Here is a 111116-nt window from a genome sequence, read left to right as displayed (position 1 = left end):
GACGTGCGCCTGGCAAACCGGTCGTCGTCGCCTCCGGACTCTCCCCCTCCGGCCCCATCCACCTGGGCAACCTGCGCGAGGTCATGACCCCGCACCTGGTCGCCGACGAGGTCCGGCGCCGTGGGTACGAGGTCCGGCACCTGATCTCCTGGGACGACTACGACCGCTACCGCAAGGTGCCGAACGGCGTGGCGGGCGTCGACGAGTCCTGGGCCGAGCACATCGGCAAGCCCCTGACCTCCGTCCCGGCCCCGGCCGGCTCGCCGCACCCGAACTGGGCCGAGCACTTCAAGGCCGCCATGGTCGAGTCGCTCGCCGAGCTCGGCGTCGAGTACGACCCGATCAGCCAGACGGAGCAGTACACGGCGGGCACCTACCGCGCGCAGATCCTGCACGCCATGAAGCACCGCGGCGACATCGACGCGATCCTCGACCAGTACCGGACGAAGAAGGCGCCGAAGAAGCAGTCGCAGAAGCCCCTCGACGAGGCCGAGCTGGAGGCCGAGGAGGGCTCGGGCGCGGCCGCCGAGGACGACGGCTCCGGCGGCACCGGCGGGTACTTCCCGTACAAGCCGTACTGCGGCCGGTGCGAGAAGGACCTGACGACCGTCACGTCGTACGACGACGAGACCACCGAGCTCGCCTACACCTGCACGGCGTGCGGCTTCTCCGAGACCGTCGCGCTCAGCGAGTTCAACCGCGGCAAGCTGGTCTGGAAGGTCGACTGGCCCATGCGCTGGGCGTACGAAGGCGTCATCTTCGAGCCGTCCGGCGTGGACCACTCGTCCCCCGGCTCGTCGTTCGTCGTCGGCGGCCAGATCGTGCGCCAGATCTTCGACGGCGTCCAGCCGATCGGCCCCATGTACGCCTTCGTCGGCATCAGCGGCATGGCCAAGATGTCCTCGTCGCGCGGTGGCGTGCCCACGCCCGCCGACGCGCTGAAGATCATGGAGGCGCCGCTGCTGCGCTGGCTGTACGCGCGCCGCAAGCCCAACCAGTCCTTCAAGATCGCCTTCGACCAGGAGATCCAGCGGCTGTACGACGAGTGGGACAAGCTGGAGGCCAAGGTGGCCGACGGCACCGTGCTGCCGGCCGACGCCGCGGCCCACGCCCGGGCCGCGCGCACGGCCGCCGGTGAGTTGCCCCGCACCCCGCGCCCGCTCCCGTACCGGACCCTCGCCTCGGTCATGGACGTCACGGCCGGCCACGACGAGCAGACCCTGCGGATCCTGACCGAGCTCGACCCGGAGAACCCGGTCACCAGCCTGGACGAGGTCCGCCCGCGCCTGGACCGCGCCGAGAACTGGATCACCACCCAGGTCCCGGCCGACCAGCGCACCGTCGTCCGTGACGAGCCGGACGCCGAGCTCCTCGGCTCCCTCGACGACCAGGGCCGCGAGTCCCTGCGCCTCCTCCTGGAGGGCCTGGACACCCACTGGTCCCTGGACGGACTGACCACGCTCGTCTACGGCGTGCCGAAGGTGATGGCCGGTCTCGACCCCGAGGCCAAGCCGACCCCGGAGCTGAAGGTCGCCCAGCGCGCCTTCTTCGCCCTGCTCTACAAGCTGCTCGTCAGCCGTGAGACCGGGCCCCGCCTGCCGACGCTGCTCCTCGCGGTCGGGGCCGACCGCGTACGCAAGCTGCTCGGCGCGTAACGCCTCACGCGAGGCCACAGGCCAGGAGAACGAAGGGCCGCCACCGGCTTCCGGTGGCGGCCCTTCGCCGTACCCGAGCCCTTCGCGGCGAGCTCTCCATCCTTCGGACTACGCCGGCTTCCGACGTGCGCACGACGAGAACGGCCGTCGCGCGGGAGACCGTGAAGACATGAAGAACGAAGTCATCGCAGTCATCGGATGGATCACCCTCGTACAGGGCGGTCTCGGCGCCGGCGGGCAGATCTTCGGGGACGAGGCCTGGGGACTGCTCCCCAAGTGGTGGGACATCCCCACCGCCGGGTACATCGTCCTGGCGGTCGTCGGTCTCGCCCTCGCCCTGTGGGGCGAGACCGCGAAGCAGCGGGCGAAGGCCAAGGCCTAGAGTCCCGCCGCCGGTCAGGGGATGTGGTTCTCCGCCATCTCCTGCTCGATGCGGTGGCGCAGCTGCGGCGTCAGCTCACGCAGGATGGACGCGCTGCGCGGGTGCTGGACGCCGTACATGTCGCTCAGCCGTATGTCGAGCTGCTCGGCGTTCGGAAAGTCCTGCCGCTCCTCGACGAAGTCCCACATCGCCTTGTACGCGGCCTCGGAGAACTCGTCCACGGGCGGTTCGAGGTCGGAGTACTCGGCGAACTCGTCGAACTGCTCCGGCCCTTGCTCCTGGACCTGGCCCTGTGCCTGTACGGGGGCCTGGGGGGCTTGCCCCTGGCGCGGGTTCGGGACGGGCGCGCCCTCGGGGCCCGGGGGCCCCACCAGCGGCGGCTCCTGGCCCTCCGCGTACATCGGGACGTACGTACCCGCGTACGCCTCCGGGGGCAGCGGCTGCGCCGCGAACCACGGGCTGTCGTGACTCGGCGGAACCTGCTGCGCCGGACCCTGCGGGCCCTGGGGGTACTCGGCGCTCTGGGGCCCCTGGGGGTCCTGCGGGCGGGCCTGCTGGGGCTGGGGGGCCGACAGGGCGGCCGGAGCCGCCGCCACCGGCACCGCCTCGGCGAGCACCGGCTGCGGCGGGAGCAGCACCGGCTCCACACCGGCCGCCGCGAGACCGGCCGCCGCCGTCTCCGCGAGCGGCACACCGTACTTCGCCAGCCGCAGCGGCATCAGGGCCTCCACCGGCGCCTTCCGGCGCCACGCGCGCCCGAACCGCGCCTGCAGCCGCGCCTGGTAGATCAGCCGGTCCTGCTCCAGCTTGATCACCTGCTCGTACGAGCGAAGCTCCCACAGCTTCATCCGGCGCCACAACCGGAACGTCGGTATCGGCGACAGCAGCCAGCGGGTGAGCCGGACGCCCTCCATGTGCTTGTCGGCGGTGATGTCGGCTATGCGGCCCACCGCGTGACGGGCCGCCTCCACCGCGACGACGAACAGCACCGGGATCACCGCGTGCATACCCACACCGAGCGGGTCCGGCCACGCGGCCGCGCCGTTGAACGCGATCGTCGCCGCCGTCAGCACCCACGCGGTCTGGCGCAGCAGCGGGAACGGGATCCGGATCCAGGTCAGCAGCAGGTCCAGTGCCAGGAGCACACAGATACCGGCGTCGATGCCGATCGGGAAGAAGTAGGAGAAGTTGCCGAAGCCCTTCTCCACGGCGAGCTCACGCACAGCGGCGTACGAACCCGCGAAACCGATACCGGCAATGATCACCGCACCGGCGATCACCACACCGATCAGCACCTTGTGCGTGCGTGTCAGCTGCACCGCGGCCACCCGCGATCCCCTCCCGTCAATCCACATCTCGCGGGCACAGCGTGGCACACGCGCGAGGAGCCCGGCCCTCTGGGGAGGGACAGGCTCCTCGAAAACATGCGCAAATACGGGTGTACGCGACGCCTGTTGCCCGCGCGACCTACTTGTTCGCCGCCGCGACGGCCGCGACGGCCTCCTTCGAGGCCTTCACCGCACCGTCCATGATCGTCTTGTCGGAGGGGGTGTCCGCCCCGGCGTAACCCGCGCCGTTGTAGGTGAGCAGCACCAGCACATTGCCCGTGCGCGCCACGACCGAGGCGTAGCTGAAGTCCTCACCGGTCTTGCTCAGCTGGTACGCCACGGCCTTCGCCTCGTCGCCGACACCGGCCGAGTCCGTGGTCTTCAGCTTCTTCGCGCCCTCCGTCGCCTGGAGCTTGGCGAGCTCCTTGGCGAGGTTCTCCTGGGCGCGCTTCTCGCCGCTGCCCAGGGAGGCGTCCGACTCGTAGCGGTAGAAGGAGACGTCGAGCCAGCGGTACTGCGAGCCCTTGACGCCCTTGTCGTCGAGACCGTTCCACGAGCAGCCGCCGCGGCTGGCGGTGTCACTGGACGCGGCCGCCGTACCGTTCTTCGCCTTCGCCTTCGGCACCAGGCTCGCGGTCGTCTTCGCCGAGATCGACTTGCAGACCTCGGGCAGCTTCGCGAACTTCGCGGGCTCGGGCGCCTTCGCCGACGGCTGGGTGCTGGGGGCCGCGGACGCCGAACCCTTGCCCTTGTCCGGGGTACCCGAAGCGCCGTCGGAGTCCGAGGAGCAGCCGGCGACGACGAGCATCACCGGGACGGCTGCGCAGGCGAGTATGCGGGTGAGTCGCGGGGCTGATCGGTGCATGGTTCCTTCAGTCGCTTGTCGTACGGTCCGGGTACGGTCCGGCCGGCGGCCACGGTACGCCGACACGTTACGTGGTCCCGGCGCGGTCGCGGAGCGGGTCCGGACGGCTACTCCTCCAGGCGCTCGGAGAGCAGACGGGCCAGGTTCTGGGCCTTTTCCTGCAGTTCCCGGCTGTCGGGGGCGTCCGCGGAGCCGGTCGTCTGCTCCACGTACTCGACCGTCACGACCACGTTGGATGTGCGGAAGACCACGCTCACGGTGCGCAGGCGGCCGTTCGCCCCGCCGGCGCTGAGGGCGTCGTCGAGGAAGGCGACCTGGCCGAGGCCCTGGAGGAGGCGGGGCTCAAGGCCGGTGGTGGGAGCGCCGGTGGGGGTCTGGTTCCCCGAGGGGGCGTCCGGGTCGGTGGGCTTGGCGGTGCCGCTCGCGGTCGCGCTCGGACTGGTGCCGCTCGTCGTACCGCTCGTCGTGCCGCTCGGGGTGGCGCCGGGGGTGGTGCTGGGGGCGTCCGAGGTGCCGGAGGGGCTCTGGGGCTGCTGGGGAGTCTGGGGCGGCTGGGGGAGGTTCGCCGCGATCTGCTTGCGGAAGAACACCTCCTGCGCGCGGTCGTCGTCGCTCACGGCGGGGTCGTACGACACCACCCGCTCGATGTCGAGCCGCAGCCGGTGCATGGCGTCGGGGGTGTCGGCCTTCCAGCTGCAGCCGACGCGACGGTCGGTGTCGTACGTGACGGCGGGGGCTCCGCGGTACACCGCGATCCGCTCTTCGTCGGGGAGCTGGGCGGCGCCGGGCAGCAGGTCCCGGAGGGTGTCCTGCGGGACGGCGCGGCAGGGCTCGAAGAGGGTGCGGTAGCGGCCTGGGGGAGCGGCGGGGGCGGCGGGACCGGCCTTGGAGTCGACGGCGCCGGTGCCGCCTCCACTGTCGGAGGAGCATCCGGTGAGCCCCAGGACGAGCGCTGCGGCGAGCGCTGTCAGACCGGGTACGTACGCCTGTCGCTGCACGCTTCCAGGCTCCCTTCTCCCGAAAACTGTTTGCCGCCGGATACCGGCCGGTGGACACAATGTCTATCGCACGCGCTGCCGTTGATGCCGGTCCGTTGTCACCTGTACGGGCCTTGGAGCCGGTTTTTGCGTTATCAGGCTTTTTGGGGGAATTGAGGAAGTATGTCGTATGTAGAGGTACCGGGTGCGAAGGTGCCCATCCGGATGTGGGCCGATCCTTCCACGGTCGAGGGCGGCGCGATGCAGCAGCTCCAGAACGTGGCCACGCTGCCGTGGATCAAGGGCCTGGCCGTGATGCCGGACGTGCATTACGGCAAGGGCGCGACGGTCGGTTCGGTGATCGCGATGCACGGGGCGGTCTGTCCGGCGGCGGTGGGTGTGGACATCGGCTGCGGGATGTCGGCGGTCAAGACGTCCCTGACGGCGAACGACCTGCCGGGGGATCTGTCGCGGCTGCGGTCGAAGATCGAGCAGGCGATTCCGGTGGGGCGGGGGATGCACCGGGAGATGGTGGATCCGCAGCGGCTGTACCAGTTCTCGGCGACGGCGTGGGACGGCCTGTGGTCGCGGTTCGACGGGATCGCGGAATCGGTCAAATTCCGACACGAACGCGCCCAGAAGCAGATGGGTACGCTCGGCAGCGGAAATCACTTTGTTGAGTTCTGTCTTGATTCGACCGGTTCGGTGTGGCTGATGCTGCACTCCGGCTCCCGGAACATCGGCAAGGAGCTGGCCGAGTACCACATCGGCGAGGCGCAGAAGCTGCCGCACAACCAGGGGCTCGTCGACCGTGACCTGGCGGTCTTCGTGTCGGACACCCCGCAGATGGCGGCGTACCGGAACGACCTCTTCTGGGCGCAGGAGTACGCGAAGTACAACCGCGCGGTGATGATGGCGCTCTTCCAGGAGGTCGTCCGCCGGGAGTTCCGCAAGGCGAAGGTGGCCTTCGACCCGGTGATCTCCTGCCACCACAACTACGTGGCGGAGGAGCGGTACGAGGGCATGGACATGCTGGTCACCCGTAAGGGAGCGATCCGGGCCGGCTCCGGCGAGTTCGGGATCATCCCCGGGTCGATGGGCACGGGTTCGTACATCGTGAAGGGGCTCGGCAACGAGGCCTCCTTCAACTCGGCCTCGCACGGCGCGGGCCGGAAGATGAGCCGGAGCGCGGCGAAGCGGCGCTTCTCGACGCGGGACCTGGAGGAGCAGACGCGGGGCGTGGAGTGCCGTAAGGACTCCGGTGTCGTGGACGAGATCCCGGGTGCGTACAAGCCGATCGAGAAGGTCATCGATCAGCAGCGCGACCTGGTGGAGGTCGTCGCGAAGCTGAAGCAGGTCATCTGCGTGAAGGGCTGACGCCCCGGGGGGCGGCGGGATGAACGCGGGGGCCGGTGCCGAGCACCGGCCCCTACGGCGTTTCCGCCGGGCGGTCAGAGCTCGCGGTGGACCTTGGTGTTGGAGGCCTGGGCGCGGGGGCGGACCACCAGGAGGTCGATGTTGACATGCGGGGGGCGGGTGCAGGCCCAGGTGATGGTGTCGGCGACGTCGTCGGCGGTGAGGGGTTCGGCCACGCCCGCGTAGACCTTGGCGGCCTTGTCGGTGTCGCCGCGGAAGCGAGTGGTGGCGAACTCGTCCGTCTTGACCATGCCGGGGGCGATCTCGATGACGCGGACCGGGGTACCGACGATCTCCAGGCGGAGGGTCTCGGCGAGCACGCGGGCGCCGTTCTTGGCGGCGACGTAGCCGGCGCCGCCTTCGTAGGTGGAGTGTCCGGCGGTGGAGGAGAGGACGACGACCGTGCCGTCGCCGCTCGCGGTGAGGGCGGGCAGCAGGGCCTGGGTGACGTTGAGCGTGCCGATGACGTTGACCTCGTACATCTGGCGCCAGTCCTCGGGGTCGCCGGTGGCGACGGGGTCGGCGCCGAGGGCGCCGCCGGCGTTGTTGACGAGGACGGCGATGGTGCGGAAGGCGGTCGCGAAGGTCTGGACGGCTTCGCGGTCGGTGACGTCGAGGGCGTAGGCGGTGGCCTGGTGGCCGGCTTCGACGATCTCGGCGGCCAGCGCCTCGATGCGGTCCTTGCGGCGGGCGGTGAGGACCACGCGGTATCCGGCGGCGGCGAGCTGCCTGGCGGTGGCGGCCCCGATTCCGCTGCTCGCTCCGGTGACGACGGCGATGGGGGTACCGGCGGCGGTCATGACGTGCTCCTCGCGCGTGTGGTCGATTGTGTCGATCGCGTGGTCAGGATAGGTCGGCGGGTTCAGCGACCGCGGGGCGCGTACATGATCACGGCCATGCCCGCCAGGCAGATCAGGGCGCCGGTGATGTCCCAGCGGTCGGGGCGGTAGCCGTCGGCGACCATGCCCCAGGCGATGGATCCGGCGACGAACACTCCGCCGTAGGCGGCGAGGATGCGGCCGAACTCGGCGTCGGGCTGGAGGGTGGCGACGAAGCCGTAGACGCCGAGGGCGGCGACGCCGGCGCCGATCCAGATCCAGCCGCGGTGTTCGCGGACGCCCTGCCAGACGAGCCAGGCCCCGCCGATCTCGAAGAGGGCGGCGACGGCGAAGAGGGCGGCGGACCGTGCGATGAGCATGGGGTCAGGGTGCCATGGGACACGCGGACTGACAGGTAGTCAGAACATATGGGGAGTTGTCGGTATCTTCTGGGCATGACTGGGATGCGCGGGGCTCTGCTGGGTGCGGTGCTGGCGGCCGTGGTGGTGGGCGGTGCGGGTACGGGCGCGAGCGCCCATGCCGTCGGGGTCGAGGCCGATCTGGCTCATCATGGCCACCTTTCGCTGTCGGAGGGGCGGATCGGGGTCCGGCTGGTGACGGAGAACCACGGGCCGTCGGACGTGTACCAGGCGACGGTGCGGCTGGCTTTCTCCGAGTCCATGGCGGGTGGGCAGGAGCTGCCGCCGTCCTGTCTGTGGGGGAGCGACCGGGTGGTCGTCTGTCGCACCGGTGAGCTGCGCGCCGCCGGGGCGGTCGACGAGCTGGCGCTCGATCTGCGGACCGCGGGCTCCCCGGACGAGGTGACGGTCGACATCGCCACGCTCTGGAGAGACGGGGCCGCGGACACGAACCCGGGGAACGACCGGCATCGCGTCCTGGTCCTGGCCACCGGGGACCCGTACGTCTTCTGACCCTGCCGGGTCAGAACGCGTAGCCGTCGGGGCGGACGAGGAGTGTCGAGCGGCGGGCGGGGTCGGTCCAGGTGGCCCGTACGAGGCGGGCCGGGGTGGTCGGGGACGCGGGCAGGTCGGGCGTGGCGCCCTCGGGGGCGATCAGGACGAACTCGCCCTCGCGCAGCAGCTCGTACAGTCGGCCCTCGCGCAGTTCGAGGTCGGGGACGCGCCGGGTGTCCCGGCCGTAGGCGATGCCGAGTCCGCTGATCATGCCGATGGCCTTGGCGGAGACGACGGGCACCTTGTCGAGGATCCGTGCGGCGAGGCTGCGCGCGGTGCGTCGGAGCGGGCCGCGGGCCATGGCGAGCCGGATGATGGCGCCGCTGCTGCGGAGCACCGTGGCGCCGACGGGGTGGCGCTCGGACTGGTAGCTGTCGAGGAGGGCTTCGGGGTCGGGGGCGTCGCCGCGCAGGACGGCGGTGAGCTTCCAGGAGAGGTTGGCGGCGTCCTGGAGGCCGGTGTTCATGCCCTGGCCGCCGGCGGGGGAGTGGACGTGGGCGGCGTCTCCGGCGAGGAAGGCGCGGCCGGCGCGGTAGGCGGGGGCCTGGCGTTCGTCGCTGTGGAAGCGGGAGATCCAGCGGGCGTCGTGCATGCCGTAGTCGCTGCCGAAGGCGCGGCGGGTGATGTCCCGGAGCTCGTCGAGGTCGACGGGTTCGGTGTCGGGGACCTGGCGGGTGCGGTTCCAGCCCATGACGCGGTACCAGCCGTCGCCGAAGGGGGCGATGAACGCGAAGGCGTCGCCCGTTCCGTCGACGGTGAAGAGCTCCTTGGGCTTCTGGGTGAGCTTGACGTCGGCGAGGACGAGGGAGCGGATCACGGAGTCGCCGGGGAAGGGCAGTCCCAGGGCTGTCCGTACGGCGCTGCGTACGCCGTCGGCGCCGACGAGGTAGCGGGCGCGGAGGGCGAGGGGTGTGCCGTCGGGGCCGGTGAGTTCGGCGGTGACCTGGTCGGCGTCCTGACTCAGTCCGCGCAGTTCCGTTCCGTACCGGAAGTCCACACCTGTGGACAGTGCGCGGCGTTCGAGGAGGTGCTCGACCTCGTACTGCGGGGTGACGAGGAGGTAGGCGAAGCGGGAGGGGAGCCGGGTCAGGTCGAGGGCGGAGCGGCCGAAGAGCCGCATCCGGGTGATGGGTGTGCCGGTGGCGACCAGTTCGTCGGCGAGACCGCGGGCGTCGAGCTGCTCCAGGGTGCGGGCGTGCACGGCGAAGGCGCGGGTGATGTTGCTGATGCCGTGCGGGCGGCGCTCGACCAGGGTGACGCGGTGGCCCGCGGCGGCGAGGTCGCCGGCGAGCAGCATTCCGGTGGGGCCCGCGCCTACGACGAGGACGTCCGTGTCCAGGTGGTTCATGGCTGACTCCTGACTTCCGGCGAAGTGGGTGTGCCCACGGCCGTGGCCAACGCTTGTTGGTCAACGCTCGTTGGTCAACGCTTGTTGGTAAACGTAGACCTGAGCCGGATGGACTGTCAACGCCTGTTGGCCTACAGTCGTTGGCATGACGACCGCACGCCGCTCCGACGCCACCCGCGCCGCGATCCTCGAAGCCGCCCGCGAACGCTTCGCCGCCGACGGCTACGAGCGCGCCACCATCCGGGCCATCGCCCGTGACGCCGAGATCGACCCGTCGATGGTGATGCGCTACTACGGCAGCAAGGAGGGGCTGTTCACCGCGGCCTCCGACTTCGAGCTGGAGCTTCCGGAGCTCGCCGGCCTGCCGTCCCGGCACATCGGGCCGGTCCTGGTCGCGCACTTCCTCGACCGCTGGGAGCGCGACGACGTCCTGACCGCGCTGCTGCGTGTCGGTGTCACCCACGGCGCCGGTGTCGAACGCATGCAGACGATCTTCGCGGAGCAGCTCGGACCGATCACCCGAGGCGTCTGTCCCGATCCCGCCGACGCGCCGCGCCGTGCCGCGCTCGTCGCCTCGCAGATCCTCGGCATGGCGCTCACCCGCTACGTCCTGCGGCTGCCACCCGCGGTCGAGATGTCCACGGACGAGATCGTCGCCTGGCTGGGGCCGACCGTGCAGCGGTATCTGACGGCCCCGGAGCCGTAGGCCCGCCAGACCCCCTGCTTCGTACACTCTCCGCATGCCGCAGAAGAACTCCGCCCGGCGTGACGGCCTCATGACCGAGCTGTACGACGAGGCCCGCCGCTACATGGCCGCGTACGCGCTGTTCAACCAGGCCGTTGCCGACCAGCTGCGGCTCCACCCGACGGACGTGCAGTGTCTGAACCTGCTGTCCCTGGAGTCCGGCCCGGTGACCACCGGCCGGATCGCCGAACTGACCGGACTGACCACCGGCTCCGCGACGCGGCTCGTCGACCGCCTCGAACGGGCCGGCTACGTCACGCGCGAGCGGGACGCCGAGGACCGGCGGCGCGTCCTCGTCGCCGTGGTGCCCGAGCGCATGGCGGATCTCGGCGCCTTCTGGCGGCGGCTCAACGAGGCCTGGGGCACGATGTTCGACGCGTACAGCGACGCCGAGGTCGCCCTGCTCATCGCCCATATGCGACGGACCGTCGAACTCAGCGCCCTACAGGTCGAGCGGCTGCGCGCGGGCGAAGTCGACTGACCCCGGCGCGGGCCGGGAACCCTCGGGTCAGTGCGCGGCCGCGCCGCCGAACTCCCGCAGCGCGTCGGTGACGATCGCCTCCAGGCGGGCATGGTGGGCGCCCCGCCAGTACACCCGCTCGCACTCCGTGCACCGCGCGAACACGTCGTACGTCTTCTCCGTGCCCTGCTCCAGCCGCTCGCGCACCGAGTCCTTGTCGGCGTCGGTCAGCGGCCCGTTGCAGGCCGTGCAGCGCGTCCACGGCTTCAGGGGCGGCGCGAACCGCTCCAGCACGTCACGGAGTTGGTCGTCGGGCTGGTCGCTGTACACATAGGCGCCGGCCCACAGCTCCCGGCGGCGCAGCAGTCCGCGGTCCCGGGAGAGCATCACGCGCCGCTCCTTCGCGGAGAGCGCCGCGAGCGCGGGGTCGCCGATGTCCTCGCTCTCGTACGCCGCGTCGACCCCGAGCAGCCGCAACCGCCGCGCGAGCGTGCCCAGATGCACGTCGAGAAGGAACCGGAGCGGGGCGCCCGGCACGGGCTGCGGCCGCTCGGCCGCCTCGACCTCGACCGTGTCGCCGACGGCGGGGACGTGGGACACCTCCACCGGGCTGCCGTCCACCAGCAGCCTGCCGACCTCGGTCAGCGGCACACCGAGCGACTCCACGACATGGCCGAGCGTCGACACGCCGTCCGTCGCCACGGTCGTACGCCCCGAACGCCGTTCCGTCGAGACGAAGAGGCGCAGGCCTGGGGCGAAGCTGATCTGGATCTCCGGTCCGTTCACGTGGACAGGATGTCACCGCGTCCCGCCGGGCGGCCAGGGAATTCGGCCCGGCTCCGCCGTCCAGGGCCTTCCACCCGCGTCTTACGGGCGGAAGGCCTCCGCGTGCTCGGCGGCCCAGACGGCGAACGTCCGCGCCGGGTGGCCGGTCAGCTCCTCCACGGTCCGGGTCAGGGGGACCGGCCGGCCGTCGTGCGAGGCCCAGTACGAGAGCAGGGCGTCGGCGAAGGGCGCCGGGACGTGGGCGGCGACCGCTGTCTTCCACTGCTCGGGGGTGACCGCGGCGGATATCGCCGGCCGCCCCGTCGCCTCGGCGAGTATCGCCAGCTGCTCGGTGAAGTCGAGGGACTCCGGACCTGTCAGCAGATATGAGGAGCCGCGCAGCCGGGGCTCGGTCAGGACGGCGAACGCGGCCTCGGCGACGTCGCGCTCGTGGATCGGATCGCCGTGAGAGCCGGGGTACGGGAGCTCCACCGGCTGCCCGGCCCTGATCGCCCACGACCACTGCAGGGCGTTCGTCGCGAAGGCGCCCGGCTGGAGGTAGGTCGCCTCGAACGCCCCGTCGGCGGCCGCGGCCGCTAGGGCGCGCTCGACGGCCAGGTGCGAGGCCGCGATCGGGTTCCGGTCGGCGTCCGGGGCGAGGACGGAGCTGGAGGAGAGCAGGGCGATGTGCCGGACACCGGCCGCCCGGGCCCGGGCGACGAAGGCGTCGATGTGCGAGGCCTCGGCGTACAGGAAGACGGAGTCGACCCCGTCGAGCGCTGCCTCGAAGTCCGCCGGATCGGAGAGGTCGCAGCGGACGGTGTCGACGCCGTCGGGTGGTGAGAGATCCGCGGGGTTCTTGGAGGCGGCCCTCGCCTTGATTCCGGCGTGATGGAGGAGGCCGAGGAGGGTCGAGCCCACGCGGCCGCGGCTTCCGGTGACGAGAACGGTCATGACAGGTCCTTTCGGCGAGGCCTTCCCCACGTGATCGGTTGCGCAGAGAAGAATCTGTGCCACGCAGATAAATATCCGCGAGGGGTCCTCGCCCGTCAACCCTGATAAATCCCTGATGCCCCCAGCGCCCCGGGGAGCCAATACAAGCCCCTGGGATACGGTCCCGGCATGAAGATCATCGACCTCGAACCCGGTGACCGGCGTCTGGACTCCGACCTGCTTCCCGTCCTGCGTGAGCTGCGCCCGCACCTCACGCCGGAGCTCTTCCGCGACGTCTACCGCAGCGGCCACCCCCAGGGCCTGCGTTTCAGCGCCGCCTACACGGAGGGCGGCACCTGCGTGGGCGTCGCGGGCTGGCGGATCATCGACAGCACCAGCACGATCCGCAAGCTCTACGTCGACGACCTGGTCACCGCCGCCACCACGCGCTCCACGGGCATCGGGCAGGCGCTCCTGACGTACCTGGAGCAGCACGCACGCGACGCGGGCTGCCACGAGCTCGACCTCGACTCCGGCACCCACCGCACCGGGGCCCACCGCTTCTACCTGCGCGAACGCCTCGACATCGTGGCCTTCCACTTCACCAAGATGCTGAGCACGGACGGCGCGGAGGGCTAGCCCTCCAGGGCCTGGCCGCCCGTGTGCAGTTCCAGGCGCCAGTCGTTGCAGCTCAGCGGCGTGCCCGGCGGGTACTCGAGCTCACGTGGACCGAGCAGCTCGAAGCCGGCCTTGCGGCATACCGCGTTCGACGGTCCGTTGCCCGTCGAGGGGAAGGCGTGCAGGAAGCGGTGCGTGCGCTCGGCACGCGCCAGCTCGGCGACCGCACGGGTGGCCGCGCTCGCGACGCCCCGCCCCTGGAACCCGGGGAGCACCGTCCACCCCGTCTCGTAGACCGGCTCCCCGTCCAAGGTCTGCTGCCAGAAGCCGATGCCGCCGACCGCGACCTCCTCGGGGAGCAGCACTATCCGGAACATCCGGCCCGCACCCGTGCGCTCGGCGCTCAGGTCCACGTACCGCCGATGGCGCTTGACGAGCGCCTCCTCGGTCTCGGGGCCGCCCAGGTGCTCCATCAGCTCGGGGGCGTTCATGGCGCGCAGCAGCTCGAAGTCGTCCTCGGACCAGGGTTCGAGGCGTACGGGCGAGCCGTGCGGGGTGTCGGCATCCATGCCCGCACTGTAGGTCAGGGGTCCGACACCCGCCGGGCGTACGCGGTGGGAGGCACCCCGACCGTCGCGGTGAAGTCCCGTACGAGATGGGCCTGATCGCTGTAGCCGAGCTCGGCCGCCAGCTCGGCCCAGTCCGGGGAGCCCTGGGTCTCACCGCCCTCGGCGCGTTCCAGGGCCTCGTGGATGCGGTAGCGCAGGATGACCCATTTCGGGCCGACGCCCACGTGGTGCGCGAAGAGGCGCTGGAGCGAGCGGCTCGACAGCCCTGCCGTGCGGGCCAGTTCGGACACCCGGCGGACCGTGCGGTCCGTACGGACCAGCTCCACCAGTTCCATGGCCTGCGCGGCCTGCGGATCGGGTGCAGGGCCGCGGGCGAGCAGGAAGGCGTCGAGCGCCGCCACGCGCGCGTGGTCGGTCTCCGGGGAGAGCACCGCCTCCACGGAGGCGAGGTCGGCGTCCGCGAACACCTCGTCGAGCGGGACGCGACGGCCCGTCCACTCCGAGACCGGCCACTGCGGCGCGAACGGCCGGAAGCCGCCGGGCCGGAACTGCACGCCGCAGACCCGGCCGACGCCCATGAGCTTCTTCGTGAACAGTTCGAGCCCGATGCCCGCGACCTCCCCGGACATGGCGTCCTGGCCGCTGTCGTCCCGGTAGCGCTGGAAGACGACGTTCACGGACGGATGCGGGACGACATGACTCGCGTACGGCTCGGAGAGCGACCAGTCGATGAACCAGTAGTGCTCCAGGTACGGGCGCAGCGCCGGGGCCGGTTCGTGACGCCGGAACCGGACGCGGGCGAGGAGTTCGGCGGCGTCGACGATTCCCCGGGTGTCACGGCGAGGACCGGAAGACGTCATGTCACGAGCCTAGGCTTGTCCTTCGGATCCTGCGGGCTCGCGGCGCCTGCCTGCCGGGTGGCGTGTTTCTTCAAGACGCTCGGGGGCAGGATCACTTAGCGTCACTCCATGACGAACCGTACGCAACCCATCAGCGAGCTGCTCGGTACCGCCGCCGCCCACGCCGCCCCCGTGGTGCGCGGAATCGCCGACGACAGCCTCACCGCGCCCACGCCGTGCTCCCAGTACGACGTACGGGATCTGCTCAACCACCTCTTCCACGTCGTGGTGAACTTCCAGGCGCTGGCCGCCAAGCAGCCCGCCGACTTCGCCACGAACCCCGACTACCTGGCCGACGCCGACTGGCGCACCCGCTTCGAGACCGAGACGGCCAAGCTCGTCGCGGCCTGGGCGGCGCCCGGCGCCGAGGAAGGGACCTCGGGAGGGATGGGGCTGCCGTCCCGCACCATCGGATCGATGGTCCTGCTCGACCTGACCGTGCACGTGTGGGACCTCGCCCGGGCCACCGGCCGGAGCTTCGAGCCGGACCCGGCCGTGGTGGAGAACCTGACGGGAGCGGTGGAGGAGCTGGCGCCGACGGCCCGGAAGATGAACGTCTTCGGCGAGGCGGTGGAGCCTCCGGAGGGCGCCTCCGCGTTCGAGCTGCTCCTCGCGGCGACCGGACGGAACCCGCGCGACTGGACGGCCTGACCGGCCTCAGCGGCCTCAGCGGCCTGAGCGGCCTGAGCGGCCTGAGCGGCCTGAGCGGCCTGAGCGGCCTGAGCCGCATGGCCGGGCGTCGCGCCGGCCACTGCGGCCGGCGTCCGCTCCCCCGTCCGCTCCCGTCGTCTGTTCCCCCGTCCGCTCCCGCCCCGGACTAGCGCAGCCGACCCGCGGAGCCCATGGAGAGACGGGAGGCGACCGCGCCGAAGGCCTGCTCCTCGGCCGGGGTGAGCGACACGCTCTCCTGGGGGTGCCAGACCCGCTCCAGCGGTGCTTCGGCCCGCGCGCGGCGGGCACGGGCGCGCAGGCCCAGCGCCACCCACACCATGGTGGAGACGGCGAGCACTGCGACGAGGGTGATCACACGGGGGTCCGAGAACTGGCCGGGCAAGGACGACATGGCTGACTCCGGGGAGCGAGGGCCGCTACGGGGGCGCGGCCTGGAGGGGCGCGGGCGCACGGAGCTGAGGATTCCTACTGCTTCCTCCCGATCTGTTCAGTTAACACCACTGTGGGGGCCTTTCGGCAGGGGGTCCGGGACCGAAGTCCCGGCGCCCCGTCGGCGGCGTGACGCCCCCTTGTGCGGGCGGGGGAACCGCTTCAAGGTGGCCGGGACAGGCAGATTCCGGCCGGGGAGGGAGCAGCCGCAATGTCGGACTTGAAGGCGTGGGGGTTCACCGACGACAGGGGTACGGCGCTGGGGGCCGTGCGCGTGCCGGAGCGGTTGGTGGCCTATGTGCGGGCGGGGGCGGCCCTGCTCGATCTGGGGGTGACGCCGGTCGCGGTGTACGGCTCGGGGCATGACGGCGAGGGCCTCGATCCGGTCAAGGCGGGGGAGCTGGGGGCGGCCGGCGTGCCGTACCTGGGGCCGGGGCGGGTCCTGGACGAGGCGCGGCTGGGGAGCCTCCGCCCCGACCTGATCGTCGACGTCACGTACGACGGGAAGAGCGCGTACGCGCTGGACGGGGGTGTCGCCGAACGGATCGGGGTGCCGCTGGCCGCGCTCTCCGTGGGCAACGAGCTGCCCCTGACGGCGATCATCGCGCGTTTCGGCGAGCTGGCGGCGGCCCTCGGAGGGGCCGGAGACGCGGTCGGGGAAGCGGCCGAGGAAGCGACTGGGGGTGCGGTCGGGGGAGTGCCCGGGGGTGCGGCCGGGGGCCCCGTCGCCCCCGCAGAGGCCGCCCTGCGCGCGGCCGCCGCACGGGTGGACGTCGGCGTCCTCGCCCTCTCCGGCGCCGGCCCCGACCAGGTCCATCTCGCCCGGCCGCACGCCTGGCCCGAGCTGGCCCGGCTCCAGGAGCTCGGTGTCCGCATGCTCGAACCCGGGCCCGGTGCGGGCGCGAACTGGCTCACCGCCGACTGGGAACACGCGGCCCGGCTGAACCCGGGCCTGGTGCTCTACGACAGCCGCGCCAACGCCGTCGGTCCCGGCGCGTTCCCGCCCGTGGGGCACGCGCGCGTGGCGCCGTGGAACCCGGAGACGCCACCGAGCCCGGCGGCGTACGCCCGGTTCTTCCAGGACATCGCGGAGGCGCTCCTGCTGTAGCCCCCGCGTGCGCGGTGGCTTTCCCGGGCGGCGCGTCGGCGGCCGGGCACCACGCGCCTCCCGCCACGCCTCCCGCCACGCGCCTTCCGCCCTCACGCGCCGGCGTGCTCTCCCAGTCGTGCGCGCAGGGAGTTCGCGAAGTCCTCGACTCGGGTCAGCTGGGAGCGGAGTTCGTCGACGCGGGCCGTGGCGGCCTGTTCGTACCGGCGCACCCGTGCCGCCAGGGTGGACCGCTCGGCCGGGGAGAGGCGCGGGTCGGCGAGGCGGTCCACCGCCGTGAGGAGGTCGCGGGTCTCGTCGATCGTGAAGCCCAGCGGCTTCATGCGGCGGATCACCATCAGCCTGTCGACGTCGGCGTCCGTGTAGAGCGGGAAGCCGCCCTGCGAGGACGCCGAGGGGACGACGAGGCCGTTGTCCTCGTACTGGCGGATGGTCCGCAGGGACATTTCCGTCCGGGCGGCGACCTCGCCGATCTGCATGGGTTCGCCGGCCATGCGCACTCTGCTCACGGTGCCCGTCCTTCCCGCGCGGCTTCCGCGCACTACATAGGCATTTGTCCTAACTTCAGCACTTATGAGAGCTGGAAGTGCGGCGAAACGCCTGCTGGTGGGGCGGCCTTTGGACAGCGGCCGCCTCGGCGAGACGCTGCTGCCCAAGCGCCTCGCCCTCCCGATCTTCTGCAGCGACCCGCTCTCCTCCGTCGCGTACGCCACGGAGGAGATCCTGCTGATCCTCGCTCTCGGCGGGCTCGCCGTGCTCCATCTGGCCTGGTACGCGGCGATCGCGATCGTCATCCTGCTGGTGGTCGTCGTCGCCTCCTACCGGCAGACCTGCCATGCCTATCCGGGCGGCGGCGAGGCGTACGTCGTCTCCGCCGAGAACCTGGGCCAGACCGCCGCGCTCACCGCCGCCAGCGCCCTGCTCATCGACTACGTGATGACCGTCGCCGTCTCGATCGTCTCGGGTGTCATGGCGATCACCTCGGCCGCGCCCGCGCTCGACGGGTACGCGGTCGGACTGTCGGTCGCGTGCGTGGCGATCCTGGCCTGGCTCAATCTGCGCGGCGTCCGCGAGTCGGGGCGCTACTTCGCCATTCCGACGTACGCCTTCATCGCCACCATCTACCTGATGTTCGCCGTCGCGGCCGTCCGGATGGCGACCGGCTCGACGATCCGCGCCGAATCCGCCGACCTGCCCATCGACGCCGTCTCCAGCTACACGGGTCTCGCGCTCGTGCTGCTCGCCATGCGCGCCTTCGCCTCCGGCTGTACGGCGCTGACCGGCGTCGAGGCGATCAGCAACGGCGTACCGGCCTTCGAGAAGCCCAAGAGCCGTAACGCCGCCACGACCCTCGCGGTCATGGGCGCTCTCGCCGTGACCATGTTCTGCGGGATCACCACCCTCGCCATGGTCTACGAGGTGCACGTCGCCGAGGATCCGACCGAGCTCGGGCTCGCCCCGGGCACCGCCATGCCCACCGCGCTCGCCCAGATCGGCCGCGCCACCTTCGGCAGCTGGCACTTCCTCTTCTACCTGCTCCAGGCCGTCACCGCCGCCGTCCTGATCATGGCGGCCAACACCGCCTTCAACGGCTTCCCCATGCTCGCCTCCGTCCTCGGCCGCGACCGCTACGCGCCCCGCCAGCTCGTCCACCGCGGCGACCGGCTCGTCTACTCCAACGGCATCGTCCTGCTCGCCCTGGCCGCCATCGCCCTGATCGTCGCCTTCGACGCCAGCCTCACCCGCCTCATCCAGCTCTACATCATCGGCGTCTTCGTCTCCTTCACCCTGTCCCAGGCAGGCATGGTCAAGCACTGGCGGCGAGAACTCGCCACCCCGGCGGGCGCCGCCGAGCGCGGCGCCATCCTGCGCCGTCTCTCCATCAACGCCTTCGGCGCCTGTCTGACGGCGGTCGTCCTCGTCATCGTGCTGATCACCAAGTTCACGCACGGCGCCTGGATCGTCGTCATCGCCATGCCCGTGCTCTTCGCCGGGATGAAGGGCGTGCGCCGGCACTACGAGACCGTGGCCGCCGAGATCGCCGTCGAGCCGGGCGCCCATCCCCGTACATTCGCCGCTAACCACGTCATGGTCCTCGTGGCCTCGGTCAACGCGCCGAGCCTGCGGGCCCTGTCGTACGCGAAGACACTGCGCCCCGCCTCACTGACCGCGGTCACCGTCGCCGAGGACCCCGCCGAGGCGGAGGTGCTGCGGGCCACCTGGGACGCCCACGGCATCGACGTACCCCTACGGGTGCTCAGCTCCCCCTACCGCGCCATCGTCCAGCCGGTCCTGCGGCACATCCGGGAGGCGCCCGAGCGGACGGCGGACTCGGTGGTGTCGGTGGTCATCCCCGAGTACGTGGTGGGGCACTGGTGGGAGCAGCCCCTGCACAACCAGAGCGCGCTGCGGCTCAAGACCCGGCTGCTGTTCATGAAGAACGTCGTGGTCATCGACGTCCCGTACCGGCTCGCCTCCGCCCGCGAACTGGCCGCCGAGCGCGCGGAGGCCACGGCCGCCCAGGACCGGGAGGACTGACCCCAGGGAAGCGGGCCCCTACGGCCAGACCAGGCAGTACGGCTGGTGGCCCGCCTCGTGCAGGCGGTGCGAGAAGTCCTGCCACTCGTGGAGCAACTGGTAGACGTTGAACGCGTCGCGCGGGCCTCCGCGGTCCGGGACCGTCGACCAGATGAAGGCCGCCGCGCCGACCGACTCCTCGCCGATGCCGCGCAGCGGGTCGACCACGGTCATGGGCAGCTTGACCACGGCGTAGTCGGGGTGGAGGACCACCAGTTCCAGCGGGGGCACCTTGTGCAGGGGCATGCCCTGGATGCCCGTGAGGACCATCGCGGCTATCGTCTCGGGCTTGATCTTGGTGAACATGCCGCCCATGCCGAGCTCGTCGCCGCCCAGCTCCTCCGGGCGCATCGAGATCGGGACGCGGGCCGCCGTGGCGCCGTCGGGTGCGCCGAAGTACTTGTACGTCACCCCCAACCGGCCACTCCCGCCCTGCGTCGTGGGTTCCGAGGACCCGGTGGACCCTGTCGATTGCGTGGGCTCTTCCGTGCGGCGTCGCCGGTGTCTCCCCCGCCGGGCAGGCTCCGGACCCAGATCGTCCGTCCCCTCACCCAGTCCGCCACCGCGATGCATATCTCCACCCGACTGCTTTTTAGGCAACACGACCCCCGCCGCGCAACCCGATCATCGTGACAGTGACCTCCCCCACGCTCTCGCGGTGAAACACCTGTCCGCAAGAACGTCCGGCCCTCTGACACCATGGATTCCGTGAGCCATCCCTATGACGCCCCAGTTTCGCAGACGCGGAGGAGCGACGCCCCGGCGTGATCGACGGGGTGCTCACGCCCGTACCGTAGTACTCGAAGCCGTACTCGCAGGTCAGGACCACAGTGCCGTATTCATACGAAGCCCCAGTCTCACAGACGCTTTTCGACCGCGCGTCCCTCGTGACGCCCGGCGGCGTGAACTCACCGGTGCGCGCCTTCCGGGCCGTGGGCGGAACGCCCCGGTTCATGGTGTCCGGTACCGGCCCGTACCTCACCGACGCGGACGGTCGGGAGTACGTCGACCTCGTCTGCTCGTGGGGGCCGATGATTCTCGGCCACTCCCACCCCGAGGTGATCGCCGCCGTGCAGGCCGCCGTCTCGCGCGGCACCTCCTTCGGTACGCCGGGGGAGGGCGAGGTCGCCCTAGCCGAGGAGATCGTCGCCCGGATCGAGCCCGTCGAGCAGGTGCGGCTGGTCTCCTCCGGCACGGAGGCCACGATGTCGGCGATCCGGCTCGCCCGCGGCTTCACCGGCCGGGCGAAGGTCGTGAAGTTCGCCGGCTGCTACCACGGGCACGTGGACGCGCTGCTGGCCGCCGCCGGCTCCGGTGTGGCCACCTTCGGCCTGCCCGACACGCCCGGCGTGACCGGCGCGCAGGCGGGGGACACCGTCGTCCTGCCGTACAACGACCTGGAGGCGGTCCGCGCCGCGTTCGCCGCGCACCCGGGTGAGATCGCCTGCGTCATCACCGAGGCCTCGCCCGGCAACATGGGCGTCGTCCCGCCGCTGGACGGCTTCAACGCCGGCCTGAAGCAGCTGTGCGCCGACAACGGTGCCCTGTACATCTCCGACGAGGTCATGACCGGCTTCCGGACCTCCCGCGCCGGCTGGTACGGCGTCGACGGGGTGAAGCCCGACCTGATGACCTTCGGCAAGGTCATGGGCGGCGGCTTCCCGGCGGCGGCCTTCGGCGGCCGCGCCGACGTCATGGGGCACCTCGCCCCGGCCGGCCCGGTCTACCAGGCGGGCACGCTCTCCGGTAACCCGATCGCCACCGCCGCGGGCCTCGCGCAGCTGCGGCTGCTCGACGACGCCGCGTACGAGAAGGTCGACGCGGTCTCGAAGGAGATCCAGGGGCTCGTCACCGGCGCGCTCGCCAAGGAGGGCGTCGCACACCGGCTGCAGACCGCCTCCAACATGTTCTCCGTCTTCTTCACGGCGGACGAGGTCCGCGACTACGACGGCGCGAAGAAGCAGGAGGCGTTCCGCTTCAACGCCTTCTTCCACTCGATGCTGGCCGACGGCGTCTACCTGCCGCCGTCCGCGTTCGAGTCCTGGTTCGTCTCCACGGCCCACGACGAGCGCGCGATCGAGCGGATCGCCGCCGCGCTGCCCGCCGCCGCCCGCGCCGCCGCGGAGGCCACCGCATGAGCGCCCCCGGCAAGGACGACATCACCGTCGTCCACCTGATGCGCCACGGCGAGGTGCACAACCCCGACGGCGTGCTCTACGGCCGCCGCTCCGGCTACCACCTCTCCGAGCTCGGCCGGCAGATGGCCGACCGGGTCGCCGAGCACCTGGCAGCCCGGGACATCACGCACGTCGTGGCGTCCCCGCTGGAGCGTGCGCAGGAGACGGCGCAGCCCGTCGCCAAGAGCCATGGCCTGGACCTGGCCACGGACGGGCGGCTGATCGAGGCGGGGAACGTCTTCGAGGGCAAGACCTTCGGTGTCGGCGACGGTGCCCTGCGCAAGCCGGGCAACTGGCGGCACCTCACCAACCCGTTCCGGCCGTCCTGGGGCGAGCCGTACGTCGAGCAGGTCGTACGGATGATGGGCGCGCTGGACGCGGCGAAGGACGCGGCGCGCGGTCACGAGGCGGTCTGCGTCAGCCACCAGCTGCCGATCTGGATCGTGCGGAGCTTCGTGGAGAAGCGCCGGCTGTGGCACGACCCGCGGCGGCGGCAGTGCACGCTGGCCTCGCTGACGTCGTTCACCTACCAGGGCGACAGGATCGTCTCGGTCGGCTACAGCGAGCCGGCGCGCGACCTCGTGCCCGCGCATCTGCTCGCGGGCGCGAAGCCGGTCAAGGGGAAGGCGAAGGCCTTCGGCGCGTAGCGCTCCGCGGCGGCCCGGGAGGAATCCCGCGGGCCGGCCGGTACGAAGGGTGCCGGCCGCCCAGGGTCCCGGCCAGCCGCGCCCCAGTTCGCGCGCCCCTCTGGCGCCCCTCACGTAGAGGTTCTGTGTGGGCGAGGTGCCCCGCGTTCGGGCACCAGGCCACCGGGTACATGGTCAGGGCGATCGGATGACGTGAAGTCATCTGGTCGCCCTGAAATTTTTGTGCTAATTCCCGGAACCTACGCGTTCCTCCCGGCATCTCACTCATTGTCGGTTTGGATGACCTTTCGGTCGTACACAAGCGCGAATGGGGACGTCATGCGCGGGATCACTCGAAGGGGACTGCTCGGGGCGGGCGTTGGGGCCGCAGCGGCGCTCGGCGTAGCCGGATGTAGCGCCAACAGCTCGGACAAGTCGGGCAATTCGGGAGCCGGTAAGGGGGGCGACGCCTCGGGATCTCCCAGCGCCCCCGAACCCACGAAGGAAGAGGCCCGCCTCATAGGCGACGGTTCCACCTCCGACACCGGGAAGCAGCCGAACCAGCCCGACGCCCCCGTCCCGCTCGAACCGGGCCAGACCCCGCCCCAGTTCGTGATCTTCTCCTGGGACGGCGCCGGCGAGGTCGGCAACGGTCTCTTCCCGCGCTTCCTCGAACTCGCCAAGAGCCACGACGCGGCGATGACCTTCTTCCTCTCCGGGGTCTACCTCCTGCCGGAGTCGAAGAAGGACCTCTACCGCCCGCCGAACAACCGCGTCGGCGCCTCCGACATCGGCTACCTCACCGACGACCACATCAAGGACACCCTCAAGAACGTCCGCCAGGCCTGGCTCGACGGGCACGAGATAGGCACGCACTTCAACGGCCACTTCTGCGCCGGCTCCGGCTCGGTCGGCAACTGGACCCCGGCCCAGTGGCAGAGCGAGATAGACCAGGCGGTGAAGTTCGTCACCGAGTGGAAGACCAACAGCGGCTGGACCGACCTCGACCCGCTGCCCTTCGACTACCGCAAGGAACTGGTCGGCGGCCGCACCCCCTGCCTCCTCGGCCAGGACAACCTCCTGCCCACCGCCAAGCGCCTCGGCTGGCGCTACGACGCCAGCTCACCCGGCGGCCGCCAGATGTGGCCCGTCAAGCGCCAGGGCATCTGGGACCTCCCGCTCCAGGCCGTGCCGTTCCCCGGCCACTCCTTCGAGGTCCTCTCGATGGACTACAACATCCTCGCCAACCAGTCCAAGAACACCACCAAGGGCATGCCCTCGCGCTACCCGGGCTGGCGCAAGCAGGCCACCCAGGCGTACCTCAACGGCTTCGAGCGCGCCTACGAGTCCAACCGCGCGCCCTTCTACATAGGCAACCACTTCGAGCAGTGGAACGGCGGCATCTACATGGACGCCGTCGAGGAGGCACTCAAGGGCATGGCCGGAAAGAAGGACGTCCGGCTCGTCTCCTTCCGCCAGTTCGTGGACTGGCTGGACGTACAGGACCCCAAGATCCTCGCCAAGCTCCGTACGCTGGAGGTCGGACAGGCGCCGACGGGCGGCTGGAACACCTTCCTGAGGCCCACGGCGTAAAGCGGGGTAAGGCCGAGTACGTCCGCTTAAGCCCCCTTGACAAGGGGCTTTACGGGCAGTCAGGGGGGCGCCCAAGATCCCCCAAACGCCCATGCGAAACTTTTCACATGAGCCTTAGCCGTGCCCCTCGACGCACCCTGCTCGCCGTCGGAACCCTGTCGGCCGCCCTCGCTCTGTCGGCCTGCGGCTCGGACACCAACGGCAAGTCGGGCGGCGGCGGCGGAACCAACTTCGTGACCAACACGGGCGGCATCTCCACCGTCGCCAAGGGCGAGCGCACGGCGCCCGGGAAGATCGCGGGCGAGACGGTCGACGGCGAACGGCTCGACATCGCGGACCTCAAGGGCAAGGTCGTCGTCCTCAACGCCTGGGGATCGTGGTGCAGCCCCTGCCGCGCCGAGGCGCCGCACTTCGCCAGGGTCGCGGCCGACCTCAAGGGCGAAGGCGTGGAATTCGTCGGCCTGAACACCCGCGATTTCAACAAGCAGCAGGCGGTGACCTTCGAGGAGGACTACAAGGTCCCCTACCCGAGCCTGTACGACCCCGCCGGGAAGCTGATCCTCAACGGGTTCCCCAAGGGCACGCTCAATCTGCAGGCCATTCCCTCCACCGTCGTGCTCGACAAGGACGGGAAGATCGCCGCCCGCGCCCTCATGGCACTGGACGAGAAGAAGCTCCGCTCGATGATCGAGCCGCTTCTCGCGGAGAAGTGATCCGGTGAACGAGACGGTCTTCAGCGGGGCTCTCCTGCTCGCCCTGCCCATCGCCGTGCTCGGCGGTCTGGTCTCCTTCTTCTCCCCGTGCGTCCTGCCCCTCGTCCCCGGCTACCTCAGCTACGTGACCGGCGTCACCGGCACCGACCTGGCCGAGGCCAGGCGCGGCCGGATGGCGGGCGGGGCCGCGCTCTTCGTCCTGGGCTTCACCGTCGTGTTCGTCTCCGGCGGGGCCCTCTTCGGCGGCTTCGGCAACACCCTGCAGGAACACCGCGAGGTCATCTCCAAGGTGCTCGGCGCGCTGACCATCGTGCTGGGAGCCTTCTTCATGGGCGCGATGCCCTGGATCACCCGCAGGGAGTTCCGCTTCCACAAGCGTCCCGTGACCGGACTGCTCGGCGCGCCCATGCTGGGTGTGCTGTTCGGCCTCGGCTGGGTCCCCTGCATCGGCCCGACCCTCGCCGCCGTCCTCGCGCTCGCCTCCAACGAGGCGAGCGCCGGCCGCGGGGCCCTGCTCACCGTCGCCTACTGCGTCGGCCTCGGCCTGCCCTTCATCCTCACCGCGATCGCCTTCCGTCGGGCGCTCGGCACCTTCGGCTGGGTGAAGCGGCATTATGTCTGGGTCATGCGCATCGGCGGCCTCATGCTGATCGCAACCGGCCTGCTGCTCGTCACCGGAGCCTGGGACCGCATCGTGTCCGAGATGCAGGTCTGGACGTCCGGCTTCACCCCGGGGATCTGACCCATGACCCACACCAGCCCGAGCAACACCGGCCCGAGCGAGACCAGCGTGAGCGAGACCGGCCCGACCGGGACCAGCGCGACCAGCCCGACAGGGACCAGCGAGACCGGCCCGGGCGGGACCAGCGCGACCGGATCGAACGAGACCGACGAGCGCGCGGAGCTGAGCGCTGCCGGCTCCCAGCTCTCCACCGCCCCCCGCGAGGAGAGCGTCCTCACCGGCCCCACCCTCGGGGTCGTCGGCTGGATCCGCTGGTTCTGGCGCCAGCTCACCTCGATGCGGGTGGCGCTGATCCTGCTCTTCCTGCTCTCCCTCGGCGCGATCCCCGGCTCGCTCATCCCGCAGACCAGCGCGGACGAGCTGAAGGTGCAGGCCTTCCAGAAGGCCCACCCGACGCTCACGCCGATCTACGAGAAGCTCCAGCTCTTCGACGTCTACAGCTCGGTGTGGTTCTCCGCGATCTACATACTGCTGTTCGTCTCCCTCATCGGCTGCATCGTGCCGCGGAGCTGGCAGTTCGTCGGCCAGCTCCGCGGCCGCCCGCCCGGCGCCCCCGGGCGCCTGACCCGGCTGCCCGCGTACACGACCTGGCGGACGGAGGCCGAGCCCGAGCAGGTCCGCGAGGCCGCGCTCGCCCTGCTCAAGAGCCGCCGCTTCCGCGCGCACACCGTCAAGGACGCCGTCGCCGCCGAGAAGGGCTACCTCCGCGAGGCAGGGAACCTGCTCTTCCACATCGCGCTGATCGTGATGCTGGTGGCCTTCGCCTGGGGCCAGCTCTTCAAGTCCGAGGGCGGCAAGCTGATCGTCGAGGGCGACGGCTTCTCCAACACCCTCACGCAGTACGACGACTTCAAGTCCGGCTCCCTCTACAGCAGCGACGACCTCGCGCCCTTCGGCTTCCAGCTGGACAGCTTCACCGGTACGTACGAGAAGAGCGGCCCCCAGCGCGGCACCCCGCGCACCTTCGAGGCCGCCGTCACGTACTCCGAGGCGGGCGGGAAGGACAGGAAGGCCGTCATCAGGGTCAACGAGCCGCTGAAGGTCGGCGGCTCGAAGGTCTATCTGATCGCCCACGGCTACGCGCCCGTCGTCACCGTCAAGGACGGCCGCGGCAAGGTCGTCTTCCACGGCGCCGTCCCGCTGCTGCCGTTCGACAACAACATCACCTCCACCGGCGCGATCAAGGTGATGGACGGCTACCGCGACAAGAGCGGCAAGAAGGAGCAGCTGGGCTTCCAGGCCTTCTTCGTGCCGACCTTCGCGGGCGCCGGCAAGGGCGACATGTTCTCGCAGTTCCCGGCGCTCGACTTCCCCGTCATGGCGCTCACCGGCTACCACGGCGACCTGCGCGTGGACTCCGGGCTGCCGCAGAACGTGTACCAGCTCGACACCTCCAAGATGAAGCAGTTCAAGGTCGAGACGGGTACGGGCGTCGCCCAGCGGATGCTGCCCGGCGAGACGATGAAGCTGCCCGACGGTGCCGGCTCGATCACCTTCGAGAAGGACATCAAGGAGTGGGCGAGCTTCCAGATCTCCCAGCAGCCGGGCAACGGTCTCGCCCTCGCGGGCGCGATCGCGGCGATCGCGGGCCTCACCGGCTCGCTGTTCATCCAGCGGCGCCGGGTCTGGGTCCGGGCCGTACGGGGGAAGGACGGCGTCACCGTCGTCGAGATGGCGGGTCTTGGCCGGAGCGAGTCCGCCAAGCTCCCGGAGGAGCTGGCCGAACTCGCGGTCACGCTCAACGCACAGGCGCCGACCGCGCCCGAACCTGCCACAGCAGAAGCCGAAGGGGCTGAGAAGTGAATCTCGCCGCCGTGAGTCTCGCCGCCGAGACCAACGAGAGCCTGGCGCAGCTGAGCGACCTGCTCATCTACTCGTCGATGGCCGTCTACACACTGGCCTTCTTCGCCCACATCGCCGAGTGGGTGCTGGGCAGCCGCAGCAAGGTCGGCCGGACGGCCGCCGCGCTGACCGAGCAGGCCCCGAAGGGCTCGGCCCCGGCCGTCACCGTCCAGGTGAAGACGGCCGCCGGCTCCACCGCCGTGCTCGACAAGCCCACGGTCGTCACCCGGGCCGGCGCGGGCGTCCGCGACGTGCCGGACGGCCCCGGCGCGGCCGGCGGCACGGTCAAGGGCGATCTCTACGGCCGTATCGCCGTCTCGCTCACCGCGCTCGCGTTCCTGATCGAGGCGTCGGGTGTGGTCACCCGCGCGTTCTCCGTGCAGCGGGCCCCCTGGGGCAACATGTACGAGTTCTCCACCACCTTCTCCACGGTGGCGGTGGGCGCGTACCTCGGCTTCCTCGTCGCCAGGAAGAACGTCCGCTGGATCGGTCTTCCGCTGGTCACCACGGTCCTGCTCGACCTGGGCCTCGCCGTCACCTGGCTGAAGACCCCCAGCGACCAGCTGGTCCCCGCGCTCGACTCGTACTGGCTGTGGATCCACGTCTCCACCGCGATCTTCTGCGGCGCGGTGTTCTACCTGGGCGCGGTCGCCACCCTGCTCTACCTCTTCCGGGACTCCTACGAGAGCAAGCTCGCGACCGGCGGCAACCCGGGTTCGTTCGCCCGCTCCGTCCTGGAGCGGCTGCCGTCGGCGGCCTCCCTGGACAAGTTCTCGTACCGGGTCAACGCGGCGATCTTCCCGCTGTGGACCTTCACGATCATCGCGGGCGCGATCTGGGCCGGCGACGCGTGGGGCCGCTACTGGGGCTGGGACGCCAAGGAGGTCTGGTCGTTCATCACCTGGGTCGGTTACGCGGCGTATCTGCACGCGCGGGCGACGGCCGGCTGGAAGGGCCGCAAGGCCGCGTACATCGCGCTCATCGCCTTCGGCTGCTTCCTCTTCAACTACTACGGCGTCAACATCTTCGTGAGCAGCAAGCACTCGTACGCCGGAGTCTGAGCTGGCACAGCACCTGCCCCGGCGCCACGCTGGAGGTATGAGCGAGATACCTCGGGGCAGGTGCGACACCCACGACGGCAACCTGCATCACCTGCGGTACGTGATCGACCTGCCGCACCCGATGGTGCGGGTCTGGGCGGCCGTCGCGACGCCGGAGGGCCTGCCGCAGTGGCTCTGCGCGGCGGATCCGCTGGAGCCGAGGCTCGGCGGGGCGGTGTCGCTGCGCTGGCTGAACGGCGGCGCGGAGGTCTCGGGGCAGGTGACCGCCTGGGACCCGGAGTACGTGGCCGAGTACACGGTCGGCCCGCCGCACGGCCGGATCCGGTTCCATCTGGAACCGGCCGGAGGCGGCGGGTCGACCGTGCTGCGTTTCACCAACGAGATCCGCGGGACGCACGAGGAGAAGCTGGACACCCTCGCCGGGTGGCACGACCACTTCGAGCGGCTCGCGGCGGCGCTGGACGGCCGCCCCACGGACTGGCGGGAGTGGACGCCGGACCGATGGCAGCACCTGCGGGAGCTGTACGTACGGGAGGACGCCCCGTGGCCCAGGTGGGAGCCGTAGGGGCGCCCGCCGTGCGTCAGCCCCTCCTCGGCGGGAGGCAGTCCTTCGCCGGGGCCCGGCCCTCCGGCCAGGCGATCTGGACGAACCGCTGCGAGCCGTCCTGGGCCAGTTCCACGATCGGGACCGCCTTGTTGTACGGGTTGCCGAAGTTGTCCAGGCAGATCCAGCCGCTCGCGCCGTCGACCCGGAGCGAGCCCTTCACCTGGGGCCACTGCGTGACCACGTCCGCCAGTTCCGGGTACTGGACGCCCTGCGGGGTCGCCTGGCGGATCGCGTGTACCGCCGTCGCCATCGCGTCGTACGCCACGATCGCCTGGCCGTCCGCGAGCGGGACCGGCTGCTTCGCCGCCTTGGCGATGTCCGCGAGGAACGTCTCGTACGCGGCCGTCGAGCCGCCCGTCCCCGGGACCGGGCGGCCCGGCGCCGGCTTCCAGGCGTCCGGGTGCGCGAGCGAGGCGTAGCGCACGGTCAGCTTCGCCTTCAGCGCGGCCCGGTTGAGCTTGCGGTCCGCGCCCAGGTACGAGCCCTCGTCGCCGGTCAGGATCGTGAACGGCCGCTCGGCGCAGCCCCGTGCGCCGAGCGCGTTGATGAACTGCCGCAGCTGTGTGTGGCGTCCCGCGAAGAAGACGGTCTCCGCCCTCGTGTCGCAGATCAGATGGGTGATCTGGCGGAAGGTGTTGGCGGTCGTGCCCTCCTCCGTCGGGTCCGCGGGCGAGGTGAACAGCTGCGGCTCGTGGGGCGCGCCCTTGAGGGAGGCCGAGAACGCCGCCTTCAGCGTGTCCGTGTAGTGGTCGCCGGTCCGGGTGTCCTGGACGAGCAGCGCCTTCGACCCCTCGACCTTCCCGAAGTGGGCCAGGGCCTTCGCCTCGTCGCCGTTGGTGGGGGAGACGCGGGCGAGACCGGGGTAGCGGTTGTTGCCCGTGCCGGGCCCGTTGGCGATGTCGTCGGCGGTGATGGTGGTGCCGACGACCGCGATGCCCGCGCCGGTCAGGGCCGTCACCGCCTCCCGTACCTCGGTCGAGGAGGTGGCGACCCCGGAGACCGCCCGCAGCCGGTCGCTCCCGCCGGTCATCGTCTTCAACCGCTCGACCGTCGTACGCCAATGGGCGTTGCCCTTGCCGGTGTTGGCGAGGACGAGCCGGATCTTCGGGGTCTCGCTGTTCGACTCGTGGTTGGCCCGGTACTGCCGGGCGAAGGCGCCCTGGATCTCGTGCAGGACCTTCTCCCGCATGCCGCTGTCCGTGGAGGTGATCGGCAGCAGCAGGGCGACCGTCGCGTACTCGTCGGCCTTCAGGGCGCGGTTCTCGTCGCGGATCCGTCCGGTGATCACGGTCAGCGACGGGACGCCGAAGTCGAACCCGTCGCCGTTGACGCCTATGCACTCGGTGCTGCCCTGGGGCCGTTCCACACCGGCGGCGCAGGAACGGTCCTCCGGGGTGGTGACGCGGTCGACGGCGTATCCGGCCAGTGAGCCGAGGACGACGAGGGCGACCGCCGACGTGAGGATCTTCTGACGGGTGGTGTACCAGAGGCGGTAGCGCAGTGGGCCGACCATGGCCTCAGACTCCGTTCTCCGCGCCCGGCGGGAGCGAGAGCCCCCGCCAGGCGCGAATGTCCCTCGGCCAGTGGGTGGCCGCGTCCCACAGCGGACTGTTCCCCGTCCGATGACGACCGGAGAGCTGGCGCAGCTCGTGCGCCAGCTTGTCGGTCACGTCCTCGTCGGGGAGCGCGAGCGGATCGGTGAGCAGCCATACGGCGTGCAACAGCCGCCGCAGGCTCAGGTGGAGTTCGACGGTGTCGTCGTCGTACGTGGCGGGCAGCGATTCGCCGGGCCCCTGGCCGAGCGCGATCGCCCGCCGCGCGTCGGGCCCGGTGCGGTCCCGGTCGCGCGGGTAGGGCGCGGAGGCGATGAACCGCAGCCGTCCGAGCCAGCCGAGGACGTCCGCCTCGGGGAAGGTGAGGCGCAGATGGGTCACCGCGTCGTCGGTCCGGCCGAGCGCCAGCTCCTGGTGGAGCCGGTACGGGACGGGCCCGGGGGCGTAGTGCCGGTGCAGGGTCTCGTGGACCGCCCGCCAGGTCGCGTACCCCTCCCCGTCCTCGAAGCGCAGCCGGTGCAGGAGCAGGGCGCGCAGGAGCGGGTCGGCGACGAAGTGCTCGGGGCCCTCCGGCCAGTCCTCCGCGCGCAGCAGGTCCCGTACGCGCAGGGCCATGTCGCCGTCGAGGGACTCGCCGCGCAGCCGGGTCCGGGCGAGCAGGCGTGCGGACTCCTCGTCGTGGGCGGCGGCGAGCACGGCGAAGGGGCCGTGACGAAGGCGTGGCAGGAGCTCTTCGAGGAGGGTGGGGGCGACCGGCACCGGGGCGCTGTCCTCGCGCAGCTCGACCGTGAGGTCGAGCAGCGCGCCGGGGGTCAGCGAGGGCTTCTGGGGGGCGGGCGCGTCGCCCGCGGCCCGGCCGAGCAGGACCACGCCGAGCGGGCGTCCGCCGGTCAGCCGGTGGACGGCCCGGGCCAGTTCGGCCGGTGTCCGGCCCGCCGGGTCGAAGCGGTCGAAGGCGCTCTGGGTCTGGGCGGGCGACAGCGGGGGCAGTTCGACGGCGAGGATCCCGGAGGTGACGTCCGGGCCACGAGGGCAGGGCGCGCGGTGCGCGGTCTCGGACAGCCGCAGCCGGGCCGCGTGCCGGATGCCGTCGTGGTCGCGGACGCGGGAGGCGGCGATGACGACGACCCGGTCGCGGCGGCCGTCGGCGCGGGCCCGCAGGATCGGCTCGACCAGCCGCCGGCCGAGCGGCTCGTGGGCGTTGTCGAGGAGCAGGACGGGCCGGCCGCGCCGGGCGCCGCGGTTGGCGAGCCCGGTGAAGGCGCGGACCAGGTCCTCGATCAGTGCGCCGACGAGGAAGTCCTCGGCCTCGCGGCGGCGGCGGCCGCCCTGCTCGAAGTCCATCGCGAGCTGCTGGAGCCCGGCCTTGCCGCGCCCGCCGGCGTTGCGGTAACTCCCGTACCAGCTCTCGGCCTTCTGCTGGAAGCGGCCGAAGACCTCCTCCAGGACCGTCTCGACGGTCGCCTCGGCGAGGAGCCCGGCCATGGGCGCGGTGGCCTCGGCGAAGTTGGCGGCGAGCTTGGTGAGGACCTTGGTGACCCAGTTCGCCGCGGCGCCCTTGGCCGCGTCGACGGTCGAGAGGACCGGTCCGAGGCGCTGAAGATCACGCCGGGCCCGCTCGTCGTCCTCCTGCGACCAGCTGATGGACGCGACGGCGACCAGACCGAGCGAGAGCCGCGGGAACTGCACGGGCTTGGCCGCGAGCACGCGCGGCGCCAGCTGTACGGCGAGTTCGCCGAGCGCCCCGGTGAGCGGGTTCCAGCCGGGGCCGTGGTCGGCGGGCGGCTCGATGTGCGCGCAGTCGAGCAGGGCGAGCGGAGTGGCTGCCTTGTAGGCGTTGCGGACCTGCTTGAGCAGGGCGGTCTTGCCCATGCCCCGGCCGCCGGTGAAGACGGTGACGGGCGGGTCGTCGCCGTGCTCGTACGCGGTACGGGCATAGCGGTACGGGCTCAGTCCGATCAGCCTGGCCGCCAGCCCGGCCTCCTGGAAGACCGCCTCGCGTCCGTACAGCTCTCTGTCCACGTGCTGCCACCCCCGTCACAGTCAACTCAAGGATATCGACGGCGTGTTGGGAAAGCGGCAGGCTTTTCGACTCTGGTGCGGGACTTTTGTGCGGGTGTTGTCAGTCCGTGGCGATCGCGTCGAGCTGGGCACGGAGGTAGGCGTGGGACTCGATGCCGTGGATCGTGGTGCCGGGATCGCACTCGTAGAAGTACACGAGTGAGATCAGCTCCTCGGCGGGTACGTCGGCGGGCGGCGGAAGCACGCGATGCCGGCCGGAGCGCCACCGCCCGCCGGTCCAGCCGGCCATCACGTCACCGATGTTGACGGTGAACGCGGCGGGATCGAAGGGCGCGTCCTGCCAGCCGTGGGCGTCGGTGAAGACCTGGAGGCCGCCCTTGCCCGCCTGCCGGTCCAGGACGGTGACCGTGCCGAAGTCGGTGTGCGGCCCGATCCGGAACTGGCCCGGCTCCGGATCGCCCGTCCGCTCCCGCCCCGGATACCAGTTGACGTTGAAGCCGAACGTGGGGTGCCCGGTGTGCCGGGTGAAGAAGTCCCGCTCCTCGCCGAGCGCCTCGCCGAGGAGGTCCAGGACCCGGTCGGACAGGCTCCGCATCTGCGCCAGATAGCGCTCCACCAGCGGTTTCAGCTCGGGCACCTCGGCGGGCCAGGTGTTCGGCAGGAACCACTCGGCGTCCACGGCCGGGTCCCCGGTGGGTGTGTCGGCCGCGAACGAGAGCGACTCCTTCAGGTCGGGCGGGGTCGCCGTGCCCTCCGCGTACCCGTTGGCCTCCGCGCCCGGCCCGAGCCACCCGCGCCCGCCGACCCGTACCGCGTACGGCTCCTTGACGGCGGCCGGCAGGTGGAAGAAGCGCCGGGCCACGTCCCGGATCGCCGCACGCAGACCGGGGTCGACGCCGTGCCCCGACACCAGCAGGAAGCCGGCCTCGCGCAGGGCGCGGTCGACGGCGGGGAGCTGGGGGGCGGGGTCCCGGCTGAGATCGATCGTCGGAAGGTTCGCCTCACTCATCGCCGATGTCCTCGTTCCACAGTGCCGGATGCTTCCCGATGAACTCCCGCATGAGCGCGACGCACGCCGGATCGTCGAGCACGACGACGTCGACCCCGTGCTCGGCCAGCCAGTCGTGGCCGCCGTGGAAGGTCTCCGCCTCCCCGACGACCAGGCGCGAGATCCCGAACTGCCGGACGAGCCCGGAGCAGTACCAGCACGGCGACAGGGTCGTCACCATGGTCGTCCCCCGGTACGACCGCTGCCGGCCGGCGGCCCGGAAGGCGGCCGTCTCCGCGTGCGTCGAGGGATCCCCGTCCTGCACGCGCCGGTTGCGCCCGCGCCCGAGGAGAGCTCCGTCGGCGCCGTACAGCGCGGCCCCGATCGGAATCCCGCCCTCACCCCGCCCGGCCCGCGCCTCGCCGAGGGCGGTACCGAGCCATTGCCGTGCCTGTTCCAGGTCCACGGGGGGACTCTTCCCCGGTGGGGTGGGGGGATCACACGTGCTGTTGACCCTCGTCCGTCGGCAGCGGGTCGGCGACGAAGGTGCCCTTGCCGTGGACGGTCAGGATCAGGCCTCGCTCGCGCAGGACCCGGGCCGCGCGCCGGACCGTCAGGTAGGCGACGCCGTACTCCTCGGCGAGGTCTCGCTCGGCGGGCAGGCGAGCGCCTGGGGTCAGCTCCCCGGCCGCGATACGGGCGGCGATGTGGTCGGCCACCGCGACGTACACCAGCTGGGGGCCTTGCGGGTCGAACTCGGGGATCTGGCTGCGGTCGGTCACCCGACCAACGTAAGCATCGAAGACCTGTGCGAACCAATAGTGAGCTATGCAGAGCTATGCATGCCTTATAGGCTCACGTGACACGAAGAACCCCGGCGACCGCTGGTATCGGTCCCGGGGCATGGCCACCAACCGCTAGAGGAGTTGATGACGTGCGGAACCCTATCGCGCGTTTGTTGGGCAGGGCGCTGCTTCCCGTACTGCTGGGGCTGCTCGTGCTGACCCTGCCGCCCACCGGCAGGCACCGTCCCCGCACGGTCACCCACCGCCGCCACCGCCGGCCCCGCCCCGCGTCACCCGCCCCGACGCGGCGGTCACCGTACGCCCAGGAGCGGACGGCGCTCCTCGACGGCGCCCGCTCGCCCCTGGAGCGCCCGTATCTGACGGCCCGTGCACAGCGCAGGCGCCGACGGGCGCTGTGGCTGGCGACGGTCGGGGTGGACGTCGATCACCGGAACATCCATGCCGGGAGTGCCCGATGAGCCGCTGTGGGGCGAGGCGGTCGGTGCTCGCGATCCCGGAGGTGGTGCGGCCGGTGTGGGGCGGCTCGGTCTGCGTGCTGGACGTGGGGCACGACGGCCCGCACCGGGACCGTGCGGGTGACGGCTGGTGGGTGACTCCGGAGATCGCCGACGCCGTGAGCCTCTCCCTGGTGACCCGCGCCCTCGCGGACGGGCCCGAGCCGGAGTTCCGGTCACCGCGCTGCACGGTCGGCCGCCACGACCGCTGCCGGGACGGGGTCCACCGCGAGACGGGCGTACGGGAGGTCCGCCACCTCGTGTGCGGGTGCCCCTGTCACACTCCGACCGGCTAGGGCGCGGATCGGGTGGGATCTCAGTGGCAGCTGCATCAGGCGAGGGCGGCGACCAGCAGGGTGAACGCGGCGATGATGACGGCGACGCGGAGGTAGTGGTAGCGGTTCCAGCGGTGCAGCTGCTGCTTCCAGTCGGCGGGCCGGTTCTCGGGGGTCCAGGTCTTGTTTCGGTTGTTGATCGGGACGAGCAACAGGATCGACATGACCACGCTGAGGATCAGCAGTCCGGCGGCGGTGACGACGAGTCCGGCGCCGTGGTGGTGCCATCCGGCGACGGCCCAGATCCCGCTGAGGACGAGCGAGCCGATGTACCAGAACGGCATCAGGGTGCCGAGCATCCGGCCGCCGTGGGCGTGGCCGATCTGCCCGCTGTCCTCGGGAAGCGCGTCCAGGATCCGGTTCATGATGAAGGCGACGGAGAATTCCACCCCCACCATCAGGCCGACGACCACGGTGGTGACGACCTCGAGCACGTTGAGCATGATGACCCCTCCTCATATCTAGCGTTGCTAGCTGATGAGGCAACGCTAGTACTGCTGCCGCTCGGTTGTCTAGCGGTGCTAGAATCCATGCATGTCGGTAAAGGAACGCAAGGAGCGCGAACGGGCGGAGCGCGAGCGCCTCATCGTGGCGACGGCCCGCGAACTCGCCGAGCAGCAGGGCTGGGACGCGGTCACCACCCGTCGGCTCGCCGAGCGCATCGAATACAGCCAGCCCGTCCTCTACAGCCACTTCCGCGGGAAGCGCGAGATCATCGGCGCTGTCGCCCTGGAGGGCGCCGCCGAGCTCGCCGCGGCGGTGCGTGCCGCGACCGCCGCCGCGGACGGCCCGCGCGAACGGGTCGACGCCCTCGCCCGCGCCTACCTCGACTTCGCCGAGCGCAATCCGGCGGTCTACGACGCCTTGTTCCAGCTCGACGGAGGCCTGGCGTACGCGCAGGAGGACACCCCCGAGCCACTGAAGGACGCCTTCGCCGCCCTGCTGGAGTGCCTCGCCGAGGTCGCCGGCGAGGGCGTCCACCCGGGGATGTTCACGGAGGTGTTCTGGGCGGCCCTGCACGGCCTGGCGACGCTGACCCGAGCGGGCCGCCTGCTGCCCGAGGACGCTGAGCCGAGGGTGCGGCTGTTGGTGGACCGGCTCGTCATGGTCTGACACACCGCCGCGCCGGGGGCGTTCTGCGGCTGCCCTCCGGGCGCCTGGTCCGGGGCCGTGCGCTGCGCCGTTGCCAGGGCGGGCCGAAGGGGCATCGGCTCCGCCGATGGCCCCATCGAAAGGACGCCCCACTGGCTCGTGGACCGGCGACCGCACCCGTTCGTAGCGTCGCTGTCATGAGAAACGAGACCAGGGGAACCCTCGAACTGACCCTCGCCATGGTGCTCTCCGGCACCCTCGGCATCTTCGTCGTCGAGTCCGGCGCGTCACCCTTCGACGTGGTGTTCTTCCGCTGCCTCTTCGGGGCCGCCGCCCTCGGCGCGTACAGCCTCGCCCGGGGCTACTTCACCGGTCACGGCCTGACTCCGGGGAAGCTCGGGCTCGCCGCACTCGGCGGGGCGTTCATCGTCTTCAACTGGGTCTTCCTCTTCGAGGCGTACGAGGCGACGTCGATCTCCTTCGCCACCGTCGTCTACCACACGCAGCCGTTCTTCCTGGTGGTCCTCGGCGCCGTGCTCTTCCGGGAGCGGATCACCGCCGCCAAGCTCGGCTGGCTCGGGGTGGCGTTCGTCGGGCTCGTGCTCGTGTCCGGCGTACGGCCCGGGGACACCGCATCCCTCAAGGGGCTCGGCCTCGCGCTCGCCGCCGCCGTGCTCTACGCCCTCTCGACGGTCGTCACCAAGCGGATCACCGGCGTCCGGCCGCACCTGATCGCCCTCGTCCAGGTGCTCGTCGGCATCCCGCTGCTGCTGCCCTTCGCCGACTTCGGCGCGGCCTCGCGGCTCGGTGCCGGGTGGGGCTGGCTCGCCGGGCTCGGCCTGATCCACACAGGACTCATGTACGTCCTGATGTACGCGGCCTACCAGAAGCTGCCGACCGCGAAGATCGCCGTGCTCGCCTTCACCTACCCCGCCGTCGCGATGTTCGCCGACTGGGCGGTGTACGGACACCACATCGGGCTCGTCCAGGCGCTCGGCGTCCCGCTGATCGTCCTGGCCGGACTGAAGGTCACCCTCGCTGCTCGGACACCAGCCGCCGCGCCTGCTCCACGAACAGCCGCACCTGCGCCGGAAGCCGCTTCCCCCGCCGCCACGCGATCTGCGTGAAGAGCGTGAACGGCGGACGCCAGTCCAGCTCCACCAGTGCCCCGGACGCCAACTCCTCGGAGACGGTGACCCGGGGCACGAGGGCGATGCCCAGGCCGCCCGCCACACCCCGCTTGGTCGCCTCCAGCGTGCCGAACTCCATGAACGGCGGGGACCATTCCCGAAGCTCTCGCTCGAACAGATCGCGGTACGGGCACCCCGGCTCGGTCCCCACCAGCTGACCCGCCGCGAGGTCCGCGGAGACCAGACCCGTACGCCCCGCGAGCGGGTGACGCGGGGAGCCGACGAGCACCAGCGGCTCCTCGGCCAGCACCTCGCTCTCCAGGCCGGCGTGTTCGGTCTCGGGCTCCATCAGGAAGCCGATGTCGTACGTCCCCTGGCGCAGCGCCTGCCGGGTCTCGTCGCCGAGGGTCGGGCGGAGCGACAACCGCACCTTCGGATAGCGGTGGTGGAAGAGCTCCAGGAGCGGCGGCAGCCGGTAGGAGGTCAACGACTCCATCGTGCCCACCGCGATCGTCCCCGCCGGCTCCTCCTCGGTCTCCACGACCGCGGCCCGCGCCTCCTCGGACAGCTCGATGATCCGGCGGGCGTACGGCAGGAGCCGCTCACCGGCCTCGGTGAGCCGGATGCGGCTGCCGAGACGTTCGAACAGCTCCACGCCGAGGGAGGATTCCAGGGAGCGGATCTGGCCGGTCACGCTGGACTGGGCGTACCGCAGGTCGGCGGCGGCGCGGGTGAAGGAGAGGACAGCCGCCACCTTCTCGAAGGTGACGAGGAGCCGGAGCTCCATCACTTGTCCTTGTCGCGGTCCTGCTCGTCCTGCTCGCTCGGCTCCTCGTCCTTCGGCTCGTCCGCGGCGCGCGGCGGCTTCTCGTCCTCACGGAGCGACTTCAGGAACTCGGGGTTGTCGTCCGGGGCGACCCACTGGTTCGCCCCGCGGCCGCCGGCGGTGAAGCCGCGCCGGCGGTCCTTGCCCGCGAAGAACCACACGATCGGGGCGGCGATCGGGAACAGCAGGATGAGGACGACCCAGGCCAGCTTGGGCAGGTGCTTGGTCTCTTCTTCGGGGGTGGTCACGCAGTCGATGCAGGCGTAGATCGTCAGCGCCAGCGGCAGGATGAACATCAGCGCCCTGAGCATGTGGGACAGCCCCCTGGATCCAGTGGCGGGGTTCGTTTCCTCGGCCCCGGTGACAAGCCAAGCGTAGCCGGTGGCCGATACTGGGCCCCATGGCTTACGACGATCTCCGCTCGCTGCTCAGGGCCCTTGAGCGCGAAGGCGACCTCAAGCGCATCAAGGCCGAAGTCGATCCGTACCTGGAGGTCGGGGAGATCGTCGACCGGGTGAACAAGGGGGGAGGCCCGGCGCTGCTCTTCGAGAACGTCAAGGGCTCCGCCATGCCGCTCGCGATGAACGTCTTCGGGACCGACCGGCGGCTGCTCAAGGCGCTGGGTCTGAAGTCGTACGGCGAGATCAGCGAGAAGATCGGCGGGCTGCTCAAGCCCGAGCTTCCGCAGGGTTTCGTCGGGGTGCGCGAGGCGTTCGGCAAGCTCGGCTCCATGGTCCACGTGCCGCCGAAGAAGGTGAAGGACGCCCCCGTCCAGGAGACCGTCCTGACCGGCGACGACGTCGACCTGGACCTGCTGCCCGCGCTCTTCACCTGGCCCAAGGACGGCGGGTCCTTCTTCAACCTCGGTCTGACGCACACCAAGCACCCGGAGACGGGTGTGCGCAATCTCGGTCTCTACCGCCTCCAGCGCCACGACAAGCGCACGATCGGCATGCACTGGCAGATCCACAAGGACAGCCGCAACCACTACGCGGTGGCGGCCGAGCGGGGCGAGCGGCTGCCGGTCGCGATCGCCTTCGGCTGCCCGCCGGCCGTGACGTACGCCTCGACGGCGCCGCTGCCCGGCGACATCGACGAGTACCTCTTCGCCGGTTTCGTGCAGGGCAAGCGGATCGAGATGGTCGACTGCAAGACCGTGCCGCTCCAGGTGCCGGCCAACGCCGAGGTCGTCATCGAGGGCTGGCTGGAGCCGGGCGAGATGCTCCCGGAGGGCCCCTTCGGCGACCACACCGGCTTCTACACGCCGCAGGAACCGTTCCCCGCGCTGAAGATCGACTGCGTCACCATGCGGAAGCGTCCGCTGCTCCAGTCGATCGTGGTCGGCCGGCCGCCGACGGAGGACGGGCCGCTGGGGCGCGCGACGGAGCGTTTCTTCCTGCCGCTCCTCAAGATCATCGTGCCGGACATCGTGGACTACCACCTGCCCGAGTCGGGCGGCTTCCACAACTGCGCGATCATCTCGATCGACAAGAAGTACCCGAAGCACGCGCAGAAGGTCATGCACGCCATCTGGGGTGCGCACATGATGTCGCTGACCAAGCTGATCGTCATCGTGGACAAGGACTGCGACGTCCACGACCTGCACGAGGTCTCCTGGCGGGCGCTCGGCAACACCGACTACGCCCGCGACCTCACGGTCGTCGAGGGCCCGGTGGACCACCTGGACCACGCCTCGTACCAGCAGTTCTGGGGCGGCAAGGCGGGCATCGACGCGACGAGGAAGCTGCCCGAGGAGGGCTACACCCGGGACGGCGGCTGGCCGGACATGGTGGAGTCCGACCCGGCGACGGCGGCCCTGGTGGACCGCCGCTGGAAGGAGTACGGCCTGTGACCACCGCGGCCGTACCCGGCGCCCAGCCCGGGCGCACCAAGGCGTTCCTGCGGCTGGTGATGATCGAGCACTCGGTCTTCGCGCTGCCGTTCGCGTACATCGCCTCGCTGACCGCGATGTTCCAGCTGGACCGGAGCATCCACTGGGTCACGCTGCTGCTCGTCACCGTCTGCATGGTCGGGCTGCGGACCTTCGCGATGGCCTGCAACCGCATCATCGACCGCGAGATCGACGCCCGGAACCCGCGCACCGCCCAGCGCGAGCTGGTCACCGGGGCCGTGTCGCTGCGCTCGGCGTGGACGGGGGCGGGGATCGCCGTCGTCGTCTTCCTCGGGGCCGCCGCGCTGCTCAACCCGCTCTGCCTGGCGCTCGCGCCGCTCGCCGTGGTGCCGATGGTGGTCTATCCGTACGGCAAGAGGTTCACGAACTTCCCGCACGCGATCCTCGGCCTCGCGCAGGCCATAGGGCCGATCGGGGCCTGGCTCGCGGTGACCGGGGAGTGGTCCTGGGACGCGGTGATCCTCGGGCTCGCGGTCGGGATCTGGATCGGCGGCTTCGACCTGATCTTCGCCTGTCAGGACGTCCAGGCCGACCGTGCCCAGGGCGTCATGTCGGTGCCCGCCCGCTTCGGCGTCCCGGCGGCGCTCTGGGGCGCGCGTGCCTCGGCGGTCGTGACGACGGGGCTGCTGGTCTGGTACGCGCTGGCGACGGACGCGGGGCTGTTCTTCTGGGTCGGCCTGGTGATCGTGATCGCGGCGTTCTGCTACGAGCACACGATCGTGAAGCCGCACGACCTGTCCCGCCTGAACCGCGCCTTCTTCACGACGAACGGCTTCATCGGGATCTCGCTGTTCCTGTGCGCCCTGATCGACCTGGTGATGCGCGGCCTCACGCTGTGACGCACCGCGTGACTCACGGGGTGAGCGCGGCCGGCCTGCGGGCGGGGCGGAAGAGGAAGGCCGCGCCCACGCCCGCGACCAGGCCGACGAGGTGACCCTGCCAGCTGACCGTGGTGTTGGCGGGGGAGATGCCGAGCAGGATCGTTCCGCCCCAGAAGGCGGCGATCGTCACCCCCACGGCGATGCCGAGAAGCCTGCGCTCCACGAAGCCGCGGACCACGAGGTAGCCGAAGAGGCCGAAGACCAGGCCGGAGGCGCCCGCGGTGATCGAGTTCGACGGGGAGATCAGCCAGACGCCGATGCCGTCGGCGACGACGATCAGCGCGCAGACGGCCACGAAGCGGCGGATGCCGCCGAGGGCGGCGAAGAAGCCGAAGATCAGCAGCGGGAGGCTGTTGGACGCGACGTGCCCGAAGCCGAAGTGCAGGAACGGCGCCGCGAGGATCCCGCCGAAGCTGTCGGGGTCGCGGGCGACGATGCCGTAGGCGTCGAGCTCGTGGCCGGTCGCGAAGTCGACGGCCTCCAGGACCCAGAGGGCGGCCACCCAGACGAGCATGAGCACGGCGGCGGTCTTGGCCCGGTCGGCCGAACGCCGCTCGCCCGTTCGCGGATCGGTCATCGCGTCCCCCTGCGGTCGGTACGCCTCCCCCCGGAAACGTTCGGGTCACCTTACTCAGTTCCACCGGGGGCGGGCCGGATAGGCTCGTCGGCGTGGAGCAGGCAGAGGAACAGCAGCGTCGTCCCTGGGTGGTCGGGGTGTCCGGGGCGTCAGGAACCCCGTACGCCGCCGCCGTTCTGAGGGGGCTGCTCGCAGCGGGGGAGAGCGTCGACCTGGTCGTCTCGCGGGCGTCGCGGCTGACGCTGCTCGACGAGACGGGAATCGCCTTCCGGGACGCGCACTGGCGCGAGGACCTGGCGGCCTGGCTGGCGCGGGGCGCCGACGGGAAGCCGGGCACCTTCGACGTCCCGCTGGACGACGTGCGGTACTGGGCGGCCGGGGATCTGGCCGCGGGGCCGAGCAGCGGCTCGTACCCCGTGAAGGGAATGCTGATCGTGCCCGCGTCGACCGCCTCGGTGGCGGGCGTGGCGCTGGGACTTTCGAAGGACCTGTTGCAGCGGGTGGCGAGCGTGACGCTCAAGGAGCGCCGGCCGCTGGTGGTCGCGGTGCGCGAGACCCCGCTGAACGGGCAGACGCTGAAACACCTGGTGGCGCTGGACGAGGCGGGCGCCGTGGTGCTGCCCGCCTCTCCGGCGTTCTACGCGGGGGCGACGCACATCCAGGATCTGGTGGACTTCGTCGCCGGGCGGGTGCTCGACGCGGCAGGGGTGCCGCACCGGCTGTACCGCCGTTGGGAGGGAGAGCTCGGCGGTGGTGCGAGCTCTCGGGGGGATTAGCGCTTCTTGGCGGCGCGCTTCTTCGGGGCGCGCTGTGAAGCGGACGGCTGGTGGGCACGCGAGCGGTTGGCCAGCTCCTGCAGCTCGCGCATACGGGCGTAGGCCATCTCGATCGTGTACACGGTGAACACCACTCCTGAAAGATCGTCTTTGTTCAATTGAAAGATTCACAGGGTGTCGACCCCTGTGTACCTTAGATTCTATACCTAAACTCGCGGTATCGCTGGACAATGGAAGGCTTCGTACCTATGGACGCCGTGGACAGGCAGCTCATCCAGGCTCTGCGCGAGAACGGCCGTGCTTCGTACGCCGAACTCGGCCGGCTCGTCGGGCTCTCCGGCCCCTCCGTCACCGACCGGATCAACCGCCTGGAGTCGGCCGGGGTCATCACCGGCTACCGCGCGACGGTCGACGCCGCCTCGCTCGGCCTCGGCGTCACCGCCCTCATCGGCATCTCCCTCTCCGACGCCGCCGACCACGAGGACGTGGCGCGCCGTCTGAAGGACCTCGCCGAGATCGAGGACTGCTGGTTCATCGCCGGCGACGACTCCTACATGCTCAAGGTCCGGGTCAGCGACGTCGACGGACTGGAGAAGACCATCCGCCGGCTCTCCGGCACCAAGGGCGTCTCCCGCACCCGTACGACGATCGTGCTCTCCACCAAGTGGGAGAACCGGGTCGGAGATCTGCCCGAGGAGGGCTGAGAGTACGGTGGGTGGAGCCTGAAATCGTCAGACATGGGAGGCGGCCAGATGGACGCGGGACTCAAGCGCGAGCTGGAGCAGAAGGTCCGTTCCGGAGAGCGGCTGAGCCGCGAGGACGGAATCGCGCTGTACGCGTCCGACGACCTGGCCTGGCTCGGCGGCCTGGCCCACGAGGTCCGGACCCGCAAGAACGGTGACGTCGTCCACTTCAACGTCAACCGCCACCTCAACATGACGAACGTGTGCACCGCGTCCTGCGCCTACTGCTCGTTCCAGCGCAAGCCGGGCGAGAAGGACGCGTACACGATGCGCATCGAGGAGGCCGTCCGCCTCGCCAAGGCGATGGAGAACGAGAACCTCACCGAGCTGCACATCGTCAACGGGCTCCACCCCAACCTGCCCTGGCGCTACTACCCCCGCTCGCTCTCCGAGCTGAAGAAGGCGCTCCCGAACGTCTCCCTCAAGGCCTTCACCGCCACCGAGATCCACCACTTCGAGACCATCTCGGGCATGTCCGCGTCCGACATCCTCGACGAGCTGATCGAGGCCGGACTGGAGTCCCTCACCGGCGGCGGCGCGGAGATCTTCGACTGGGAGGTCCGCCAGCACATCGTGGACCACCGCACCCACTGGGAGGACTGGTCCCGGATCCACCGCCTGGCGCACTCCAAGGGCCTGAAGACCCCCAGCACGATGCTGTACGGGCACATCGAGGAGCCCCGGCACCGCGTCGACCACGTGCTGCGGCTGCGCGAACTCCAGGACGAGACCGGCGGCTTCCAGGTCTTCATCCCGCTGCGCTACCAGCACGACTTCGTCGACATGCAGGACGGCAAGGTCCGCAACAAGCTCCAGGCGCGCACGACGATGGCCACCGGCGCCGAGGCGCTGAAGACCTTCGCCGTCTCCCGGCTGCTCTTCGACAACGTGCCGCACGTCAAGGTCTTCTGGGTCATGCACGGCGTCCAGACCGCCCAGCTCGCCCTCCAGCACGGCGCCGACGACATGGACGGCTCGGTCGTCGAGTACAAGATCACGCACGACGCCGACAACTACGGCACGCCGAACAAGCTGGGCCGCGACGACCTGCTGGAGCTCATCCGGGACGCCGGCTTCCGCCCGGTGGAGCGCAACACGCGCTACGAGATCATCCGCGAGTACCCGGGGCCGGACGCGGAGCGCCGCGAGTCGCCCCAGCCGATGCGCGTCTGAGGCCCGGCCGGATGCCCCTGAAGTTCGAACTCGATCCGCCGGTGACCCCCGCGCTGCGGGACGGCGTCCTGCGCCTGTGGGCGGACGTCTCCAACGCGGGCGGCGCCGTCGGCTTCGTCCCTCCCGTCACCGCCGACGACGTCAGGCCCGAGCTGGTCAAGCACCTCGCCGCCATGGCCGAGGGCCGGATGCGGATCGTCGTCGGGTACGAGGAGGACGGCACCGTCGCCGCCACCACCTTCGTCGCGTACAACACGCACCGGCTGATGCGGCACTGGGTCTGGCTCTACACGGTCATGGTCCACCCCTCCCACCAGGGCAAGGGGTACGGGCGCGACCTCATGGCCGCCGTCGAGGACGCCGTGCGCGGCTTCGAGGGGATCGAGGCGATACGCCTCACCTGCCGGGGCGGCACGGGCGTCGACCGCTTCTACGGCTCCTGCGGCTACAAGGAGGTCGGGCGGGTGCCCGGCGCCATCCGGGTGGCCGAGGGCGACGACCGGGACGACATCTTCATGCTGCTCCCGCTGAACTGATCGATTTCGGTCCGTGCTTCACTTGACGGGCGAATCCGCACAGACAGAGAAAGGGGCCGTCGTGGCCGCGAACGGAACGGGTGCAGCGACCCTCCGGTACACCCTGATGCGCCTCGGCGTCTTCGCCGGCTGCTTCTTCGCCCTCTGGGGACTCGTCTACATCGGCGTGCTGCCGCGCGGCCTCGGCGACTCCAACCTGCTCTGGGTGCTCCTGCTCTCCATCGTGATCTCCGCGCCCCTCAGCTTCGTGCTGCTGCGCGGCCAGCGGGACGCGATGTCCGAGCAGATCGTCGCCAAGGTGGACCGGGCGAAGGGCCGCCTGGCGGCCAACCGCGCCAGCGAGGACGCGTAGGGAAACCGTGTAGGAACCACGTAAGGTTCATCACAGCTTGTCCTGGAATGACACCCCGGACGGGAGCTTCGAAGGCTCCTGACCGGGGTGTTCTGCGTTTCGGAGGCGAGGGAGGGGTCTCGTCACCTCAAAGAAGGGCTTTGAGGTTCTCAAAGTTCAAGTGTTAACGTATCCGCCATGAAGACAGCAGTGCGCCTCCACGATGCCGCGAGCACCCCGCTCGTGGCGCGCCTGCATGTCGATCTGTGCCGCTGTATGTCCGCGGTCTGTTGCCGCGAGCTCTGACCCCGGCATCATGCAGCGGTACCGCCTGAGCGCGTGTGTACCGCACCCCCGTCCCCGTATTTCCCCGATACGCACCTGTGGAGTGTGTCTGTGTCCGCGTCCGCCACGCCCGAGACGAAGTCCCCGGCTTCCTCCCGCATACCCAAGGTCCCCTTCTGGGCCCAGATAGTCGCCGGCCTCGTCCTCGGCGTCCTGCTCGGCTGGCTCGCCCGCAGCCAGGACGTCAGCTGGCTGAAGGAGACCCTCGGCCAGGTCGGCGACATCTTCGTCCAGCTCCTGAAGCTGGCCGTCGCCCCGCTCGTCTTCTTCGCGATCCTGGTGTCGATCACCAACCTGCGCAAGGTCAACAACGCCGCCCGGCTGGCCGCCCAGACCCTGGTCTGGTTCATGATCACCTCGCTGATCGCGGTCGGCATCGGCCTCGCGATCGGCCTGATCACCAACCCGGGCGCCGGCACCGGCCTCACCCCGCAGGACGGCAAGCTGCCGAAGCGCGAGGGCACCTGGATCGACTTCCTGACCGGGATCGTCCCGACGGACGTCATCACCCCGTTCACCGAGCTGAACGTCCTGCAGATCGTCTTCATGGCCGCCGTCGCCGGCATCGCCGCGCTGAAGCTCGGTGACCGCGCCAAGCCGATCCTGGCCCTCTCCGAGTCGGTCCTGGAACTGCTCCAGAAGGCCCTGTGGTGGGTCATCCGCCTCGCCCCCATCGGCACCGTCGGCCTCATCGGCTTCGCCATCGCCGACTACGGCTGGGAGCTGATCGGCAAGTACGCGACCTTCACCGCCGACGTCTACATCGGCTCGGCCCTCGTGATGTTCGGCGTCTACCCGCTGCTGCTCGCGACGGTCGCCAAGGTCAACCCGATCCAGTTCTTCAAGGGCGCATGGCCGGCCATCCAGCTGGCCTTCGTCTCCCGCTCCTCGGTCGGCACGATGCCGGTCACCCAGAAGGTCACCGAGCGCCTCGGCGTCCCGAAGGAGTACGCCTCCTTCGCCGTCCCGTTCGGCGCGACGACCAAGATGGACGGCTGCGCCGCGATCTACCCGGCGCTGGCCGCGATCTTCATCGCGCAGATCTTCGACGTGCAGCTGGGCATCCAGGACTACCTGCTGATCGCCTTCGTCTCGGTCGTCGGCTCCGCGGCCACGGCCGGCCTCACCGGCGCGACGGTCATGCTGACCCTGACCCTCTCGACGCTGGGCCTCCCGCTGGAGGGCGTGGGCCTGCTGATGGCGATCGACCCGATCCTGGACATGATGCGCACGGCCACGAACGTCGCGGGCCAGGCGCTGGTCCCGGTCGTCGTCGCCGCCCGCGAGAAGATCCTGGACGTCGACGCGTACAACGCGGCCTCGTCCTCCCCGGTCGACGACCGCGAGCCGGCGCTCGCCGCGTAACGCCCCGGCGCCCAGGCGCCCTTGATGCCCATGCCCCCGACCGCGGGGGCGTGGGCTTCACTGCGTTCCGCCGCCGCCCGCCCGCAGCGCCGAGGCCAGCCGACGCGCCACGTCCGGGCGGCACCGCCCCAGGTCCACCAGCGGTGTCAGATGCGGACTGGCCAGGGACACGAGATCGAGCCCCAGCGACGGCAGCCGGACGCCCACCTCGGCCAGCGCCGCCCGCAGCTCGTCCCGTGCCGCCCGGGCGTCCCTGATCTCGTCGACCGCCGTCTCGCGCCCCATCGCTCCCATGGCCCGCGCATCCTCCTCGTCGTCCTGTGCTTTCACGGACGAGCATGAATGCGTGTCGCTACGATCACCAGGGGTAACGGTTTACGCGGTGGCGGAACGAAAACGGGGGTCGCCTGTGCCCGCACCGAAAGAACTCGATCCATCGGCGTCCCTCGCCGCGCTGTACGGCACGAAGCTGCGCAAGCTGCGGGGCCGTGCGGGGCTCACGCAACGGCAGTTGGGCGACCGGATCCCCATCGCGCACAGCCGCATCGCCCAGTTCGAGCTGGGCAAGGAGGTCCCGCCGGAGGACGTGAACGGCAGGCTGGACGCGATCCTGGGTGCGGAGGGGGACCTGGTCGACCTGTGGGGGCACTTACGGCGGACGCCGTATTCGGACTGGGTACGGAAGTTCATGCAGTACGAAGCGAGGGCCAGCGCCATGCACAAGTACATGGCGCACAGCGTGCCGGGTCTGCTCCAGACCGCGGAGTACGCGCGCGAGGTGCTGCGCCTGGGGCAGCCCTGGTGCACACCCGCCGAGATCGAGGAGATGGTGACGGCCCGGATGGAGCGGCAGTCGCTGCTCAGGCGGAAGCGGCCGCCACTGCTCTGGGTCGTTCTCGACGAGGCGGTGATCCGGCGCCCGGTTGCCGGTGGAGCGGTGATGCGCGACCAACTGGCAGTCGTCGTCGAGGCGGCGAAGGCGCCCTACATCGAGATCCAGGTGCTTCCCTTTGCCGCGGGCGGGCACTCCGCGATGGGCGGCTCCCTCACCGTGCTCTCCTTCGAGAACAGCCCCGACGTGGCCTACCTGGAGGCCGGACACTCCGGCGAACTCGTGGAGGACAGAGCCATGGTCGCCCGCCACTCCTATCGTTACGATCTTGTACATGCCAGAGCGTTGGCGCCGGAGGCATCAACGGCCTTGATCCAGCAGGCGATGGAGGAGTTCGGACCATGAGTCATACCCGAGTCGACCTGACCGCTGCGGCGTGGCGCAAGAGCTCGTTCAGCGACGGCGGCGGCGGCGACTGCGTCGAGGTCGCCGACAACATTCCCGGCACCGTCCCCGTCCGGGACAGCAAGAACCCCACCGGCCCCGCCCTACTCGTCCCCGCCCCCGCGTGGGCCGCGTTCGTGGATCACATCAAGGGGATCTGAGGTCCAGGGTCCACCCACCGGGGCGCGTCGGCGCGCGCTCCGGTGGCGTGCGCCGTAAAAGGAAAAGGAACGGGAGAGAACCCACCCAACCACCCCCCGACCCCCCCCAACTGACCATGTCACACCATCGGGTGACACAGTGTTGGAAACGCGGATCGGTGAGGTACGGTCGGCCACGTCACATGGCATATGCAACTCGGCCCCCGGCAGGACGGCAATCCTGACGAGGGCCTGACCGCTCAGGAAGCGATACCTTCCCAATGGCTGATCCGCAGTCTAACGCGGCCGTGTCCGCGCATCCCCTGTCCCGCGCGATTCCCGACGGCGCGCCCCGCCCCGGTGTGATCCACATCCGGCATCGCCACACCGAACGCTTCACCGTGGTCGGCAACCACCTCGCCCAGCACGAGAAGCTCTCCGCCGCCGCGATCGGGCTCGCCGTGTACATCCAGTCGCTGCCCGACGGGGTCTCCGTGACCGCCAAGGCGCTCGCACTCCGCTTCCGGGAGGGCGAGAAGACCGTCCGCCGGGCGCTCAACGAGCTGGAGTGCGCCGGATACCTCGCCCGACCCCGACTCCCCGTCGGTGGCGGCAAGTTCGCGACCCGGACCCCCTCCCCGAGCCGTCACCCCCACCCGTCCGCCCCGCCGCCACTGCCCTCCCCGGCGGCCCCGCCGCCGATCTGCTTGCTCGGCTTCGGGGCGTCGATCCCCGGCTGACGCTCTCCGTTCGGGACATCGGCCACCTCGTTCCCGCCGTCGACATCTGGCTCGCCCGTGCCGTCAGCCCCGCGCAGATCACCCGCACCCTCACCGCGAGCCTTCCGCCCCAACCGGTTCCCATCCACCATCCGGCCCGCTTCCTGGGGTACCGCCTCAGCGTCCATCTCCCGCCCCCGCTCCCGGCCGAGGGCCCGCCTCCGGTCGGGCCGCCGCCCCTGATCACCTGCGACGGCTGCGAGCGCGCCTTCCGCAGTCACGATCCGGACGAGCGGTGCGCGGACTGCCGCGAGGCGGGGGATCGCCCGGCCGCGTGACCGGGAAGGAGTCGTCGTCCGGTTGCGCGGCCGCAAGGCGGGAACGAGCCAGAGCAGCGGCCGTCCCGCCCGGGCACGGGTGGCGGGCACGTAGGCTCTCTCCCGGTCAGGCAGGCGGGGGCTGGGGAAGGATGGGCGAGGTGGGCGCCACGAAGGTCAAGCGGATGCCGCGGGAAGTGCGTGAGCGGCAGATGATGGACGCTGCCGTGCAGACCTTCGGGCAGCGGGGGTACCAGGCCGCGTCCATGGACGAGATCGCCGAGCTCGCGGGCGTCTCGAAGCCGCTGGTCTATCTGTATCTGAACTCCAAGGAAGAGCTCTTCACCGCCTGTATCCGGCGCGAGGCGCAGGCGCTGCTCGCCGCCGTCGCGGCCGGGGTCGACTCCCGGCTGCCGGCCGAGGAGCAGTTGTGGGCCGGGCTGCTCGCCTTCTTCACGCACGCCGCCGAGCATCCCGACGGGTGGGCGGTGCTGAGCCGGCAGGCGCGGACGCACGGGGAGCCGTTCGCCGGTGAGGCGGCGCGGATGCGGGACGAGATCGTGGCGTACGTGGGGACGCTGATCGGGGCCGCCGCGCGGGAGACGCACCGTGCGACCAAGCGGGATCCCGAGCTGGCCGAGCGGGATGTCGCCGGGCTGTCCCAGGCCCTTGTGGGTGCCGCGGAGTCGCTGGCGGCCTGGGCCAACGAGACGCCGGGGATGACGGCCTGGGAGTCGGCGGCGACGCTGATGAACTTCTCCTGGGCGGGGCTCGGCAACCTCATGCAGAGCGAGCGCTGGTCTCCTCGTACTCCCCGCTGAAGCCCGTGAGGTGCAGCCGGTCGCCGGACCTCAGCTGGAAGGCGCCCGTGCCGTCGGCGCCGTGGCCGACGCTGCACGGCAGCAGGACCGGTGACCTGAACTCCGCTCGCGCGTAGGCCTGTTCGCCGGTCGGGTCCTGCTCCGCCAGGCAGCGGGCGAACGTCCACATGCCGTGCGCGACGGTGCGTGTGAAGCCGAAGGCCCGTGCCGTGAGCGGGTGGAGGTGGATCGGGTTCCGGTCGCCGGAGACGGCCGCGTAGCGGCGGCCGAGGTCGGGCGGCAGGTGCCACTCGGTGGTCGTGGGCAGGAGCGGGGGCTTCGTGGGCGGGGTGTCCACGGTGCTCGGGTGGCGCGCCAGATAGCCGCTCGCCGACTCCCACACCAGCCGGCCCGCCAGCCGTGCCTCCGTCACCATCGTGACCTCCGTGCCCCGGCGGTGCGGGGCCGACTCCTTGGCGTACACGGTGATCTCGGGGCGATCCGCCGACGTCAGCGGGGCGTGCCGGGTGATCGTGATCCACGTGTGGACGAGTCCCAGCAGGGGGAGCGGGAAGTCCCGGCGGCACATCAGCCGCATCGCCGCGGGAAAGCCGAGGACGTGGGGGTAGGTCAGCGGCAGCGTGCCGTCGGCGTGGCGGAAGCCGCAGACGCGTGCGTACGCCGTGAGGCGGGCCTCGTCCACGCGCAGCGGGCCCCGGGTGATCCGGGTCCGGGGCAGCGGGGCGTGCGGGCGTGCCCGGGTGAGGGGGGCGCGGATCACGGCCCCGGCCAGGGCGAGGAGGTCCGTCATCGCGTCACGCCCCATTGTCCCAACTCCCTTACCGGTCTTAGATTTACCGAAAAGTAAGGTTACTCGTAGGTCAGTAGCCGGTGTCCATCCCGACGACCGAGGAGCCGCACGTGTCCGACAACGAGCCGCAGCCGTACGTCACCGTCGTCGCCGGGAGGGCGCGCGAGGCCTCCGTGCCCCCGCTCGCGCCCCCGGTCCGGCGCGGTTCGCTCGCCGACATCCCCTACGACAACGCCCGCGCGGACCCGCGCTCCGTCGTCTTCGGCCGTAAGCGGCGCGACGGCAGCTGGGAGGACGTCACCGCCTCCGCCTTCGCCGCCGAAGTGCACTCGGTGGCCAAGGGGTTGATCGCGGCGGGGCTGCGCCCCGGTGACCGGCTCGCCCTCATGGCCCGTACCACCTACGAGTGGACGCTCCTGGACTTCGCGGCCTGGGCGGCCGGCCTGATCACCGTCCCCGTCTACCCCACCTCCTCGGCCTTCCAGACCCGCTGGATCCTCCAGGACTCCGGGGCCACCGCCTGTGTCGTCGAGGACGCGGCCCAGGGGCGGATGGTCTCCACCGAGCGCCGCGGACTGCCCGGCCTCGCCCCCCTCTGGGTCCTCGACGCGGGAGCCGTCGACCATCTGCGCACGTCCGGGGCGCACGTCCCCGACGAGGCGGTGACCTCGCGCCGCGGCCTGCTCACCCCCGAGACCCTCGCCACCCTCATCTACACCTCGGGCACCACTGGCCGCCCCAAGGGCTGCGCCCTGACCCACGCCAACTTCTTCGCCGAGGTCGACAACGCCATCGCCTTTCTCCACCCCGTCTTCCGGGAGGTGAGCAAGGAGGTCCCGTCGACGCTGCTCTTCCTGCCCCTCGCGCACGTCTTCGGCCGGATGGTCGCGATCGGCTGCGTACGGGCGCGGGTACGGCTCGGGCACGCACCGTCCATCGAGAACAACGACCTGCTCGCCGACCTGGCCGGCTTCCGGCCCACGTTCCTGCTGGCCATCCCGTACGTCCTGGAGAAGGTGTACAACTCCGCCCGGGCGACGGCGGAGCGGAGCGGCCGGGCCGGATCCTTCGACCGTGCGGCCCGCGTCGCGCAGCGGTACGGGCACGAGGACGAGCCGTCCCTCGGGCTGCGGGCGGCCCGCGCGCTGTACGACCCGCTGGTCTACCGGCGGATCCGGGACGCCCTCGGCGGCCGGGTCCGGCACGTGATCTGCGGCGGGTCACCGCTGGGCGCCCGGCTCTCGGAGTTCTACTCGGGGGCGGGCGTCGACGTCTACGAGGGGTACGGCCTGACGGAGACCTGCGCCGCCGCGACGGTCACCCCGCCGCGCCGGCCGCGGACCGGGACCGTCGGCCGGCCGCTGCCCGGCACAGCGGTGCGGATCGCGGAGGACGGCGAGGTCTGGCTCAAGGGCGGCCATGTCTTCGCCGGCTACTGGGACGCCCAGCGCGGGGTCGCCCTGCCCTACACCGACGAGGGATGGTTCCCGACCGGGGACCTGGGCGCGCTGGACGAGGACGGCTATCTGCGGATCACCGGCCGGAAGAAGGACATCCTCATCACCTCGGCCGGCAAGAACGTCACCCCGGCCCCGCTGGAGGACTGGCTGCGCGCCCACCCGCTGGTCGGCCAGTGCATGGTCCTCGGCGACAACCGTCCGTACATCACCGCGCTGATCACCCTCGACCACGAGGGGCTCGTGCACTGGCGGCGGATGCGGAAGAAGGACCACATCGCGCTCTGGAAGCTCGCCCGAGACGAGGAACTCCTCGCCGCGCTCCAGCGGGCCGTGGACGACGCCAACCGGCTGGTGTCACGCGCCGAGTCGATCCGCGCCTTCCGCGTCCTGACCGCGGAGTGGTCCGAGACCAGCGGCCATCTGACGCCCTCGCTGAAGCTGCGGCGGGGCGCGGTCCTGCGCGACTTCGCCCGCGACATCGAGGGGATGTACGGGGGCGAGGACGCGGTCGTCACACCATGAGGCTCACTTCGTGGATCTCGTCGGCGGCGTGGCCCGTACGGGCGTGAATGCGCTGGACCGCGTCGGCCGAGGGTCCGTGGGACAGGCAGTAGACCGTGCCGGAATCCGGGTCCGCCCAGGCCTTCTCGAAGTGGACGCCCTCGTCCTTCTCGATCGCGAGGTCGGCCGCGTGCGCTTCCTTCAGCTCGTCGGCGGTGATCCCCTTCATGTTCCGGTGGACGTCCATGTACATACCCATGGTTCTCACACCTCCTCCTCTCATGGTGCGCCCCCGCCGCCGGTCACGGCCAGAGCAACTCCCGTACCCAGCCCGATGCCCCGCCCCGGCGGTAGCGCAGCCGGACGTGCCGGCGCCGCTCGTCGCCCTGGAAGAACTCGACCTCGGCCGGTTCCAGGACGTAGAGCGTCCAGCTCTCGGCATGGGCTCCCGGCTCCGCCTCCGCCCGCTCCCAGGCCGCCTCGCTCACCCGGCGCAGCTCGTCCAGCGAGCCCAGCGCCTCGCTCTGGCGGCCCACGAGCGCCGAGGCCAGCGCCCCGGTGGAGCGCGCGTGCAGGTCCGCGTAGGCCTCGTCACGCGGGGAGGCCGATACGCGGCCGCGGATGCGGACCTGGCGGGCCTGGCGGGGCCAGTAGAAGCCGAGCGCGGCCTCGGGGCGGGCGGCGAGCTGGCGGCCCTTCGCGCTGGTGGCGTGCGAGGCGAAGTGCCAGCCGCGCTCGTCGGCGCCGTGCAGCATCAGGGTGCGGACGTCGGGCCGGCCGTCCTCGTCCACGGTCGCCAGGGACATCGTGTGCGGCTCGACCTGCCCGGCCTCGGCCGCCGAGACGAACCAGTCGTGGAAGAGGGGCAGGGGCTCGGCGGGGGCCGTCGCGGGGTCGAAGACGGGCAGCTCGGTGTCCCAGACCCGCAGGGAGCGGAGGGTGTGGTCGAAGTCGGTCATGGGCCCATCATGATGGGCCCATGGCATCTTCCTTCGACGACCTGGTCCGTGAGGCCGAGGCAGCGCCCGTGTCCGGCTGGGACTTCTCGTGGCTCGACGGCCGCGCCACCGAGGAGCGCCCCTCCTGGGGCTTCCAGCGCATCCTGGGCCAGCGCCTCGCGGAGGCCTCGGCCGCGCTGGACGTCCAGACCGGCGGTGGTGAGGTCCTGGCCGGTGCGCTGCGGACCGGAGCGGGGAAGCCCGCCGTGCTGGCGGCCACCGAGTCCTGGCCGCCGAACATCGTCAAGGCCACCCGGCTGCTGCACCCCCTCGGCGTCGTGGTCGTCGCCGACCCGGACGAGCCGCCGCTGCCGTTCGCCGACGCCGCCTTCGACCTGGTCACCAGCCGCCACCCGGCGACCGTGTGGTGGTCCGAGATCGCCCGGGTGCTGCGCCCCGGCGGCACGTACACGGCCCAGCACGTCGGCCACTCCTCGGTCTTCGAGCTGGTCGAGTTCTTCCTCGGGCCGCAGTCCGAGGAGGTCCGGCGGGGCCGTCACCCCGACGACGAGAGCGCGCAGGCCCGCGCTGCGGGCCTGGAGGTGACCGACCTGCGCTTCGAGTCGCTGCGGACGGAGTTCTTCGACATCGGCGCGGTCGTGTACTTCCTGCGGAAGGTGATCTGGATGGTGCCCGGCTTCACGGTGGAGGCGTACCGGGACCGGCTGCGTGAGCTGCACGAACGGATCGAGCGCGAGGGCCCGTTCGTCGCCCACGCGACGCGCTTCCTCATCGAGGCACGCAAGGCGTAGCCGGGAAGGCCGGGTACTCCCCGAGCGGCACCGCGGTCGCGGCCCGCTGGATGTCGTCGCGGATCTTCTTCGCGATCAGGTTCTTCCAGGGGGTCCGGGGGAGGGTGCGCACCATGAGCATGCGCAGGGCGATCCTCCAGCGTGAGGAGAGCGTCATCTCCTTCGCGAAGCGGGCCGCGAACCGCTGGTTGAGCTCCACGCCCGGCCGCATCACGCGCTCGTACGCCGCGAAGGCCGCGCGGTGGTCGCCGTGGGCCGCCGCGAGTTCGCCCGCGAGGACGTACGCGCCGGTGAGGGCGAGGCCGGTGCCCTGGCCGGAGGCGGGGGAGGCGCAGTGGGCCGCGTCGCCGAGGAGGACGACGCGGCCGCTCGACCAGCGGTCCATCTCGATGAGCGCGATCGCGTCGAAGTAGAAGTCGTCGGCGCCGGCCGCGTCGGCGATCAGCCGCGGGATCTCCCAGTCGTCGCCCGCGAAGGCGTGGGCGAGCAGCCGCTTCTGGGCGTCGGTGTCCCGGGGGTCGTAGGACAGCTCCCCGGGGGAGGCGAAGACGAAGCAGTTCTTCGCCGTGTGCGCCAGCTCGCCCGCGGTGCTGTAGACGCAGACCAGCTTGTCCGGGCGCGCGTGGTACGTCTCCCAGCGGGTGAGGCCCAGGCGGTCGGGGCCGGTGAAGATCGAGATGTACGCGCCCAGGTACCGCCGGAAGCGCCGCTCGTCGCCGAAGACGAGGCGCCGGGTGTTCGAGTGCATGCCGTCCGCGCCGACCACCAGGTCGAAGCGGCGGCGCGTGCCGCTCTCGAAGGTGACGTCGACGCCGTCGCCGTCGTCGTGCAGGCCGGTGACGGAGTCGCCGAAGACGTACTCGACGTCCTCGCGGGTCCGTTCGTAGAGGATCCGGGCGAGGTCACCGCGCATGATCTCGTCGTCCTGCCCGACCCGGCCGCCGAAGATCTCGGCGGGCAGCCGTCCGACCGTACGGCCCCGGGAGTCGACGTACGAACCGCCGTCCATGCCGGTGGAGCCGGCGCGGATCGCGTCGAGGATCCCCATCCGGCGGCAGACCTCGACGGCGGTGCCGCGGATGTCGACCTTGTAGCCGCCGGTGCGGAGTCCGGGGGCGCGCTCGACGACGGTGGGGGTGAAGCCGTGGCGGTGGAGCAGGAGGGCGAGGGCGGGTCCGGCGACCGAGGCGCCGGAGATGAGGACCGTCTGGCTCGCGGGCGGGTGCGTCATGGCGGGACTCCTCGTCGGACGGCGCGGGGCCACGGCGGCCCCGCACCCACGACTGTACGGATGTCTTACACGCTTGTCTAGGACGCTTGTATAGATCATGGCGCTTGCGTAGATCCGTTTCCATGGATCCCGGGGCCGGCGGTCACCCCGGCCCAGGTCTCCATGGATCCCGGGGCCGGCGGTCACCCCCGGCCCAGGACCACCGTCCCCGACGAGCAGAACCAGCCCCCGGTCCCCGACGCCACCGCCAGCTCCGGCAGGCTCCCGTCCGCCCGGCGCACCTGGAGCCCCGGCGCCTCTCCGCGCAGCTGCCGCACCGCCTCCACCAGCAGGAACAGCCCCCGCATGCCCGGGTGGCAGGCGGAGAGTCCGCCGCCGTCGGTGTTCACCGGCAGCCGGTCCTTCTCCTCGACGAACGGGCCGCCCTCGCCCTTCGCGCAGAACCCGAGATCCTCCAGGGTCACCAGCGTCATGTACGTGAAGGCGTCGTAGATCTCCGCGAGGTCGATGTCCTCCGGCCGCACCCCCGCCCGCTCGAAGGCGAGCCGGCCGCTGACCGCCGCCGGGGAGACGGTGAAGTCCTCCCACTCCGACATCGTGGTGTGCGAGACGTGTTCACCCGTGCCGAGGATCCACACCGGCGCCTTCGCCGTGTCCGGTACGTACTCCTCGGCCGCGAGCAGCACCGCACAGCCGCCGTCGCTGCGGATGCAGCAGTGGAGCTTGGTGAACGGGTCGGCGATCATCGGGCCGCCGAGCACCTCGTCGACCGTGACCGGTTCGCGGAACATGGCCTCCGGGTTGAGCGCCGCGTTCGCCCGCGCCCGGACGGCGACCTCGGCGAGCTGCTCCAGGGTCGTCCCGTACTGGTGCATATGGCGGCGGGCGGCCATCGCGTACTTGGCGATCAGGGTGTGCCCGTACGGGGCCTCGAACTGCAGGGGGCCGCGCGCCCCGAAGGAGAGGTTCGACGTGCGCCGCCGGGCCTTGATGTCGGCGCGGGCGGTCGAGCCGTAGACGAGCAGGACGGCGTCGGCGTGGCCCGCGGCGATGGCGTCGGCCGCGTGGGCGGCCATGACCTCCCAGGTGGCGCCGCCCACGGCGGTCGAGTCCACCCAGCGGGGGCGCAGCCCCAGGTACTCGGCGACCTCGACCGGTGCGAGGGTGCCGAGCCCCGCCGAGGCGAGGCCGTCGATCACCGAGCGGTCGAGGCCGCTGTCCGCGAGGGCGCGGCGTGCGGCCTGGGCGTGCAGAGTGTAGGGAGTGGCCTCGTCGACCCGGCCGCAGTCGGAGAGGGATATGCCGACGACGGCGACGCGGCGTCCGGCGCGGTTCCGTGAAGTGGTGGGCATGAATCTGACGGTACATCAGATAGGGAGAGTCGGATGGCGAGAAGTACGGCCGAAGACGTCGACGGCTACCTCGCCGAGCTCGTGGAATCGGACCGGTTGACGGTGCTGGTCCGGCTGCGCGAGCTCTGCCGCACCGAGCTGCACGGCTTCGAGGAGGTCATGGCCTACGGCATGCCCGCGTACCGGCGGCCGGGCGGGGAGCCGGAGATCGCCTTCGCCGCGCAGAAGCAGTACCTCTCCTTCTATCTGATGCGGCCGGACGTCCGGGAGGCCTTCGAGGAGCGGCTCGCCGACCAGGACATGGGGAAGGGATGCCTGCGCTTCCGGCGCCCGGAGCGCGTCGACTTCACCCTCGTACGGGATCTGCTGCGGGCGACGGCCAAGGCGCCGGGCGACGCCTGCTGAACGGGCGGGGGTCGGCGGGCGGTCGAGGACGACCGGCGCGCCGGACGGCGGGGCGGCGGCTCGGCGGGTCGGCGGATCCGCGTGTCGAGGGGCGGGGTGGTGATATCCCGTCCCTCCAGACACTGGGATTCTTCCTCCGTCCACCCTAACATGACGGACCGTCAGATACGGAGGGGAGCCCCATGGACGCCGCCTTCACCGCGGAGCAGGACGAGATCCGCCGCACCCTGCGCGAACTGCTCGCCAAACGCTCCGGACCCGCCGAGGTCCGCGCCGCCGTCGCCACCCCCGAGGGGTACGACACCGACCTGTGGAACCGGATGTCCGGCACCCTCGGACTGCCCGGGCTCGCCCTGCCCGAGGAGTACGGAGGCGTCGGCTGCGGCCCCGCCGAACTCACCCTCGCCTGCGAGGAGACCGGCCGGGCCCTCGCCCCCTCGCCGCTCCTCGCCACCGCCCTCCTCGCCGCCCCCCTGATCCGCGCACTCGGCGCCGAACGGCAGCGCGCCGACCTCCTGCCGCGTATCGCCGACGGATCCCTGACCTGCGCACTCGCCGTCCCCGGGGCCTCGCTGGCCGTCGCCCTCGGGCTGACCGGCGACAACCGCTCGTGGGTCGCCGGCGGCGGACGGGCCGGTGGCGTCCAGGCGCGGACCGCCGGCGCGGGGTGGCAGCTGTACGGGGAGGCGACCCAGGTCCTCGACGGGCACAGCGCCGGCCTGCTCCTGGTCGCCGCCCACGCCGGCGGCTTCGCGCGGAGCCGGACCCTGCTCTTCCTCGTACGGGGGGAGGCGGCCGGACTCGTCCGCCACCGGCAGCCGACCCTGGACGCGACCCGCACCCAGGCGTCGGTCCAACTGCGCGATGTGGAAGCGGAGTGGCTCGGCGAGGAGCCGGTCGACGTCCATGGCGCGCTCGTCGCGACCGGCCGGACGGCGGCCGTGGCGCTCGCGGCCGAGGCGGTCGGCGCGGCCCAGGCCGCCCTGGACCGCACGGTCGAGTACGTCGGCTCCCGTGAACAGTTCGGGCGGCCGGTCGGCTCCTTCCAGGCGGTCAAGCACCGGGTCGCCGACCTGTACGTCCAGGTGGAGGCCGCGCGCTCGCTGACGTACGGCGCGGCCCGGGAGCCGGGGACGGGCGCGCTGGCCCTCGCGGCCGCCCTGGAGGCGCTGCGGACGGTCGCCGGAGAGACGATCCAGCTGCACGGCGGCCTCGGCTTCACCTGGGAGCACGAGGCGCATCTGTACTTCAAACGGGCGACCGCCGACGAGCTGCTCTTCGGGCCCGCTCGCCGGCTGCGCGAGCGGGCGGCCCAGGCGACGGGCCTCTTCGGAGAGGTGGCGGCCTGATGCCCGTCGGCGTGCGTCTGATGCAGAAGGTGTCGTCCACGAGGACGTTCGCGAAGGTCGCCCCGCACTTCATCCCGGCGATGGACCGGGCCGTGCACCGGCTGACGCGCGGGAAGGTGCTGCTGAGCGCCCGGATGCTGCCCGGGGTCGTCCTGACGGCGAAGGGCGCCAGGTCGGGGCAGCCGCGGGTGACCCCGCTCGCGTGCATGCCGGAGCCCGGCGGGACCTGGCTCCTGATCGGGTCGAACTTCGGGCGCGACGGACATCCGGCCTGGACCGCGAACCTGCTGAAACACCCGGACGCGGAGGTGAGTTGGCGCGGCGAGACGATTCCGGTGCGGGCGGAGCCGCTGGCCGGTGAGGAGCGGGCGGAGGCCTGGCGGGCGGTGCTCGGATTCTGGCCGCCGTACGCGACGTACCAGGCGCGGATCGACCGGGAGATCAGGCTCTTCCGGCTGACGAGACGGTGATCCCGCGCCGCGCCGCGATCACGCCCGCCGCCGGACAGCGGAACGCCGACGGCGGTCTCACGAAGGGACCGCCGCCGGCGCGACAGGACGGACGAGGAACGGGTGCGGGCGGGCGGGGCGTGCCGGTTACTTCGTCGGCTTCTTGCCCGTGATGCCCAGGTGCACCAACAGCGCCAGATTCGGCTTCAGTTCGGCCTGCTTCACGCCCCAGGTCTGGAAGCCCTTCTGGTGTCCGGCGACCGAGGCCAGCATCGCCACCAGGGAGCCCGCCATCGCCGCCGGGCTGACGTCCTTGTCGACCTTGCCCTTCGTCTGGAGCTCCTTCACGGTGTCCGTGAGGGAGTTGGTCACGGAGTTCAGGATCTTCATGCGGATCTTGTAGAACCGCTTGTCGCCCTCCGCGGCGCCGAGGTCCACGACCCGCAGGATCGCGTCGTGCTTGCGCCAGAAGTCCAGGAATCCCTCGACGAGTTCCTCGGAGGTCTGCCAGCCGGCCTTGCCGACCCAGGAGCGGCCGGAGACCAGTTCGGTCAACGCGGCTCCCTCCTTCGCCATTTCCTCCGCGATCTCGAGGACTGCGCCCTCGACGTCGGGGAAGTACTGGTAGAACGTCGCGGGTGAAGTGCCCGCCTTCCGGGCCACGTCGATGACCTTGACGTCCCGGTACGGCGAGGAGCTGAGCATCTCGCTGAGGCAGTCGAGCAGCTTCTGCCGCGTCGCCTGGCCGCGTCGTCCGGCCACGCGGCCGTCGACGGTGCGTACTTGTCCTGTCATGCCGTCAGCTTACCGACGGGTGATCGGCGCGCGATTCGGCCGACTGCAAATGGGGTGCACCCCTCCCCGGCGCCTTCCGGAGGGGCGGAAGACCGGCCTCCACTCGAAAAGGCTTATTAACAGCCTGTGGACAACTTCGGTGGACAACTCACGGGACGCCGGGTTCGGCGCCTCCCTATATGGCGGTATGTTCGATTATGGGGCGTGCGGGGTACGCCCCCCGGACCTAGCGTGGAGCCATGGCCGTATTCACAGAGGGCACCCCTTGCTGGGTGGAGGCGCAGCTCCCCGACCTCGAGGCTGGCAAGCGGTTCTACGGCGAGCTCTTCGGCTGGACCTTCGACCCGGACCGCGACGAGGCCCTCAGTGGCGGCAAGCGCGTCGCCGGGCTCGTACCGAAGCGGGACGGCAGGATGCCCACCACCTGGACCGTCTTCCTCGCCACCGCGAACGCGGGCACGCTCGCGGCCCGGATCAAGGCGGCCGGCGGGCAGATGATCATGGATCCGTACCCCGTGGGCCCCTTCGGTGTGCTGGCGCTCGCCGCCGATCCCGGCGGTGCGGTCTTCGGGCTGCGGCAGGCCGGTGACGACGACGGCTTCGAGAAGACGATGCTCCCCGGCTCCTTCTGCTGGATGGAGGTCTCTACGAGGGAGCCGGACGCGGTCGACACCTTCTACGCCTCCGTCTTCGGCTACCTCGGCCGTCAGGTGGACGCGGGCGAGGAGGGGCGGGAGAGCGGCTTCGACTACCGCGTCTGGTCCCCGCCCGGCTCCCGCCCCGGCGACGACACCGCGTTCGGCGGCCGGGCCGTCCTCACCGACGCGTTCCCGGCCGAGATGCCGGGGCACGTCCTCCTCTACTTCGCCGTCGCCGACTGCGACGCGGCCTGCGCGACCGCCGTCTCCCTCGGCGGCCGGGTCACCAACCCGCCCTTCGACACCCCGCACGGCCGCATCGCGGTCCTGCGCGACAACCAGGGCGCCCGGTTCGCGGTCCTGTCGGAGCCGACGGACGAGCCGACGGACGAGCCGACGGACGGGCGTGCGAACGGACCGACGGACGAGCGTGCGAACGGACCGACGGACGAGCGGACGGACGGACCAACGGACGGGCGTGCGGACGGGCGTGCGGAGGCGGCCGTCGGGGACGCATCGGGTGAGGCGTCCCGTGAGACGCCCGGTGAGACGTCCCGCGAGGCTTCCGGCCGGGCCGCGGACGTACCGGCCGTGCGCGACGCCGACGAAAGCGCCGAATCGGCCGAAAGGGCCACTGCCGCCTCCGACGAAATGCGCTGAGACACCCCGATCCGCCCCCGGGTTCGCAACCGTCGCCTCGGACAGGAAGAATCAGGGCCACGGGGCCGTATTCTCATGGCCCGTACGGGGAGGTGGCAGGCAAGTGGAGCAGCTGACGCAGCACGACCCGAGACGGATCGGGCCCTTCGAGGTGCTGGGCCGGCTCGGTGCAGGCGGCATGGGGCTGGTCTATCTCGCGCGCTCGGCGTCCGGGCGGCGCGTGGCGATCAAGACCGTGCGGACCGAGCTCGCCGAGGACCAGCTGTTCCGTGTCCGTTTCACGCGTGAGGTCGAGGCCGCGCGGGCCGTGTCCGGCTTCTACACGGCCGCCGTCGTCGACGCCGACCCGCGCGCCGCCGTGCCGTGGCTGGCCACCGCGTACGTACCCGCGCCCTCCCTCGAAGAGATAGTGAACGAGTGCGGGCCGCTGCCGGCCCAGGCCGTGCGCTGGCTGGCCGCCGGGGTCGCCGAGGCCCTGCAGTCCATCCACGGCGCGGGCCTGGTCCACCGCGACCTGAAGCCGTCCAACGTCCTCGTCGTCGAGGACGGCCCCCGGGTGATCGACTTCGGTATCGCCTCCGGGGTCTCCAACACCCGGCTGACCATGACCAACGTCGCCGTCGGCACGCCCGCGTACATGTCGCCCGAGCAGGCCCGCGACTCGCGCAGCGTCACCGGCGCCAGCGACGTCTTCTCCCTGGGCTCGATGCTGGTCTTCGCCGCCACCGGCCACGCTCCCTTCCATGGCGCGAACCCCGTCGAGACGGTGTTCATGCTGCTCAGGGAGGGTCCGGACCTGGAAGGGCTGCCGGACGAGCTGCGTCCGCTGATCGAGTCCTGTATGCAGATGGACGTCTCCCGCCGTCCCTCCCCGGCCGATCTGCAGGCCCAGCTCGCGCCCCATCTGTTCGGTCCGGGCAGCGACGACAGCGGTACGGCGTCGGCCTGGCTGCCGCAGTCCGCCACCGCCATGATCGAGACGCGCCGCGGCGGCCGTCCGAGCCCTCCGCCGCCCCCGGTCGCTCCGCCCGCCCCGCCGCGCCCGCCCCGCCAGGCCCCGGAGTGGGGCGGCGATCCGCGTCCGGGCCAGGGCGCCGACCCGCGTCCGGGTCACGGCGGCGGCCGGCACGCCGCTCCCGCGGAGGCCGGTCCCGTACGGCTGGCCGGTGCCGCGGTCCCGATCGGCCCGGGCCCCCGGGTCGCCGACACCCGCGCCGCGCTCGGCCCGATCGCCGACGCGGGCACGGCCACCGGCTGGATCCGCCCGCCCGGCGGCGGTGTCAACGGCACCGAACCCGGCCCTCCGCCGGGCTCCCGCCCGCTGTCCGTACCCGCCCCGGCCCCGGAGGCCACGCCCGAGCCCTCGCACTGGCGGCCCTGGCGCTTCCGGATGTCGAACGACGTCTGGGGCACCCCGGTCGTCGCCGGCGACCTGCTCTACGTGACCTCGTTCGAGGTGCACGCCCTGGACGTGGCCAGTGGCCGCCGCCAGTTCAAGACGCGGGACGTCGCCTGGTCGATGGCGGTGGCCCAGGGCCGCATCCACGCCTCCGACGGACCGACGCTCTACGCGCTGGACGCGACCGACGGCAGTGAGCGCTGGCGGCTCCAGACGGACGCCTGGGTGTACTCCCTCAAGGTCGACCGGGGCACGGTCGTCACCGGCACCCGGGGCGGCGGGGTGCAGGCCTGGGAGGCCTCCAACGGCGCCAAGCTGTGGGAGATCACCGGCGCGCAGACCGACTTCGAGACCCCGGAGGCGGGGCCCGCCGTGCACGGCGACACGGTGTACGTGTGGCGCGACGCCCGGCTCCAGGCGCTGGACGCCCGTACGGGTGCGGAGCGCTGGTCGTACCCGGTCGGCGACGCCGCCTCGTGCGGCAACGTGCCGGTGCGGGTGGCTCCGGCGGAGGACGGCTGCGTGTACGTGGCGGCGGGGACGCGCGTGCTGTCGGTCGACATCGCGGGCGGTCATGTCCGCTGGCACTTCGAGGCGCCCGCCGTCTTCCTCTCGCCGCCGGCCTTCGCGCCCGGGCCCGCCGTCACGGGCGGCGGGGTCTATCTCGCCGACTACCTGGGCACGGTGTACGCGCTGGACGCGACCACGGGGCAGGACCGCTGGCGGATCGCGACCGAGTCCCGCCAGTCGATCGAGCCGGTCCTCGTCGTCGACGGCAACGTGCACGTGGGCAGCGGCAGTGCGCTGTACACGCTCGACGCGGTCACGGGGACGCCGAAGTGGCGGTTCGCGGCGGGCGGTGAGCTGACCGGTACGCCGGTCGTGGCCGACGGCCGGGTGCACTTCGGTTCGGCGGACCACGTCCTGTACACGCTGGACGCGACGGGCGGCCAGCTGCGCTGGAAGCTCGCGACGGGCGGCGAGATCACGGGTTCGCCGGTGGCACGGGGCGGGGTCGTGTACGCGTGCAGCAAGGACCGCTGCGTGTACGCGCTGGACGCGGTGAAGGGCACGGCGACGGGCCGGGGGGCATCGGCGCCGAGGCCGTGAGCCGTGGCGGGTGGGTGTGAGCGTGAGCCCGTGCCGGGCGCGCAAGTCGTGGCCCGGGCGCGCGTGAGCCGTGCCGCTTCGGGTCAGGCGCGGTGGTTCGGGGGCGGCTCGCGGTTCTGGTCCCAGGGCGGGACGTCCATGGTCCGTGTGGGGGGTGCGCCGTAGGGGTCGTCCGGTGTCGGGTACGTGGGCTGTGTCGGCCGGTCGGGGTCCACGGGCTCCCCGGGCCGCGTGGGATCCGTCGGCTCCGCGGGCTCCGTGCGCCGGTGCCGCGGCCCGTCGAGGGGCAGGCTGCGCGAGCGGGTGCGGCGGCCGGACATGACCAGCGAGGCCAGAAGGAGCAGGGCCCCGCCTCCGAGGGCGCTCGCGACGCCGTCCCCGAGCCCCGTACCGTCGCCGCCGACCGTCAGTCCGCCCTCGACCTGGCCGACGCGCACCATCCACAGAACGGTGAAGCCGAGCACGGTCAGCCCGGCGAGGGCGACCAGCAGGCGGGAGCGGAACACCACGCCCACGAGGGTGACGACGGCGGCGAAGGCGAACGGCAGCAGGATGGATCCGATCACGTCCGCCTTGACGTCGGTGATGCCGCCGAACAGGTCCTGGATGCGGTACTCGCTGCCGTGACGGCCGTCGTACCAGGCACGGAAGGGGCTCCAGACGGCGGCCGTCGCTCCGGCGAGGGCCAGGACCGAGCCGATGACGTTGCGGACCATCGATCGGCCTCCTTACGGTCCGGCTCTCGCTGTCGACGCTACGCCGGGTGCGGGGGCCCCGCCACGCGGCGCTAGTGTGGCGCGGACACGACAGGAAGGCCGGGAATGGCAACGGGGACGGCGCGCCGGAGGGGCATCAGGCTCGCGGCGACGCTCGCAGTGGTGGTGCTCGCGCTGACGGGATTCCAGACGAGCAGCGGCGGCAAGGGCGGCAGCGGCAAGAGCCGGAGCAGCGGCTCCGACGGAGGCGGCTGCTCCAGCTCCAAGAAGAAGAACAACGACTACGACCACGACGACTACGACGGCGGTGGCTCGGGCGGCAGCGACTACACCACCGCGCCGGCCACGCCGAGTGTCTCGGCCTCGCCCACGTCGACCGTGCACGTGTCGGTCGTCGACTGCGTCAAGCCCGCGCAGAAGAAGCGGAAGGGCAAGCCCGCCCGTAAGGCGGACACGACGGCCACGCTGCGGATCACCTCGATCGAGGACTTCACCGAGACGTTCAAGGTCGAGGTGGCCTTCGAGGGCTCCGGTGGCGTGGAGGTCGACGAGGCGGTGAAGACCGTGACGGTCGAGTCGGGCGAGACGAAGACCTTCGAGGTGGCGATGGAGTCGCCGAAGGCGGTCGGCCGGGTCACCTCGTGTGCGATCGCGAGCGTCTCCGTCCAGTAGGGTGACGTGCGCTCGTCAAGACGGGCGTATCCACTCGGCTCATCAGTACTCTGCACACTCAACGGGGGTTGAAGCGTGAAGCTTCGTCATGTCCGTGCCATCGCTGTCTTCGGAATCGCCCTGGTCGCGCTCACCGGCGCCCGCGGTTCCCACGGCGCCAGCTGCGGCTCCAGCAGCTCCAGCGGCTCCAGCTCCAGCAGCGGTGGCTCCGACGGATCCAGCTCCACCAGCGGTGGTTCCGACGGCAGCAGCTCCAGCAGCGGCGGCGTGACCGTCGGCGGCGCCGGCGGTTCGTCGAAGAACAAGGCCCAGCGCGACGTCCGCATCGACGAGTGCAAGCTCAGCACCGACCGCAAGAACCTGGTCGCCAAGGTGACGATCACCAACAGCGACTCCTCGGCGTACCTCTACGACGTCTCCCTGCAGTTCAAGGGGGACTCGACCGCCGCCGTCGCGATGGCGAACGTCACCGACCTGCGCGTCGAGGCCGGCGCCTCGACGTCGGCCGAGGCGACCACCTCGTACACCGGCACCGGCGACGGCTCCGAGTACACCGAGTGCGTCGTGGTCGACGCCGACCGCGTCATCGGCTGACCAGGGCTGTCGCAGGGCCAGGGCTATCGCAGCCGGAAGCCCTCGCCCCCGCCCCGCCCTCCGAACACCTCCGCCTGTCGCTCCGGCGGCAGGTTCCCCAGCGTGACGAGGTGCGGCGCGTGGGCGAGGGCCTGTGCCCTCGCCGCCTCCTTGGCCGACCAGAGCGCCCGGACGGTGCCCTGGACCGCCCCGGTCGGGTACGCGGCGATGACGGCGGCGGCCCGGCGGGCGGCGTCCAGCGCCCCGCCGGGCTCCGTCAGCTCGGAGACGAGCCCCGTCTCGTACGCCCGGCGGGCCGAAATCCGCTCGGCGGTCCCCATCAGCGCCATGCGCGCGACCTCCCCGAAGGGCATCTTCTGCGCCATGTGGATGGTCTCGAAGGCGCTGACCATCCCGTAGGTGGTGTGCGGGTCGAAGAAGGCGGCGTCCTCACCGGCGACGAGGAACTCGGCCTCGCCGAGGAGGTAGAACGCCCCGCCGCAGGCCATGCCCTCCACGGCGGCGACGACCGGTTTCCACAGGTCGTTCGCCTTGGGGCCGATGGCGATCAGCGGGTCGTCGATCGTGTACGGGGACGACGGCTGGGGGACCTCGGCCGCGCGGTCGATGCCGGTGCAGAAGGCCCGGGTGCCGGCGCCGGTGACGACGACGGCCCGCACCTCGTCCTCGTAACGGAACTCCCGCCAGGTCTCGGCCAGTCGCCGGGCCATGTCCAGCGTGATCGCGTTGTGCTTCCCGGGCCGGTCGAGGGTGACGGTCGCGACGCCGGTCTCCTTGTCGCGTACGACGGTGATCGTCATCCGCGCTCCAGGAGCCAGCGCGGCACGGTCATGCCGTCGATCTCGGTGAACGCCACCCGTACAGCAGCCCCGATCCTCAGCCGTGCCGGGTCGACCGAGTCGAGCGCCGCCTCGGGGGTGGCGACGACGTTGCCGACGAGCCGGATGCGGGGCGCCTCGGCGAGTTCGACGACGACGGCGTTGTACGGGGCCTGGGCGGCGTAGTCGGGCAGAAGCGGCGGGTGGGGCAGGACGTACGACCAGATCCGGCCGCGCCCGGACATCAGGCGCCATTCGGCGGCGAAGGACTGGCAGTGCGGGCAGCAGGGCCGGGGCGGGAAGCGCAGCTCGCCGCAGTCGGCGCAGCCCTGGATCCTCAGTTCGCCCCGGGCGGTGTACTCCCAGAAGGGGGCGCCGTCCTCGTCGACGACAGGTGTCAGCATGTCTACTCAACTCCTCAGGCTCGAAGCAGGATCGCCGAGGTGGGGACGCCTTCGCCGGCGGTGACGAGGCAGGTGGAGGCGTTCGGGACCTGGGCGGTGGAGGTGCCGCGGAGCTGCTTCACGCCCTCGTTGACGAGGTTGAAGCCATGGACGTACGCCTCGCTGAGTCCGCCGCCGCCGGTGTTGATCGGCAGCCGTCCGCCGATCTCCAGCGCGCCACCCTCGGTGAACGCGGCGCCCTCGCCGCGGTCGCAGAATCCGTACCCCTCCAGGGAGAGCGGGATGAGCGGGGTGAACGCGTCGTAGATCTGGGCGACATCGACGTCCTGGGGGCCGAAGTCGGCCTGTTTCCAGAGGTGTCGGGCCGCGGTCCAGGCGGGTCCGGTGAGCGGGTCGTCGTTCCAGTAGTTGACCATCCCGTGGTGCTGGGCGGGCAGCCCCTGGGCGGCGGAGTGGATGTACACGGGCTTGTGCCGGCAGTCGCGGGCCCGCTCGGCGCTCACGATGACGCACGCCAGCGCCCCGTCGGTCTCCAGGCAGTTGTCGAAGAGGCAGAGCGGTTCGCTGATCCAGCGGGCGGTCATGTACATCTCGCGGGTCAGCGGCCGTTCGTACATCATCGCGGCCGGGTTCTGGTTGGCGCGGTTGCGGCAGGCGAGGGCGACGTTGAAGAGGTGGTCGCGGGTGGCGCCGTACTCGTGCATGTAGCGGCGGGCCAGCATGCCGATCTCGTCGGTGGGACGCAGGAGTCCGAAGGGGCGGGTCCACTGGCCGGGGGTGGCGAGCTGGGCCGTGGTGTTGGTCCAGGGGCGGGGGCCGCTGCCGCGTTTGCGCGACCGCCAGGCGACGCCGACGCTCGCCTGCCCGGTGGCGACGGCGGCGGCGAGATGGCCGAGGGTGGCGCACGAGCCCCCGCCGCCGTAGCCGACCTTGGAGAAGAAGGTGACGTCACCGGCGCCGATGGCCTTGGCGACCTCGACCTCGTCGGTCTCCTCCATCGTGTACGAGGCGAAGCCGTCGACCTCGGAGGGGGCGATGCCGGCGTCGTCGAGGGCGGCGAGGATCGCGCGGCAGGCGAGCGTCTTCTCGGACTCGGCGAGCCGTTTGGCGAACGGTGTCTGTCCGATCCCGACGATGGCCGTGGCGTCCTTGAGCACGGGCAACCTCCCCGATCGTGAGCGGCAGCCTGAGCTGCTGCGGCTGCTGACAGCGCGTCAGGGTACAGCTAATCTGACGGTTAGTCAGCTACGGGTGCGGCGGGAGGGGCGACACATGCGCGGTGACCGGGAATGGGGCTCGATAGCCGGACTGGTGCGGTCGGCGGCCGAACGGTACGGGACGGCCGAGGCGGTCGTCGACGGCCGCACCCGCGTCTCGTACGAGGAGCTGGGCGAGCGCGTCGAACGCGCCGCGGCGGCCTGTCTCGCGGCGGGGATGGAGCCCGGCGACCGGGTCGGGATCTGGGCGCCGAACACCCTGGACTGGATCGTCTCCGCGCTCGGGGCGGTGACGGCCGGGGCGGTGCTCGTCCCGCTGAACACCCGCTTCAAGGGCACCGAGGCGGCGCACGTGCTCTCCCGGTCCCGGGCCAGGCTCCTCTTCGTCACCGGGACGTTCCTGGGGACCTCGTACGTCGCGTCCCTGCGCCGCGCCGGAGTGGAACTCCCGGACCTGGAGCGGGTGGTGGTGCTCGCGGACGCCGCGCCCGAGGAGTACACGACCTGGAAGGACTTCCTCGCGGAGGGGGAGTCCGTCTCGACGGCGGAGGTGCGGGCCCGGGCCGACGCGATCGACTCCGCCGCCCCCTCGGACATCATCTACACCTCCGGGACGACGGGCGCCCCGAAGGGCGCGGTGATCACGCACGCCCAGACCCTGCGCTGCTACGGGATCTGGTCGGAGCTCGCGGGGCTGCGGGAGGGCGACCGCTATCTGATCGTGAACCCGTTCTTCCACACCTTCGGCTACAAGGCCGGGATCATCGCCTGTCTGATGCGCGGGGCGGTGATGGTCCCGCAGCCCGTCTTCAACGTGGACACCGCCCTCGCGAACATCGCCGCCGAACGCATCTCGGTCCTGCCCGGCCCGCCGACCCTGCACCAGTCGCTCCTGGACCACCCCGCCCGCTCCTCCTACGACCTCTCCGCCCTGCGGCTCGTGGTCACGGGCGCCGCCGTCGTACCCCTGCGGCTGGTCGAGCGGCTGCGCACCGAGCTGGGGGTCGGCACGGTCCTCACGGCGTACGGCCTCTCCGAGGCGAGCGGCATCGTCACCATGTGCCGCAGGGGCGACCCGGCGGACGTCGTCGCGACCACCTCGGGGCGCCCGATCCCCGGCACGGAGGTCCGGCTCTCGGCGGCGGGCGAGGTCCTGGTGCGCGGCCACCACGTCATGAGCGGCTACTTCGAGGACGAGGCGGCCACGGCGGAGGCCGTCGACGCGGACGGCTGGCTGCACACGGGCGACGTGGGCGTCCTGGACGAGGCGGGCAACCTGCGGATCACGGACCGCATCAAGGACATGTTCATCGTCGGAGGCTTCAACGCCTATCCGGCGGAGATCGAGCAACTCCTGGGCCTGCACCCGGACATCGCCGACGTCGCGGTCGTCGGGGTCCCCGACCGGCGGCTGGGGGAGGTCGGGAAGGCGTTCGCGGTCCGGCGGCCGGGGGCGAGGGTCACGGCGGACGACCTGATCGCGTGGGCGCGCAGGGAGATGGCGAACTTCAAGGTGCCGAGGGAGGTGGAGTTCGTGGGGGAGCTGCCGAGGAACGCGAGCGGGAAGGTGGTGAAGGGGGTGCTGAGGTCACAACATCGTCGCTGACCGCCGGAATGCCGGCTTCAGCGCGGGCGTGCCCGGAACAATCCTCCACGCACTGCGTCCTCTTGCCCACGTCTCCCTCTGGAGCAGCCGGTGTCGTCTCCCGAACTCCCCATATCCCTGACCCCGCAGCAGGCGGCGACGGGCGTGACCCTCACCCTCACCCTGCCGACCGGACCCGCCCACATCCGGATCCCTCCGTGCCGGAACGGCGACCTGATCCCGGCGCAGGTGGGCAACGGCACGGTGCTGCTGCGCATCCAGGTCACGGGCCCCGCGCAGCCCCCGCGCAGGTCGAGCCCGTGGGGCTGCCTGGTGACGCTCGGCGTGATCGGCGCGGTGATCGCGGCGATCGTCCTGACGAACGACGGCGACGACGAGGCTCCCACGGCCGGCTCGCCGACGGTCCCGGTCACGACGTCCGCGTTCCCGACGACGGCCCCGCCCCCCGCCCCGACGACGGAGGCGCCGCCGGACCCGTACACGAAGGGCACCTGCCTCAACGGCACGCTCCCGGACTCCACGACGGCGCAGAGCGTGAGCGACATCGACGAGGTGGAGTGCTCGGCGTCGGACGCGCACTACCGGGTCATCCAGACGTTCCCACTGACCTCGGACCTGAACCGCTGCAACGCCAACCCGAAGACCCAGTACGCCTTCTCGCACCGCTACACGATCAACGGGGCGACGGTGAACGAGTACGTGTACTGCCTGGTGGGCCTGGGCTCGTACGCGCGGGGGTGACGGTCCGCGAAACGGAGGAGGGGCCGGGCGATCGCCCGGCCCCTCCGTTGTGCTGTCCGGTCATGGCGCGCGCCGCGCCCTGTCCGCCGAGGTCCCCCCGGCTCCGGCGGACGTCCCCCGAGCGCGTGCGCTGCTCACTTCCGGACGGTCCCGGCCCCGGCGGCTCCCCCGATGGCGTCGCCGCGGCCGTCCCCCGATGGCGAGCCGGCCCCGTTTCCCCCGTGGGCCGGCTCAGCTCTTTACTTGAGCGGCTCGCCCGTGGCGTGGGAGTCGAGCGGCTTGACGGGCTTGATGGGCTCGCTCGTGGCGTGCGAGTCCAGGGTCGTGATGTCCCCGCCGGTCGCGTGGGAGTCGAGCGGCTTGATCGGTGCGCCCGTGGCGTGCGAGTCCATGGTGGCGATGTCCTCGCCGGTGGCGTGGGAGTCCGTGGGCTTGATGTTGTCGGCCATGGAGCCAGCTCCTGAAGTCGTTGGGCACTGTGGGACTGATACGTCCGCCCGGCGATTCCCCCGTTGGACCGCCGGGCGGACGGCCAGGGCCGATCACCTTAACGGTGGGGCCTCGTGTCGAACCGTCTGCCCCCCGACGCGACGGATCGATACGTACGAGAGTGCCGTGCGGCGATAAACGATTGATGAACGCCCAGTCCGGGTCAGGCGACCGCCGCCGGACGGAGCAGGACACGCACGTCGTCGGCCTCCGGGGAACCGAGGGCCTCGAACGCCGTGAGCGCCTCGTTCCAGCACACGCGCGCCCGGTCCGTCTGCCCCAGGGCGGCGAGGCTGCGGCCGAGCACGGTCAGGACGCCCGCGCGGCGCCAGTCGCCGCCGATGCCGTGCAGCACCGACAGCGCCTGCTCGGCGCTTGCCGCGGCCGCCGCGTGCCTGCGGTCGACGATGTGGACCTCGGCGAGCCGGAACAGGGTCATGCCGTGCCACAGGTGCTGTCGGCTCTCCTGGAAGACGCTGAGCGCCTCGGTGAGGACCGCACGGGCCCGGGTGGTCTGCCCGGACGCCGTCAGGGCGAGCCCGAGGGCGTACTTGCCGTTGGCGAGACGCAGGGCGAGCCCGGTGTCCGCCTCCTCGTAGATGGCGATGCCCTGCGACGCCAGGTCCACGGCGCTCGCGACACGTCCGGTGGCCAGGTGCACGCGCGACAGGTTGCACAGCGCGCTCGCCTCGCCGGGCTTGTTCGCGTCGGCCCGGAACGCGTCCCGTGCCCGCGAGAGATGGATCTCCGCGTCGACGTGACGGTTCTCGTAGAGCGCGAGGATGCCCCGCTCGTTGGGCGCGTTCCCGCACGTCCACGGATCTCCGGCCGCCCGGCCGAGGTCCATGGCGAACCGGGCCTCCTCGTCGGCCTCGTCGAACCGCCCCGCGGTGCTGTACACCTGGGTGAGCGTGGTCCGTGCGCGACCCTCGGAGCGGGCGTCGCCGAGGGAGCGGGCCGCGTCCCGGGCGGCCACGGCCACCACCTCGTACCGGAGGGCGTTGACGCCCGATTCGGCGAGGTCCTTCGTCGCCATCAGCAGGTCGACCGCCCGGCGCAGGGATCGCCGGGCCAGGGACTGCTGGGCGCAGGCCAGTACGCAGTCGGCCTCGGCGTGCAGCCAGTCGAGGGCCTGGGCGTGGTCGGAGAACTCGAGGCCCGAGTGGTGGGTGGCCTCCAGGTGAGCGACGGTCCGGTCCCCCGGACGCTCGATCGCGTACACCCGTGCCGCCGTCGACAGGTAGAAGTCGAGCAGCCGCGACAGCGCCAGTTCCCGTTCCACCGGCGGCTGTTCGTCCCGTTCCGCGCACGCACGCGCGTAGAGGCGCACCAGGTCGTGGTAGCGGTAGCGGCCCGGGGCCGCGGATTCCAGGAGGGAGGTGTCGACCAGGGCCTCCAGGAGGTCCTCCGTCGCGTGGGGGTCCAGGTCGAGGACGGCCGCGGCCGCCGCCAGGGAGATGTCCGGGCCGTCCGCCAGGCCCAGGAGGCGGAAGGCGCGGGCCTGGGCCGGCTCCAGTTGGCCGTAGCCGAGTTCGAAGGTGGCCTTGACCGCGAGGTCGCCGGCCTGGAGCTCGTCCAGGCGGCGGCGCTCGTCGGCGAGCTTGGCCGCCAGGACCGCCACCGTCCAGGTGCGGCGCGCCGCCAGGCGCGAGGCGGCGATGCGGATCGCCAGCGGGAGGAAGCCGCAGGCGGCGACCACGTCCAGGGCCGCCTTCCGTTCCGCCGAGACACGCTCCTCGCCGACGATCCGGGTGAAGAGCTGGAGCGCCTCCTCCGGGGACATCACGTCCAGGTCCACCAGGTGCGCCCCCGCCAGGTCCACCATCCGGATCCGGCTGGTCACCAGCGCCGCGCAGCCCGCCGTGCCCGGCAGGAGGGGGCGGATCTGGGCCGCGTCCCGGGCGTTGTCGAGCAGGACGAGGACCCGGCGGCCGTCCAGTGTCGAGCGGTACAGCGCGGCCCGTTCGTCCAGCGAGTCGGGGATCGCGGAGTCGGGCGTGCCGAGGGCCCGCAGGAACGCGCCGAGGACCGTCTCGGGTGCCGCCGACCGGGCGCCCGCGCCCTGGAGGTCGACGTAGAGCTGCCCGTCGGGGAAGTGCGGCCGTGCCTCGTGCGCCACGTGCACGGCGAGCGTCGTCTTGCCGACGCCGCCGATGCCCGCGAGCGCCGACACGGCCATCACGGACCCCTCCGCCGTGGCCAGCCGGGTGCCCAGCTCGCGTACGAAGGCGCTGCGGCCGGTGAAGTCGGGGACCGTGGCCGGGAGCTGCGCGGGCCGGGACACCACGGGCGCGGGGGCCGACTCCTCGACCGGGCGGGCCAGTTCGGCGTCCGCCTGGAGGATTCGCTGCTGGAGCCGGGAGAGTTCGGGGTTCGGGTCGACGCCGAGCTCGTCGGCGAGGAGCCGGCGGGTGTCCGCGTAGACCGCGAGCGCCTCGGCCTGCCGGCCGCTGCGGTAGAGGGCCAGCATGAGCAGTTCGCGCAGCCGCTCGCGCAGCGGGTGCGCGGCCGTGAGCGCGGTCAGCTCGGAGACGGCCTCCGCGTGCGCCCCGGCCTCCAGGTCCATGTCGAGCCGGGTCTCCAGGAGCTGGAGCCGCCACTCCTCCAGGCGGACCCGCTGGGTCTCGGCGTACGGCCCCGGTACGGAGGCCAGTGCCTCGCCGTCCCAGAGCCCGAGGGCCTTGTTCAGCCGGGACCGGGCCGCGGCGCGGTCGCCCGCGCCTCGCAGTTTGTCGGCCTCGGCGGCGAGGTCCTGGGCGACGTTCAGGTCGAGCGCCCCGGCGTCGGCGGTACGGATGGCGTAGCCGCCCGACTCGCTGACCAGGACTCCCGCGTCGAGGATCTTGCGCAGGCGCGAGGCGTACGTCCGTACCGCGGCGAGGGCCTGCGAGGGCGGCTCCTCGCCCCAGATGGCGTCGATCAGCTCGGCGGCCGTGGCGGTGCGCCCGTCGCGCAGCAGCAGTGCGGCGAGCAGGGCCCGCTGCTGCGGGGAGCCGGAGGGGAGGGCGGTGCCTTCGCGCCAGGCGCGTACCGGGCCGAGCACACCGAAGCGCAGGTCGTCCGGGCGGACGCGACCTGTCAGCGGAGCTCGCTGCTCCGGAACGTGCGGGCCGTTCTCACGGTCCATAGCTCCCCCTGCCGTACCGCTGGTTTCGCCCAAGACAGTCTGCCTTGTCCGGAGGGGGCGCGTCAGCATCGGGTGACTGTCTGCACAAGTCCTGCCACATGATTCGGCCGACCAAGGAGCTGACGGACCGTCAGATCAACGCTACCGTGAAACGCATGGAGACCTTTCCGAAGATCATCTCGGTGGACGACCACACCGTGGAGCCGCCTCACGTCTGGCGGGACCGGCTCCCGTCCAGGTACCGCGACACCGGACCGCGGATCGTCCGGGCGCCCCTGAAGGAAATGACCTTCCTCGGGGGGAAGTTCGCGCCCGTCATGGGCGCCAAGGGCGACGACGGGCCGATCGGCGACTGGTGGGTGTACGAGGACCTGCACCGGCCGCTCACCCGGCTCGACACCGCCGTCGGCTACGACCGGGACGAGATCAGGCTGGAGGTCATCACCTACGAGCAGATGCGCCCCGGCTCGTACAGCGTGCCCGACCGGCTGGCCGACATGGACGTCAACCACGTCCAGTCCGCGCTCTGCTTCCCCACCTTCCCGCGCTTCTGCGGGCAGACCTTCACCGAGGCGGGCGACCGCGAGCTCGGCCTCCTCGGCGTCCGCGCGTACAACGACTGGATGGTGGAGGAGTGGTGCGGCCCGGAGGCACGGGGCCGGCTGATCCCGCTCACCCTCATACCCCTGTGGGACGCCGAGCTCGCCGCCGAGGAGGTGCGGCGCAACGCCGCCCGCGGGGTCCGTGCCGTCGCCTTCTCCGAGATCCCGCCGCACCTCGGGCTGCCGTCGATCCACACCGACTACTGGGACCCGTTCCTGCGTGCCTGCGACGAGACGGGCACCGTCGTCGCCATGCACATCGGCTCCTCCAGCCGGATGCCGTCCACCTCCGCCGACGCCCCGCCCGCCGTCGGCTCCACCATCACCTTCGCCAACTGCTGCTTCTCGATGGTGGACTGGCTGATGAGCGGCAAGTTCGAGCGCTTCCCCCGCCTGAAGATCATGTACGCGGAAGGACAGATCGGCTGGATCCCGTACATCCTGGAGCGCGCCGACGTGGTCTGGGAGGAGAACCGCGGCTGGGGCGGCGTCGCCGACAAGGTGCTGCGCCCTCCGTCGGAGCTCTTCGCCGAGCACGTCCACGGCTGCTTCTTCGACGACGCCTTCGGTCTGAAGAACCTCGACGCGATCGGCGTCGGCAACGTCCTGTACGAGACCGACTACCCCCACTCCGACTCCACCTGGCCCAAGTCGCGGGAGGTCGGTGAGGCGCAGATGGGCCATCTGGCGCCGGACGTCGTCGAGCGGATCGTGCGCGGCAACGCGATCGAGCTGCTCGGGCTGACGCCGGACGGGCTCTGGGTGCCGTAGGGAGGCTGCTCCCGGAGCGGCGGTCTCTCACGGTCCCTATGGGACGTCGTTGACGTTGTGCTCGCTGAGATCGGCCGTGTGCCGGGCAACCGTGCGGTAGTCGGCGTCGTCGTGGAGGACGGTCAGTCCGTGATGGGCCGCCGTGGCGGCGATGAGCAGGTCGATGGCCGAGGCGCTCCTGTGCTCCCCGGCCCTCGCCATCCGATGCTGTACGGAGCCGATCCAGCGTCCCGCGTTCTTGGGTACCGCCACGTCGGGGTAGAGGTCGGTGAACATCTCCGTGATCTCGTCGTACTCCCGAGCGTTTCGAGCGCTGTGCAGGAACTCGGTGCGCTGCGGATAGCAGGATGCGATCGCCTCGGCGTCGACGGCGTCCCACCAGGCCGACTGGAGCGTGGGGTCGCCGAGCAGCCGGACGAGGCCGGAGGTGTCGAGCAGGTAGATCAACGACTGCCCTTCTCGGCCTGGTGCAGCCGCTCGGCGTCCTCGACCGCGCCCCACTTGCGTGCGCGCTCGAAGTGGCGGCCGATTCGTGCCGCACGCTCCCGGCGGTCGGCGTAGAACCGGAGGGCGAGGTTGACGGCCTCCTTCTTGGTCCTGGCCTCGGACAGCGCCATCACTCGTTGCAGCGCGTCATCGTCTAGGTCGATCTGCGTGACGGCCATGCCGCACCTCCCGCAATGTTGGCCATGTACAAAGAATCATACGTCACCAACATCAAGATCCGCGACTCCGTGCCCGCCCCTTGTTCCGGCGCAGCCCTTGTCTGATGGCGGGTGTGCCCCGACTATGGGTCCCTTCAGTCTCTGACGGTCCGTCAGTTAAGGGGTCCACCATGGTGGTCTACGGGATGCAGCTCCCGGTCCAGTCGCAGAGCACCCTCTACGCCGAGCCCTGGGAGGCCGCCGCCGGCCCCGCCGAACTGGTGGAGATCGCCCGCGTCGCCGACCGCACCGGCTTCGACTACATCGCGAGCTGCGATCACGTCGCCATCCCGCGCCGGCTCGCCGGCCCCATGAGCACCGTCTGGTACGACCCGGTCGCCACGCTCTCCTTCCTGGCCGCCGCCACCGAGCGCGTACGGCTGCTCTCGCACGTCGCCGTCGTCGGCCTGCGCCACCCGCTGGTCACCGCCAAGGCGTACGCGACCCTCGACCACCTCTCCGGCGGCCGCCTGGTCCTCGGGGTCGGGGCGGGCCACGTCCGGGAGGAGTTCGAGGCCGTCGGGGCCGACTTCGACGGGCGCGGGGGCGTCCTCGACGAGACCGTCGACGCGCTCCGGGCGGCCCTCGGACCGGAGGAGTACCCGGAGCACGCGGGTGAACGCTTCGCCTTCAAGGACCTCGGGCAGCTGCCACGGCCCGCCCAGGAGCGGGTGCCGGTCTGGGTCGGCGGCTCCTCGCCTGCCGCCGTGCGCCGGGCCGCGCTCAAGGGGGACGGCTGGCTGCCGCAGGGCGACCCCAGGGAGAAGCTGGCCGCGCAGATCGCCCGGCTCACGCGGCTGCGGGCCGAGGCCGGGATCGCGGACCCGATCACCGTCGGGGCGATCACCGAGGCGCTGTACGTCGGTGAGCCCGGCTGGGAGGTCGGCCGGCGCACGCTGGCGGGCAAGCCGGAGGCCCTCGCCGAGTCGCTGAACGCCTACGGCGGGATGGGCGTGCACCAGATACAGGTCCGGTTCCGCTCCCGGAGCCGTACCGAACTCACCGATCAGATGGCGGCGTTCGCCGCCGAGGTCGCCCCCCACCTGAGCTGAGGAGTGGACGGACATGGGCAAGCTGGACGGGCGGGTCGTCGTCGTCACGGGCGCGGCGCGCGGACAGGGCGAGCAGGAGGCGCGGCTCTTCGCCGCCGAGGGGGCCCGGGTCGTTCTCGCCGACGTGCTGGACGCCCCCGGTGAGGCGCTGGCGAAGGAGCTGGGCGAGGACCGGGCGGTCTACGTCCACCTCGACGTCACGCAGGAGGAAGACTGGGCGGCGGCGGTCGCCGTCGCCAAGGAGCGTTTCGGGCGGATCGACGGCCTGGTGAACAACGCGGGGATCCTGCGCTTCAACGAGCTGGTCTCCACGCCCCTGGAGGAGTTCCAGGCGATCGTCTCGGTCAACCAGGTCGGCTGCTTCCTGGGGATCCGTACCGTCGCGCCCGAGATCGAGGCGGCCGGCGGGGGCACGATCGTCAACACCGCCTCGTACACGGGTCTGACGGGCATGGCGGGCGTCGGCGCCTACGCCGCGACCAAGCACGCCGTGCTCGGGCTGACCCGGGTCGCGGCCGTGGAGCTCGCGGCCAGGGGGATCCGGGTCAACGCGGTCTGCCCGGGAGCGATCGACACCCCGATGAGCAACCCGGAGGGGGTCGACCCGGAGGCGACGGCCGGGCTGTACCGGCAGCTCGTGCCGATGGGACGGATCGGGAGGCCCGAGGAGGTAGCGGCGCTCGCGCTCTTCCTGACCGCCGACGACTCCTCGTACATCACCGGGCAGCCGTTCGTCATCGACGGAGGCTGGCTGGCGGGCGTCAAGCTGTTCTGACCGTTCCTGACGCTCCATCAGGTATTGACGCACCTGCCCCGCGGTGCGAGAGTCGGGCACATCGAGAATCTGACGGTACGTCAGAAACAACGAGGACGGTGAACCCCCTTGGAATTCGGGATCTTCGTACAGGGATACGTCGGCAAGCGCGCCGAGACCGATCCCGAGGCCGAGCACAAGGCACTGATGGAGGAGACCGAGTACGTCATCCAGGCGGACAAGTCCGGGTTCAAGTACGCCTGGGCCTCCGAGCACCACTTCCTGGAGGAGTACTCGCACCTCTCGGCCAACGACGTCTACCTCGGCTACCTCGCCCACGCCACCGAGCGGATCCACCTCGGCTCCGGCATCTTCAACCCCCTCGCGCCGGTGAACCACCCGGTCAAGGTCGCCGAGAAGGTCGCCATGCTCGACCATCTCTCCCAGGGCCGCTTCGAGTTCGGCTCGGGGCGCGGGGCGGGCTCCCACGAGATCCTCGGGTTCATGCCGGGCATCACCGACATGAACTTCACGAAGGAGATCTGGGAGGAGACCATCGCCGAGTTCCCCAAGATGTGGCTCCAGGACGAGTACGCCGGCTTCCAGGGCAAGCACTGGTCCCTGCCGCCGCGCAAGGTCCTGCCCAAGCCGTACGGGAAGTCCCACCCGGCCATGTGGTACGCCGCCGGCTCGCCGTCCTCGTACGCGATGGCGGGGAAGAAGGGGCTCGGCGTCCTCGGCTTCAGCGTGCAGAAGGTCTCCGACATGGAGTGGGTCGTCGAGTCCTACAAGGAGGCCATCAAGGAGGCCAAGGCGGTCGGCGACTTCGTCAACGACAACGTCATGGTCACCTCCACCGCGATCTGCGCCGAGACGCACGAGAAGGCCGTCGAGATCGCGGTGGGCGGCGGGCTCAACTACCTGCAGTCGCTGCTCTTCCGCTACCACGACACCTTCCCGCGCCCCGAGGGCATCCCGGAGTGGCCGGAGCTCCTCCCCGAGTACAGCGCGGAGATCATCGAACTCCTCATCGCGGAGGAGCTGATGATCTGCGGCGACCCGGAGGAGGTGCTGCGCCAGTGCAAGCGCTGGGACCAGGCGGGCGCGGACCAGCTCTCCTTCGGGCTGCCGATCGGGATCTCGTACGAGGACACGATGAACTCGATCAAGCTGATCGGTGAGCACGTGATCCCCAAGATCGACACGGATCCCGTCCACCGCACCACCCGCTTCCGCCAGGCCGCGGGGGAGTAGGGGCAGGCCCCCGTACCGGGGCGGTGTCTTCCCGGACCACCGCCCCGCACCGGCCCCGGTCGGGGGCGCGGCAGCCGCGGCCGGCTGCCCCGTCCCGGGCCGGGGCCCGTCCATGTGCCGAGGACCGTGCTGAAGGGAACGTCATGCTCGACCACCTGATCAAGGGCGCCACCGTCGTCGACGGCACCGGTGCCCCCGCCCGTACCGCCGACGTCGGCCTCCGCGACGGGCGGATCGTCGTCGTCGCGGAACCCGGGGGCGTCCAGGAGGACGCCCGTACCACCGAGGACGCCACGGGGCTCGTCCTCGTCCCCGGCTTCGTCGACCCCCACACCCACTACGACGCCCAGCTCTTCTGGGACCCCTTCGCCACCCCTTCCATGAACCACGGCGTCACCACCGTCGCAGGCGGCAACTGCGGCTTCACGCTCGCGCCGCTCCACCCCGGGCGGCCCGAGGACGCCGACTACACGCGCCGCATGATGTCCAAGGTCGAGGGCATGGCCCTCAAGGCCCTGGAGGAGGGCGTCGACTGGAGCTGGTCCTCCTTCGGCGAATACCTCGACGCCCTCGAAGGGCGGATCGCCGTCAACGCGGGCTTCATGGTCGGACACTGCGCCCTGCGCCGGTACGTGATGGGCGCCGAGGCCGTCGGCGGACAGCCCACGCCCGAGCAGCTCGACCGGATGACGGAGCTGCTCCACGAGGCGATGGACGCCGGCGCCTGGGGCCTGTCCACCACCCAGTCGTCGACCCACTCCGACGGCGACGGCGCCCCCGTCGCCTCCCGGCACGCCACGCCCGCCGAGCTGATCGCGCTCTCCAGGGCCGTCGGCGAGCACGAGGGCACCCAGCTCGAAGCGATCCTCGCCGGCTGCCTCGACCAGTTCTCCGACGACGAGATCGACCTCTTCGTCGACATGACGGCGGCCGCCGGCCGGCCCCTGAACTGGAACGTCCTCACCATCGACGCCACCGTCCCCGAACGCGTCCCGCGCCAGCTCCTCGCCTCCGAACGGGCCCGCAAGTCCGGCGGCCGGATCGTCGCGCTCACCATGCCGATCCTGACCCCCATGAACATGTCGCTCGGTACGTTCTGCGCCCTCAACCTCATCCCCGGATGGGGCGAGATCCTGGCCCTGCCCGTCCCCGAGCGGATCGCGAAGCTGCGCGACGCGGACGTCCGGGCCGAGATGCTGCGCCGCGCCGACTCCAAGGAGGCCGGTGTCTTCCGCCGCCTCGCCCACTTCGGCCGCTACGTCATCGGCGACACCTACAGCCGGGAGAACGAAGGTCTCACCGGGCGGGTCGTCAACGACATCGCCGCCGAACGCGGCCAGGACCCCTTCCAGTGCCTCGTCGAGATCTGCGCCAACGACGACCTGCGGACCGTGCTCTGGCCCATGCCCACCGACAACGACCCGGCCTCCTGGGCGCTGCGCCGGGAGACCTGGGAGCACGAGGACGTGATGCTCGGCGGCTCCGACGCCGGCGCGCACCTGGACCGCATGTGCGGCGCCCCGTACACCACCCGCTTCCTCGGCGACTGTCTGCGCGGCCGCAGGCTGGTCCCGCTGGAACAGGCGGTGAAGATGCTCACCGACGACCCGGCCCGGCTCTTCGGACTGCGCGAGCGCGGGCGGGTCGCGGAGGGCTTCCACGCCGACCTGGTCCTCTTCGACCCCGAGCGGATCGACGCCGGCCCGGCGACCCTGGTGCACGACCTGCCGGGGGAGAGCCCCCGGCTCGACTCGCGGGCGATCGGCATCGTCTCCGTCCGCGTCAACGGCGTGGAGACCATCCGCGACGACGAGGTGACCGGCGCGATCCCCGGCAGGGTGCTGCGCTCCGGCCGCGACACGAGGACGGTGTCCACACGGTGACGCAGCGACTCTTCATCGGCGGGGAGTGGGTCGAGCCCGAGGGCGGGCACTACGAGGTGGTCAACCCGGCCACCGAGGAGGTCGTCGGACTCGCGCCCGAGGCCTCCCGCGGCCAGGTGTACGAGGCGGCGGCCGCCGCCCGGGAGGCGTTCGCGACCTGGTCCCGTACGAAACCGGAGGAGCGCGCCGCGATCCTCGACCGGGCAGCGGAGCTGATGGCCCGCGACGCCGACGCGCACACGGTCCTCGCGCAGGCCGAGACCGGCGCCACCACCGGGACGGCGCGGGGCATGCAGGTCGCCGTCGGCTCCTCCCGGTTCCGGAGATACGCGCGCGGCGCCCTGGAGCCGGTCGAGCAGGCGCTGCCCCCGCAGATCAACGAGGCCGGACCGATGGGGAAGGCAGGGGTCTTCGGCGCGGTCGCGGTACGCCGCCCGGTCGGGGTGGTCACCTGCATCACCTCGTACAACAACCCCTGGGCCAATCCGGCCGGCAAGATCGCCCCGGCGCTCGCCATGGGCAACACGGTGGTGGTGAAGCCCGCCCCGCAGGACCCGCTCTCGGTCTTCGCGATGACCCGGGCCCTGGAGGAGGCGGGGGTCCCGGCGGGCGTCGTCAACGTCGTCACGGGCAGGAGCACCGCCGTCGGCGAGGCGGCCGTCGACGCGCCCGAGGTCGACATGGTCTCCTTCACCGGCTCCACGGCCGTCGGGCAGCGGATCGGCGAGGTCTGCGGCCGGGCCCTGAAGCGGCAGCTGATGGAGCTGGGCGGGAAGGGCGCGGCCCTGGTCCTCGACGACGCCGACCTCGACTCGGCGGTGATGGGGATCGGCACCACCTTCTCCTTCTACAGCGGACAGATCTGTACGGCCCCGACGCGGGTGCTCGCCCAGCGCGGGATCTACGAGCAGCTGATCGAGAGGCTCACCGGCTATCTGGCCTTCATGAAGGTCGGGGACCCGACGGCCCCGGGCACGGTGGTCGGCCCGGTGATCTCGGCGGCCCACCGCGACCGGGTGGAGGCCTACGTCGAGCTGGGGCGGAAGGAGGGCGCGCGGGTCGTCGCGGGCGGCGAGCGCCCGCCGATGGAGCGCGGCTTCTACGTGGCGCCGACGCTGCTCGCGGAGTGCACGAACGACATGCGGGTGGTCCGGGAGGAGATCTTCGGCCCGGTCGTCGTGGTCGTCCCCTTCGACGACGAGGAGGAGGGGATCGCGCTGGCGAACGACAGCGACTACGGGCTCCTCGACTACGTGTGGTCGGGGGACGTGGCCCGCGCGTTCCGTATCGCGGCCCGGCTGAGGGCGGGCGGGGTCGGGGTGAACACCATCGGACGGAACATGGAGGCGCCGTTCGGCGGGTTCAAGAAGAGCGGTGTGGGGCGGGACGTGGGGTCCTACGCCCTCCACGCGTACAGCGAGACGCAGGCGCTGGTCTGGCCCGGCTGACCTTCCCCGGCACGGCTCGGAAAATACTTCGGGAAAATTTGGAAACGGACATTTGGGACAGTGCTGCGGTTCCCGTATATCGGACGGCCTTCGGGGCGCCTACCAATCGGTCGGTTCGGACGCGTAGTCGATCTTTCAATCAATGACGCGAGGGGGTCGTCGCCCTCGCAATGCAAGGCAGGGATCGCTCAATGTCCCGGACTTGCGTCCTCCGGATGTGGAAACCGCAGCACTTAACGTCCTGTTCATGACTCAGGTGGATGCACGGCCCCAGGCCGGAGACACGGTAAGGGGCGTCACCGCCTCGGGTGACAGCCACGGCGTACGCACCAAGGGACTCGGCGGCAACTCCGTCGGACTGATGGGCAGTGCCGTCATCGGCATCTCGACCGTCGCCCCGGTCTACTGTCTGACCTCCACGCTCGGCTCCACGGCCGGCGAGGTCGGGCTCCAGATGCCCGCGATCTTCCTCGCGGGCTTCCTCCCGATGCTCCTCGTCGCCTTCGCGTACCGGGAGCTCAACAGGGTCATGCCGGACTGCGGCACCTCCTTCACCTGGACGGTCAAGGCCTTCGGCCCCAGGATCGGCTGGATGTGCGGCTGGGGCCTCGTCATCGCGACGATCATCGTGCTCTCCAACCTGGCCGGCGTAGCGACCTCGTACTTCTGGCTCCTCGCCGGTGAGATCGCCGGCAGCGACTCCATCGCCGCCCTGGACGACAACAAGGCCGTCCACATCCTCACCTGCCTCGCGCTCATCGCCCTCGCGACCGCGATCAGCTACCGCGGGATGACCGCCACCAAGGGCGTGCAGTACGCCCTCGTCGGCCTCCAGCTCGTCGTCCTCGCGCTCTTCGTCGCGATGGCCTTCCAGAAGGCGTCCAGCGGCGCCTTCGACACCGGGCTCTCCTTCTCCTGGTCGTGGATGAACCCGTTCGCCGTCCAGTCCTTCGCCGCCTTCACGGCCGGTCTGTCCCTCTCGATCTTCATGTACTGGGGCTGGGACGCCTGCATGGCGACCAACGAGGAGACCACGGGCAGCGCCAAGACCCCCGGCCGCGCCGCGCTCATCGCGATGGTCGTCCTGGTCGGCTCCTACCTCGCCACCGGCGTCGCCGCGCAGATGGCCGTCGGCTCCGGCGACAGCGGCCTCGGCCTCGCCAACCCGGAGACCTCCGACAACGTCTTCGCCGCCCTCGCCGGGCCGGTCATGGGCCCGGCCCTCGGCATCCTGCTCTTCGTCGCCGTCCTCGCGTCGGCGGCGGCCAGCCTCCAGACGACGTTCATCCCGGTGGCCCGCACCGTGCTGGCGATGTCGACGTACGAGGCGCTCCCCGCGTCCTTCGCCAAGGTCCACCCGCGCTTCAAGGTGCCGGGCAAGGCCACGATCATCGCGGGCGTCGCCACCGGTGTCTTCTACACGGTGATGACCCTGGTCAGCGAGAACGTCCTGGTCGACACGATCTACGCGCTCGGCCTGATGATCTGCTTCTACTACTCGCTGACCGCGTTCGCCTGTGCCTGGTACTTCCGCAAGGAGCTCTTCCGCTCCGGCCGGGACTTCGTCTACAAGGGCCTGTGCCCGGTCCTCGGCGGCGTCCTGCTCACCGCCGTCTTCGGCAAGACGCTCTACGACATGTGGGACCCGGCCTACGGCAGCGGCTCCTCGGTCCTCGGCGTCGGGTCGGTCTTCGTGATCGGCGTCGGACTGCTGCTGCTCGGCCTGGTGATCATGCTGGTCATGCAGCGCAGGAGCCCCGCGTTCTTCCGGGGCGAGGTGCTCACGAAGGAGACGCCTTCGCTGGTGGTCGCGGACTGACGGTCCCTGGCAGGAAGAACCTGAGTCACGAAACGCGAGGTGGCGGGAGCCGGAAGGCGCTCCCGCCACCTCGTGCGTTCTCCGCGCGGCGCGCCTCAGTGGCCGGGGAGCAGCCCTTCCACGGCCGCGTTGGCGGCCGGCAGCGCGGCCGCCGCGGAGGCGGCGGGCCTCTCCTGGGGGTCCAGGAGGCCGCTCAGCGGTACGACGGAGGGAAGGTGGGCGTTGCCGAGGTCGGCCGTGCCGGCGGCAGCGGCCCCGGCGGCGCCGATGCTCCCGGCGACGGCGAGCCCGGTCAGGGCTGCGGTGAGGATCTTCTTCATGCCCCCACCAACGAGCGGCACCCCCGCGAGGTGGCGCCCCTGCGAGGTGGCGCCCCCGCGAGGTGGCGCCCCCGGACGAGGAGGCCTCCGGGTCAGAGAGCCACGCCCGCCGGCTGCCTGACCGTCACGTTGATCCGGTTGAACAGGTTGGTCAGCGCGACCATCAGCACGATCGCGGAGAGCTGCTTCTCGTCGAAGTGGTCGGCGGCCGCGTCCCACACCGCGTCCGGCACCGCGTCCGAGGTGTCGGCCAGCCGCGTCGCGTGCTCGGCCAGCGCGAGCGCGGCCCGCTCCTCGTCGGTGAAGTACGGCGCCTCGCGCCAGGCGGCGACCGCGAAGAGCTTCTCGTCGCTCATCCCGGCCTTCCGGGCACTCTTGACGCCGAAGTCGACGCAGAATCCGCAGCCGTTGATCTGGCTGGCCCGCAGGTGCACGAGCTCAAGGGTCGACTCCGGGACACCGCCCTGACGGGTGGCCTTCACCAGGGCCTGGATCGCGGCTCCGGCGTCGGGGAGGACGTAGGCGGGGTTGGTCATCCGGGGGGTGATCTCGTGCAGCATCGTGGTCGCTCCTTCAGCGGTCCGTGGGGCGCTCTCCGTCGCCTTCACCGCATTGACGGAGCGCGCGCCACGGATGTGACACGTCCGGAGAAGTTTTTTCAGGAGCCCGGTCCGGAGCCGGTCAGGAGGCCGGTTCGGCGATCAGGGCGGTGGCGATCGTACGGAATCCGAGGCGGCCGTAGAGGCGGGCCACGCTCTCGTCGGTGGCCGTCAGGAAGACCGTCTCCACGCCGTGGGCGCGGGCGTCCGCGATCAGCGCGGCGGTGACCGCGAGACCCAGGCCCCGGCGGCGGGCGGTCGGCAGGGTGCCGACGCCGACGACCTCGGAGACCGGGCCGACGGGCTGGTGCTGCCCGGAGGAGAGCGCCGTGCCGTCCGCGTCCACCGCGGCGGCGAGGCGGGTGAGGCCCGCCGCGATCCGGGCGGCGAGCTCGGCGGCGGCCGCCGGGGAGGGCTCGACGCCGAAGGCCGCGTACGGGACGGCGGCCGCGCCCGGCAGGACGGGATCGCCGGCGCCGACCATCCCGACGGTCACGCCCTCGGGCGGGGCCGGGAGCACGCCCTCGCCTTCGAGGACCATCAGCGGGTGCTCGTGCACGACGAGCCCGCTCTTCTCGACGGCCGCGCGCAGCCCGGGCGTCGTCTCCGCCACCCACTCGAAGGCCTCGGGCACCCCCAGCTCCCGCTGGCGCGCCCGGACCCGGTCCACCTCGGAGACCGTCACCTCCCCGGACCGGCCGAGCGCCGGCCGCGCGTAGTACGGCCAGCCCTCTCCCTCCCGTACGAAGAGGGTCAGCGGCCCGAACTCCTCGGCGCGGGCGGCGGATCGGGGGACGGAGTCGTAGTACGTCTCGAGGCGGTTCAGCATGCGGGTCATCCAAGCAGCTGCGTCCGGGGCAGCGCCGGTGGATTTCCCTGCTTCCAGGCGATGAGCAGATCGGCCCGGGACAGGCGCCAGCCGTCGGGGGTGCGGACGAACTCGTTCTCCGTGCGCCCGCCGGACAGGAACAGCCCGCCGCCGTCGGCCAGTACGTGGGTGGAGAGCTGGTTGCCGAGGAGGGTGGCACGGTCGCCGTCCACCTCGACGAGGTAGTTGGAGCCGAAGTGCACGGTCCGGTCGAAGAGCCCCATCGCCATCCGCACGTTGGCGGCGATGGCCTCACGTCCCCGGGTGTCGCCGGCGGGGGTCGAGCTGGTCGCGTCCTTGGTGAAGAAGGCGGCGGCCCAGCCGTCGCCGAAGGGGCCGCGGTCGTCGAGGGAGCGGAGGTAGCGGTCGAAGTGGCGGGTGATGTCAGCGGTGTCCGTGTCCATGCGAGGAGACTCGTACGTCAACCAAGGTTGAGGTCAAGGGCCGGGCCGCGACGTCCGGGGCGGGCGGGGTGCGAGACGATGGGGGCATGACCGAGATCCTCACGCCCCGTCTCCTCCTCCGCCGCTGGACCGACGACGACCTCGTGCCCATGGCCGAGATCAACGCCGACCCCGAGGTGATGCGCTGGATCGGCGACGGTTCCGTCCGGGATCTGGAGCAGACCGCCGAGGACATCGAGCGGTGGGAGGAGGAGTGGGACGACGAGGGCTTCGGGCTCTTCGCCGTCGAGCTGCTCGGCTCCGGCGAGCTGATCGGTTTCGCCGGGCTCTCCGTGCCCCTGTTCCTGCCCGAGCTGCGGCACGAGGTGGAGATCGGCTGGCGGCTCGGCCGGCAGTTCTGGGGGCAGGGATACGCCTCCGAGGCCGCCCACGCGGTCCTGGAGTTCGCGCTCCAGGACCGCGGCCTCGACCGGGTCGTCGGCATCGCCCACATCTCCAACGAGGCCTCCGAGAACGTCATGCGCAAGCTCGGCATGACTCCGGAGCGCGAGACGGACCACCCGGAGTTCGGCGTCCCCCTGCGCGTCCACGCCATCGACCTCAGCGAGTACCAGGGCTGACCCCGCGGGCCTCCAGGAACACCGGGTTCGTGAAGGCCGCGAGCGCGCCCGGCAGCGGGGGCAGCACGGCCGGGTGGCGGACCTCCGCCCGTACGTAGGAGGCGTACGCCGCCGTCGTCACCCACTCCACCGGACCGGGGCCCTGCGCGGTGTGCAGGACGCCCTGGTCCGTGACGAGGCGGACCGTGCCGCCCGCCGGGGCACCGCTCACCGTGAGCCGGACCGTGACGGGCTCGTCCGCCGGGACCCCGAGCCGCTCGCCGATCCCGGCCGTCCGTCCCCGCCCGTCCGTGACCGAGAAGTCCAGGGAGACGGCCGAGGACTCGGCGACGTACGAACGGCCCGCGCGCAGCCCCTTCAGGATCGCCGCGCGGCTCAGGTCGTCGGCGAGGACCACGGTCTGCGGGGTGCCGACGAGGTCCGGATCCCGGTGGGCGTCGCTGTTGCCCATCGCCGGGGTCCAGCGGCCCCTGGCGAGCGCCGCGTCCCAGCCGGCCAGCGACACCTCGTCGTCCGGGGTGTAGGGGCCGTTCCACACCTCGACCGCGTCCGCGTCGCCGAAGCCGAACTTCCAGTTGCAGCCGATGCAGGTGGCGTGCGGATGCGCCGGGACGACCAGGCCGCCCGCCCGGCGGATCTCGCGCGCGAAATGCCCGAAACGGTTCTCCCGCGCCCGGTAGCGCCAGTCCACGAACGTGCCCGGGTCCGTGCCCAGGGCCAGGACGTGGCCGTTGCGGGTGGTGATCTCCTCACCGAGCAGGATCAGCAGGTCGTCCCCGGCGTGCTCGGCCCACGCCCCGTGCGCGGCATGGGTGTTGTGCTCGGTGGTGGCCAGGAAGTCCAGCCCGGCGGCCCGCGCGAGGGCGGCCACCTCGGCGGGCGTGCGGCGCCCGTCCGAGTACACCGTGTGCAGATGGCAGTCGCCGCGGTACCAGGCCCGCCCGCGCCCCTCGGCCCGCTCGGGCGGATGCACGGGCCTGGGTGTGGGCAGGGAGGCGCCGAAGCGGAGGGTGATCGTCACCGAGTACGTGAGCCCCTGCGGCGCCACCGTGTAGGGGGCGAGCACGACGAACCACGTCCCGGCCTTCAGCGGGCCCGCGACATAGCCGGGCGTCGCCTCGTCGGCGCGCAGGAAGAACTCCTTGCGCGCCCCGCCCGACCAGCCGCGGAACCCCTTGCCGCCGAGCTCGGTACCGCGCTGGTCGAAGATGCCGATGTCCAGGGCGTTGCCCTGGGTCCCGGCGGGGACGGCGGGGCGCTCGTAGGCGTACGCGACATGGATCTCGCGCACCCCGCGCGGGATCTCGACGGGGAGGTACACATAGTCGGGGGAGCCGGGCGGCAGCGTGCCGCCGACCGTCTCCGTCCGGTCGCCGCCGGGGGTGTCCGCGGCGTGCGCGAAGCTCACGGTTCCCAAGGTAAGGGCGGAGGCGACGCTCGTCGTCAGGAGCGTTCGTCGGGTCGGTTCGCTCATGTCCGGCACCCTCGTAGTAGGGCGTGAACTCCCGGACAACGCAAGAGGCCCGCGGTGTCGCGACTCTCGGAAATCCCGGCCGCACCCCCTACCGTGCCGCTATGCGGATCTCGACCACGATCTTCCTGACCGACGAGACCATCACCCCCGTCCGCCTCGCGCGCGAACTGGAGCAGCGCGGCTTCGCGGGGCTCTACCTCCCCGAACACACCCACATCCCGACCGAGCGCACGACGCCCTATCCGGCCGCGGGCACCGAACTGCCCCCGGAGTACGGCCGCACCCTCGACCCCTTCGTCGCGCTCGGCCAGGCCGCCGCCGTCACCGAGCGGCTCGCGCTCGGCACCGGCATCACCCTGGTCACCCAGCACGACCCGATCGACCTGGCCAAGCAGATCGCCACCCTCGACCATCTCTCGGGCGGACGCTTCACCCTCGGCGTCGGCTTCGGCTGGAACAAGGAGGAGGCCGCCGACCACGGGGTGGAGTGGTCGACGCGGCGCGAGCTCGGCCGTGAGCGGATGGCGCTGATGCGGGCGCTGTGGGCGGCCGAACCGACCGGCTACGACGGCGGGTTCGGGGTGTCGGTCCGCGCCTCCTACGCGTACCCCAAGCCGGCCGGCGGCGCCCCGCGCACCCTCGTCGGCGGCGCGGCGGGCCCCAAGCTCTTCGCCCACATCGCCGAGTACGCGGACGGCTGGATGCCGATCGGCGGCCGCGGCCTGTCGGAGTCGCTGCCGGTGCTCCGCGAGGTCTGGGAGAAGGCGGGCCGCGACCCGAAGGCCCTCCAGGTCGTCCCGTACGCGGTCCTGCCGAACCCGGGGAAGCTCGCGCACTACGCGGAGCTGGGCTGCGAGGAGGTGGTGCTGCAACTGCCACCGGGGGACGAGGCGGAGGTACTGGGGGTGCTCGACGAGTACGCGCGGTACCTGTAGAGCGGCAGACAGTTCTCATGGAAGTTCTGTTAGAGTTCGAGGTATGGGTGAATCGACGCACGCTCCCGGCGAGGGGCCCACGCACACCAAGTCGGTGTCCTTCCATCTCGGCACCACCGAGGCGGTGAACGCGCGCGTCGGTTCCCGCGGCTTCTCCAGCTACGTGGAACAGGCTGTCCAGCGCCAGATCGAGCGGGACAACCTTGCCGAACTGATCGCGGCGAACGAGGAGATCCACGGTTCGCTGACCTCCGACGAGATCGAGGCGGCTCGCCTGGAGTTGGGCGAGGCTCGGCGCCGTGCGGCGGCAGGCGGCGAGGCGGAGCAGGCGGCGTGAGCGGCACCCTCGTACTCGACTCTGAAGGGCTCTCCCGTTATCTGCGCGGCGACCGCACGGTTACGGCGCGCCTCGAGGCGGCGCGCCTGGACGACATGCGGGTCGTCGTCAGCGCGGTGACGATCGTGGAGGCCGACCCGCAGGGTGCGAACCGAGCGCGGGTCTCCTGGGCCCTCTCCCGGCTGGCTGTCGAGCCGGTCACCAAGGAACTTGCGACGGCGGCCGTCGCCCTGCTCGCCGAGATCGACAGCAGTGGCGGCCACAAGTACGCGCTGGACGCCCTCGTGGCTGCGACCGCGCGCGCCGCGCATCCGCCGGTCGTCGTGCTGACCTCCGACCCTGAGGATCTTGAACGGCTCTGCGGGCCGCGTGTCGCCGTACTCAAGACCTGACTGGGCCTCCTTGTCGTGTGAGGTCACTCGTATGCTCGGTCCATGACGGATCAGCAGCCCGTACCGGCAGAACGGCCCACCGAGAACGCCATGCGCCGCGCCCTCAAGAGGGCCAGGGACGGGGTGGCGCTCGACGTCGCCGAGGCCGCCGTGCTGCTTCAGGCGCGGGGCGCCGACCTGGACGACCTGGTCGCCTCCGCCGGCCGGGTGCGGGACGCCGGTCTGGAGGCCGCCGGGCGGCCCGGTGTCATCACGTACTCCAAGAGCGTGTTCATCCCGCTCACCCGGCTGTGCCGGGACAAGTGCCACTACTGCACGTTCGTCACCGTGCCGGGCAAGCTGCGCCGCGCCGGGCACGGGATGTTCATGTCCCCCGACGAGGTCCTCGACATCGCCCGCCGCGGCGCCGAACTGGGCTGCAAGGAAGCCCTGATCACGCTCGGCGACAAGCCCGAGGACCGCTGGCCCGAGGCGCGCGAGTGGCTCGACGCGCACGGCTACGACGACACCCTCGCCTACGTACGGGCCATGGCGATCCGGATCCTGGAGGAGACCGGTCTCCTGCCCCACCTCAACCCGGGCGTGCTGTCCTGGACCGACTTCCAGCGGCTCAAGCCCGTCGCGCCCTCCATGGGCATGATGCTGGAGACGACCGCCACCCGGCTCTGGTCCGAGCCCGGCGGCCCGCACCACGGCTCCCCCGACAAGGAGCCGGCCGTCCGGCTGCGGGTCCTGGAGGACGCCGGACGCTCGTCGGTCCCGTTCACCAGCGGGCTGCTCATCGGGATCGGCGAGACGTACGAGGAGCGGGCCGACTCCCTCTTCGCGCTGCGCCGGGTCTCCCGCGCGTACCACTCCGTCCAGGAGCTGATCATCCAGAACTTCCGCGCCAAGCCGGACACGGCGATGCGCGGCATGCCGGACGCCGAACTGGACGACCTGATCGCCACGATCGCCGTCGCCCGGCACATCATGGGCCCCTCCGCCTGCCTCCAGGCCCCGCCGAACCTCGTCGACGAGGAGTACGGACGGCTCATCGGCGCCGGCATCGACGACTGGGGCGGTGTCTCCCCGCTCACCATCGACCATGTGAACCCGGAGCGGCCCTGGCCGCAGATCGACACCCTCGCCGAGAAGTCCCGCGCCGCCGGATTCGAGCTGCGTGAACGGCTCTGCGTCTACCCGGAGTTCGTCGGCCGCGGGGAGCCCTGGCTCGATCCGCGTCTGCTGCCGCACGTACGGGCGCTCGCCGACCCGGAGACCGGCCTGGCCAACCCGGACGCGGTGGTGCGCGGGCTTCCCTGGCAGGAGCCGGACGAGGCGTTCACGGCGGCCGGCCGCACCGACCTGCACCGCACGATCGACACCACCGGCCGCACCCACGACCGCCGCGAGGACTTCGACGAGGTCTACGGCGACTGGGAGGCGCTCCGCGAGGCGGCGGCCCCCGGCATGGTCCCGCAGCGCATCGACACGGACGTACGGGCCGCGCTCGCGACCGCCGCCGACGACCCGACGAAGCTCACGGACGACGAGGCGCTCGCCCTGCTGCACGCCGACGGCCCTGCGCTCGACGCCCTGACCCGGATCGCCGACGACGTCCGGCGGGCGGTGGCCGGCGACGACGTCACGTACATCGTCACGCGGAACATCAACTTCACCAACGTCTGCTACACCGGCTGCCGGTTCTGCGCCTTCGCGCAGCGCCGTACGGACGCCGACGCGTACACGCTCTCGCTCGACCAGGTCGCCGACCGGGCCCAGCAGGCCTGGGAGGTCGGCGCGGTCGAGGTCTGCATGCAGGGCGGCATCCACCCGGACCTGCCCGGCACGGCGTACTTCGACATCGCGCGGGCGGTGAAGGAGCGCGTGCCCGGCATGCACGTCCACGCCTTCTCCCCGATGGAGGTCGTCAACGGCGCGACCCGGACCGGGCTCTCGATCCGGGAGTGGCTGACGGCGGCGAAGGAGGCCGGGCTCGACTCCATCCCCGGCACGGCCGCCGAGATCCTCGACGACGAGGTCCGCTGGGTCCTCACCAAGGGCAAGCTGCCCACGGCCACCTGGATCGAGGTCGTCACCACCGCCCACGAGCTGGGCATCCGCTCCTCGTCCACGATGATGTACGGGCACGTGGACCAGCCCCGGCACTGGCTCGGCCACTTCCGCACGCTGGCCCGGATCCAGCAGGAGACCGGTGGCTTCACCGAGTTCGTGACGCTGCCCTTCATCCACACCAACGCGCCCGTCTACCTCGCGGGCATCGCCCGGCCCGGCCCGACGGTCCGCGACAACCGCGCGGTGACGGCGATGGCACGGCTGCTGCTCCACCCGCACATCCCGAACATCCAGACCAGCTGGGTGAAGCTCGGCGCGGACGGCGCCGCCGAGATGCTCCGCTCGGGCGCCAACGACCTCGGCGGCACGCTGATGGAGGAGACCATCTCCCGTATGGCGGGCTCCAGTTACGGTTCGTACCGCTCGATCCGGGACCTCGTCGCGATCGCGGAGGCGGCGGGCCGCCCGTCGCGCCCGCGCACGACCCTCTACGGCGAGGTGCCCGAGGAGCGGCAGCGCGCGGCGACCGCCTCGGACGGGCACCTGCCGGAGCTGCTGCCGGTACTGGGGGACTGAGCCGGTTCACACCGCGACGAAACTTCCGGTGAACTGCGGTCGAAGACGGACAGAAAGGCGTCGGATCGCAAAAGGTTCAGCACTGCGAACGTGCGAACCCGGTCGATTACAGTGCTGCGAGATCGGTGCGCCGAGGGTTCCGGGGGAGGGCACGTCATGACCACGAGCGCCGCGGCCGTGTGGGGTCGCGCCGAACAGCAGGACTTCCGGGCCCGGGTCCGCGGCTGCCTCCTCGGCGGCGCCGTGGGCGACGCCCTCGGCGCGGGGGTCGCGGAGCTCCCCCTCGACGGGATCAGGGCCGCACACGGGCAGGAGGGCCTCACCGAGCCCGTCCCCGCGTACGGCAGACGCGGCGCCGTCACCGCCGCCACCCAGATGACCCTGTTCACCGTCGACGGGCTGATACGCGCCCAGGTCCGCCGCGACACCGGCGCCTGGCACCCGCCCACCGACGTCCACCGCGCCCATCTGCGCTGGGCGGCCACCCAGCGCGACTGGGGCCCCGACGAGCGCCGGAAGGACAACGGCTGGCTCGCCCGCGAGGAGTGGCTGTACGCCCGCCGGGACCCGGCCCGCGCCTGCCTCACCGGCCTCGGCGACGAGATCCTCGGCACCCTCGACAAGCCCAAGAACCCGGAGGCGGCCGACTCCGGAGCACTCGTCCGCTCGGCACCCTTCGGCCTTCTCGTCGGCTGGGAGCCGCAGCTGGTGTGCCAGCTGGCCGTCGAGTGCGCGGCGCAGACCCACGGAGACCCGGCCGCCCACCTCTCGGCCGGCGCGCTCGCCGTCGTCGTGCACGGTCTCGCGCGCGGCGAGAGCGTGGACGGCTCGGTCCAGCGGGCGCTGGCCCTGCTCACCCAGCGCCCCGGCCACGAACCCGTCACCGACGCCCTCCAGCGGGCGCTGGGAGCCGTACGCCAGGGAATGCCGAACGCGGTACGGGTCACCGACCTCGGCGCGGACGAGGACCGGGCGGAGGGCCAGCTCGCCGCGGCCGTGTACTGCGCCCTCGTCGGCGAGGACATCCGCCACGGCCTGCGCCTCGCGGTCAACCACGACGGCCCGTCGGCCGCGACGGGTGCCGTCACGGGTGCGCTGCTCGGCGCCCTGCACGGCGAGACGGCCCTCCCGCCGGCCTGGCTGGCCGAACTGGAGGGCCGTTCCACGATCCTGGAGCTGGCGGACGACTTCGCGATGGAGATGACCCAGGGCGCCGCCCTGCACAGCCCCGCGGAGTCGCACCCCGGCTGGCTCGCCCGCTATCCCAGGGGCTGACCGGCGCGCTCGTCCGGGGCGCCGGAGGTCTGCGGCGGTACGGCGGCGCCGTCGCCGTCCGAGTTGATCCGGTCCAGGACCGCGTCCCGCTCGGGGGTGTCCTCCGGCCTGACGAAGCCGATCAGGACGTAGAGGACCAGGGACGTGGCGAGCGGCGAGACGATCTGGATCTGGAGCTCGACGCCGTCCAGGCCGTAGTTGGTCAGCCAGAAGGCGAAGAGCCCGGCGGCCCAGGAGACCAGCGCCGCCGTGGGGCCGGACTTACGGAAGGTCTTCAGCAGGCCGAGCATGAACGGGATGGCGATCGGGCCCATCAGACCGGCCACCCACTTGATGACGACGGTGATGATGTCCTTGAAGGTCGGCGAGTTGACCTGGGTGGCGACCGCCATCGACAGGGCGAGGAACGCGATCGTCGACCAGCGTGCGGCGATCAGTCCGGCCTGCTGGGTCCAGCTCCGCGCCGCCTTGCTCATGACGGGGGCGATGTCCCGGGTGAAGACGGCCGCGATGGCGTTGGCGTCGGAGGAGCACATGGCCATCGTGTGGGAGAAGAAGCCGACGACGACCAGGCCGAGCAGTCCGTGCGGCAGCAGCTGCTCGGTCATCAGGGCGTAGCTGTCGGAGGCGTCGGGCTTCTGCGGGTCGACGAGCAGCGGCGCGACCCACATGGGGAAGAACAGGACCAGCGGCCAGACGAACCACAGGACCGCCGAGAGCCGGGCCGAGCGGGTGGCCTCGCGGGCGTTGGGGGTCGCCATGTAGCGCTGGGCCTGGTTCCACATGCCGCCGTTGTACTCGAAGGTCTTGATGAAGAGGTAAGCGAGCAGGAAGGTCAGCGTGTACGGGCCCGCGGTCGGCGCGGTGTGCCCCTGGAGCTCGGGCCGGTCCCAGACGTCCCACAGCGCGCTGATCCCGCCCAGCTCGGCGAGGACGGCGACGAGCATCGCGACACCGGCGAAGAACTGGATGACGAACTGGCCGAGTTCGGTGAGGGCGTCGGCCCACAGACCGCCGACCGTGCAGTAGATGCCGGTGATCACACCGGTGATGAGGATGCCCTGGTTGAGGGAGATCCCGGTGAAGACGGAGAGCAGGGTGGCGATCGCCGCCCACTTGGCGCCCACGTCGACGATCTTCAGCAGCACGCCGGACCAGGCCAGGGCCTGCTGGGTGGGGAGGTTGTACCGGTTCTTCAGGTACTCCAGCGGGGAGGCCACGTGGAGCCGTGAGCGGAGCCGGTTGAGGCGGGGCGCGAAGAGGTTCGCGCCGATCGCGATCCCGATGGCGATCGGGAAGGACCAGGTGACGTACGAGGTGACGCCGTAGGTGAACGCGATGCCGGCGTACCCGGTGAACATCACCGCGCTGTAGCCCGACATGTGGTGCGAGATGCCGGAGAGCCACCAGGGCATCTTGCCTCCGGCGGTGAAGAAGTCGGAGACGTTGTCCACGCGCTTGTGGGACCAGACTCCGATCGCGACCATGACGCCGAAATAGCCGATGAGCACGGCCCAGTCGAGACTGTTCATTGAGCCCCCTCCAGGGGTCCGGTCCGCCTTGTGAACGCCGTTCATGGTGTGGGGAGTTGCAGCCCTACGACAACGCGGTGGAGGGTCAAGAGCACGTAAAATCGTTCTTCGTGTTGACCTACATTCACATTTCTGAATCCAGATGGGGTCAAAAAGGGCCGCACGGTACGCCGTCGCGTCCCGTGCGGCCCGGCCTCGGCCCGCGCCGTCTACCGCATCAGCTCGCCCGCGTTGACGAGCAGCGACTGCCCGGTGATCGCCCGCGCCCGGTCGGAGGCGAGGAAGGCGGCCGCCTCCGCCACGTCCCCGTCGGTCGCCAGCTCGGGCAGCGCCATCCGCTCCGTGAGCCGCCCGAGCACCTCGGCCTCCGGCACCTCCTCGGTGTGCGCCGTGAACTGGACGTACGCCTGGACCGGCGGGCCCCACATCCACCCCGGCAGCACGGTGTTCACCCGGATCCGGTGCGGGCCCAGCTCGCGCGCCATCGAGTACATCGCCGAGGTCAGCGCCCCCTTCGAGGCCGCGTACGCCGCCTGCCGGACCTGCGAGGGCGCGGCCACCGCCGACTGCGTCCCGATGAGGACGACGGAGCCGCCGCGCTCCTTGAGCGCCGGCAGGCAGGCCCGCGTCATCCGCAGGGTGCCGAGCAGGTTGACGTCCAGGACGCCCTGCCAGGTGGCGAAGTCGGCGTCCTCGATCCCGCCGAAGTAGCTGTCCCAGGCGGCGACGTGGACGACGGCGTCGATCGCGCCGAACCGCTCCACCGCGAGCGCGGCGAGGGCCTCGCACTGCGCCTCGTCGGTGATGTCGGTGGCGCGGTGGGCCGTGCGGCGGCCCTCCGGGTCGATCTCCGCCGCCGACTTGGCGAGATTGGCCCCGGTGCGCGCGCCGAGGACCGCGTTGCCGCCGTCGCGCACCACGGTCTCGGCGATCCGGTGCCCGAGTCCGGCGCCGACACCCGACACGACCACGGTCTTTCCCTGGAGCAGCATCCGGGTGCCTCCCGACTCTGGCCATTCATCTGACGGCCCGTCAGAGTAGGGGGCTCCATCCGACTTGGGAAGGGGTCCCGAAGGTGAGCGAGGAGACGCGGAGCGAGACGTACGCGGAGCTGGCGGCGGTCGGCCCGTACGGGGTCCGCCCCGGCCACGCCCTGATCACGATGGTCGAACCGCACGCGGGCCACGAGTACGCGTACAACCGCTGGTACGAGGACGACCACTACTACGCGGGCGCGATGGCCATGCCCTGGATGTACGCGGGCCGCCGCTGGGTCGCCACCCGGGAACTCCAGGAACTGCGCCGCCCGGAGAAGTCCGCGGTCGCCCAGCCCGTCACGGCCGGCTGCTACCTCTCCACCTATTGGGTCACCGAGGGCCGCTACGACGACCACATGAAGTGGACCGTCTCCATCAACAAGCGGCTCAACCGCGACGCCCGCGTCTACCGCGACCGTACGCACGTCTTCACGGCCTTCCAGGACCACGAGGCGACCGTGTACCGGGACGGCGCGGCCGGTCCCCGCGACTTCCACGCCCTCGACCACCCGTACCAGGGCCTGATCCTCCAGGTGATCGACGCGGAGGGCCCCGAGGCGCGGGCGGAGCTGCTCGAACGCCTGGTCTCGCGCGAACTGCCGAAGCGACTCGCCGGCTCCCCTGCCGCGCTGGTCACCGTCTTCCGCCCGACACCGCTGCCGGGCGACCGGATGACCTACGTGAAGCAGGTCGAGGGCGTCGACACCCGGCTGACCCTGCTCTGGTTCCTGGAGCGCGACCCGCGGGCCTGCTGGGCGGACCACTTCGCCGACCTGGAGACGACCGGCGGGGAGTCGGGACGGGTGGAGCTGGTGGCCCCCTTCGTCCCGACGGTCCCGGGCACGGACCGGTACGTGGACGAACTGCGCTGATCGGCGCGGAGGAGACCCCGGACAGCAACCAGCCCCCTCGGCCAGGACGGCGATCCAGTCGAGAGGGCTTGCCTGAGGGTGCGGTGTGACGCCGGGGTCAGGCGCCGGGGCGGTCGCGCTCGCCGACGTCGAGGACGAACGCCGACCAGGTCTCGGGGGTGAAGGCGAGACCGGAGCGGGCGACGTCCTTCGAGTCCCGGACCCGGACCAGGAGGTGTCCCTGCGCCCTGACCTCTACGCAGTCGCCATTGACGGCCGAGTACGAGGACTTGGTCCATTCCGCCAGTGCGTCGTGCCGAAACAGCATCGTGACTCCGATGGTTGTGCCAGTGGGGTGGGTGACGTGCAATCCAGCCGCTTCGGCAGCGGCTCTGCCCTCGAAGCTACGCTGCAACATCACCTGGGATGAGACGCGTTCACCCATCTGGATGGCATATTCCATCGAGATCTGTGCACCGGGGTTCTCGCGGTGTAGAGTGCCCGCTTCCCCGGAATCGGCTACTCCGCCTGGAGCTCCTCGGCCACCCGGAGGATGAACTCGCGGGACTGTTCGGCACTCAGCGCCTTCGCCCTGAGGTGCTCGTACATCACCGCGTAGCTCTGGACGTCGATGGCCTTCTCCAGATAGAGGTCGCTGGTGACGCCCTCCAGGTAGACGACGCTGGCGTCCGTCGCCTCCTGGAACTCCAGGATGGCGAACTTTCCGTACATCCCCGGGTGGGCGCCGACGCCGTACGGCAGTACCTGGAGCGTGACGTGCGGCTTCTCGCTCAACTCGGCGAGGTGCGTCAGCTGGTCGGCCATGATCTGCGGATTGCCGACGACGCGGCGCAGCAGGGCCTCGTCGATGACGGCCCAGAACCGCAGCGGGTTGACCGGGTCGGAGAGGCGGTCCTGGCGCTTCAACCGGATCTGGATGCGCTTGTCGATGTCGACGGGGTTCGCCTCCGGCCACATCCCCTCGATCACCGCCTGCGCGTACTCGCGCGTCTGCAGGAGACCGGGAACGATGAGCGACTCGTAGACGCGCAGCGACGCCGCGTCCGTCTCCAGGCCGATGTAGACGCTGTACGGGATGTCGCCGAAGGCGTGCCACCAGCCCTGCTGGCGCGAGTCCTTGGCCATCTGCATCAGCGACTCGACGACGCGCTCGTCCTCGACCTCGTAGACCCCGCACAGATCCCGGACGTCGCGCTGGCTGATCGAACGGCGGCCGTTCTCGAGACGGCTGATCTTGGACTGCGACACCAGAAGGCGCTCGGCCACCTGCTCGGCCGTCATGTTCTTCTGCTCCCGGAGCCGGCGCAACTCCTGGCCCAATCGGCGTCGCCTGACGGTGGGGTTGACGTTGGACGCCACGGAAACTGCACCTCCGGCTGCGTAGCTGTGAGTATCTACTGCTTGGCAGACTGCCACCAAAGGTGCGGTGTGCGCTGGGAAATGACGACAACGTGTGCGGGGTGGCCTTGACGGCCACCCCGCACACGTCGTCGTGCGGCTCCCGAACGGGTTCTTGGTGCGTACGTGCTCAGTGCACGGCGGCGCGGGCCATGCTGCCGCGACGCGGCTGCTGTGGCACGCCACCCGGCGCACTGCGGCGCGGCTGGGCGGCCACACCGTTCTGGACGTCCATCACGGCGTGCGCCACGAGTCCGCCCATGGGGTCGTGCCGGATCAGATCGCGCAGCCGGGACCGCGACGACCGTCCTTCGTTCCCCGGGTACAGGTGCTTGCCGAGACCGACCGCGTGGGCCAGCGCGGCGAGCGCCGCGGTCCGCGGGTCCGGCGGTACGCCGGTGCGGATCGCACTGTCCAGCCGGGCCCTGATGTCCCGGCTGATTGCCGTGTCCGTCGCCTGGTAGCGAACCGTCGGCAGTACTCCGCACATCTGGCCCTCCACGGCATGCACCATGCCGCAGCGCTCCAGATGAGCGAGGTAGATCTGGCGCAGCCCCAGTCGGGGCCCGCCAATCCAGTGGACCGCCCGTACCGGGCTGCCACGACGGCGCAGCAGCTCCAGTGCGGAGTCCAGAGTCGGATCTCCGGTCGGCCGTGGCATCACCACGGCGATACGATCCCCGTCAGGGGCTATCCGTCCTGCCAGAGCCAGCTCCACTAGCTGTGCTCCGGCGAGGCCGAGGTCGAGCGACTGCGGCTGCGCTGTGGTACCCGTGGCCGGGTCCAGAGCGAGCAGCAGAAGCTCCTCCGGAATTGTTCTGCGGCTCCTGCCCATCCATGCCTCCCCGCGTGGATGAGTCACAGGGTGACCCCTCTCACATTCATCTGTCGAGAGCGCCTGGGTGCTTCGTACGGGAACCAGTAGGTATGTCGTTCTCGTCTAGCACGGGGGCCAAGGGGTTCACACAGGACACTGATAGATGGTTCGGACGTACTCATGACGCATGGAGGAGGCACGGTGGCGGGCGAGTCCCCCGACAAGGCGGAGCAGCAGGAGTCCTCGAAGGAGACGACTCCGGGCGGCGGCGGCCGGGATCCGCGGCTGTCGGTCCTCCGCGAGACCGCGTCACCGGTCCAGGTCGACCAGCCGACGGCCGTCTTCAGGACCTTGTCCCCGAGGGCGCCGGAGGACGACGCGCCCTCGGAGCGGACGGAGTCGGCGGACGAGTCGGACTCGGCGGACGTGTCGGATGCGGCGGACTCGGCGGACGTGTCGGACTCTGTGGATGCGTCGGACTCGGCGGACTCGGCGGACGCCGTGGAGTCGGTGGACGTGGAGGAGTCGGCGGACCGGGTCGAGTCGGTGGAGTCGGCTGACGCCGTGGAGTCGGGTGACGCGGAGGGCTCGGCCGATGCGTCGGGCTCTGCGGACGCTGCGGGCTCTGAGGGCTCCGCGGGGGAGGGTGACCGCCTGAGGGCCGCTGTGGCGGCCTGGGTCGCCACAGCGGACGAGGACGCGCCCACGGACCGCCCGGAGGCCGCAGGCGAGGCGACGGAAGCGGAGGCTGAGCCCTCCGCCGCGGACGACGCCCCGGCGACGGCCGCTGCCGAGGACGGCGACGACGAGGACGGCGACGCGGACGCGGAGTCGCGGGACGCCGTCCGTGACGACGCGTCGGACGCCGGATCGGAAGAGACCGGCCGCGACGGCGAGGACGGCGACGCGGACGCGGAGCCCGAGGCGTCCGGCGACGACAGCCCCGAGCCGTCCTGGTTCGCGCGGAAGCCCGACGCCGAGAAGCCCGACGCCGAGACCACCCCCGAGACCACCCCCGAGACCACCCCCGAGGCCGACGAGCAGGACGCCGTCGACCGTGACCGCGAACGTGACGCCGGGCCCGTCGATCAGCCCACCGCCGTGTTCAAGGCCGTCCGGCCGCCCGTCGTGGACCAGCCGACGACCGCGCTGAAGCTCCCGGTCACCCCCGAGACCGCTCCCGAGCGCCCGAGCACCTTCGTGCCGCTCCGCCCCGACACGCCGAAGCCCGCGCCCGCGTCCGCGCCCAAGGCGACCCCCAAGGCGACCCCGGCAGGCCCGTCGGGTCCGGAGACCCCGAAGGCGGCCGCGCCCGGCGCCACCCCCGTACCCCCGCCGTCGCTCGCCGAGGCCGAGCGGACCAGGCAGCAGCCCATGCCGCCGCTGCCCCCGCTCGACCTGCTCGCCGAGCTGACCAACACCCCGCCCCCGCCGGCGACCCCCCTGCGCACCACCGTCCGGCGGGTGCGGATCTGGACGCCGCTCGTCGTCCTGCTGTTGATCGTCTTTGCAGTCGTACAGTTCGTGAGACCGCTCCCGAACCCGACGCTCACGCTCTCCGCCGCCCCCACCTTCACCTTCGAGGGCGGCGAGCTGCAGATGCCGTGGCCCACCGAGGGCCAGGGCGCCGCCGAGGTCGAGGGCGTCGGTTCGCTCGGGACGTACGGGGCCCAGAAGCCCGCCCCGCTCGCGAGCGTGGCCAAGACGATGACCGCGTACGTGATCCTCCGCGACCACCCCATCAAGGGGAAGGGGCCCGGCCCCGAGATCGAGATCGACCAGAAGGCCGCCGACGAGGCCGGCGCCGAGTTCGAGTCGACCGCGGCGGTCAAGAAGGGCCAGAAGTACTCGGAGAAGGAGCTGATCCAGCTCCTCATGATCCCCTCCGCGAACAACGTGGCCCGGCTGCTCGCGCGCTGGGACGCCGGTTCCGAGGCCGCGTTCGTCGAGAAGATGAACGCCGCCGCCAAGGACCTCGGGATGACGGACTCGACGTACACCGACCCGTCGGGCCTGGAGTCGACCACCGTCTCGACCCCCCAGGACCAGCTGAAGCTGGCGAAGGCGGTCATGCAGTACGACGTGTTCCGGGAGATCGTGAACATGCCGAACCTCACCGTCGACGGCATTCCCGGCCAGATCGAGAACAACAACAACATCGTGCTCCAGCCCGGTGTCAGCGGGATCAAGACCGGCTCCTCCACCCCCGCCGGCGGCAACCTGCTCTGGGCCGCGAACACCGTGGTCGACGGCAAGCAGCGCCGCATCCTCGGCATCGTCATGGGAGCGAAGGACGCCCGGCTGCTGCACGAGAAGCTCCAGCTGTCGATCGACTACAGCCTCAAGCTGATCCAGCAGGCCCAGAAGGACGTCACCTCCGCCGCGGTGGTCCGCAAGGGTCAGGTCGTCGGCTACATCGACGACGGTCTCGGCGGCCGCACCCCCGTCGTCGCGGACAGGGAGCTCAAGGCCGTCGGCTGGCCGGGTCTGAAGGTCGACCTGGAGCTCACCGACGGCGGCAAGGCCGTCCCGCACACCGGCAAGGCCGGCGACGTCGTCGGCCAGGTGTCCATCGGCACCGGCACCGGCAAGGTCAGCGCGCCCGTCTCGCTCCAGAAGGACCTGGTGGAGCCCGGCTTCGACAAGAAGCTGACCCGTCTGGGCTGACGCTTCAGGGCGTCCCGGTCTCCCCGGGGCGCCCTGCTGTTAGCGTTCCGGAGACCGAGACATGGGCGAAAGGCAGTTCGGGAGCAGCACGGGAGAGGGCCGCGAGTGACCACCGCCGAGCCGACACGCGCCGACGAGGGCGCGCCGACGCGGGCCTCCGTGCCCACGCGAATAAACCTCCCGACTCCCCGGCGGCCCGCCCCGCCGTCCCCCACGTCGCGTCCCCGCCGGCGCCGCCGCCGCTACCCCGTCATGATCGCGACGGGTGTCGCCGCACTCACCCACGTCCTGTGGTTCTTCCTGTTCGCGAACAGTGGCGGCGACCTCGCCGCGCAGGACGCGTGGGCCGAGTTCGTGGGCCGGCATCCGGACTCCGCGTACAACCTCGCGTGGTACGGGGGGATGCACCCGGTCTCGTACAGCGTCGTCTCGCCGTACGTGATGTCGGTGCTCGGCGTGCGGACGACGATGATGATCGCGGGCACGGTCTCGGCCGGGCTCACGGCGCTGATCCTGGTGCGGGTGCGGGCGGTGCGCAATCCGCTCGCGTGCTCGCTGGCCGGGGTCTTCGCGTTCCTGTGCAACGCGCTGTCGGGGCGCGTGACGTTCGGGCTCGGCATGATGTTCGCGCTCGGCGCGGTCGCCGCCGTCTTCTGCTGGCCGTACCGCTGGCGCCACCGACGCTGGGCGAAGGCCGCGGTCGCCGCGCCGTTCGCCGGTGTCGCGACCGCCTGCAGCCCGGTCGCCGGACTCTTCCTCGGCGTCGCGGCGGCGGCGCTCTTCCTGAACCGGCGCCGGCCGGGCGCGTACGCCCTCGGCCTCGCCCCCGTACTCGTCGTCGCGCTCTCCTCCTGGCTGTTCCCGTTCTCCGGTACGCAGCCGATGTCGTGGGCGTCGACGGCGCTGCCGTTCCTCTTCGGGGTCCTGTGCTTCCTGCTGGTGCCGCGCGAGTGGCGCACGGTCCGCACCGGCGCGGCCGTGTACTCCGCGGGCACGCTGCTGACCTGGCTGATCGACTCGCAGATCGGGTCGAACGTCTCGCGCCTCGTGATGCTCTTCGCGGGTGTCGTGCTGCTCGCCGCGCTGCCGTACGCGGTCCCGCGCTCCCGCAAGTGGTACGCGGTCGTGGTGGCGTTCGCGGGGCTGAACGTCTGGATCGGCTTCAAGGGCGTCGACGACGTCATCCGTACCGCCCCTGACGCTTCGTGGGCGCGGGAGGTGGCGCCGCTGATCAACCAGCTCCAGGTGCGCGGGGCGGAGAAGGCGCGGGTGGAGGTCGTGCCGGCGTCCAGCCATCGCGAGTCCTCGGCGCTCAGCCCGTACATCAACCTGGCGCGGGGCTGGAACCGGCAGGCGGACATGGAGCGGAACCCGCTCTTCTACGACGACACCCTGAACGCCACGAACTACCAGGACTGGCTGGACCGCTGGGCGGTGCACTACGTCGTGCTGCCGACCGGGGCGCCCGACTCGGGCGCGGAGGTCGAGGCGGAGCTCGTCGGGGACGGGCTGCCGTATCTGAAGCAGGTCTGGTCGGACGCGAACTGGCGGCTGTACGAGGTGCAGGACCCGACCCCGCTCGCGGACCCTCCGGCCGAGGTGCGGCGGGCGGGCGCGAACGAGGTCGTGATCGAGGTCGACAGCCCGGGGCGGGTGCTGATCCGGGTGCCGTACTCGCCGTGGCTGGCGCTGGTCGACGAGCACGGCGGCAAGATCGAACCGCCGGAGGAGACGGAGGCGTCGAAGGCGGCGCGGGAGGCCTCGCCGGCGGAGCTGGAGAAGGTCTTCCTCAACGAGTCCGGCTGTCTGCTGAAGACGGAGGCGGACGCGGACGGCGACGAGTGGACGGAGCTGGTGGCGCCGAAGGCGGGCGTGTACACGCTGTCGGCTCCGTACAAGTTCTTCCCGCGGGGCACTGCATGCCCGGAGGAACTCCGCTGATTGGGCCCTAAAGTGTCCGGCTATGGCGTGCGACGTGTGCGGCGGTACGGGCAGGGGTCCCCTGCCGGGAATGGCGTGTCGGCACTGCGGCGTCGGCATCCGGACCGGAACAGGGGCCTGGGCCGGTGCCGGGACCGGGGCCGGCACCGGTCGTGGGGCCGGTGGTGGGATCCGGCGGGGCGGGGCGTGGGCGCTGGTGGCCGTGGTGGCCGTCGGCTGCCTGGCCCTGGTGGTGTCCCTCGGCGGGGCGGAGGAGCCGCCTCCGGCGTCGGAGACCGATCCGCCGGTACGGGCGTTGCCGGTGCTGCCGACGAGAAACGGCCCGACGGGGTTCCCCGGCGACGAGGCGGCGCCGCCGAGCGCGAGTACCTCGCCCTCCGGTTCTCCCTCCACGACGGCGCCCCACCCTCCCCCCTCTCCCCACGGGGCGCCCCACGAGGCTCGTTACGAGGAGTGGGCGGGCCCGGGCTGCGCGGGCGGGGCCTACACGGAGACGGGCCGGTACCAGGACGGCTTCGAGGGCTGGTACACCGTGACGAGGGGCGGCTTCCGGGGCGGGGGCTGCGACGGCCGCTTCTCGGCCATGCCGATGTCGGGCAGCTCGACGAAGGACCGTGACAACAGCGCCACCTGGAGCTGGCACGTCGGTCCGGGGTACGACACGTGCGCCCTGGCGGTCCACGTACCCAGCCCGCCCCGGCCCCAGGACGCGGCGGGCGAGCCCTCGGTCTACCAGGTCCTGGCGAACGGCACCCCGTACGCCACGTTCACCGTCTACCAGCCCGCGAACACCGGCTCGCTCCTCCCCGTCGGCTCCTACCCCCTCGGCACCCCCACCTTCACGGTCCGCCTCGTCGACCGCGGCCAGGACTGGGGCTCCAGCGCGCGGGAGGGGGCGCACCACGCGGCGGGTCAGATGCGGCTGACGTGCCAGGCGTAGCCGTGTAGCGGTGTTGACTCGGTTCACAGAAAATGGTCTCATTGCGCCAGCTCACGCGCGAAGGGGACCTGCTGTGGGACTGTGGCTCGGGTACGGGTTCATCTTTCTCGTCCAATGCGCCGTGCTGCTCGCTCAGTTCGGCGGCGCGGCCCTCTCCGTCCTGGGCACGGCCTGGCTCGGCCGCCGCGCCTGGGCCGCCCGTGGAGGCGACCGGCTCGACTTGCCGCCGGTCGCGTTCGCGCTGTTCGGAGCGGGGGTGTTCCTGCTGACGGCGGCGCTGCTGACCCGCTCGGCGGGGGAGCGACTGGGCTTGGACCTCTGACCGTACGAACCGCAGGAGTGACGACCGTGAACGCGAAACGCCGCCGACTGCTACTGGCCGCCGTCGACCCCATGCTGGAGCCCGGGGAGCAGGTCGAGGTGGCGACCGTCGTGAACCTGAGCTCGGTCTCGGTCCGCCGGACGGCCGCGTTCGCCGTCGCGTCGGCGGTCATGAGCGGCGGGGCCATGGCCGTGATCCCGACGCCGGTCCCGATGTACCTGGCGATGACCGACCGCCGGATCTTCATCTTCCGCGCGAACCCGATGTTCGCCCGCCCGGAGGAGCACCTGATGACGATCCCCCGCGAGGGGCTGGTCCGCTCGGAGATCAAGGAGCGCGTCCTCAACTCCTCGTTCGTCGTCTCCTCCCCGCACGACGCCCACGCACTGAAGATCACCTTCCCCCTCCTGGGCCGCAAGGAGCGCAACGTGGTGGCGGCCGCGTTGCCGCAGGCTTCCTGACGCGGTCGCGCGGCCACCCGGTCGCGTGCGGCCGGGGCGCATGAGGGGATCCGGCGCTCGGCCCGTACGGGTCGAGGGGATCCTGGTCCTCGGCCCGTACGGGTTCGGCGCGTCAGCCGGCCTTGTCCGCGTTCGCGCGGAAGGCGCGTCGGTAGGCGGCGGGCGTGGTGCGCAGGGCCTCGTGGAAGCGCCGGCGCAGGTTGACGGCCGAGGAGAGGCCGACCCGGTGCGCGATGGTCTCCACGGGCAGGTCGGTCTCCTCCAGCAGCGCCCGGGTGGCGGCGATGCGCCGGTCCAGCAGCCAGCGTCCGGGGCTGATGCCCAGCTGCTCGGTGAAGCGCCGGGTCAGCGTGCGGGCCGAGACCTGCGAGCGGACCGCCATGTCGGCGACGGTGACCGGCTGGTCCAGGCGTCCGGTCAGCCATTCGAGGAGCGGGGCCAGCGAGTCGGCGACGGGTCCGGAGGTGGGCAGTTCGGCGTACTGCAGCTGGCAGCCTTCGCGGTGCGGCGGCATCACCAACTGCCGTGCGATCCGCATCGCGTACGCCGCGCCCTGGTCGGCGCTCACCAGGTGCAGGCAGAGGTCCACACCGGCCGCGGATCCGGCGCTCGTGGCGACGTCGCCGTGGTCGACGTACAGCACCGCGGGGTCGACCCGGACCTGCGGGAACCGGCCGGCGAGCTCGGCTGCCTGGGCCCAGTGGGTGGCGGCCCGCCGGCCGTCGAGGAGGCCGGCGGCGGCGAGGACGAAGGCGCCCGAGCAGAGGCCGACGATCCGCGCGCCGCGTCCGTGCGCCCGGCGGACCGCGGTGACCACCGCCGTCGGCACCTCGGACCCGGCCGGCTGCTGCCAGCCGGGGACCAGGACGGTGTCCGCGTGTTCCAGGGCGTCCAGGCCCGCGGTGACGAGCATGTCGTAGCCGGCCTGGGTGCGTACCGGGCCGGGGTGCTCGGTACAGACCTCGAACGCGTAGCGGGCGGGGATCGCCGGGCCGTGGTCGCCGAACACCTCGGTCGCGCAGGCCAGGGGGAAGGTCGACTGCGGGGGCTGCACCAGGGCCACGACCCGGTGCGGTGCCGGGGACTTCGGCAGCGAACGAAGCGTCATGGCGCGAAAGTACCCCTTCATGTCGTTCGGGACACTGACCCTGACGGATTGGTCCAGTCCAATATCGGTTCCTGTGACCGCAGCGCAGACGCAGCTTCCGAGGCAGAACCTCCCGCCGACCGCCAGGCCCCCGTTGTGGGACCGGCGCTTCACGCTCTACTTCACCGCTCGCGCGGTCTCGCTGCTCGGGGACGCGATGATGCCGGTGGCCGCCGCGCTCGCGGTGGGCCCGCTGTACGGAATCTCGGGGGTGGGCTTCGTCCTCGGGGTCTGGACCGGGACGTTCGTCCTCCTGGTCCTGTTCGGCGGGGTGTTGGCCGACCGGTTCGGCGCGCGCCGGATGATGGTCGGCGCGGACCTGGTCCGGGTGCTGACTCAGGGGGTGTTGGCTGTCGCGTTCTTCGCGGGGCCGCCGCCGTTCTGGCTGCTGGTGGCCATGGCGGCCCTGGCGGGCGCGGCCGTCGCGATGTTCCTGCCGGGGGTGAACGGGATGGTCCCGCTGGTCGCCCACGAGCCGCAGCGGGCCAACGCCACGCTCAAGGTGGCCGACGCGCTCGCCCACCTGATCGGCCCGGCCCTGGCGGGGCTGCTGATCGCACTGACCAGCGCCGGGACGGTGTACGCGATCGACGCCGGCACTTTCCTGCTCAGCGCCGTGTGCCTGGCACTCATCCGCCTCGCGCCGGGTGCTGGGGGCGGGGCGGGCGGGGACACGGGCGCCGGGGACACGGCCGGCGGGGCAACGGAGGGGCGGACCACGGAGGGGCGGACCGGCGCCGACTCCGCTGCGCGCCCGGGCGGTTCACTCCGCCGGGACCTGCGCCAGGGCTGGCAGGAGTTCCGCGCACGCACCTGGATGTGGGCGGTGATCCTGATCTGGGTGGTCTACGGCGTGCTGGTCTTCGGCCCGCTGGTACCGCTCGGCTCGACGCTGGTCGGCGACCGGCTCGGCCCGAACGCGTACGGCCTGGCGGTCTCCTTCCTCGGCGCCGGAACGGTCCTCGGCGGGCTCCTGGCACTGCGCGTGCGCCCCGCCCGACCGCTGGCCGCCGGCACGGTGGCGATGGCGCTGTACACCGTGCTGCCGCTCTGCGTGGCCCTGGGCGGCGACCTGCCGATGCTGCTGACGGGGCACGCCCTCGGCGGGGCGGCGCTGGCGTTCTGGTCGGTGATGTGGGCGACCAGCGTCCAGACCCACACGCCGCCCGCGGTCCTCAACCGGGTCTCCGCGTACGAACTGGCCGGCTCGGTCTCCGGAATCGCCCTCGGTCAGATCCTGGTGGGCCCGGCCACCGCGCTGATCTCCCCGGAGAGCCTGCTCCTCCTGTCGGCCGCGACGTGCCTGGCGGGCTGCGCGGCGCTGTTCGCCACCCCGGCGATCCGCACACTGCGCCGCGCGGCTCCCCCGGCCGGCACCACGCCGGAGAACGCCCGGCCGTAAGGGCCGCCCGGCCCGTACTCGGCTCTCAGGTCGCGGATGTGGGTACCGGGAACAGCATGCAGCTGCTGGTGGCGTGGGCCAGGAGGCGCTCCTCGGCGTCGACCAGCCTGGCCTCGGCGAGCGCGGTCTGGCGGCCGCGGCTGACGACCGTTCCGATGGCCCGGACCCTGCCCGTGTCCGCCGTGACGCGCTTGAGGAACTTCACGGTCAGATCGAGCGAGGTGTACCCCATGCCCGGGGGCAGGGTGGACTGCACGGCGCACCCCGCCGCCGAGTCGAGCAGGGTGGCGTAGACGCCGCCGTGCACGCTGCCGATCGGGTTGTAGTGCTCCTCGCCCGGCATGATCGAGAACACCGCCCTGCCCTCGTCCACCTCGTCGAGCGTGAAGTCGAGGGTCGCCGAGACGGGCGCCCTGGGCAGACGACCGGCCTGGATCTCACGCAGGAAGTCCAGGCCGGAGGCGCGTCCCACGGCGGCGGCGGTGATCGAGGGGTCTTCCCATTCGTACGTACGTATCCGGCCCATGCGTCCTCCCCAGCTGACTTCGTTGCTCGAAGCTAGCCCGATGGCGCTCTGACTGTCAAAGATGAAGCCAGCGCTTAGCATGGGGGGATGGAGTGGCTTGAGGTCAGCATGGAGAACTGTCCCGTCCAGCGCACGCTCGACCTGGTCGGGGAGAAGTGGACGCTGCTGATCCTTCGGGACGCCGCCAACGGCGTGCGCCGGTTCGACGACTTCCGGCGCCACATCGGCCTGTCGGAGGCCGTCCTGAGCGACCGTCTCCGGAAACTGACCGCGGCCGGCATCCTGGCGACCGCCGCCTACCGGGAGCCGGGCAGCCGCTCCCGCAACGAGTACCGGCTTACCCGGAAGGGCTGGGACCTGTGGCCCGTTCTCGTCGCTCTGCGCCAGTGGGGCGACACCTACGAACCGGACCCCGCGGGCCCGGTCCTGGACATGCGCCACACCGCATGCGCGGCACCGGTCCGCGTCGTCGTCGAGTGCGCGGAGGAGCACGTCGCCCTGACCCCCAAGGACGTAACCGCCCAACCAGGCCCCGGCGCCCGCCGCCAAACGTAAGAGCACCGAAGCCGCAGCAAAGGCCCGGAGCCCTGGACGACGTCCGCCTGCACCTGACCGCCGGAGTGCGGGAGTTCATCACCGCGGGCGCCGAGTGGCTCACCGTGTTCCAGCTGCCGGCCTACGCCCCGGACCTCAGCCCGCAGGAAGGCATCTGGTCGCTGGTCAAGCACGGCCTCGGTATTCTCGCCGCCGCCGACCTCAGCCAGATCACCAGAGCCGTGAGGCGTCGGCTCAAGAAGATCCGGTACCGGCCGGAGCTGGTCGACGGCTGCCTTGCCGGCGCCGGCCTCGTCCTCGGCCAACCGCCGAGCTCGTCGACCCCGCATGGCCGGGGGCGAGGATCACCCCCCAACGACATCCACCTCTGGCGAGGGCGGATAGAGGTCGAGAACGACGTCGAGCCCCAGCCCGCCGACCTCGGCGAGCAGATCGGCCGGCAGGACGCAGCCTCCCTGACCGTTCTCACTGCCGAAACCGAGATACAGCTCCAGATCACAATCGACAGACAGGCGCTTCAGCTCCTCACGACACCCGTCGACGAGTCGGACCAGCGCCGTGAGGTGCTCCTCAAGCCGGCTGTCACTTCCCAGTCCACTCCGCCGGATCCAGACGCTGGTCTCCCGCCGGGCGCTGCTCGGATTGCGGGGACTCATCAAGCTCCCCTGCTCGAACTGCTCGTCGGGGACCATCCCCAGGCGAACCGAGATCTCCTCGGCGCGGACCGTCCGGCTCGTGATCCGGATCGATCCGGCCGACCACTTCGTGTCCGGCAACGGCGGGTGCATCGTCAAGTGTTCTGGCACGTCCTCACGATCGCAGGCCGATCAGCGGCAGGCCAGAACATTTCTCAGGCTCCACGTGCAACCTGCCCACCCGACATCACCCGATCAAGTTCAGTAGTGCCTCGATGCTGCGTGCGCCTTGGCGTTCATGGCGATGCACTGGGACAGGTCTTCCAAGGAGCACTCGATCCGGGCGTTCGCGATGGGGTCGAAATCCTTGATCTCAGGCGCTGTTGCGG

The 111116-nt window shown here is 71.5% G+C and carries 118 protein-coding genes and 1 pseudogene (2 of these 119 cut by a window edge); 67 read left to right on the top strand and 52 right to left on the bottom strand.

What is annotated here, in order from left to right; genetic code table 11:
- Together lysS and M5362_RS25110 are read left to right on the top strand one after the other, a co-directional pair.
- Positions 1-1655, top strand: partial view of a lysine--tRNA ligase gene (lysS, locus tag M5362_RS25115; RefSeq protein ID WP_260229998.1) — the 3' portion only. It extends 70 nt beyond the left edge of the window; only the last 1655 of its 1725 coding nucleotides appear in the window; its start codon lies beyond the left edge, outside the window; it ends in the stop codon at positions 1653-1655.
- 169 nt (positions 1656-1824) lie between these two features.
- Entirely contained in the window at positions 1825-2037 is a 213-nt protein-coding gene (locus M5362_RS25110) for a hypothetical protein (RefSeq protein ID WP_260229997.1), read from the top strand.
- Between the two features lie 14 nt (positions 2038-2051).
- On the opposite strand, the gene M5362_RS25105 is transcribed toward M5362_RS25110, so the two are convergent.
- The 3 genes from M5362_RS25105 to M5362_RS25095 form a co-directional block, all read right to left on the bottom strand.
- Complete coding sequence (locus M5362_RS25105) at positions 2052-3365, bottom strand: DUF2637 domain-containing protein (protein WP_260229996.1); 1314 nt, start codon at positions 3363-3365, stop codon at positions 2052-2054.
- Positions 3366-3504: 139 nt separating this feature from the next.
- On the bottom strand, positions 3505-4230 hold the full coding sequence (locus M5362_RS25100) for a DUF3558 domain-containing protein (protein ID WP_260229995.1): 726 nt from the start codon (positions 4228-4230) through the stop codon (positions 3505-3507).
- Positions 4231-4337: 107 nt separating this feature from the next.
- Entirely contained in the window at positions 4338-5228 is an 891-nt protein-coding gene (locus M5362_RS25095; RefSeq protein ID WP_260229994.1) for a DUF3558 domain-containing protein, read from the bottom strand.
- A 162-nt stretch (positions 5229-5390) separates the two neighbouring features.
- Here M5362_RS25095 and M5362_RS25090 point away from each other — a divergent pair, with 162 nt between their 5' ends.
- Positions 5391-6584, top strand: coding sequence for an RtcB family protein (locus tag M5362_RS25090; RefSeq protein WP_260229993.1), 1194 nt, complete (start codon positions 5391-5393; stop codon positions 6582-6584).
- 74 nt (positions 6585-6658) lie between these two features.
- Here the strand turns inward: M5362_RS25090 and M5362_RS25085 are convergent, their stop codons facing one another.
- Both M5362_RS25085 and M5362_RS25080 read right to left on the bottom strand, forming a co-directional pair.
- Positions 6659-7423: an SDR family NAD(P)-dependent oxidoreductase gene (locus M5362_RS25085; RefSeq protein ID WP_260229992.1), complete on the bottom strand. Its 765-nt coding sequence runs from the start codon at positions 7421-7423 to the stop codon at positions 6659-6661.
- Positions 7424-7485: 62 nt separating this feature from the next.
- Positions 7486-7821 (bottom strand): YnfA family protein, encoded by a 336-nt coding sequence (locus M5362_RS25080; protein ID WP_260229991.1) that lies wholly within the window; start codon positions 7819-7821, stop codon positions 7486-7488.
- Between the two features lie 75 nt (positions 7822-7896).
- Between M5362_RS25080 and M5362_RS25075 the strand changes: the two genes are divergently transcribed.
- Positions 7897-8373: a hypothetical protein gene (locus M5362_RS25075; protein ID WP_260229990.1), complete on the top strand. Its 477-nt coding sequence runs from the start codon at positions 7897-7899 to the stop codon at positions 8371-8373.
- A 10-nt stretch (positions 8374-8383) separates the two neighbouring features.
- Here the strand turns inward: M5362_RS25075 and M5362_RS25070 are convergent, their stop codons facing one another.
- Positions 8384-9763 carry an FAD-dependent monooxygenase gene (locus M5362_RS25070; protein WP_260229989.1) on the bottom strand — a complete coding sequence of 460 codons (1380 nt, stop codon included), beginning with the start codon at positions 9761-9763 and terminating at the stop codon, positions 8384-8386.
- Positions 9764-9908: 145 nt separating this feature from the next.
- Between M5362_RS25070 and M5362_RS25065 the strand changes: the two genes are divergently transcribed.
- Both M5362_RS25065 and M5362_RS25060 read left to right on the top strand, forming a co-directional pair.
- Positions 9909-10469: a TetR/AcrR family transcriptional regulator gene (locus M5362_RS25065; protein ID WP_260229988.1), complete on the top strand. Its 561-nt coding sequence runs from the start codon at positions 9909-9911 to the stop codon at positions 10467-10469.
- Positions 10470-10503: 34 nt separating this feature from the next.
- On the top strand, positions 10504-10989 hold the full coding sequence (locus M5362_RS25060) for a MarR family winged helix-turn-helix transcriptional regulator (protein WP_260229987.1): 486 nt from the start codon (positions 10504-10506) through the stop codon (positions 10987-10989).
- Between the two features lie 27 nt (positions 10990-11016).
- On the opposite strand, the gene M5362_RS25055 is transcribed toward M5362_RS25060, so the two are convergent.
- A complete protein-coding gene (locus tag M5362_RS25055; protein ID WP_260229986.1) occupies positions 11017-11754 on the bottom strand; it encodes a Mut7-C ubiquitin/RNAse domain-containing protein in 738 nt (245 codons plus the stop codon).
- Between the two features lie 81 nt (positions 11755-11835).
- Positions 11836-12687 (bottom strand): NAD(P)H-binding protein, encoded by an 852-nt coding sequence (locus M5362_RS25050; RefSeq protein ID WP_260229985.1) that lies wholly within the window; start codon positions 12685-12687, stop codon positions 11836-11838.
- Positions 12688-12855: 168 nt separating this feature from the next.
- Here M5362_RS25050 and M5362_RS25045 point away from each other — a divergent pair, with 168 nt between their 5' ends.
- Positions 12856-13305, top strand: a complete 450-nt coding sequence (locus tag M5362_RS25045; protein WP_260229984.1) for a GNAT family N-acetyltransferase — start codon at positions 12856-12858, stop codon at positions 13303-13305.
- Here the strand turns inward: M5362_RS25045 and M5362_RS25040 are convergent.
- Together M5362_RS25040 and M5362_RS25035 are read right to left on the bottom strand one after the other, a co-directional pair.
- Complete coding sequence (locus M5362_RS25040) at positions 13302-13853, bottom strand: GNAT family N-acetyltransferase (RefSeq protein WP_260229983.1); 552 nt, start codon at positions 13851-13853, stop codon at positions 13302-13304. The two genes, M5362_RS25045 and M5362_RS25040, sit on opposite strands and share 4 nt — an antisense overlap.
- A 14-nt stretch (positions 13854-13867) precedes the next feature.
- Positions 13868-14713, bottom strand: a complete 846-nt coding sequence (locus M5362_RS25035) for a DUF6597 domain-containing transcriptional factor (protein ID WP_260229982.1) — start codon at positions 14711-14713, stop codon at positions 13868-13870.
- Positions 14714-14821: 108 nt separating this feature from the next.
- Between M5362_RS25035 and M5362_RS25030 the strand changes: the two genes are divergently transcribed.
- Positions 14822-15403, top strand: a complete 582-nt coding sequence (locus tag M5362_RS25030) for a TIGR03086 family metal-binding protein (RefSeq protein ID WP_260229981.1) — start codon at positions 14822-14824, stop codon at positions 15401-15403.
- 166 nt (positions 15404-15569) lie between these two features.
- Here M5362_RS25030 and M5362_RS25025 read toward each other — a convergent pair whose 3' ends face one another.
- The gene (locus M5362_RS25025) at positions 15570-15815 is read right to left on the bottom strand and encodes a hypothetical protein (RefSeq protein WP_260229980.1); all 246 of its coding nucleotides are present in this window, start codon (positions 15813-15815) and stop codon (positions 15570-15572) included.
- Positions 15816-16064: 249 nt separating this feature from the next.
- Between M5362_RS25025 and M5362_RS25020 the strand changes: the two genes are divergently transcribed.
- Positions 16065-16961: an ABC transporter substrate-binding protein gene (locus M5362_RS25020; protein WP_260229979.1), complete on the top strand. Its 897-nt coding sequence runs from the start codon at positions 16065-16067 to the stop codon at positions 16959-16961.
- Positions 16962-17053: 92 nt separating this feature from the next.
- Here M5362_RS25020 and M5362_RS25015 read toward each other — a convergent pair whose 3' ends face one another.
- On the bottom strand, positions 17054-17455 hold the full coding sequence (locus M5362_RS25015) for a MerR family transcriptional regulator (RefSeq protein ID WP_260230027.1): 402 nt from the start codon (positions 17453-17455) through the stop codon (positions 17054-17056).
- Between the two features lie 79 nt (positions 17456-17534).
- Here M5362_RS25015 and M5362_RS25010 point away from each other — a divergent pair, with 79 nt between their 5' ends.
- Positions 17535-19499, top strand: coding sequence for an APC family permease (locus M5362_RS25010; protein ID WP_260229978.1), 1965 nt, complete (start codon positions 17535-17537; stop codon positions 19497-19499).
- Positions 19500-19517: 18 nt separating this feature from the next.
- Here M5362_RS25010 and M5362_RS25005 read toward each other — a convergent pair whose 3' ends face one another.
- Positions 19518-20111, bottom strand: a complete 594-nt coding sequence (locus M5362_RS25005; RefSeq protein WP_260229977.1) for a hypothetical protein — start codon at positions 20109-20111, stop codon at positions 19518-19520.
- Between the two features lie 257 nt (positions 20112-20368).
- On the opposite strand from M5362_RS25005, the gene hemL reads away from it, so the two are divergent.
- The 8 genes from hemL to M5362_RS24965 all read left to right on the top strand — a co-directional run bounded on the left by hemL (position 20369) and on the right by M5362_RS24965 (position 28857).
- Complete coding sequence (gene hemL, locus M5362_RS25000; RefSeq protein WP_260229976.1) at positions 20369-21676, top strand: glutamate-1-semialdehyde 2,1-aminomutase; 1308 nt, start codon at positions 20369-20371, stop codon at positions 21674-21676.
- On the top strand, positions 21673-22362 hold the full coding sequence (locus M5362_RS24995) for a histidine phosphatase family protein (protein ID WP_260229975.1): 690 nt from the start codon (positions 21673-21675) through the stop codon (positions 22360-22362). Before hemL ends, M5362_RS24995 begins: the two co-directional genes overlap by 4 nt.
- Before the next feature lie 318 nt (positions 22363-22680).
- Positions 22681-23934, top strand: coding sequence for a hypothetical protein (locus tag M5362_RS24990; protein ID WP_260229974.1), 1254 nt, complete (start codon positions 22681-22683; stop codon positions 23932-23934).
- A 107-nt stretch (positions 23935-24041) separates the two neighbouring features.
- Complete coding sequence (locus M5362_RS24985; RefSeq protein ID WP_260229973.1) at positions 24042-24647, top strand: TlpA disulfide reductase family protein; 606 nt, start codon at positions 24042-24044, stop codon at positions 24645-24647.
- Between the two features lie 4 nt (positions 24648-24651).
- Entirely contained in the window at positions 24652-25389 is a 738-nt protein-coding gene (locus M5362_RS24980) for a cytochrome c biogenesis CcdA family protein (protein ID WP_260229972.1), read from the top strand.
- A gap of 3 nt (positions 25390-25392) precedes the next feature.
- Positions 25393-27192 (top strand): cytochrome c biogenesis protein ResB, encoded by a 1800-nt coding sequence (locus tag M5362_RS24975; protein WP_260229971.1) that lies wholly within the window; start codon positions 25393-25395, stop codon positions 27190-27192.
- Between the two features lie 11 nt (positions 27193-27203).
- A complete protein-coding gene (gene ccsB / locus M5362_RS24970; RefSeq protein ID WP_260230026.1) occupies positions 27204-28292 on the top strand; it encodes a c-type cytochrome biogenesis protein CcsB in 1089 nt (362 codons plus the stop codon).
- A gap of 37 nt (positions 28293-28329) precedes the next feature.
- Positions 28330-28857: an SRPBCC domain-containing protein gene (locus tag M5362_RS24965; protein WP_260229970.1), complete on the top strand. Its 528-nt coding sequence runs from the start codon at positions 28330-28332 to the stop codon at positions 28855-28857.
- Between the two features lie 16 nt (positions 28858-28873).
- Here the strand turns inward: M5362_RS24965 and M5362_RS24960 are convergent, their stop codons facing one another.
- The 5 genes from M5362_RS24960 to M5362_RS24940 form a co-directional block, all read right to left on the bottom strand.
- On the bottom strand, positions 28874-30412 hold the full coding sequence (locus M5362_RS24960; RefSeq protein ID WP_260229969.1) for a hypothetical protein: 1539 nt from the start codon (positions 30410-30412) through the stop codon (positions 28874-28876).
- Positions 30413-30416: 4 nt separating this feature from the next.
- Positions 30417-32474 carry a hypothetical protein gene (locus M5362_RS24955; RefSeq protein WP_260229968.1) on the bottom strand — a complete coding sequence of 686 codons (2058 nt, stop codon included), beginning with the start codon at positions 32472-32474 and terminating at the stop codon, positions 30417-30419.
- A 100-nt stretch (positions 32475-32574) separates the two neighbouring features.
- A complete protein-coding gene (locus M5362_RS24950; protein ID WP_260229967.1) occupies positions 32575-33483 on the bottom strand; it encodes an isopenicillin N synthase family oxygenase in 909 nt (302 codons plus the stop codon).
- A complete protein-coding gene (locus M5362_RS24945; RefSeq protein WP_260229966.1) occupies positions 33476-33928 on the bottom strand; it encodes a nucleoside deaminase in 453 nt (150 codons plus the stop codon). Before M5362_RS24945 ends, M5362_RS24950 begins: the two co-directional genes overlap by 8 nt.
- 31 nt (positions 33929-33959) lie before the next feature.
- Complete coding sequence (locus tag M5362_RS24940) at positions 33960-34244, bottom strand: GntR family transcriptional regulator (protein ID WP_260229965.1); 285 nt, start codon at positions 34242-34244, stop codon at positions 33960-33962.
- A 152-nt stretch (positions 34245-34396) separates the two neighbouring features.
- Here M5362_RS24940 and M5362_RS24935 point away from each other — a divergent pair, with 152 nt between their 5' ends.
- Positions 34397-34726: a hypothetical protein gene (locus M5362_RS24935; protein WP_260229964.1), complete on the top strand. Its 330-nt coding sequence runs from the start codon at positions 34397-34399 to the stop codon at positions 34724-34726.
- Positions 34723-35058, top strand: a complete 336-nt coding sequence (locus M5362_RS24930; protein WP_260229963.1) for a hypothetical protein — start codon at positions 34723-34725, stop codon at positions 35056-35058. Before M5362_RS24935 ends, M5362_RS24930 begins: the two co-directional genes overlap by 4 nt.
- 35 nt (positions 35059-35093) lie before the next feature.
- On the opposite strand, the gene M5362_RS24925 is transcribed toward M5362_RS24930, so the two are convergent.
- On the bottom strand, positions 35094-35540 hold the full coding sequence (locus M5362_RS24925) for a DUF1772 domain-containing protein (RefSeq protein ID WP_260229962.1): 447 nt from the start codon (positions 35538-35540) through the stop codon (positions 35094-35096).
- A 91-nt stretch (positions 35541-35631) separates the two neighbouring features.
- Between M5362_RS24925 and M5362_RS24920 the strand changes: the two genes are divergently transcribed.
- Positions 35632-36210 (top strand): TetR/AcrR family transcriptional regulator, encoded by a 579-nt coding sequence (locus M5362_RS24920; RefSeq protein ID WP_260229961.1) that lies wholly within the window; start codon positions 35632-35634, stop codon positions 36208-36210.
- 176 nt (positions 36211-36386) lie between these two features.
- Positions 36387-37316: a DMT family transporter gene (locus M5362_RS24915; RefSeq protein ID WP_260229960.1), complete on the top strand. Its 930-nt coding sequence runs from the start codon at positions 36387-36389 to the stop codon at positions 37314-37316.
- Here the strand turns inward: M5362_RS24915 and M5362_RS24910 are convergent.
- Positions 37219-38106, bottom strand: a complete 888-nt coding sequence (locus M5362_RS24910) for a LysR family transcriptional regulator (protein WP_260229959.1) — start codon at positions 38104-38106, stop codon at positions 37219-37221. The two genes, M5362_RS24915 and M5362_RS24910, sit on opposite strands and share 98 nt — an antisense overlap.
- Positions 38106-38456 (bottom strand): PLDc N-terminal domain-containing protein, encoded by a 351-nt coding sequence (locus M5362_RS24905; RefSeq protein ID WP_260229958.1) that lies wholly within the window; start codon positions 38454-38456, stop codon positions 38106-38108. Before M5362_RS24905 ends, M5362_RS24910 begins: the two co-directional genes overlap by 1 nt.
- 89 nt (positions 38457-38545) lie before the next feature.
- Between M5362_RS24905 and M5362_RS24900 the strand changes: the two genes are divergently transcribed.
- Positions 38546-39997, top strand: a complete 1452-nt coding sequence (locus tag M5362_RS24900; protein ID WP_260229957.1) for a menaquinone biosynthesis decarboxylase — start codon at positions 38546-38548, stop codon at positions 39995-39997.
- On the top strand, positions 39994-40896 hold the full coding sequence (gene mqnP / locus M5362_RS24895; RefSeq protein ID WP_260229956.1) for a menaquinone biosynthesis prenyltransferase MqnP: 903 nt from the start codon (positions 39994-39996) through the stop codon (positions 40894-40896). Before M5362_RS24900 ends, mqnP begins: the two co-directional genes overlap by 4 nt.
- A gap of 13 nt (positions 40897-40909) precedes the next feature.
- On the opposite strand, the gene M5362_RS24890 is transcribed toward mqnP, so the two are convergent.
- The gene (locus M5362_RS24890) at positions 40910-41515 is read right to left on the bottom strand and encodes a rhomboid family intramembrane serine protease (RefSeq protein WP_260229955.1); all 606 of its coding nucleotides are present in this window, start codon (positions 41513-41515) and stop codon (positions 40910-40912) included.
- Between the two features lie 92 nt (positions 41516-41607).
- On the opposite strand from M5362_RS24890, the gene M5362_RS24885 reads away from it, so the two are divergent.
- Positions 41608-42291, top strand: a complete 684-nt coding sequence (locus M5362_RS24885) for a UbiX family flavin prenyltransferase (RefSeq protein ID WP_260229954.1) — start codon at positions 41608-41610, stop codon at positions 42289-42291.
- On the opposite strand, the gene M5362_RS24880 is transcribed toward M5362_RS24885, so the two are convergent.
- Positions 42288-42425, bottom strand: a complete 138-nt coding sequence (locus tag M5362_RS24880; RefSeq protein ID WP_260229953.1) for a hypothetical protein — start codon at positions 42423-42425, stop codon at positions 42288-42290. The two genes, M5362_RS24885 and M5362_RS24880, sit on opposite strands and share 4 nt — an antisense overlap.
- Before the next feature lie 114 nt (positions 42426-42539).
- Between M5362_RS24880 and M5362_RS24875 the strand changes: the two genes are divergently transcribed.
- From M5362_RS24875 to M5362_RS24855, 5 genes are all read left to right on the top strand, one after another.
- Positions 42540-42995: an Lrp/AsnC family transcriptional regulator gene (locus M5362_RS24875; protein WP_260229952.1), complete on the top strand. Its 456-nt coding sequence runs from the start codon at positions 42540-42542 to the stop codon at positions 42993-42995.
- 48 nt (positions 42996-43043) lie between these two features.
- Entirely contained in the window at positions 43044-44207 is a 1164-nt protein-coding gene (gene mqnE / locus M5362_RS24870) for an aminofutalosine synthase MqnE (RefSeq protein WP_260229951.1), read from the top strand.
- An 11-nt stretch (positions 44208-44218) separates the two neighbouring features.
- On the top strand, positions 44219-44743 hold the full coding sequence (locus tag M5362_RS24865; RefSeq protein WP_260229950.1) for a GNAT family N-acetyltransferase: 525 nt from the start codon (positions 44219-44221) through the stop codon (positions 44741-44743).
- 61 nt (positions 44744-44804) lie between these two features.
- Entirely contained in the window at positions 44805-45095 is a 291-nt protein-coding gene (locus tag M5362_RS24860) for a DUF4229 domain-containing protein (protein ID WP_260229949.1), read from the top strand.
- A gap of 375 nt (positions 45096-45470) precedes the next feature.
- Complete coding sequence (locus M5362_RS24855; RefSeq protein WP_260229948.1) at positions 45471-46784, top strand: dicarboxylate/amino acid:cation symporter; 1314 nt, start codon at positions 45471-45473, stop codon at positions 46782-46784.
- 57 nt (positions 46785-46841) lie between these two features.
- On the opposite strand, the gene M5362_RS24850 is transcribed toward M5362_RS24855, so the two are convergent.
- Positions 46842-47114, bottom strand: coding sequence for a hypothetical protein (locus M5362_RS24850; protein WP_308354909.1), 273 nt, complete (start codon positions 47112-47114; stop codon positions 46842-46844).
- A gap of 79 nt (positions 47115-47193) precedes the next feature.
- On the opposite strand from M5362_RS24850, the gene M5362_RS24845 reads away from it, so the two are divergent.
- The 4 genes from M5362_RS24845 (at position 47194) to M5362_RS24830 (ending at position 50057) form a co-directional block, all read left to right on the top strand.
- Positions 47194-48021, top strand: a complete 828-nt coding sequence (locus M5362_RS24845) for a helix-turn-helix transcriptional regulator (RefSeq protein WP_260229947.1) — start codon at positions 47194-47196, stop codon at positions 48019-48021.
- Positions 48018-48221 (top strand): DUF397 domain-containing protein, encoded by a 204-nt coding sequence (locus M5362_RS24840; protein ID WP_260229946.1) that lies wholly within the window; start codon positions 48018-48020, stop codon positions 48219-48221. The genes M5362_RS24845 and M5362_RS24840 overlap by 4 nt, the downstream gene beginning before the upstream one ends.
- A gap of 287 nt (positions 48222-48508) precedes the next feature.
- Positions 48509-48940 (top strand): hypothetical protein, encoded by a 432-nt coding sequence (locus tag M5362_RS33200; RefSeq protein WP_308354908.1) that lies wholly within the window; start codon positions 48509-48511, stop codon positions 48938-48940.
- A gap of 457 nt (positions 48941-49397) precedes the next feature.
- Positions 49398-50057 carry a TetR/AcrR family transcriptional regulator gene (locus M5362_RS24830; RefSeq protein WP_260229945.1) on the top strand — a complete coding sequence of 220 codons (660 nt, stop codon included), beginning with the start codon at positions 49398-49400 and terminating at the stop codon, positions 50055-50057.
- On the opposite strand, the gene M5362_RS24825 is transcribed toward M5362_RS24830, so the two are convergent.
- Positions 50017-50847, bottom strand: coding sequence for a MaoC/PaaZ C-terminal domain-containing protein (locus M5362_RS24825; RefSeq protein ID WP_260230024.1), 831 nt, complete (start codon positions 50845-50847; stop codon positions 50017-50019). The two genes, M5362_RS24830 and M5362_RS24825, sit on opposite strands and share 41 nt — an antisense overlap.
- A gap of 110 nt (positions 50848-50957) precedes the next feature.
- Here M5362_RS24825 and M5362_RS24820 point away from each other — a divergent pair, with 110 nt between their 5' ends.
- The gene (locus tag M5362_RS24820; protein WP_260229944.1) at positions 50958-52829 is read left to right on the top strand and encodes a long-chain fatty acid--CoA ligase; all 1872 of its coding nucleotides are present in this window, start codon (positions 50958-50960) and stop codon (positions 52827-52829) included.
- Here the strand turns inward: M5362_RS24820 and M5362_RS24815 are convergent.
- A complete protein-coding gene (locus M5362_RS24815) occupies positions 52819-53067 on the bottom strand; it encodes an SCO4226 family nickel-binding protein (RefSeq protein WP_260229943.1) in 249 nt (82 codons plus the stop codon). The two genes, M5362_RS24820 and M5362_RS24815, sit on opposite strands and share 11 nt — an antisense overlap.
- 43 nt (positions 53068-53110) lie before the next feature.
- Positions 53111-53767 (bottom strand): pyridoxal 5'-phosphate synthase, encoded by a 657-nt coding sequence (locus M5362_RS24810; RefSeq protein WP_260229942.1) that lies wholly within the window; start codon positions 53765-53767, stop codon positions 53111-53113.
- Between the two features lie 20 nt (positions 53768-53787).
- On the opposite strand from M5362_RS24810, the gene M5362_RS24805 reads away from it, so the two are divergent.
- Positions 53788-54558 carry a methyltransferase domain-containing protein gene (locus tag M5362_RS24805; protein WP_260229941.1) on the top strand — a complete coding sequence of 257 codons (771 nt, stop codon included), beginning with the start codon at positions 53788-53790 and terminating at the stop codon, positions 54556-54558.
- Here the strand turns inward: M5362_RS24805 and M5362_RS24800 are convergent.
- Positions 54536-55789, bottom strand: coding sequence for an FAD-dependent monooxygenase (locus M5362_RS24800; RefSeq protein ID WP_260229940.1), 1254 nt, complete (start codon positions 55787-55789; stop codon positions 54536-54538). The two genes, M5362_RS24805 and M5362_RS24800, sit on opposite strands and share 23 nt — an antisense overlap.
- A 182-nt stretch (positions 55790-55971) precedes the next feature.
- Positions 55972-57141 carry an acetyl-CoA acetyltransferase gene (locus tag M5362_RS24795; RefSeq protein ID WP_260229939.1) on the bottom strand — a complete coding sequence of 390 codons (1170 nt, stop codon included), beginning with the start codon at positions 57139-57141 and terminating at the stop codon, positions 55972-55974.
- Positions 57142-57174: 33 nt separating this feature from the next.
- On the opposite strand from M5362_RS24795, the gene M5362_RS24790 reads away from it, so the two are divergent.
- The 3 genes from M5362_RS24790 (at position 57175) to M5362_RS24780 (ending at position 59365) form a co-directional block, all read left to right on the top strand.
- A complete protein-coding gene (locus tag M5362_RS24790) occupies positions 57175-57546 on the top strand; it encodes an iron chaperone (protein ID WP_260229938.1) in 372 nt (123 codons plus the stop codon).
- 182 nt (positions 57547-57728) lie between these two features.
- Positions 57729-58895 carry an acyl-CoA dehydrogenase family protein gene (locus tag M5362_RS24785; RefSeq protein ID WP_260229937.1) on the top strand — a complete coding sequence of 389 codons (1167 nt, stop codon included), beginning with the start codon at positions 57729-57731 and terminating at the stop codon, positions 58893-58895.
- Positions 58895-59365: a nitroreductase family deazaflavin-dependent oxidoreductase gene (locus tag M5362_RS24780; RefSeq protein WP_260229936.1), complete on the top strand. Its 471-nt coding sequence runs from the start codon at positions 58895-58897 to the stop codon at positions 59363-59365. Before M5362_RS24785 ends, M5362_RS24780 begins: the two co-directional genes overlap by 1 nt.
- Positions 59366-59491: 126 nt before the next feature.
- Here the strand turns inward: M5362_RS24780 and M5362_RS24775 are convergent, their stop codons facing one another.
- Entirely contained in the window at positions 59492-60139 is a 648-nt protein-coding gene (locus M5362_RS24775) for a TetR/AcrR family transcriptional regulator (protein ID WP_260229935.1), read from the bottom strand.
- A gap of 239 nt (positions 60140-60378) precedes the next feature.
- On the opposite strand from M5362_RS24775, the gene M5362_RS24770 reads away from it, so the two are divergent.
- Together M5362_RS24770 and M5362_RS24765 are read left to right on the top strand one after the other, a co-directional pair.
- Positions 60379-61437, top strand: coding sequence for a VOC family protein (locus tag M5362_RS24770; RefSeq protein ID WP_374214521.1), 1059 nt, complete (start codon positions 60379-60381; stop codon positions 61435-61437).
- Between the two features lie 103 nt (positions 61438-61540).
- Positions 61541-63946 carry a PQQ-binding-like beta-propeller repeat protein gene (locus M5362_RS24765; protein ID WP_260229934.1) on the top strand — a complete coding sequence of 802 codons (2406 nt, stop codon included), beginning with the start codon at positions 61541-61543 and terminating at the stop codon, positions 63944-63946.
- Between the two features lie 83 nt (positions 63947-64029).
- Here M5362_RS24765 and M5362_RS24760 read toward each other — a convergent pair whose 3' ends face one another.
- The gene (locus M5362_RS24760) at positions 64030-64662 is read right to left on the bottom strand and encodes a hypothetical protein (protein ID WP_260229933.1); all 633 of its coding nucleotides are present in this window, start codon (positions 64660-64662) and stop codon (positions 64030-64032) included.
- 105 nt (positions 64663-64767) lie between these two features.
- Between M5362_RS24760 and M5362_RS24755 the strand changes: the two genes are divergently transcribed.
- A complete protein-coding gene (locus M5362_RS24755) occupies positions 64768-65334 on the top strand; it encodes a hypothetical protein (protein ID WP_260229932.1) in 567 nt (188 codons plus the stop codon).
- A gap of 75 nt (positions 65335-65409) precedes the next feature.
- A complete protein-coding gene (locus tag M5362_RS24750; RefSeq protein ID WP_260229931.1) occupies positions 65410-65928 on the top strand; it encodes a hypothetical protein in 519 nt (172 codons plus the stop codon).
- Between the two features lie 23 nt (positions 65929-65951).
- On the opposite strand, the gene M5362_RS24745 is transcribed toward M5362_RS24750, so the two are convergent.
- The 3 genes from M5362_RS24745 to M5362_RS24735 are packed head-to-tail and all read right to left on the bottom strand — an operon-like array spanning position 65952 to position 68313.
- On the bottom strand, positions 65952-66728 hold the full coding sequence (locus M5362_RS24745) for an enoyl-CoA hydratase/isomerase family protein (protein ID WP_260229930.1): 777 nt from the start codon (positions 66726-66728) through the stop codon (positions 65952-65954).
- On the bottom strand, positions 66725-67150 hold the full coding sequence (locus M5362_RS24740; protein ID WP_260229929.1) for a Zn-ribbon domain-containing OB-fold protein: 426 nt from the start codon (positions 67148-67150) through the stop codon (positions 66725-66727). The genes M5362_RS24745 and M5362_RS24740 overlap by 4 nt, the downstream gene beginning before the upstream one ends.
- A gap of 14 nt (positions 67151-67164) precedes the next feature.
- A complete protein-coding gene (locus tag M5362_RS24735; RefSeq protein ID WP_260229928.1) occupies positions 67165-68313 on the bottom strand; it encodes a lipid-transfer protein in 1149 nt (382 codons plus the stop codon).
- Positions 68314-68422: 109 nt separating this feature from the next.
- On the opposite strand from M5362_RS24735, the gene M5362_RS24730 reads away from it, so the two are divergent.
- Both M5362_RS24730 and M5362_RS24725 read left to right on the top strand, forming a co-directional pair.
- A complete protein-coding gene (locus M5362_RS24730) occupies positions 68423-69973 on the top strand; it encodes a FadD3 family acyl-CoA ligase (protein WP_260229927.1) in 1551 nt (516 codons plus the stop codon).
- 90 nt (positions 69974-70063) lie between these two features.
- On the top strand, positions 70064-70714 hold the full coding sequence (locus M5362_RS24725) for a hypothetical protein (protein ID WP_260229926.1): 651 nt from the start codon (positions 70064-70066) through the stop codon (positions 70712-70714).
- Positions 70715-70953: 239 nt separating this feature from the next.
- Here the strand turns inward: M5362_RS24725 and M5362_RS24720 are convergent, their stop codons facing one another.
- Both M5362_RS24720 and M5362_RS24715 read right to left on the bottom strand, forming a co-directional pair.
- A complete protein-coding gene (locus M5362_RS24720; RefSeq protein ID WP_260229925.1) occupies positions 70954-71163 on the bottom strand; it encodes a hypothetical protein in 210 nt (69 codons plus the stop codon).
- 203 nt (positions 71164-71366) lie between these two features.
- Entirely contained in the window at positions 71367-74330 is a 2964-nt protein-coding gene (locus tag M5362_RS24715) for a BTAD domain-containing putative transcriptional regulator (protein ID WP_260229924.1), read from the bottom strand.
- Positions 74331-74485: 155 nt separating this feature from the next.
- Here M5362_RS24715 and M5362_RS24710 point away from each other — a divergent pair, with 155 nt between their 5' ends.
- Positions 74486-75703 carry an amidohydrolase family protein gene (locus M5362_RS24710; RefSeq protein WP_260229923.1) on the top strand — a complete coding sequence of 406 codons (1218 nt, stop codon included), beginning with the start codon at positions 74486-74488 and terminating at the stop codon, positions 75701-75703.
- Between the two features lie 36 nt (positions 75704-75739).
- Here the strand turns inward: M5362_RS24710 and M5362_RS24705 are convergent, their stop codons facing one another.
- Both M5362_RS24705 and M5362_RS24700 read right to left on the bottom strand, forming a co-directional pair.
- Positions 75740-76150: a PIN domain-containing protein gene (locus tag M5362_RS24705; RefSeq protein ID WP_260229922.1), complete on the bottom strand. Its 411-nt coding sequence runs from the start codon at positions 76148-76150 to the stop codon at positions 75740-75742.
- Entirely contained in the window at positions 76147-76368 is a 222-nt protein-coding gene (locus M5362_RS24700; RefSeq protein ID WP_260229921.1) for a type II toxin-antitoxin system VapB family antitoxin, read from the bottom strand. The genes M5362_RS24705 and M5362_RS24700 overlap by 4 nt, the downstream gene beginning before the upstream one ends.
- Before the next feature lie 170 nt (positions 76369-76538).
- On the opposite strand from M5362_RS24700, the gene M5362_RS24695 reads away from it, so the two are divergent.
- From M5362_RS24695 to M5362_RS24670, 6 genes are all read left to right on the top strand, one after another.
- Positions 76539-77459, top strand: a complete 921-nt coding sequence (locus tag M5362_RS24695; RefSeq protein WP_260229920.1) for a TIGR03619 family F420-dependent LLM class oxidoreductase — start codon at positions 76539-76541, stop codon at positions 77457-77459.
- Between the two features lie 13 nt (positions 77460-77472).
- A complete protein-coding gene (locus M5362_RS24690; protein ID WP_260229919.1) occupies positions 77473-78234 on the top strand; it encodes an SDR family NAD(P)-dependent oxidoreductase in 762 nt (253 codons plus the stop codon).
- Positions 78235-78342: 108 nt separating this feature from the next.
- Positions 78343-79467, top strand: a complete 1125-nt coding sequence (locus M5362_RS24685) for an LLM class flavin-dependent oxidoreductase (RefSeq protein WP_260229918.1) — start codon at positions 78343-78345, stop codon at positions 79465-79467.
- Positions 79468-79610: 143 nt separating this feature from the next.
- The gene (locus M5362_RS24680; protein WP_260229917.1) at positions 79611-81350 is read left to right on the top strand and encodes an amidohydrolase family protein; all 1740 of its coding nucleotides are present in this window, start codon (positions 79611-79613) and stop codon (positions 81348-81350) included.
- Complete coding sequence (locus M5362_RS24675; protein WP_260229916.1) at positions 81347-82798, top strand: aldehyde dehydrogenase family protein; 1452 nt, start codon at positions 81347-81349, stop codon at positions 82796-82798. The genes M5362_RS24680 and M5362_RS24675 overlap by 4 nt, the downstream gene beginning before the upstream one ends.
- Positions 82799-83045: 247 nt before the next feature.
- Positions 83046-84617, top strand: coding sequence for an APC family permease (locus M5362_RS24670; RefSeq protein WP_260229915.1), 1572 nt, complete (start codon positions 83046-83048; stop codon positions 84615-84617).
- Between the two features lie 95 nt (positions 84618-84712).
- On the opposite strand, the gene M5362_RS24665 is transcribed toward M5362_RS24670, so the two are convergent.
- From M5362_RS24665 to M5362_RS24650, 4 genes are all read right to left on the bottom strand, one after another.
- Entirely contained in the window at positions 84713-84937 is a 225-nt protein-coding gene (locus M5362_RS24665; RefSeq protein ID WP_260229914.1) for a hypothetical protein, read from the bottom strand.
- Between the two features lie 92 nt (positions 84938-85029).
- A complete protein-coding gene (locus M5362_RS24660) occupies positions 85030-85497 on the bottom strand; it encodes a carboxymuconolactone decarboxylase family protein (RefSeq protein ID WP_260229913.1) in 468 nt (155 codons plus the stop codon).
- Between the two features lie 121 nt (positions 85498-85618).
- Positions 85619-86374, bottom strand: a complete 756-nt coding sequence (locus tag M5362_RS24655; protein WP_260229912.1) for a GNAT family N-acetyltransferase — start codon at positions 86372-86374, stop codon at positions 85619-85621.
- A complete protein-coding gene (locus tag M5362_RS24650; protein WP_260229911.1) occupies positions 86371-86808 on the bottom strand; it encodes a nuclear transport factor 2 family protein in 438 nt (145 codons plus the stop codon). The genes M5362_RS24655 and M5362_RS24650 overlap by 4 nt, the downstream gene beginning before the upstream one ends.
- Positions 86809-86894: 86 nt before the next feature.
- Here M5362_RS24650 and M5362_RS24645 point away from each other — a divergent pair, with 86 nt between their 5' ends.
- A complete protein-coding gene (locus tag M5362_RS24645) occupies positions 86895-87428 on the top strand; it encodes a GNAT family N-acetyltransferase (RefSeq protein ID WP_260229910.1) in 534 nt (177 codons plus the stop codon).
- On the opposite strand, the gene M5362_RS24640 is transcribed toward M5362_RS24645, so the two are convergent.
- Positions 87409-88902 carry a CehA/McbA family metallohydrolase gene (locus M5362_RS24640; RefSeq protein ID WP_260229909.1) on the bottom strand — a complete coding sequence of 498 codons (1494 nt, stop codon included), beginning with the start codon at positions 88900-88902 and terminating at the stop codon, positions 87409-87411. The genes M5362_RS24645 and M5362_RS24640 overlap by 20 nt on opposite strands.
- Positions 88903-89003: 101 nt before the next feature.
- Here M5362_RS24640 and M5362_RS24635 point away from each other — a divergent pair, with 101 nt between their 5' ends.
- The 5 genes from M5362_RS24635 to M5362_RS24615 all read left to right on the top strand — a co-directional run bounded on the left by M5362_RS24635 (position 89004) and on the right by M5362_RS24615 (position 94475).
- Positions 89004-89837, top strand: a complete 834-nt coding sequence (locus M5362_RS24635) for an LLM class F420-dependent oxidoreductase (protein ID WP_260229908.1) — start codon at positions 89004-89006, stop codon at positions 89835-89837.
- Between the two features lie 43 nt (positions 89838-89880).
- Complete coding sequence (locus M5362_RS24630) at positions 89881-90174, top strand: hypothetical protein (protein ID WP_260229907.1); 294 nt, start codon at positions 89881-89883, stop codon at positions 90172-90174.
- A complete protein-coding gene (locus M5362_RS24625; protein WP_260229906.1) occupies positions 90171-90566 on the top strand; it encodes a PIN domain-containing protein in 396 nt (131 codons plus the stop codon). The genes M5362_RS24630 and M5362_RS24625 overlap by 4 nt, the downstream gene beginning before the upstream one ends.
- A 42-nt stretch (positions 90567-90608) precedes the next feature.
- Positions 90609-93200, top strand: a complete 2592-nt coding sequence (locus M5362_RS24620; RefSeq protein WP_260229905.1) for a bifunctional FO biosynthesis protein CofGH — start codon at positions 90609-90611, stop codon at positions 93198-93200.
- Positions 93201-93356: 156 nt separating this feature from the next.
- On the top strand, positions 93357-94475 hold the full coding sequence (locus M5362_RS24615) for an ADP-ribosylglycohydrolase family protein (RefSeq protein WP_260229904.1): 1119 nt from the start codon (positions 93357-93359) through the stop codon (positions 94473-94475).
- Here the strand turns inward: M5362_RS24615 and M5362_RS24610 are convergent.
- The gene (locus M5362_RS24610; protein WP_260229903.1) at positions 94460-96007 is read right to left on the bottom strand and encodes a sodium:solute symporter family protein; all 1548 of its coding nucleotides are present in this window, start codon (positions 96005-96007) and stop codon (positions 94460-94462) included. The two genes, M5362_RS24615 and M5362_RS24610, sit on opposite strands and share 16 nt — an antisense overlap.
- Before the next feature lie 209 nt (positions 96008-96216).
- Complete coding sequence (locus tag M5362_RS24605; protein ID WP_260229902.1) at positions 96217-96999, bottom strand: SDR family oxidoreductase; 783 nt, start codon at positions 96997-96999, stop codon at positions 96217-96219.
- A gap of 83 nt (positions 97000-97082) precedes the next feature.
- Here M5362_RS24605 and M5362_RS24600 point away from each other — a divergent pair, with 83 nt between their 5' ends.
- Positions 97083-97916 carry a hypothetical protein gene (locus tag M5362_RS24600; RefSeq protein WP_260229901.1) on the top strand — a complete coding sequence of 278 codons (834 nt, stop codon included), beginning with the start codon at positions 97083-97085 and terminating at the stop codon, positions 97914-97916.
- A gap of 97 nt (positions 97917-98013) precedes the next feature.
- Here the strand turns inward: M5362_RS24600 and M5362_RS24595 are convergent, their stop codons facing one another.
- The 3 genes from M5362_RS24595 to M5362_RS24585 all read right to left on the bottom strand — a co-directional run bounded on the left by M5362_RS24595 (position 98014) and on the right by M5362_RS24585 (position 100149).
- Entirely contained in the window at positions 98014-98223 is a 210-nt protein-coding gene (locus M5362_RS24595) for a DUF397 domain-containing protein (RefSeq protein ID WP_260229900.1), read from the bottom strand.
- A gap of 191 nt (positions 98224-98414) precedes the next feature.
- Positions 98415-99275, bottom strand: coding sequence for a helix-turn-helix transcriptional regulator (locus M5362_RS24590; RefSeq protein WP_260229899.1), 861 nt, complete (start codon positions 99273-99275; stop codon positions 98415-98417).
- Between the two features lie 169 nt (positions 99276-99444).
- Entirely contained in the window at positions 99445-100149 is a 705-nt protein-coding gene (locus M5362_RS24585) for a GPP34 family phosphoprotein (protein ID WP_260229898.1), read from the bottom strand.
- A gap of 162 nt (positions 100150-100311) precedes the next feature.
- On the opposite strand from M5362_RS24585, the gene M5362_RS24580 reads away from it, so the two are divergent.
- From M5362_RS24580 to M5362_RS24560, 5 genes are all read left to right on the top strand, one after another.
- Positions 100312-102798, top strand: a complete 2487-nt coding sequence (locus M5362_RS24580) for a serine hydrolase (RefSeq protein WP_260229897.1) — start codon at positions 100312-100314, stop codon at positions 102796-102798.
- 105 nt (positions 102799-102903) lie between these two features.
- Positions 102904-104739: an MFS transporter gene (locus M5362_RS24575; protein WP_260229896.1), complete on the top strand. Its 1836-nt coding sequence runs from the start codon at positions 102904-102906 to the stop codon at positions 104737-104739.
- 70 nt (positions 104740-104809) lie between these two features.
- On the top strand, positions 104810-105679 hold the full coding sequence (locus M5362_RS24570; RefSeq protein ID WP_260229895.1) for an adhesin: 870 nt from the start codon (positions 104810-104812) through the stop codon (positions 105677-105679).
- 73 nt (positions 105680-105752) lie between these two features.
- Positions 105753-106001 (top strand): hypothetical protein, encoded by a 249-nt coding sequence (locus M5362_RS24565; protein ID WP_260229894.1) that lies wholly within the window; start codon positions 105753-105755, stop codon positions 105999-106001.
- A 26-nt stretch (positions 106002-106027) separates the two neighbouring features.
- On the top strand, positions 106028-106462 hold the full coding sequence (locus M5362_RS24560; RefSeq protein ID WP_260229893.1) for a hypothetical protein: 435 nt from the start codon (positions 106028-106030) through the stop codon (positions 106460-106462).
- A gap of 112 nt (positions 106463-106574) precedes the next feature.
- Here the strand turns inward: M5362_RS24560 and M5362_RS24555 are convergent, their stop codons facing one another.
- On the bottom strand, positions 106575-107570 hold the full coding sequence (locus tag M5362_RS24555) for a GlxA family transcriptional regulator (protein ID WP_260229892.1): 996 nt from the start codon (positions 107568-107570) through the stop codon (positions 106575-106577).
- Positions 107571-107643: 73 nt separating this feature from the next.
- Between M5362_RS24555 and M5362_RS24550 the strand changes: the two genes are divergently transcribed.
- Positions 107644-109011: an MFS transporter gene (locus M5362_RS24550; protein ID WP_260229891.1), complete on the top strand. Its 1368-nt coding sequence runs from the start codon at positions 107644-107646 to the stop codon at positions 109009-109011.
- Positions 109012-109036: 25 nt separating this feature from the next.
- On the opposite strand, the gene M5362_RS24545 is transcribed toward M5362_RS24550, so the two are convergent.
- Positions 109037-109537, bottom strand: coding sequence for a PaaI family thioesterase (locus M5362_RS24545; protein WP_260229890.1), 501 nt, complete (start codon positions 109535-109537; stop codon positions 109037-109039).
- A gap of 87 nt (positions 109538-109624) precedes the next feature.
- On the opposite strand from M5362_RS24545, the gene M5362_RS24540 reads away from it, so the two are divergent.
- Together M5362_RS24540 and M5362_RS33345 are read left to right on the top strand one after the other, a co-directional pair.
- Positions 109625-110092 carry a helix-turn-helix domain-containing protein gene (locus tag M5362_RS24540; protein WP_260229889.1) on the top strand — a complete coding sequence of 156 codons (468 nt, stop codon included), beginning with the start codon at positions 109625-109627 and terminating at the stop codon, positions 110090-110092.
- Positions 109984-110253 (top strand): annotated as a pseudogene (locus M5362_RS33345) (transposase); the annotation flags it as partial. The gene M5362_RS24540 and the pseudogene M5362_RS33345, both read left to right, overlap by 109 nt.
- A 183-nt stretch (positions 110254-110436) precedes the next feature.
- On the opposite strand, the gene M5362_RS24535 reads toward M5362_RS33345, so the two are convergent.
- Positions 110437-110898, bottom strand: coding sequence for a DUF4279 domain-containing protein (locus tag M5362_RS24535; RefSeq protein WP_260229888.1), 462 nt, complete (start codon positions 110896-110898; stop codon positions 110437-110439).
- Positions 110899-110988: 90 nt separating this feature from the next.
- Positions 110989-111116, bottom strand: the 3' end of a protein-coding gene (locus M5362_RS24530; RefSeq protein WP_260229887.1) for a hypothetical protein. 352 nt of this gene lie beyond the right edge of the window; only the last 128 of its 480 coding nucleotides appear in the window; the start codon falls outside the window, past its right edge; it ends in the stop codon at positions 110989-110991.

This window comes from Streptomyces sp. Je 1-79 (assembly GCF_025195125.1).
In the GTDB taxonomy this organism is placed as follows: Bacteria; Actinomycetota; Actinomycetes; order Streptomycetales; family Streptomycetaceae; genus Streptomyces.
The sequence above is the reverse complement of the archived record's forward strand: the minus strand, read 5'-3'. Positions and strand labels throughout refer to the sequence as shown.

Coding starts and splice junctions, on each gene's coding strand:
- M5362_RS25110 (WP_260229997.1), top strand. CDS start 1,825: ATGAAGAACGAAGTCATCGCAGTCATCGGATGGATCACCCTCGTACAG.
- M5362_RS25100 (WP_260229995.1), bottom strand. CDS start 4,230: ATGCACCGATCAGCCCCGCGACTCACCCGCATACTCGCCTGCGCAGCC.
- M5362_RS25090 (WP_260229993.1), top strand. CDS start 5,391: ATGTCGTATGTAGAGGTACCGGGTGCGAAGGTGCCCATCCGGATGTGG.
- M5362_RS25085 (WP_260229992.1), bottom strand. CDS start 7,423: ATGACCGCCGCCGGTACCCCCATCGCCGTCGTCACCGGAGCGAGCAGC.
- M5362_RS25080 (WP_260229991.1), bottom strand. CDS start 7,821: ATGCTCATCGCACGGTCCGCCGCCCTCTTCGCCGTCGCCGCCCTCTTC.
- M5362_RS25075 (WP_260229990.1), top strand. CDS start 7,897: ATGACTGGGATGCGCGGGGCTCTGCTGGGTGCGGTGCTGGCGGCCGTG.
- M5362_RS25070 (WP_260229989.1), bottom strand. CDS start 9,763: ATGAACCACCTGGACACGGACGTCCTCGTCGTAGGCGCGGGCCCCACC.
- M5362_RS25065 (WP_260229988.1), top strand. CDS start 9,909: ATGACGACCGCACGCCGCTCCGACGCCACCCGCGCCGCGATCCTCGAA.
- M5362_RS25060 (WP_260229987.1), top strand. CDS start 10,504: ATGCCGCAGAAGAACTCCGCCCGGCGTGACGGCCTCATGACCGAGCTG.
- M5362_RS25050 (WP_260229985.1), bottom strand. CDS start 12,687: ATGACCGTTCTCGTCACCGGAAGCCGCGGCCGCGTGGGCTCGACCCTC.
- M5362_RS25045 (WP_260229984.1), top strand. CDS start 12,856: ATGAAGATCATCGACCTCGAACCCGGTGACCGGCGTCTGGACTCCGAC.
- M5362_RS25040 (WP_260229983.1), bottom strand. CDS start 13,853: ATGGATGCCGACACCCCGCACGGCTCGCCCGTACGCCTCGAACCCTGG.
- M5362_RS25035 (WP_260229982.1), bottom strand. CDS start 14,713: ATGACGTCTTCCGGTCCTCGCCGTGACACCCGGGGAATCGTCGACGCC.
- M5362_RS25030 (WP_260229981.1), top strand. CDS start 14,822: ATGACGAACCGTACGCAACCCATCAGCGAGCTGCTCGGTACCGCCGCC.
- M5362_RS25025 (WP_260229980.1), bottom strand. CDS start 15,815: ATGTCGTCCTTGCCCGGCCAGTTCTCGGACCCCCGTGTGATCACCCTC.
- M5362_RS25020 (WP_260229979.1), top strand. CDS start 16,065: ATGTCGGACTTGAAGGCGTGGGGGTTCACCGACGACAGGGGTACGGCG.
- M5362_RS25015 (WP_260230027.1), bottom strand. CDS start 17,455: ATGGCCGGCGAACCCATGCAGATCGGCGAGGTCGCCGCCCGGACGGAA.
- M5362_RS25010 (WP_260229978.1), top strand. CDS start 17,535: ATGAGAGCTGGAAGTGCGGCGAAACGCCTGCTGGTGGGGCGGCCTTTG.
- M5362_RS25005 (WP_260229977.1), bottom strand. CDS start 20,111: ATGCATCGCGGTGGCGGACTGGGTGAGGGGACGGACGATCTGGGTCCG.
- M5362_RS24995 (WP_260229975.1), top strand. CDS start 21,673: ATGAGCGCCCCCGGCAAGGACGACATCACCGTCGTCCACCTGATGCGC.
- M5362_RS24990 (WP_260229974.1), top strand. CDS start 22,681: ATGCGCGGGATCACTCGAAGGGGACTGCTCGGGGCGGGCGTTGGGGCC.
- M5362_RS24985 (WP_260229973.1), top strand. CDS start 24,042: ATGAGCCTTAGCCGTGCCCCTCGACGCACCCTGCTCGCCGTCGGAACC.
- M5362_RS24975 (WP_260229971.1), top strand. CDS start 25,393: ATGACCCACACCAGCCCGAGCAACACCGGCCCGAGCGAGACCAGCGTG.
- M5362_RS24965 (WP_260229970.1), top strand. CDS start 28,330: ATGAGCGAGATACCTCGGGGCAGGTGCGACACCCACGACGGCAACCTG.
- M5362_RS24960 (WP_260229969.1), bottom strand. CDS start 30,412: ATGGTCGGCCCACTGCGCTACCGCCTCTGGTACACCACCCGTCAGAAG.
- M5362_RS24950 (WP_260229967.1), bottom strand. CDS start 33,483: ATGAGTGAGGCGAACCTTCCGACGATCGATCTCAGCCGGGACCCCGCC.
- M5362_RS24930 (WP_260229963.1), top strand. CDS start 34,723: ATGAGCCGCTGTGGGGCGAGGCGGTCGGTGCTCGCGATCCCGGAGGTG.
- M5362_RS24925 (WP_260229962.1), bottom strand. CDS start 35,540: ATGCTCAACGTGCTCGAGGTCGTCACCACCGTGGTCGTCGGCCTGATG.
- M5362_RS24920 (WP_260229961.1), top strand. CDS start 35,632: ATGTCGGTAAAGGAACGCAAGGAGCGCGAACGGGCGGAGCGCGAGCGC.
- M5362_RS24915 (WP_260229960.1), top strand. CDS start 36,387: ATGAGAAACGAGACCAGGGGAACCCTCGAACTGACCCTCGCCATGGTG.
- M5362_RS24910 (WP_260229959.1), bottom strand. CDS start 38,106: ATGGAGCTCCGGCTCCTCGTCACCTTCGAGAAGGTGGCGGCTGTCCTC.
- M5362_RS24905 (WP_260229958.1), bottom strand. CDS start 38,456: ATGCTCAGGGCGCTGATGTTCATCCTGCCGCTGGCGCTGACGATCTAC.
- M5362_RS24900 (WP_260229957.1), top strand. CDS start 38,546: ATGGCTTACGACGATCTCCGCTCGCTGCTCAGGGCCCTTGAGCGCGAA.
- M5362_RS24890 (WP_260229955.1), bottom strand. CDS start 41,515: ATGACCGATCCGCGAACGGGCGAGCGGCGTTCGGCCGACCGGGCCAAG.
- M5362_RS24875 (WP_260229952.1), top strand. CDS start 42,540: ATGGACGCCGTGGACAGGCAGCTCATCCAGGCTCTGCGCGAGAACGGC.
- mqnE (WP_260229951.1), top strand. CDS start 43,044: ATGGACGCGGGACTCAAGCGCGAGCTGGAGCAGAAGGTCCGTTCCGGA.
- M5362_RS24865 (WP_260229950.1), top strand. CDS start 44,219: ATGCCCCTGAAGTTCGAACTCGATCCGCCGGTGACCCCCGCGCTGCGG.
- M5362_RS24840 (WP_260229946.1), top strand. CDS start 48,018: ATGAGTCATACCCGAGTCGACCTGACCGCTGCGGCGTGGCGCAAGAGC.
- M5362_RS24825 (WP_260230024.1), bottom strand. CDS start 50,847: ATGACGGACCTCCTCGCCCTGGCCGGGGCCGTGATCCGCGCCCCCCTC.
- M5362_RS24815 (WP_260229943.1), bottom strand. CDS start 53,067: ATGGGTATGTACATGGACGTCCACCGGAACATGAAGGGGATCACCGCC.
- M5362_RS24810 (WP_260229942.1), bottom strand. CDS start 53,767: ATGACCGACTTCGACCACACCCTCCGCTCCCTGCGGGTCTGGGACACC.
- M5362_RS24805 (WP_260229941.1), top strand. CDS start 53,788: ATGGCATCTTCCTTCGACGACCTGGTCCGTGAGGCCGAGGCAGCGCCC.
- M5362_RS24800 (WP_260229940.1), bottom strand. CDS start 55,789: ATGACGCACCCGCCCGCGAGCCAGACGGTCCTCATCTCCGGCGCCTCG.
- M5362_RS24795 (WP_260229939.1), bottom strand. CDS start 57,141: ATGCCCACCACTTCACGGAACCGCGCCGGACGCCGCGTCGCCGTCGTC.
- M5362_RS24790 (WP_260229938.1), top strand. CDS start 57,175: ATGGCGAGAAGTACGGCCGAAGACGTCGACGGCTACCTCGCCGAGCTC.
- M5362_RS24785 (WP_260229937.1), top strand. CDS start 57,729: ATGGACGCCGCCTTCACCGCGGAGCAGGACGAGATCCGCCGCACCCTG.
- M5362_RS24780 (WP_260229936.1), top strand. CDS start 58,895: ATGCCCGTCGGCGTGCGTCTGATGCAGAAGGTGTCGTCCACGAGGACG.
- M5362_RS24775 (WP_260229935.1), bottom strand. CDS start 60,139: ATGACAGGACAAGTACGCACCGTCGACGGCCGCGTGGCCGGACGACGC.
- M5362_RS24770 (WP_374214521.1), top strand. CDS start 60,379: ATGGCCGTATTCACAGAGGGCACCCCTTGCTGGGTGGAGGCGCAGCTC.
- M5362_RS24760 (WP_260229933.1), bottom strand. CDS start 64,662: ATGGTCCGCAACGTCATCGGCTCGGTCCTGGCCCTCGCCGGAGCGACG.
- M5362_RS24755 (WP_260229932.1), top strand. CDS start 64,768: ATGGCAACGGGGACGGCGCGCCGGAGGGGCATCAGGCTCGCGGCGACG.
- M5362_RS24745 (WP_260229930.1), bottom strand. CDS start 66,728: ATGACGATCACCGTCGTACGCGACAAGGAGACCGGCGTCGCGACCGTC.
- M5362_RS24740 (WP_260229929.1), bottom strand. CDS start 67,150: ATGCTGACACCTGTCGTCGACGAGGACGGCGCCCCCTTCTGGGAGTAC.
- M5362_RS24730 (WP_260229927.1), top strand. CDS start 68,423: ATGCGCGGTGACCGGGAATGGGGCTCGATAGCCGGACTGGTGCGGTCG.
- M5362_RS24720 (WP_260229925.1), bottom strand. CDS start 71,163: ATGGCCGACAACATCAAGCCCACGGACTCCCACGCCACCGGCGAGGAC.
- M5362_RS24715 (WP_260229924.1), bottom strand. CDS start 74,330: ATGGACCGTGAGAACGGCCCGCACGTTCCGGAGCAGCGAGCTCCGCTG.
- M5362_RS24710 (WP_260229923.1), top strand. CDS start 74,486: ATGGAGACCTTTCCGAAGATCATCTCGGTGGACGACCACACCGTGGAG.
- M5362_RS24700 (WP_260229921.1), bottom strand. CDS start 76,368: ATGGCCGTCACGCAGATCGACCTAGACGATGACGCGCTGCAACGAGTG.
- M5362_RS24695 (WP_260229920.1), top strand. CDS start 76,539: ATGGTGGTCTACGGGATGCAGCTCCCGGTCCAGTCGCAGAGCACCCTC.
- M5362_RS24690 (WP_260229919.1), top strand. CDS start 77,473: ATGGGCAAGCTGGACGGGCGGGTCGTCGTCGTCACGGGCGCGGCGCGC.
- M5362_RS24680 (WP_260229917.1), top strand. CDS start 79,611: ATGCTCGACCACCTGATCAAGGGCGCCACCGTCGTCGACGGCACCGGT.
- M5362_RS24670 (WP_260229915.1), top strand. CDS start 83,046: ATGACTCAGGTGGATGCACGGCCCCAGGCCGGAGACACGGTAAGGGGC.
- M5362_RS24665 (WP_260229914.1), bottom strand. CDS start 84,937: ATGAAGAAGATCCTCACCGCAGCCCTGACCGGGCTCGCCGTCGCCGGG.
- M5362_RS24660 (WP_260229913.1), bottom strand. CDS start 85,497: ATGCTGCACGAGATCACCCCCCGGATGACCAACCCCGCCTACGTCCTC.
- M5362_RS24655 (WP_260229912.1), bottom strand. CDS start 86,374: ATGACCCGCATGCTGAACCGCCTCGAGACGTACTACGACTCCGTCCCC.
- M5362_RS24650 (WP_260229911.1), bottom strand. CDS start 86,808: ATGGACACGGACACCGCTGACATCACCCGCCACTTCGACCGCTACCTC.
- M5362_RS24645 (WP_260229910.1), top strand. CDS start 86,895: ATGACCGAGATCCTCACGCCCCGTCTCCTCCTCCGCCGCTGGACCGAC.
- M5362_RS24640 (WP_260229909.1), bottom strand. CDS start 88,902: ATGAGCGAACCGACCCGACGAACGCTCCTGACGACGAGCGTCGCCTCC.
- M5362_RS24635 (WP_260229908.1), top strand. CDS start 89,004: ATGCGGATCTCGACCACGATCTTCCTGACCGACGAGACCATCACCCCC.
- M5362_RS24630 (WP_260229907.1), top strand. CDS start 89,881: ATGGGTGAATCGACGCACGCTCCCGGCGAGGGGCCCACGCACACCAAG.
- M5362_RS24620 (WP_260229905.1), top strand. CDS start 90,609: ATGACGGATCAGCAGCCCGTACCGGCAGAACGGCCCACCGAGAACGCC.
- M5362_RS24615 (WP_260229904.1), top strand. CDS start 93,357: ATGACCACGAGCGCCGCGGCCGTGTGGGGTCGCGCCGAACAGCAGGAC.
- M5362_RS24610 (WP_260229903.1), bottom strand. CDS start 96,007: ATGAACAGTCTCGACTGGGCCGTGCTCATCGGCTATTTCGGCGTCATG.
- M5362_RS24605 (WP_260229902.1), bottom strand. CDS start 96,999: ATGCTGCTCCAGGGAAAGACCGTGGTCGTGTCGGGTGTCGGCGCCGGA.
- M5362_RS24595 (WP_260229900.1), bottom strand. CDS start 98,223: ATGCTGTTTCGGCACGACGCACTGGCGGAATGGACCAAGTCCTCGTAC.
- M5362_RS24585 (WP_260229898.1), bottom strand. CDS start 100,149: ATGGGCAGGAGCCGCAGAACAATTCCGGAGGAGCTTCTGCTGCTCGCT.
- M5362_RS24580 (WP_260229897.1), top strand. CDS start 100,312: ATGACGCATGGAGGAGGCACGGTGGCGGGCGAGTCCCCCGACAAGGCG.
- M5362_RS24570 (WP_260229895.1), top strand. CDS start 104,810: ATGGCGTGTCGGCACTGCGGCGTCGGCATCCGGACCGGAACAGGGGCC.
- M5362_RS24555 (WP_260229892.1), bottom strand. CDS start 107,570: ATGACGCTTCGTTCGCTGCCGAAGTCCCCGGCACCGCACCGGGTCGTG.
- M5362_RS24545 (WP_260229890.1), bottom strand. CDS start 109,537: ATGGGCCGGATACGTACGTACGAATGGGAAGACCCCTCGATCACCGCC.
- M5362_RS24540 (WP_260229889.1), top strand. CDS start 109,625: ATGGAGTGGCTTGAGGTCAGCATGGAGAACTGTCCCGTCCAGCGCACG.